Origin of the sequence: Ferruginibacter sp., assembly GCF_028288465.1 — a bacterium.
Classification (GTDB): domain Bacteria; phylum Bacteroidota; class Bacteroidia; order Chitinophagales; family Chitinophagaceae; genus Ferruginibacter.
Window position 1 is genome coordinate 57,672 of record NZ_JAQBNR010000053.1, and the last position, 115,343, is coordinate 173,014.

General features: G+C 41.4%; 82 protein-coding genes and 2 tRNA genes (2 of these 84 cut by a window edge). 29 read left to right on the plus strand and 55 right to left on the minus strand.

Translation table 11 applies throughout. The annotated features are described in order from the left end of the window. Positions 1-75, minus strand: the 5' portion of a protein-coding gene (locus JWR61_RS20540; RefSeq protein ID WP_301929588.1) for a TonB-dependent receptor. It extends 2,280 nt beyond the left edge of the window; the window shows 75 of its 2,355 coding nt (coding positions 1-75); the start codon lies at positions 73-75; its stop codon lies off the left edge, out of view. Positions 76-144: 69 nt separating this feature from the next. Continuing rightward, a complete protein-coding gene (locus tag JWR61_RS20545) occupies positions 145-753 on the minus strand; it encodes a DUF3347 domain-containing protein (protein ID WP_301929589.1) in 609 nt (202 codons plus the stop codon). A 113-nt stretch (positions 754-866) separates the two neighbouring features. On the opposite strand from JWR61_RS20545, the gene JWR61_RS20550 reads away from it, so the two are divergent. Next, positions 867-2,858: an ATP-binding cassette domain-containing protein gene (locus JWR61_RS20550; RefSeq protein WP_301929590.1), complete on the plus strand. Its 1,992-nt coding sequence runs from the start codon at positions 867-869 to the stop codon at positions 2,856-2,858. Between the two features lie 222 nt (positions 2,859-3,080). Here JWR61_RS20550 and JWR61_RS20555 read toward each other — a convergent pair whose 3' ends face one another. Beyond that, the gene (locus JWR61_RS20555) at positions 3,081-4,367 is read right to left on the minus strand and encodes an OmpA family protein (protein ID WP_301929591.1); all 1,287 of its coding nucleotides are present in this window, start codon (positions 4,365-4,367) and stop codon (positions 3,081-3,083) included. Between the two features lie 209 nt (positions 4,368-4,576). Here JWR61_RS20555 and JWR61_RS20560 point away from each other — a divergent pair. After that, positions 4,577-4,650 (plus strand) — tRNA-Arg (locus tag JWR61_RS20560). An 862-nt stretch (positions 4,651-5,512) separates the two neighbouring features. On the opposite strand, the gene JWR61_RS20565 is transcribed toward JWR61_RS20560, so the two are convergent. Together JWR61_RS20565 and JWR61_RS20570 are read right to left on the minus strand one after the other, a co-directional pair. Continuing rightward, the gene (locus JWR61_RS20565; protein WP_301929592.1) at positions 5,513-5,971 is read right to left on the minus strand and encodes a MaoC family dehydratase; all 459 of its coding nucleotides are present in this window, start codon (positions 5,969-5,971) and stop codon (positions 5,513-5,515) included. Between the two features lie 112 nt (positions 5,972-6,083). Further along, positions 6,084-7,196, minus strand: a complete 1,113-nt coding sequence (locus JWR61_RS20570; RefSeq protein WP_301929593.1) for a DUF2911 domain-containing protein — start codon at positions 7,194-7,196, stop codon at positions 6,084-6,086. A gap of 302 nt (positions 7,197-7,498) precedes the next feature. Here JWR61_RS20570 and JWR61_RS20575 point away from each other — a divergent pair, with 302 nt between their 5' ends. Further along, positions 7,499-7,687: a hypothetical protein gene (locus JWR61_RS20575; protein WP_301929594.1), complete on the plus strand. Its 189-nt coding sequence runs from the start codon at positions 7,499-7,501 to the stop codon at positions 7,685-7,687. A gap of 370 nt (positions 7,688-8,057) precedes the next feature. Beyond that, entirely contained in the window at positions 8,058-8,345 is a 288-nt protein-coding gene (locus tag JWR61_RS20580) for a hypothetical protein (RefSeq protein ID WP_290341219.1), read from the plus strand. A 117-nt stretch (positions 8,346-8,462) separates the two neighbouring features. On the opposite strand, the gene JWR61_RS20585 is transcribed toward JWR61_RS20580, so the two are convergent. Beyond that, positions 8,463-8,813: a response regulator transcription factor gene (locus JWR61_RS20585; protein WP_301929595.1), complete on the minus strand. Its 351-nt coding sequence runs from the start codon at positions 8,811-8,813 to the stop codon at positions 8,463-8,465. Positions 8,814-9,069: 256 nt separating this feature from the next. Next, positions 9,070-11,751 carry an AsmA-like C-terminal region-containing protein gene (locus tag JWR61_RS20590; RefSeq protein ID WP_301929596.1) on the minus strand — a complete coding sequence of 894 codons (2,682 nt, stop codon included), beginning with the start codon at positions 11,749-11,751 and terminating at the stop codon, positions 9,070-9,072. A 551-nt stretch (positions 11,752-12,302) separates the two neighbouring features. Between JWR61_RS20590 and JWR61_RS20595 the strand changes: the two genes are divergently transcribed. The 3 genes from JWR61_RS20595 to JWR61_RS20605 are packed head-to-tail and all read left to right on the plus strand — an operon-like array spanning position 12,303 to position 13,082. Then, positions 12,303-12,614, plus strand: a complete 312-nt coding sequence (locus tag JWR61_RS20595) for a hypothetical protein (protein WP_301929597.1) — start codon at positions 12,303-12,305, stop codon at positions 12,612-12,614. Continuing rightward, positions 12,604-12,822, plus strand: coding sequence for a hypothetical protein (locus JWR61_RS20600; RefSeq protein WP_301929598.1), 219 nt, complete (start codon positions 12,604-12,606; stop codon positions 12,820-12,822). Before JWR61_RS20595 ends, JWR61_RS20600 begins: the two co-directional genes overlap by 11 nt. An 11-nt stretch (positions 12,823-12,833) precedes the next feature. Then, a complete protein-coding gene (locus tag JWR61_RS20605; RefSeq protein ID WP_290341227.1) occupies positions 12,834-13,082 on the plus strand; it encodes a DUF4342 domain-containing protein in 249 nt (82 codons plus the stop codon). Between the two features lie 100 nt (positions 13,083-13,182). Here JWR61_RS20605 and JWR61_RS20610 read toward each other — a convergent pair whose 3' ends face one another. Beyond that, positions 13,183-13,575, minus strand: coding sequence for a response regulator (locus tag JWR61_RS20610; protein WP_301929599.1), 393 nt, complete (start codon positions 13,573-13,575; stop codon positions 13,183-13,185). 158 nt (positions 13,576-13,733) lie between these two features. Beyond that, on the minus strand, positions 13,734-15,317 hold the full coding sequence (locus JWR61_RS20615; protein ID WP_301929600.1) for a PAS domain-containing sensor histidine kinase: 1,584 nt from the start codon (positions 15,315-15,317) through the stop codon (positions 13,734-13,736). A 675-nt stretch (positions 15,318-15,992) separates the two neighbouring features. Between JWR61_RS20615 and msrA the strand changes: the two genes are divergently transcribed. After that, the gene (gene msrA, locus JWR61_RS20620; RefSeq protein WP_301929601.1) at positions 15,993-16,475 is read left to right on the plus strand and encodes a peptide-methionine (S)-S-oxide reductase MsrA; all 483 of its coding nucleotides are present in this window, start codon (positions 15,993-15,995) and stop codon (positions 16,473-16,475) included. A 23-nt stretch (positions 16,476-16,498) separates the two neighbouring features. Here msrA and JWR61_RS20625 read toward each other — a convergent pair whose 3' ends face one another. The 7 genes from JWR61_RS20625 to JWR61_RS20655 all read right to left on the minus strand — a co-directional run bounded on the left by JWR61_RS20625 (position 16,499) and on the right by JWR61_RS20655 (position 26,297). Continuing rightward, the gene (locus JWR61_RS20625; protein WP_301929602.1) at positions 16,499-16,732 is read right to left on the minus strand and encodes a hypothetical protein; all 234 of its coding nucleotides are present in this window, start codon (positions 16,730-16,732) and stop codon (positions 16,499-16,501) included. A gap of 397 nt (positions 16,733-17,129) precedes the next feature. Continuing rightward, positions 17,130-19,958: an ATP-binding protein gene (locus JWR61_RS20630; RefSeq protein ID WP_301929603.1), complete on the minus strand. Its 2,829-nt coding sequence runs from the start codon at positions 19,956-19,958 to the stop codon at positions 17,130-17,132. Positions 19,959-20,272: 314 nt separating this feature from the next. Then, on the minus strand, positions 20,273-21,091 hold the full coding sequence (locus tag JWR61_RS20635; protein WP_301929604.1) for a DUF5602 domain-containing protein: 819 nt from the start codon (positions 21,089-21,091) through the stop codon (positions 20,273-20,275). Between the two features lie 86 nt (positions 21,092-21,177). Continuing rightward, positions 21,178-22,533: a T9SS type A sorting domain-containing protein gene (locus tag JWR61_RS20640; RefSeq protein ID WP_301929605.1), complete on the minus strand. Its 1,356-nt coding sequence runs from the start codon at positions 22,531-22,533 to the stop codon at positions 21,178-21,180. A 17-nt stretch (positions 22,534-22,550) separates the two neighbouring features. Then, positions 22,551-23,378 carry a hypothetical protein gene (locus JWR61_RS20645; RefSeq protein ID WP_301929606.1) on the minus strand — a complete coding sequence of 276 codons (828 nt, stop codon included), beginning with the start codon at positions 23,376-23,378 and terminating at the stop codon, positions 22,551-22,553. Positions 23,379-23,404: 26 nt separating this feature from the next. Then, positions 23,405-25,540, minus strand: a complete 2,136-nt coding sequence (locus tag JWR61_RS20650; RefSeq protein ID WP_301929607.1) for a tail fiber domain-containing protein — start codon at positions 25,538-25,540, stop codon at positions 23,405-23,407. A 680-nt stretch (positions 25,541-26,220) separates the two neighbouring features. Further along, positions 26,221-26,297 (minus strand) — tRNA-Arg (locus tag JWR61_RS20655). Between the two features lie 81 nt (positions 26,298-26,378). Here JWR61_RS20655 and JWR61_RS20660 point away from each other — a divergent pair. Beyond that, positions 26,379-26,852, plus strand: coding sequence for a 23S rRNA (pseudouridine(1915)-N(3))-methyltransferase RlmH (locus JWR61_RS20660; protein ID WP_301929608.1), 474 nt, complete (start codon positions 26,379-26,381; stop codon positions 26,850-26,852). A 6-nt stretch (positions 26,853-26,858) separates the two neighbouring features. Then, a complete protein-coding gene (locus JWR61_RS20665; RefSeq protein ID WP_301929609.1) occupies positions 26,859-27,530 on the plus strand; it encodes a rhomboid family intramembrane serine protease in 672 nt (223 codons plus the stop codon). On the opposite strand, the gene tilS is transcribed toward JWR61_RS20665, so the two are convergent. After that, entirely contained in the window at positions 27,520-28,851 is a 1,332-nt protein-coding gene (gene tilS / locus JWR61_RS20670; RefSeq protein WP_301929610.1) for a tRNA lysidine(34) synthetase TilS, read from the minus strand. The two genes, JWR61_RS20665 and tilS, sit on opposite strands and share 11 nt — an antisense overlap. Positions 28,852-29,051: 200 nt before the next feature. Further along, positions 29,052-29,363 (minus strand): lipopolysaccharide assembly protein LapB, encoded by a 312-nt coding sequence (locus JWR61_RS20675; RefSeq protein WP_290338412.1) that lies wholly within the window; start codon positions 29,361-29,363, stop codon positions 29,052-29,054. A gap of 130 nt (positions 29,364-29,493) precedes the next feature. Here JWR61_RS20675 and JWR61_RS20680 point away from each other — a divergent pair, with 130 nt between their 5' ends. The 9 genes from JWR61_RS20680 to JWR61_RS20720 all read left to right on the plus strand — a co-directional run bounded on the left by JWR61_RS20680 (position 29,494) and on the right by JWR61_RS20720 (position 39,274). Continuing rightward, a complete protein-coding gene (locus tag JWR61_RS20680; RefSeq protein ID WP_301929611.1) occupies positions 29,494-30,237 on the plus strand; it encodes an electron transfer flavoprotein subunit beta/FixA family protein in 744 nt (247 codons plus the stop codon). Between the two features lie 215 nt (positions 30,238-30,452). After that, positions 30,453-31,415, plus strand: coding sequence for an electron transfer flavoprotein subunit alpha/FixB family protein (locus JWR61_RS20685; protein ID WP_301929612.1), 963 nt, complete (start codon positions 30,453-30,455; stop codon positions 31,413-31,415). 133 nt (positions 31,416-31,548) lie between these two features. Then, positions 31,549-32,130: a bifunctional nuclease family protein gene (locus JWR61_RS20690; RefSeq protein WP_290338415.1), complete on the plus strand. Its 582-nt coding sequence runs from the start codon at positions 31,549-31,551 to the stop codon at positions 32,128-32,130. A 152-nt stretch (positions 32,131-32,282) separates the two neighbouring features. Continuing rightward, positions 32,283-33,122 (plus strand): 4-(cytidine 5'-diphospho)-2-C-methyl-D-erythritol kinase, encoded by an 840-nt coding sequence (ispE, locus tag JWR61_RS20695; RefSeq protein WP_301929613.1) that lies wholly within the window; start codon positions 32,283-32,285, stop codon positions 33,120-33,122. 96 nt (positions 33,123-33,218) lie between these two features. Continuing rightward, positions 33,219-34,877: a S8 family peptidase gene (locus tag JWR61_RS20700; RefSeq protein WP_301929614.1), complete on the plus strand. Its 1,659-nt coding sequence runs from the start codon at positions 33,219-33,221 to the stop codon at positions 34,875-34,877. A 78-nt stretch (positions 34,878-34,955) separates the two neighbouring features. Further along, on the plus strand, positions 34,956-35,465 hold the full coding sequence (locus tag JWR61_RS20705; RefSeq protein ID WP_301929615.1) for a DinB family protein: 510 nt from the start codon (positions 34,956-34,958) through the stop codon (positions 35,463-35,465). An 892-nt stretch (positions 35,466-36,357) separates the two neighbouring features. Then, a complete protein-coding gene (fbaA, locus tag JWR61_RS20710; RefSeq protein ID WP_290338419.1) occupies positions 36,358-37,425 on the plus strand; it encodes a class II fructose-bisphosphate aldolase in 1,068 nt (355 codons plus the stop codon). A gap of 171 nt (positions 37,426-37,596) precedes the next feature. Then, the gene (accD, locus tag JWR61_RS20715) at positions 37,597-38,508 is read left to right on the plus strand and encodes an acetyl-CoA carboxylase, carboxyltransferase subunit beta (RefSeq protein WP_290338420.1); all 912 of its coding nucleotides are present in this window, start codon (positions 37,597-37,599) and stop codon (positions 38,506-38,508) included. Positions 38,509-38,575: 67 nt separating this feature from the next. Beyond that, positions 38,576-39,274, plus strand: coding sequence for a thioredoxin domain-containing protein (locus tag JWR61_RS20720; RefSeq protein WP_290338421.1), 699 nt, complete (start codon positions 38,576-38,578; stop codon positions 39,272-39,274). On the opposite strand, the gene JWR61_RS20725 is transcribed toward JWR61_RS20720, so the two are convergent. Beyond that, positions 39,275-40,327 carry an arginase family protein gene (locus JWR61_RS20725; protein WP_301929616.1) on the minus strand — a complete coding sequence of 351 codons (1,053 nt, stop codon included), beginning with the start codon at positions 40,325-40,327 and terminating at the stop codon, positions 39,275-39,277. 154 nt (positions 40,328-40,481) lie between these two features. On the opposite strand from JWR61_RS20725, the gene JWR61_RS20730 reads away from it, so the two are divergent. Beyond that, positions 40,482-40,862, plus strand: coding sequence for an HPF/RaiA family ribosome-associated protein (locus JWR61_RS20730; protein WP_301929617.1), 381 nt, complete (start codon positions 40,482-40,484; stop codon positions 40,860-40,862). A gap of 71 nt (positions 40,863-40,933) precedes the next feature. On the opposite strand, the gene JWR61_RS20735 is transcribed toward JWR61_RS20730, so the two are convergent. From JWR61_RS20735 to JWR61_RS20770, 8 genes are all read right to left on the minus strand, one after another. Next, positions 40,934-41,737, minus strand: coding sequence for a Cof-type HAD-IIB family hydrolase (locus JWR61_RS20735; RefSeq protein ID WP_301929618.1), 804 nt, complete (start codon positions 41,735-41,737; stop codon positions 40,934-40,936). 84 nt (positions 41,738-41,821) lie between these two features. Continuing rightward, positions 41,822-42,208, minus strand: coding sequence for a hypothetical protein (locus JWR61_RS20740; RefSeq protein ID WP_301929619.1), 387 nt, complete (start codon positions 42,206-42,208; stop codon positions 41,822-41,824). An 89-nt stretch (positions 42,209-42,297) separates the two neighbouring features. Next, a complete protein-coding gene (locus tag JWR61_RS20745) occupies positions 42,298-42,696 on the minus strand; it encodes a hypothetical protein (RefSeq protein WP_301929620.1) in 399 nt (132 codons plus the stop codon). A 436-nt stretch (positions 42,697-43,132) separates the two neighbouring features. Beyond that, positions 43,133-44,809 (minus strand): glutamate formimidoyltransferase, encoded by a 1,677-nt coding sequence (gene ftcD / locus JWR61_RS20750; RefSeq protein WP_301929621.1) that lies wholly within the window; start codon positions 44,807-44,809, stop codon positions 43,133-43,135. Between the two features lie 173 nt (positions 44,810-44,982). Then, on the minus strand, positions 44,983-46,242 hold the full coding sequence (gene hutI / locus JWR61_RS20755) for an imidazolonepropionase (protein ID WP_301929622.1): 1,260 nt from the start codon (positions 46,240-46,242) through the stop codon (positions 44,983-44,985). Between the two features lie 28 nt (positions 46,243-46,270). Next, on the minus strand, positions 46,271-47,650 hold the full coding sequence (locus JWR61_RS20760) for a UDP-N-acetylmuramate--L-alanine ligase (RefSeq protein ID WP_301929623.1): 1,380 nt from the start codon (positions 47,648-47,650) through the stop codon (positions 46,271-46,273). Positions 47,651-47,665: 15 nt separating this feature from the next. Beyond that, complete coding sequence (locus tag JWR61_RS20765) at positions 47,666-48,886, minus strand: TCR/Tet family MFS transporter (RefSeq protein ID WP_301929624.1); 1,221 nt, start codon at positions 48,884-48,886, stop codon at positions 47,666-47,668. A 98-nt stretch (positions 48,887-48,984) separates the two neighbouring features. Continuing rightward, positions 48,985-49,320 (minus strand): DMT family protein, encoded by a 336-nt coding sequence (locus tag JWR61_RS20770; RefSeq protein WP_290338432.1) that lies wholly within the window; start codon positions 49,318-49,320, stop codon positions 48,985-48,987. Between the two features lie 206 nt (positions 49,321-49,526). Here JWR61_RS20770 and JWR61_RS20775 point away from each other — a divergent pair, with 206 nt between their 5' ends. Continuing rightward, complete coding sequence (locus tag JWR61_RS20775; RefSeq protein WP_301929625.1) at positions 49,527-50,519, plus strand: hypothetical protein; 993 nt, start codon at positions 49,527-49,529, stop codon at positions 50,517-50,519. A 116-nt stretch (positions 50,520-50,635) separates the two neighbouring features. Here JWR61_RS20775 and JWR61_RS20780 read toward each other — a convergent pair whose 3' ends face one another. From JWR61_RS20780 to JWR61_RS20795, 4 genes are read right to left on the minus strand one after another with little or no spacing between them, the layout of a single operon-like run. Continuing rightward, on the minus strand, positions 50,636-51,070 hold the full coding sequence (locus tag JWR61_RS20780) for a VOC family protein (protein ID WP_301929626.1): 435 nt from the start codon (positions 51,068-51,070) through the stop codon (positions 50,636-50,638). Positions 51,071-51,126: 56 nt separating this feature from the next. Continuing rightward, entirely contained in the window at positions 51,127-51,573 is a 447-nt protein-coding gene (locus JWR61_RS20785; RefSeq protein WP_301929627.1) for a DUF1801 domain-containing protein, read from the minus strand. 40 nt (positions 51,574-51,613) lie between these two features. After that, positions 51,614-52,111: an SRPBCC domain-containing protein gene (locus JWR61_RS20790; RefSeq protein ID WP_301929628.1), complete on the minus strand. Its 498-nt coding sequence runs from the start codon at positions 52,109-52,111 to the stop codon at positions 51,614-51,616. Next, the gene (locus tag JWR61_RS20795) at positions 52,108-52,428 is read right to left on the minus strand and encodes a helix-turn-helix transcriptional regulator (protein ID WP_301929629.1); all 321 of its coding nucleotides are present in this window, start codon (positions 52,426-52,428) and stop codon (positions 52,108-52,110) included. Before JWR61_RS20795 ends, JWR61_RS20790 begins: the two co-directional genes overlap by 4 nt. A gap of 189 nt (positions 52,429-52,617) precedes the next feature. Here JWR61_RS20795 and JWR61_RS20800 point away from each other — a divergent pair, with 189 nt between their 5' ends. Next, entirely contained in the window at positions 52,618-52,740 is a 123-nt protein-coding gene (locus JWR61_RS20800) for a hypothetical protein (RefSeq protein WP_301929630.1), read from the plus strand. A 559-nt stretch (positions 52,741-53,299) separates the two neighbouring features. Here JWR61_RS20800 and JWR61_RS20805 read toward each other — a convergent pair. From JWR61_RS20805 to JWR61_RS20815, 3 genes are all read right to left on the minus strand, one after another. After that, complete coding sequence (locus JWR61_RS20805) at positions 53,300-53,854, minus strand: GNAT family N-acetyltransferase (RefSeq protein WP_301929631.1); 555 nt, start codon at positions 53,852-53,854, stop codon at positions 53,300-53,302. 134 nt (positions 53,855-53,988) lie between these two features. Further along, entirely contained in the window at positions 53,989-54,918 is a 930-nt protein-coding gene (locus JWR61_RS20810) for a TlpA disulfide reductase family protein (protein ID WP_301929632.1), read from the minus strand. A gap of 358 nt (positions 54,919-55,276) precedes the next feature. Then, positions 55,277-57,523 (minus strand): TonB-dependent receptor, encoded by a 2,247-nt coding sequence (locus JWR61_RS20815; RefSeq protein WP_301929633.1) that lies wholly within the window; start codon positions 57,521-57,523, stop codon positions 55,277-55,279. A 364-nt stretch (positions 57,524-57,887) separates the two neighbouring features. Between JWR61_RS20815 and JWR61_RS20820 the strand changes: the two genes are divergently transcribed. From JWR61_RS20820 to JWR61_RS20830, 3 genes are all read left to right on the plus strand, one after another. Beyond that, positions 57,888-59,963 (plus strand): DUF4331 family protein, encoded by a 2,076-nt coding sequence (locus tag JWR61_RS20820; protein ID WP_301929634.1) that lies wholly within the window; start codon positions 57,888-57,890, stop codon positions 59,961-59,963. Positions 59,964-60,160: 197 nt separating this feature from the next. Next, the gene (locus JWR61_RS20825) at positions 60,161-61,522 is read left to right on the plus strand and encodes a lipopolysaccharide assembly protein LapB (RefSeq protein WP_301929635.1); all 1,362 of its coding nucleotides are present in this window, start codon (positions 60,161-60,163) and stop codon (positions 61,520-61,522) included. A 13-nt stretch (positions 61,523-61,535) separates the two neighbouring features. Next, complete coding sequence (locus JWR61_RS20830; protein ID WP_301929636.1) at positions 61,536-62,216, plus strand: HupE/UreJ family protein; 681 nt, start codon at positions 61,536-61,538, stop codon at positions 62,214-62,216. Positions 62,217-62,230: 14 nt separating this feature from the next. Here the strand turns inward: JWR61_RS20830 and JWR61_RS20835 are convergent, their stop codons facing one another. From JWR61_RS20835 to JWR61_RS20870, 8 genes are all read right to left on the minus strand, one after another. Next, positions 62,231-65,728, minus strand: coding sequence for a hypothetical protein (locus JWR61_RS20835; RefSeq protein ID WP_301929637.1), 3,498 nt, complete (start codon positions 65,726-65,728; stop codon positions 62,231-62,233). Positions 65,729-65,857: 129 nt separating this feature from the next. Continuing rightward, on the minus strand, positions 65,858-66,622 hold the full coding sequence (locus tag JWR61_RS20840) for a succinate dehydrogenase/fumarate reductase iron-sulfur subunit (protein WP_301929638.1): 765 nt from the start codon (positions 66,620-66,622) through the stop codon (positions 65,858-65,860). A gap of 76 nt (positions 66,623-66,698) precedes the next feature. Further along, a complete protein-coding gene (locus JWR61_RS20845; protein WP_301929639.1) occupies positions 66,699-68,675 on the minus strand; it encodes a fumarate reductase/succinate dehydrogenase flavoprotein subunit in 1,977 nt (658 codons plus the stop codon). 137 nt (positions 68,676-68,812) lie between these two features. After that, positions 68,813-69,526 carry a succinate dehydrogenase cytochrome b subunit gene (locus JWR61_RS20850; protein ID WP_301929640.1) on the minus strand — a complete coding sequence of 238 codons (714 nt, stop codon included), beginning with the start codon at positions 69,524-69,526 and terminating at the stop codon, positions 68,813-68,815. Positions 69,527-69,644: 118 nt separating this feature from the next. After that, a complete protein-coding gene (locus JWR61_RS20855) occupies positions 69,645-70,208 on the minus strand; it encodes a hypothetical protein (protein ID WP_290338446.1) in 564 nt (187 codons plus the stop codon). Positions 70,209-70,356: 148 nt separating this feature from the next. Next, positions 70,357-71,580, minus strand: coding sequence for a T9SS type A sorting domain-containing protein (locus JWR61_RS20860; RefSeq protein ID WP_301929641.1), 1,224 nt, complete (start codon positions 71,578-71,580; stop codon positions 70,357-70,359). Between the two features lie 77 nt (positions 71,581-71,657). Further along, positions 71,658-72,470 carry an N-acetylmuramic acid 6-phosphate etherase gene (gene murQ, locus JWR61_RS20865; protein WP_301929642.1) on the minus strand — a complete coding sequence of 271 codons (813 nt, stop codon included), beginning with the start codon at positions 72,468-72,470 and terminating at the stop codon, positions 71,658-71,660. 77 nt (positions 72,471-72,547) lie between these two features. Further along, complete coding sequence (locus tag JWR61_RS20870) at positions 72,548-73,405, minus strand: N-acetylglucosamine kinase (RefSeq protein WP_301929643.1); 858 nt, start codon at positions 73,403-73,405, stop codon at positions 72,548-72,550. Positions 73,406-73,515: 110 nt separating this feature from the next. On the opposite strand from JWR61_RS20870, the gene JWR61_RS20875 reads away from it, so the two are divergent. Next, the gene (locus tag JWR61_RS20875) at positions 73,516-75,102 is read left to right on the plus strand and encodes a S41 family peptidase (protein WP_301929644.1); all 1,587 of its coding nucleotides are present in this window, start codon (positions 73,516-73,518) and stop codon (positions 75,100-75,102) included. Positions 75,103-75,237: 135 nt separating this feature from the next. Beyond that, on the plus strand, positions 75,238-76,593 hold the full coding sequence (locus JWR61_RS20880) for a pyridoxal-phosphate dependent enzyme (RefSeq protein ID WP_301929645.1): 1,356 nt from the start codon (positions 75,238-75,240) through the stop codon (positions 76,591-76,593). A gap of 2,118 nt (positions 76,594-78,711) precedes the next feature. Here the strand turns inward: JWR61_RS20880 and JWR61_RS20885 are convergent. The 9 genes from JWR61_RS20885 to JWR61_RS20925 form a co-directional block, all read right to left on the minus strand. After that, positions 78,712-80,928: a carboxy terminal-processing peptidase gene (locus JWR61_RS20885; RefSeq protein ID WP_301929646.1), complete on the minus strand. Its 2,217-nt coding sequence runs from the start codon at positions 80,926-80,928 to the stop codon at positions 78,712-78,714. A 227-nt stretch (positions 80,929-81,155) separates the two neighbouring features. Further along, positions 81,156-82,769: a serine/threonine-protein kinase gene (locus tag JWR61_RS20890; RefSeq protein ID WP_301929647.1), complete on the minus strand. Its 1,614-nt coding sequence runs from the start codon at positions 82,767-82,769 to the stop codon at positions 81,156-81,158. Between the two features lies 1 nt (position 82,770). Further along, on the minus strand, positions 82,771-83,541 hold the full coding sequence (locus tag JWR61_RS20895) for an FHA domain-containing protein (RefSeq protein ID WP_301929648.1): 771 nt from the start codon (positions 83,539-83,541) through the stop codon (positions 82,771-82,773). Positions 83,542-83,598: 57 nt separating this feature from the next. Continuing rightward, complete coding sequence (locus JWR61_RS20900) at positions 83,599-87,702, minus strand: FtsW/RodA/SpoVE family cell cycle protein (RefSeq protein WP_301929649.1); 4,104 nt, start codon at positions 87,700-87,702, stop codon at positions 83,599-83,601. A gap of 3 nt (positions 87,703-87,705) precedes the next feature. Then, a complete protein-coding gene (locus JWR61_RS20905) occupies positions 87,706-89,091 on the minus strand; it encodes a PP2C family serine/threonine-protein phosphatase (RefSeq protein ID WP_301929650.1) in 1,386 nt (461 codons plus the stop codon). 89 nt (positions 89,092-89,180) lie between these two features. Further along, on the minus strand, positions 89,181-90,134 hold the full coding sequence (locus JWR61_RS20910) for a hypothetical protein (RefSeq protein ID WP_301929651.1): 954 nt from the start codon (positions 90,132-90,134) through the stop codon (positions 89,181-89,183). Between the two features lie 381 nt (positions 90,135-90,515). Then, on the minus strand, positions 90,516-91,094 hold the full coding sequence (locus JWR61_RS20915) for a DJ-1/PfpI family protein (protein ID WP_301929652.1): 579 nt from the start codon (positions 91,092-91,094) through the stop codon (positions 90,516-90,518). Between the two features lies 1 nt (position 91,095). Beyond that, positions 91,096-92,523 (minus strand): pyridoxal-dependent decarboxylase, encoded by a 1,428-nt coding sequence (locus tag JWR61_RS20920; RefSeq protein ID WP_301929653.1) that lies wholly within the window; start codon positions 92,521-92,523, stop codon positions 91,096-91,098. A gap of 10 nt (positions 92,524-92,533) precedes the next feature. Beyond that, the gene (locus JWR61_RS20925) at positions 92,534-92,881 is read right to left on the minus strand and encodes a DHCW motif cupin fold protein (RefSeq protein ID WP_301929654.1); all 348 of its coding nucleotides are present in this window, start codon (positions 92,879-92,881) and stop codon (positions 92,534-92,536) included. Between the two features lie 111 nt (positions 92,882-92,992). Here JWR61_RS20925 and JWR61_RS20930 point away from each other — a divergent pair, with 111 nt between their 5' ends. Continuing rightward, positions 92,993-94,429, plus strand: a complete 1,437-nt coding sequence (locus JWR61_RS20930) for a PLP-dependent aminotransferase family protein (protein ID WP_301929655.1) — start codon at positions 92,993-92,995, stop codon at positions 94,427-94,429. 136 nt (positions 94,430-94,565) lie between these two features. Here the strand turns inward: JWR61_RS20930 and JWR61_RS20935 are convergent, their stop codons facing one another. The 3 genes from JWR61_RS20935 to JWR61_RS20945 form a co-directional block, all read right to left on the minus strand. Further along, the gene (locus JWR61_RS20935; protein WP_301929656.1) at positions 94,566-104,378 is read right to left on the minus strand and encodes a neuraminidase-like domain-containing protein; all 9,813 of its coding nucleotides are present in this window, start codon (positions 104,376-104,378) and stop codon (positions 94,566-94,568) included. A gap of 56 nt (positions 104,379-104,434) precedes the next feature. Next, positions 104,435-111,832, minus strand: coding sequence for a SpvB/TcaC N-terminal domain-containing protein (locus JWR61_RS20940; RefSeq protein ID WP_301929657.1), 7,398 nt, complete (start codon positions 111,830-111,832; stop codon positions 104,435-104,437). A gap of 384 nt (positions 111,833-112,216) precedes the next feature. Further along, positions 112,217-113,644 (minus strand): APC family permease, encoded by a 1,428-nt coding sequence (locus JWR61_RS20945; RefSeq protein WP_301929658.1) that lies wholly within the window; start codon positions 113,642-113,644, stop codon positions 112,217-112,219. A gap of 141 nt (positions 113,645-113,785) precedes the next feature. On the opposite strand from JWR61_RS20945, the gene JWR61_RS20950 reads away from it, so the two are divergent. After that, the gene (locus JWR61_RS20950; RefSeq protein WP_301929659.1) at positions 113,786-114,664 is read left to right on the plus strand and encodes an AraC family transcriptional regulator; all 879 of its coding nucleotides are present in this window, start codon (positions 113,786-113,788) and stop codon (positions 114,662-114,664) included. 118 nt (positions 114,665-114,782) lie between these two features. Here JWR61_RS20950 and JWR61_RS20955 read toward each other — a convergent pair whose 3' ends face one another. After that, positions 114,783-115,343: the final stretch of a SusD/RagB family nutrient-binding outer membrane lipoprotein gene (locus JWR61_RS20955; protein WP_301929660.1), read on the minus strand. 810 nt of this gene lie beyond the right edge of the window; 561 of the gene's 1,371 nt are visible here — the last part of the coding sequence; its start codon lies off the right edge, out of view; the stop codon is at positions 114,783-114,785.

Consider the following 115,343-nt stretch of genomic DNA (forward strand, 5'->3'; position numbering starts at 1 on the left):
GATGGTGTATTTTTTTTGTGCGGCACAAACCTGGGAAATCAGTATCGAAAAAAACAAGCAGATATATATTTTCATTTTGGTACTTACAGTTGACGCTTATTTTTGATATTGATACGTTGTTGATTATTGCGGGCGTGCCACTGGTTATTGCGCCAAGATGCTGTCCTTCACTTCACCGCAATGGAGCATGGTAGCCTTATACTCGGGATTTTTTTTACCTAAATATGGATTGATGATTTCTGCCGTGTTGCTTATCCAGTTAGCTTCTTTTCCTTCACCAAATGCCATCGGGCAATTTTGCCAGTACAAAGTCTTCCCTTCATAGTGAATTGTTTTTAGCAAGGGATAGATGCTTTCACTTACCATCCTGAAATCCTGGCGCATTTCAGTCAGGTTGGGTTGCTTTAAAAGGCTTTCCGCGTTGGCTTTGATATCATTCAGCTGCATCGCCGCGCTTTCTGCAATTCCTGCGGTATCTTTTTTCAGTTCATCCAGTTTCAGGCTATCGCTAACAAGTAAAAACTTTTGCGCTGCCACTTTAGCCTGTACTGAATCAGCCTCAACAAATGCAGCTTTTAAATCGAGATACGCTGTCATCATCGTGTCAATACTCCTGTTGAATTCGGGAGAATGTTTCATCACTTTTAATGGTGCACTTTTGGCTGCATCTACTGTTTCAACCGGCTTGAATTTAAACCAATAGATACTGAAAGCCAATACCAAAATCACCAATATCCATATTACTTTTTTCATGCAAAAACTTTTTACAAAGCTAAGGCATAACATCAAATTCATTAAATAGTTTGCCGATTGAATTACTTTTGCAGCCAAACAGGTATTTCAACCATTAATTTTTATATACAATTATGCTTTTAGGATTACAAAATGTGACGTTTGAATTTGGTGCCCGAACGATAGTGGAAGATGCCACCTGGCATATACAACCCAATGAACGCATTGCGCTGATTGGCTATAATGGAACAGGTAAATCTACCCTGCTAAAAGTGCTTACACGACAATACCTGCCGAGTAAAGGAACTGTTGAACAAGGCCGGGAAACAACCATTGGCTTTTTACACCAGGACCTGCTGAGCTTTGATACGGATGATTCAATACTTGAAGTTGCCATGGGTGCATTTGAAAGAGTAAAAGAACTGGAAAAAGAAATTGAAGCCATTGGGCACGAGTTGGAAAGAACAGGCGATGAAGCACTGGCACATGATTATTCTGAAAAATTACATGAGCTTGAAGTACTGGGCGGTTATGACATTCACCATAAAACAGAAGAAATTTTACAGGGGCTGGGATTTAGCAATGAAAATTTACATAAGCCATATAAATTATTTAGTGGAGGATGGCGAATGAGGGTATTGCTGGCAAAAATGATCTTGATGGCGCCCGATGTTTTGTTGCTGGATGAGCCGACAAATCACCTGGATTTACCAAGTATTGAATGGCTGGAAAAATATTTGATCCACTACCAGGGTGCTGTAGTAATGGTAAGCCATGACCGTTATTTTTTAGACAGGATGGTAAACAAGGTGGTGGAATTATATCAGCAGAAATTACATTTTTATACAGGCAATTATTCTTATTACGAAACTGAAAAGGCCCTGCGTGTTGACATACAGCAAAAGGCATATGAAAATCAGCAGGATTATATTCGCCAGAATGAGCGTTTTGTAGAACGCTTTAAAGCCAAAGCCAGCAAGGCCGCGGCAGCACAGAGTATTGTGAAACGTTTGGAAAAACTGGACAGAATAGAAAACGTGGAAATTGAGCGGCCAAACATGCGCATTAATTTCTCAATAGACAAGCAACCCGGCCGTGTATTGTGTACTTTAAAACATGTAACAAAGCAATTCGGCGACCTGGTAATTATGGAAGATACCGGTGCTGAAATTGATCGCGGTGATAAAATTGCACTGATTGGTGCAAACGGAAAAGGTAAGTCAACGTTATTGCGGGTTATTGTAGGCAATGAAGAATTTACGGGCGAAAGGATCTGGGGTCATAACGTAGAAGAATCCTTTTACGCACAGCACCAGCTGGAAGCATTGAACATTGAAAACAGTGTGCTGGATGAAATGAAGGAAAGTCGCAGTGGCAAAACCGATCTTGAACTGAGAAGCCTGCTCGGATGTTTTTTGTTCAGCGGCGACGATGTAGATAAAAAGATTAAAGTACTGAGTGGAGGCGAAAAAGCAAGGGTGGCGTTAGCCAAAACCATTGTGAGCAAAGCCAATTTTTTAATGCTGGATGAACCTACCAATCACCTGGATATACATTCAGTTGACTTGCTGATTGGCGCTTTAAATAATTATGAAGGAAGCCTTGTTTTTGTAAGTCATGACAGGCATTTTGTTAGTAAGATTGCCAACAAGATTTGGGAAATCGAAGATCATAAAATTGTAGAATTTAAAGGCAGTTATACAGAATGGGAAGATTGGAAAGAGAGAAGACTTGCTGCTGCAAAACTGGAAGAAAAAAATACTGCGGGCACTGTAAAAACGCCGGAACAAAAAAACAATAAAGAGCAACCTGCAAAGAAGGAAACGGCCCCGGAAGTGGTACTACAGGTTACGCAACAACGTAGCCCTGTTGATAAGGAGCTGAAGAAGGAATACCAGAAGAATAAAACACGCTTTCAGCAAATAGAAGAAAAATTGGCGCAACTCAATCATCGTAAAGCTGCGCTGGAAACCACCATGGCCTCGCCTGACAGTTATGGCAATAAAGAAAAGTTTCAAAAAACGGAAACTGAGTATAAAGCCGTTACTACTGAGCTTTCCAGCCTGAATAAAGAATACGAAACTGTGTTTGAAAAAGTGATGGAGCTGGAAGAAAAAATGGGGTGACTAAATTAAGCATGGATTAAACAATGCCAGCTGAATGCAGGCGGCCCTTAAACGCATGTAAAACTGCTTTATGCGCATATACATAGCAGTTATGTTTTAACCGTGGTGTTAACTTTTATTTTCGGTGTTGATTTTTTTCTGAAACACAGGGTAAAAATAGATGAATACTAAAAATGCCTCACAATTTTGTGAGGCATTTTTTTGTATTTAAGATTAATGCGATTAGTAATTTCTAACGTTCAGTTCCACTCTCCTGTTCTTTGAGCGGCCTGCTGCTGTTTTGTTATCAGCGATGGGCTTATCTTGTCCGAAACCAGTAGCGTTCAACCTGCTTTCGTCAATACCCTTGCTTACAAAATATGCTTTCACCGCATTGGCCCTTGCTTCAGACAAAGTCTGGTTCTTGTCTGCCTTACCTGTGTTATCTGTATGACCAGCAATATCCACTTTGTATCCAGGATTATCATTTAAAATAGTTACTACATTATTCAACGAAGCGTTTGACTTAGCAAGCAACTTAGCACTGCCGGTTGCAAAGAAAATATTCTTTGCGCTCATGTTTATTTTCTTGATAATTTCTGCATTGATTACAGGGCAACCAAAGTTGGATGCAGGGCCAGCTTCTGAAGGACATTTGTCTTCTTCATCATTTACACCATCCGCATCTTTATCAGGAATAGGACATCCCTGGTATCTGGCAACACCAGCAACTGCGGGACATTTATCTTCTTCATCATTAATACCATCACCATCAGTATCAGGTATAGGGCACCCCTGGTACCTGGCAAAACCTTTTACAGTCGGGCATTTATCATCTTTATCAGTAATACCGTCTCCATCTGTATCAGGGCATCCTTTCAATGAAGCCAGGCCAGCTACATCAGGACAAGCATCCAGGCTATCAACTACCCCGTCATTGTCTCTATCTGTAACAACTGGTACAGGAGGCAATGGGGCCATTTTAGGAGTCGCTTGTGTAGAGCTAATATTTTGTGTAAATCCTAATGAATAAAACATGTTGTTATCCAATTTGGCTTTTGCAAGACTTGCACGGTAGTTAGCCTGTAAAAACAAGTAGCCTTCATTATATAAGTTCATTTGCAAACCGCCGCCCAACGGAACATATGGAGCCCATGTATTTTTACCATAACTGCCGATGCCGATACCTGCAGTAAGGAAAGGATTAAACAGGTGATCATTGGCCAGTAAACGGGCATGCAACGATCCTTCAAACTCATTCGTATAGCTGTTAGTCGCGTTAATTTTTTTCACATAATCTGTGAACAAGCCGTTGTAGCGTAAAGAATAATCGATGTGGCTGGTAAGGCCATGCCATAGCATCAATGAAAAACCGGGATCAACTTTTCCTATTTTAGGAACAGAGGCAGAAAAATCTACCATGTTACCACTAAAACCAATTGCAGTTCCTTTTTTTGGGCCGCCAAAATTCTGGGCAAACCCAATGTGAGCAAGACAAATAAAAAGGATTGTCGCTTTAAGCTGTTTCATAAACATTTTATTTTTAGTTAAGAGGATTTAAACAACAGGCGGATTTATATATTATTAAATTTCGCTTATTGATTAATATAAGTTTGCAAAGATATACAATGAAGATTTATTAATATAGCTAATTCTATTCCATAATTACAATCCACGATTAATTTAAAAAACACCAAAGTGAATAATTGATTTGCCCTATATTTGCAAAAAAAATTAAAGACTTGGTAGCTCAGCTGGATAGAGCATCAGCCTTCTAAGCTGAGGGTCATTGGTTCGAATCCAATCCAGGTCACAGAGTGGACAAACCGGATTTCACGCCGGTTTGTCCATTTTACTTTTTTCGCTGCCCGGTCTCCAATTGCCGAACTTCCTTCACCAATCAATTTTAGTTGCTTTTTTTTGTGCAAAATAAGGGATAGCCGGAATTACATTCGTGGCAAAATGTAAAACCGAGTGGCAAAATGTAAAACCGAATTGCTGGTGCCACGGAAGGTTCTTTACTGACGCCGTTTCCAGACAAACCATTCAGCGCACCCTGTTTGCTTCCTGAATAACTCCTTCCATTAAGTCACTGCCTATGCTTTTTTTGATTGTAGATATCAACGCCGCTAAACCATAACTACACGATCAACGGATCGGTATCCAGAATGGTTATCTCAACTTCCCTTTGTAATGCTTTTTATACATTGCACACTTCCAAAGAGGTTATTATGAATTGAATATTTACCCATTTAGATTTAAATGGATTTTTTTCTGGACAGACCAGTTATGCGCATGGTTGTTTTTCTTCAGTAATTAATACACCGCCAAACAAAATATAAACATCAGAAGCATATCCACTTAACCGTTAAATCCTTTGCTTTCATCTGCTATTCTGCCTTACGGGTGGTTTACACTTCTACTACTTTAAACGGACCTGATAAGATATGTATCATTTGTTTTTTGTGCCAACCTCCCGATGGTTGTTCATTTATAAAGTGGGTCTGCATATTATTTTACAAGGCATGGCTGATGAACAAACAATTTCAATTGTACACTTGTACTGTTGGTTGACACCTGCATAATTTAAACCGAAAGAGAATTTCACCAAAATATCGTTCAACTGAATTAATTTGCCGTTTCACGGTGATTGCTATCAAAGCAACCTACTATCGTTAAATAAAATGATAAAGAAAAACAACGTCTCCCGCAAAAGCATTCTTGGGCTGGTCTTTTATTTCCAGTTGGATGTAGAGTGTAGCCTTGGTTGTACCCCGCAGATTGATGATGGATTTGAGTGATACCCTGCACCGCACTTCGTTATCTACAAGTACCGCCTGCCCGAACCTGAGCTGTTCAATGCCGTAATTTACTTCCATCCTGAGGTTCCGTACATCTGCAATTTGTTTCCAGAAAAAAGGCACCAATGACAGCGTGAGGTAACCATGCGCAATGGTTGTTTTGAAAGGGCTTTCTGTTTTAGCTCTTTCCACATCCACATGTATCCATTGATGATCAAGTGTGGCGTCGGCGAAATTATTGATTTGTTGCTGCGTTACCTTGTGCCAGGGTGATACTCCTATTTCTTTGGCTAGGTAAGATTCGAATTCTGCATGACTTGTAATGACTACCATAGCGCTAAGATAAGAGATTGATTTGTTTTTTGAACGATGTTTTTAAACTACTTCGGGTGTAAAAAATCCATATTTCAAAGTTGACGGCGGTATGGCGTTATACTAAAAAAACTTACAAGGGCTTGCCTTGTTCCAGTGTTTTGATAGCTGTTTCTAAAAACTTTTTTGTTGGTTCATCCTGTGCTTGCGGCAAGGCCGCTTTTGCATGTTCCAATGCTTTCTTATAATTACCCAATGCAGAATAGATTCTCATCATTCCTGCATTGGTTGGCCAGGCTCCTTTATTCTTTGTAAAGTTTTTCTGAAATACCTCAAACGCCTGAGGCAGTTTATTTTCACTCATTAATTGACGGCCATAATTATGAAGTTCCTGCGCCGAAGCGTTTTCCATAGCCGCTTTCATCATGTCTGACGCCTCCTTATCTTTGCCCAGTTTCTTTAAAATGCGGGATTGTACAGATAAGGCATTGAATGACCGGACGCCTCCCAGACGTGGGTCGGTAGCTGAATTGATCCAGTTTAACGCTTCATTGTAATTTGTGTCGTTTGCCACACACCATCCGGCAGCAGCCTCAAGACTTGCAGGGTCAAAACCAATAGCGCCGCTCATCTGTTCCCTTATGTTTTCAAGAACAGTATTCTTTAGATCAATTGCTACCCTGAGGGGGAAACTCCATCTTTCCCAATCTAAACTGATGTCAACAGAACGATCTGTCTGATTGGTAAAATTGTACACCAGCCTTTCCTGCAGGTAAGGTAAATTTTTCTTTTGTACGGTAGGTACATGCAGCACATCCAGTTCTTTCCGGTAAAAATAACTTCCCCACTCTTTGGTATTTTTATTAAAGATTAAAACACTGCTATCTTCATGTACTTCGATAAAGAAAGCATATTTACCTGCTGGTAGTTTTTTACCGTTGATGGTTACATCAGTAGAGAAGGAGATTGTAGTAGCCTCATCTGCGCCGGCGCGCCATGGCGATGGCATAGCAGAACCAAAGCCAAGTACTTCATACCCGAATGGTACGACAGAAGTGCCATATATTTTCCCGTCACGGCCCTTTACCCCAGGTGCACTGTAGTGAATTGTAATTTCAGTAGTGGCAATTTTTTTGCCAGTAATGCATACATAGTTGGTTGTATCAGGAATACGCAATGCCTGGCCGCTGGCATGTTGTGATGCCACTACAAGCAGCAAAAATGTTACACAAATAATTTTCCTCATAGCATTTATTTTTAAACAAAGAAAGGGTTATTCCCCAATAACTAATTACCACCGATAAAAAAAACAAATGATTTTATATGATGAGGATGTACAATAAAGGTCTTCAATCAACAAATACAGCTTAATGTATCTACGACCGCTTAAACGATCCTTTTATTGATAACCTTTATAATTCATTTACCTGGGTTTCACTACGCTTTTGAAACCCATCTCGCAGTACCGTATAGCAACACCTGGTAACACACTACACCGTTCATATAATTTGACTTGTGACTTTTATTTTCAATAATTATCTTCATACCATGTTTACATTCATTGCATGGCTAATCCTATTTATTGTTTGTTGGCCGCTGGCTATTTTGGCGTTGGTTCTGTATCCTGTTTTTTGGATACTGACACTTCCCTTCCGGCTGGTTGGCATTGCAGTAGACGGCGTTTTTGGTTTACTGAAAGGCATCATATTGTTGCCCGGCAAATTACTGCAGCGGTAAGATAGTCCCAGAATTGCCAACCCAACGCATCCCATACAGCTATTTTCATCAGCCGGCGCTTTACTGCGCACTATTCCGGAAAATTTTTCGTTTAGAAATTAATTGATGCATCATAAAGACGACTTTCCGACACCGCAATTAATGTGTTGCTATAAGAAACGGATTGCGAATAGAAGTAAGGCGCCACCATTATCAATTTTACAAAAAGGGTGTCATACGGTGGGGTTTTACTATGCCAATTTTTAAAATAGCATTTTGTTGATAGTAGATATCCCGGGAGAGACCGCAAAGTTATTCACAAAACTAAGCTTATCATTTCCGATGTCTGCTCCGGCAACATATTTGATCAGTTTTTACAAATCCAATAAATATGAAAACCTATCAACCTACTTTAAAATTTTGCCTCTTAATGGATCTGGCCGGATGTATTACCTATATTATTCCGGGCTTTGGTGAGTTGGGTGATGTGCTCTGGGCGCCGATATCTGCTATTACTTTTGTTTTTACGTTCGGACGGGCCGGCCTCGTTGGAGGTATGTTTAACTTTGTAGAAGAAATTTTACCCGGTACGGATATTATTCCAACTTATACTATTATGTGGCTGCTAAATTACTACCGCAAAGGAAAGGAAGAAAGATTACTGAAGTTTGCGCATTAGCATAGTATGTTTTTACTATCACCCTGGCAACAAATTCAGCAATGATCACAAACAATGGTCTATCTGGCTTCGTATAATTCACCACGATGCGCCAGGGACTTATAAACTGTTTTTCCATTAAGACAAATGCTTGTTTATTTTAGCGAGAAGGGTATTAATATCGAACGGCTTCTCAATGAAATCATCTGCCTTGTTTTCCCGGTAAGTTTTCAGCTTTTCAAAGCTAGCTGAGAGCAGGATAACCTTTATGTTAGGATTGGTCTCTTTAACCTCTTTGCACAACTTCCGCCCGTCTTCATTTTTTAGCATCACGTCCATGAGGATCAGATCCGGTGTTATGATCGACAAATTTGCCAACAATTCGGCTCTGCAACATGCCACTGAAGATTGATGGCCGTGCCGCTGAATTATAAAATCTAACATCTCCAGGATGTCTTCTGTATCTTCTACAATCAATATTTTTGCCATGTACTACAAATAGTGAAATAACATGCCATAAAAAATATGGCTGCCATACCTGCTACAGTTACAGTAGTAGCTGGCTAATTTACCGTGCATTTCACCACCAGTATATATAGTATAAAATGTATTGGCTACTTTCAGGGCATACCAACAGGGATATTTGTTCAGCTTTCATACATGTTGGTGTAACGGCTTTTCATCACTCCCGTCCCAAAGTGTTGAACATATTACATGTTTCGGGATATGGCCTGGCATGGAAAGTTCAATGCTTACCGGTAGTGTCTTTTGGTTTCTTTTTAAACAAATTATTCATCAGGCCTTTTACAGATTCCTGTGGCCTGGCAGTTGCTTTGGCGGAATCAGTAGTAGTACTTTTGTTGCCAAATACTTGTTTAGCCAACTCATCCTTAGCAAGCGCAACCGCTTGTTTTTTTACAGAAGTAATGGTATCCTTTACTGCGCTGGTAATGGCTTGCCTGGTGCTGTCTATCTTCGCTTTTGCAAAAGCAGTAACCTGTTGTTTCAACTCATCTGCCAGGTTTTCAGCTCCCTGTTTAAGGTCGGTTTTTATAGTAGGGCTTTTTAAAAACCCGCCCAGTTTCAGGTTAAGATTTACTGTTTCCCCTACTTTAACCGGAATACCTTTGCTGTTTATTTGCATCACCAGGTTGTTCACCAGCTGGTTGCCTTTATCGCCCATTAAGGCACGGGGCAACTTCATGTTGATTGCGTAATTCAGTGATTGGTCAAAGCCCTGTAAACCGCCAATTTCCATATCAATACCATTTACTTTTACAGTAAAAGGTTTTACCAGTACCTCGCCGTTACTAAATTCAATGTAATTCTTTACATCCTTTACTGCAATTTGTTCCAGCTCTTTTACATTTAATGTGCTGGCAATTTTTTCGAGTGGTGCAAACTTGCTCAGGAAACCTTCTATCAGCAAGAGATTGCCGTTGCCGGAAAGGCTCATTAAATCCGGCATCATGTTATCGCCCAGTTTACCTTTTAATGTCAACTGCGATGTAAGCTTGCCTGCAATAAATTTACCGATTGGCATCAGCACCTGAACGGTATTGAATGCTGCAAACGTTTTTTGTACATCTACTTTATCTACATTGTAGATCAAACTGATATCGGGTTTGGTTTTACTTGCTTTGGTAGAATAACTTCCGTTCACCATCACAGCACCGTCCAGTGCATTGCCTTTTACATCTGCGATGGTCACAGTTTCATCATTTATTTTAAGGCTGCCCGATAAACCGGTGATATCAACTTTATCATAATGCAGTTTATCTACACTGGTATTTACCAGCACATTTAAATTGGCAGGTACCGCAAAAGGTGCAGCTGCAGGACCTTTGGTGGTGGTATCAGTGCTGGTCCCCATCCAGTCATTTAAATTAATGTTATCGGCCTTCAGGGTAAGACTTGCATTAAGCGGCTTCGACTGCAACATATAATTCAGCAGGTTATTGATTTGACCACTGCCACTAAAATTGGATGAGAGGTACTGACCGTCCAGGGTTTTAATATCCACTTTAGCCGGTGTAAACGAAGTAGAAAGCGCATTGATTTTAACACCTGTTGGATAATCTTTTGCAACGTATAAAAAGTTGTTTAAGTCAAGGGCGCCGCCGGCAGTAAACTGATCCAGCTTTTGCTGTTCTATATCTTTTACATTTCCTTTTACATACACATCTGCATTTAACAGGCCGGTTATTTTGGTGCCCGCTTCCAGCTTTATGAGTTGCGCAATCTTACCCAAATCAAGCTTGCCTTTCGCTGCGACATCTACAAACAGGTTGCTGATGGGCTTTTTAACCAGCAAGTGGATATCAAAAGGTTCTTTGTCCATCTCAATATGCGCTTTTTCGACATTCACTACGGTATTATCTGTCTCACCATCAGGGTTATCTACCTGTGCCTTGATATTGATTTGCTGCAGGGGTTTTGGCAGGTCGGGGTATTGAAAAAACCCATCCTTCACCTCCATATCCACATGATATCCCGGCATAACTGTTTCGCTGTAAACGCCTTTTACAAAACCGCTAAAAATGGCACTGCCACTGGTTTTTATCTTGTTGAAATCATTTTTATAAATAGCCGGTATCAGTGATAAAATATTTTTAAAATCGGTTGAGGGTGCCTTGAATTTGATGTCGAGATCATAGCCTTTCTCAGCCAGGTTTTTAATGGCGCCTTCGCCGGTTATTTTGAGATCATTTACAGTTATTTTGTCCGTCTTAAAACGATAGACATTGCTTTTGTTATCTACCTGTATGTCTGCATCCGCAACTGCCCTGGCATTGGATATATAAGGAATACCTCCATAGGTAACTGTTACCGCATCTGCGTTGGTAGTTGTTTTTAATGTAAAAAGGTCAGAGGTAAAATCACCGGTGCCCTTGTGATTGAGATTGAATATTTCAGTACCGATCGCAGCTGTTTCATCCCTGTAATTGATGTAGGCATTTGAGATGGCATATTGCTGCAGGGCCATTTTAAAAGGCTTTTCAGTTGTTGGTGTAGCTACCGCAGTATCAGGCTTCATGATGTCCCAGTTTACCAGGCTGTCTTTATTTACAATAGCATGTATGCGGGGCGACTCGACAAACACGGAATAAATGGTCATGTCTTTCCCCTGTACCACGCTCATGATGTTGAGCGCTGCATCAATACGTTGAGCACTTACCAGTGTATCGGCTGCAAATACGCCGGTTCCAATTACCCGCAGCTCATCCAGCCCAACGGCTACTTTTGGAAAATGACGAAAGAATGAAATGTCCACGTCTTTAAAATCAACCTTTGCATTGATCTTTTTATTGATCTCTTTCTTTACCAGGTTTACAATCTGTCCTTTAAACAGGTACGGTGCTGCGAAGGCTGCCACGATTAAAACCAGCAGGCTGATCGATACTATTTTTATAATTTTCTTTACCATTCTTTTTATTTTAGGGATTGCATAAACAGCCAAGCATGTTGCATGCCAAATACACTTGTATGTTAGTTAGCAGGCAAATTTAGTGCAATGGGGGCTGTTATTGTTTTTGGTGGGAAAGAAGGTTATAACCTGACTTTCAAGTAATAGAGAATAAATGCTCCTGTCTAAAGGACAAGGCGTTGATATGTCATCGATCTATATCTTTAGTTGCAAATCAACTTATGTATACCATGACCAGGAAAGACGAAGAACAATTAAAGATGAAACTTTGAGCAATGTAAAAAGCTGCCTTCTTAGGAGCAGCTTTCTTTATGGGGTTGGGTTAGTAAAAAGTTATGTTTCTTCCTGTGTTGAACCTGTTGTTTTATTGATAATTTGATTACTATATTTTGTAGAACGGTGACATAAAAAAAATATTGTATTCACTACGTGCTGATCATTGAAATTTCATAACCAATCTCAATAATTTTATTGATTGTGGTCATTCTTTATTTGCTGGATGGCGTGCATTTTTGTTTTATTCCCGCGACTCATTAACGAAAAATATTTTTATGGAAGCGCTTAAGCAATGGTTGATTCCTTATATCATTTCCAATCTGGTATTTGGATTGTGCATACCTGCAGCAATAAAAAAACCAATGTGGGCAAGGCTTTTTTTAGCAGGCTTCTTTTTATGGGCAGCCTATTTTAATGCAACTACTGCCATCAACCAGCCCAGTATATACCTTGATTATGCCAGGCTGAATGCCTTGCCATGGTACCGTAATTTTATCAACGGGTATTTTTCGCAGCACATAAACTGCTTCTGTATGCACCATTGCCGTGGGGCAACTTTTAATTGGAGCCGGCTTGATGTTAAATAAAACATTTACAAAACTTGCCTGTACCGTCGGCATTATTTTTGGCCTGGCTATTGCGCCATTGGGGGTAGGTTCTGCTTTTCCCGCTACGGTATCAATGGCTATCGCCTTCTATATTTTATTAAAAAATTACCAGCACGATTTTATCTGGAAGTGGAAACAATATAAAGCTGAGCCTCTCTCTATTATTATTCATAACAATCATCATTAACACAAAAAATCATGGCAACTGAATCTTTTAAACTGGATGGGGAAACGCTGGTGAAAAAAGTAAAAGAACTTTTTGAAGAAGGCAACGTGCGAAAAATAAGTATTCATGATAAGGAAGGTAAAGAGGTCATGAATTTTCCATTAACGATTGGAGTACTGGGCGCAGTACTGGCGCCGGTGCTGGCAGCCGTGGGCGCTTTGGCCGCTCTTATTGGTGAATGCACTGTAACAGTAGAAAGGGAGGATGTAAAGCCTTTTTAGAAGGGAATAACCGTGGCAAGTGCCCGGTGAAGGTGATCTGTCTGCTAGTGTCGCGGACGCTTTATGCAATATCCACCTCCAGATAGATTACATATACTAGTTAGGAATGTGCTATTGAATTGACATGATGTATAATACTGGCCTTTTTTACTGCATCCAACAAACCTTCCTCTGTAAATGGTTTTTTAAGATAGCCATCTTTTCCGGTGACCAATTGTTCCTGAATTTCGGGAGCAAGCGAGCCGGCACTAAAAAAAACAAGAGGAATATTTGCCGTAATGACATCTTCTTTCACTAATTTGAGAAACTGGCGTCCGTCTGTGTCGGGCATCATCATATCACACAGTATAATATCGGGGACACTGATTTTTGCCAGTTCAAATCCAGCCTGACCATTTTCAGCAGTCAATACGCTGAATCTATTTAACTCCAGCAATTCAGCAGTATTTTCCCTGATGGCTGTGTTGTCTTCGATAATAAGTATTTTCTTCATGAATAAGCAAAGCTAATTTGGATATTCTGTTTTGGACATGACGATAATCACACTAAAATATGACTTGAAAATCTTTCTGAAATTTTTGTGGATTTATTATACGGGTTGGCCATCAATTTTAAAAAAGTAAGGTTTATTTATCACTGTCTTTGCAGGCGTTACAGGTTTTTGGGAAACTCAATTGTGAAGGTGGAACCTTCATTTTCAACACTTGTAAAGTATATACTGCCGCCTAGCATTTCCACATATTTTTTAACAATATTGAGCCCAAGGCCCGTGCCCTGAATATGGGTGGCATTATTCGCCCTGAAGAAAATATTGAATAATTCCTTCTGCGATTCCAGTGGAATTCCTATTCCATTATCCTTCACCGAAACAAAAACATTGGCTCCTTTTACGCCGGTTATTACCTGTATCGTTTTACCATCTGCTGAATATTTTATCGCGTTGGAAAGCAGGTTGAGTAAAATATTTCTGAATATTTTTTTATCCTGAAACACGGATATTGGTTCGCTGTAGATAAACTGAATTTCATGGTTTCTTTTTTTTACCATGCCTTCCATGCTATCGATCGTTTCCTCAATAACAGGTATCAGATTAAAGTCGGCACTAGCGGTTTCGATTTTTCCCTGTTCCAGTTTTTCGACGGATAAAAAATCGTCCAGGATGTTTGTAAGGTGATGCACGGCACCTTTTATCCTGTCAATATGCTTATTTCTTTTATCTTCAAATTCAGGTTCCAGGTAGTGATTTACCAAAGAAGCACTTGTAAGAATAGCACTTAAAGGAGTACGAAATTCGTGCGAGGCAAGCGATACAAACCGCGTTTTAATGTCGTTTAACTCCCGTGCCGCAGCCAATGCTTCCCGAAGCTCCAGCGTCCTTGCTGCTATCGTTCTTTCCTGTTCTTCATTTACCCGCAACAGTTCTTCTTCAAACAATTTTCGTTGGGTGATGTCGCTTCGAATGGCCAGGTATTGGTAGGGTTTGCCGTGTTCATTCAGGAAAGGTACTATCGTGGTATCCACCCAATAAAACGTACCATCCTTTGCTTTATTTTTTAATTCACCCTTCCATATTTTGCCGTTGGCAATGGTTGTCCATAACTCCTTTATAAATGCTTTGGCATGATGGCCGGAGTTGATGATACGATGGTCCTGCCCTATCAGTTCCTTTTCTGAATATTTTGAGATGCGGCAAAAATTTTCATTTACATGCTTAATAATACCCTTCTGATCCGTAATAGCTACAATAGCCGATTCATCCAGTGCATGTTTGTAGTCAGCGGTTTCTATCTGGCTTCGTTGCAGCAGGTTAGTTAGCTCACTGTTTAACCGGTTTATTTCCTCCGCCGCATTTTTTCTTGCAGTTTCATCCCTTGTTACTTTGCCAAATCCAACCAACTCGCCTTTATCATTTTTTAATGCGGCAAATATTACATTGGCCCAAAATAGTGTGCCATCCTTTCTTAGCCGCCAACCCTCACACTCAAATCGCCCGTATGCCCTGGCAAGCTGCAAATTGGTTTCAGGCTCATTGTTGGCAATTTCCTCCGGGGTATAAAAAACTGAGATGTGTTCCCCAATAATTTCGCTGGCAGTATACCCTTTAATTTGTTCCGCCCCCTTGTTCCAGGTGGTCACATAACCGTTGACGTCTATTATAAAAATGGCATATTCCTTTACTGACTCAACTAACAGGCTGTAACTTTCCTCGTCAATTCTGGAAATATTTGTAAACATAATTTAATATTAAGAAGCTGCCGGGTATCGCAAATCATCCGCTGTGCGGAATGATTGAAGATAAAATTGTCACCCCTTCGCAACCCTATCAAAGTTAACACTTACCAGCGCCATTTAATTGAAAATATTTCGATAGTCGGTAGTAATTATTCAAAACGGGCGGATGCTCATGCATGAATACAAGCTTGCACAATTAACATATCTATGGAGTTTCAATGACTAGCGCTTTTAATCAGCTGGCTTCTACCGTCACAATCAAGTAATAAATTATGACGACCCGTTACTCTTGCAAATACAAGCCCGTGTTTTTAATACCCTGTTATCTCACTGCTAAATTTTCTAATACTTACAGTCATCATCAAAGCGGATCTTAGTTTTTATTTGATAAGAGACCTTGCCTACAATGCACCATCAGGCTGCAGCCAAAAAAAGCCCCGGCACTTCTTTCCTGCTTTCAACAGATGCCAGAAGCTAACCTGTTACAAATCAAGGAACCCAGCTTGCAGAAAACACCAGAGCTGCTGCCCGGATAACTTGTGTCAACCTGACTTGGTCATTGTAAACTTAATGGCCTGGGATAATACAATCCTCCTGTAAGACATACTTCCTGCCAGCAGCATGTTCATTTTCAATATCGGCGAGTTAACTTTGCAGCAAACAAAAAGAATATATAAAATGGAAAAAGCAATTTTGGCAGGTGGCTGTTTTTGGGGTGTAGAAGAACTCATTCGCAAGCTTCCCGGTGTTAAGTCAACAGTAGTAGGTTATACAGGCGGCGATGTACCCAACGCCACTTACCGTAATCATGGTACACATGCAGAAGCTATTGAAATTGTGTTTGACCCTTCCACCTTATCATATCGTGCATTGCTGGAATTTTTCTTCCAGATTCATGATCCCACAACATTGAACAGGCAGGGCAACGACAGGGGATTATCCTACCGTTCTGCCATTTTTTACCTGGATGATGTACAAAAGGAAACAGCGGACACACTCATTAAAGAAATGGAAACATCAGGAAAATGGCCGGGCAAAATTGTTACTGCAGTGATGCCTGCAACGGACTTTTGGAATGCCGAAGAAGAGCACCAGGCTTATCTGCAGAAAAATCCTTATGGCTATACCTGCCATTTCATAAGGCCAGACTGGACATTGTAGAGTGAATGGGTTACATCTTTCATTCAAGCATTCAAGTCTATATGAGGGGTAAGCCTTACAATATTGTTGTTACCCTGGTCAATTTGTGCACGGGCATTTTCTACCGATTGAAATTTTAATTTTGCAGGGCTGATAACGGTCGCGGTGGCAAGTGACGGGAAAGAAAAATCGCTGAACATAAAAGCAGGTTTACCGACTGCATTGATAAACACGCTGTAATAAGTTTGTCGCTGCCCTCCTGCTTCATCAGTATACATGTAATTAAACCCTTTTCATCTACGGGCGCAACTTAGCTATCAGCATCAACAGGTATAATATTCAGCACATCCACCTCATGCAGGGCGATGAGTCCCTGGCTGAACTTTGCGGCATAAAAGCGATTACGATAGATATCAGTGGCATCAGCACTTTTTTCAGCCGCAACATATCTTCTGCAGAAAAATGTTTAACATTCGTTGATTATTATGACACTTCGTTTTTTGCAATTCTTTGCCATACTGATTGCTGGCGTTAGGGCATTTGCCAGACAGTAATAATTGAAGTTTCCTCTAAAAGAAAATTAATGTTTTTTGGGGCGGTTGCCAGCAACAGCATGTTGGAATAGTTGTGCTTAGTTTTCTTTCGGTTGTTTTCCCCTTAAAAGGTCGCATAACTTTACAAAATTTCACTTGGACTTATTCCAAATTCTTCCTTAAAGCATTTGGAAAAATAGGTATGGCTGTTGAATCCTACTTTAAACGCTACCTCCGATGGAGTGGCATATTTTTTCTGCAGCAATTCTTTTGCTCTTAGTAATCTTGTATTGCGAATTACTTCGCTTGGAGCCTGGTTAGTAAGAGCAATTAATTTCCGGTGAAGCTGGCTTCTGCTCATATTCACCGTGCTGGCTAATTCTTCCACGCCAAATTTGTCTTCCCCCATATTTTTTTCAATAGCCTGCATCACATTGGCCAGGAATTTTTCATCTGCACTGTTGACTGCTATTTCCGAAGGTTTCAGTATTACCTGGCCGGCAAATTTTTTACGCAATAATCTTCTTTGCTGAATGAGGTTTTGAATCCTGGCCAGCAATTCTTTGGCATCAAAGGGTTTGGTAAGATAATCATCTGCACCTGTTTCAAGCCCTTCTACTTTATGCTGCTGCCCGGCTTTTGCTGTTAACAGTATCACCGGTATATGACTGGTGTGTTCGTTTTTTTTCAGCTGCCCGGCCATCTTAAAACCATCCATTACCGGCATCATTACATCGCTGATAATAAGGTCTGGAATTTCGGCTATTGCTTTTTCGTAGCCCTCTTTGCCATGCGCTGCTTCAATCACCTGGAAGTCTTTTTCAATCGTTTCATAAATAAACTGCCGCAGATCATCATTATCCTCCACAATTAACACCAGCGGCAATTCGCTTACGTAACCTGATTTAAAAACGGGCCTGCTTTCCAGGCTTTCTTCATAACCTTTATTTATTTGTATTTCATTATTCTTCCATTCTCCATACACCATCTCATTCTCATTAAACGCATTTTTACCAACGGGTAAACTTACTTTGAAACGGGTGCCTTTGCCAGGTTCACTACTAACACTTATCTGGCCCCCATACAGGTCTACCAGCTCTTTTACCAACGCAAGACCAATACCGGTTCCTTTATCTTCTGTGCCTTCAACCTGGTAAAAACGGTCAAACACTTTCGCCAGGTCTTTTTTTGATATGCCGGGTCCGCTATCATCTACCTCAAAACGTATCCTGCTTTCATCACATTCCACATTCAGCGATACACTACCTTTTTCCGGTGTGTATTTAAACGCGTTGCCTAAAAGATTGGTTATAATTTTTTCAAGTTTATCCTTATCAAAAAAAGTGATGGTGGTTTGTTCAGGAAGATGAACATAATAGTGTATTTGTTTTCTTTCTGCCATGGATTCAAAAGAGGCGGCCAACACCCTGATGATCTGCATTACATCACCTTTAATCACCTGCATCTTCATCTTACCCGAGTCAAGCCGGGAGAGATCAAGCAATTGATTTACCAGTTCAAGCAAACGGTCGGTATGTCTGCGCATGGTATTAATTTGCCGCAGCGGAACCTCTGTATATCCGCTTTTTGATTTCTCATTGGCCTGTTCTTCTATTTTCTGTAAAGGGCCCTGGATAAGCGTAAGTGGTGTTCTGAATTCGTGTGAAATGTTGGCAAAGAATCTTGATTTGATGTCATCAATATCTTTTATGTTATCGGCCTCTGCTTTTGCCTGCTCATTTAGTTTTATTTTATAAGCGAGGGCTACTGCAAATATTAATATTTGCCCCAGTTGCCCGATAGCGAATGGGCTAAAGGGCATAAATTTAAATTCGTTATCTACTATTCCTACAACGGTAAAGCATAAAAGCCATACACCCCCCGCCACAAAAAAACGGGCAAAAACATTTTTAAAGAATGCAAACCGGATAACGAATAAGAAAGTAATAACGGCAAAGCTGAGATCTGAGTAATGGAAGTAAACATACTTGTGAGAAATTGCTGAAGCGATAATTTCTATTAATACTACCGTACACCACAGCACAATAAAAGCCTTTAGAAACTGATCGGTACGTTTTGATAAAACAGGCAGGTTAATGAATGTTCGCCCAAAGAGCAGAAAGAAAATTAACATCGCTGCTAAATTCAACAACCAAAAGCTTAACAATAATTCGGGATGCTCCGGAACCAGCCAGTCGATAAAAGGCAGGCGTGAATAAATAGTGAGATAGATGATGGATAATACAAACGCGTAGATGCCAAAAAACAAATACGATTTATCTCTTAAAAAAAAGAAAAGGCAAATGGAGAAAATCGAAAACGTAAACACAATGCCGCCTTGCATCGACAACCGCTCGTCCCCGGTGCCGGAAGGTAATAATATAGCTGGCTTGTGTAGCTCAAGGTACGGTGGCGCATTGCCGCCCAATTTGCTGTACATCTTTATATAAATAATGCGCTGCTCATCCTGGTTGGCAGAAAATAAAACACGGCTGATACCCGCCAGGCTTTTTATTTGTTTTTGTGAACGGGGTACCAGCATTCCACTGCGGTTTTGTTCTAATAATTTTCTATCCTTATTAAAATAATACACGTCCACAAAATTGTAAAAAACAGCTTCACTGTTAGAAACATAATAGTCTTCGGAAGTTCCCCGAAACAATAGCCACCATTTATCTATCAGGCCGGTGGTTTCAACAGAAAGCCTGAGCCAGTACGTGGTATAGTTCTCGAGTGTTTTAAAATTACTGATGGGTTTAAATTGATCATCCATTTTACCTGATGCAATTTCCCCGATGGTTAACTGATTTGTTGCGTCAGCGAAAGCAAACGTAGCGGGCCGCAGATCGTGTAGCTGGACTTTTGCGTCCACCGCATAGAAAGAATCAATAGAAGCCGCATTCTTGTGTTGCTGCGCATGTACATTTAACTGCAGACAAATGAAAGACAGTATGAAATAAAATTGCTTCATGTTGTTGATACCTGAATGAAAAGTAGCGATTTAATTCTGCAAACAGAAATATGTAACTGCTGAAGAATCCTTATAAGACTAAGAGCCTTTTGCGTGCGACAAACTGTGTGCTTACTCTTCTTTATAGTTTCAGCTCATTGTCGCCCCTATATAAACTGCCTGGTCGCTACAACCAAGAATTATCTATATGCAAATTTTTATTCGCCAGGAATCTATTGCTGCAATTTTTTTCGGGCGACTGTCAGCATAAAGCGATATTATTAGTGTGTACGTTTACAAATTGCACACACTAATAATATTTAATAAAAAGAAGGTTATCTCCAGACAAAATCGCTTAATGTTATGTAGTGTTTTGAAGTAGCTGGATCTTTGTAAATATTATATTTCTGCGGATAATATTTATTTGTGGGGTCAAATACATGGAGCTGTCGAAATGCTGCTGTATAACTGGTACCCTGCACTAGATAATCTCTTATTATCATTGGCTCCAAAAAAATAAATTTACCATTATACGAACCGTAAATAAATGTTTTAGTAAATGGTGGTGCAAATGTGCCATCTGCCCAATGCTTACCCATCTGCGGAACGCCACCGGCTGTAGGAAAATATAAGTCGGGCCAATAAGCATGCGGCGGAAGGTTATCAAAACCAGCAGGAGCAACTTCATAAGGTGGAATAGCCATTTGCTCTCCTTCAGAGATCATGTAAAAATGAAAATCGAAATGTGGTACATCAAATACATGTTCCGGCTCGTGACCATGCACATTCCAATTGATCACCAAATGATCAAAAGGGGTAAGGTCACCGGCTTTTTTATGCAAGGGAAGGACGAAAGTGGCAGCCGCAAAATCTTCCGGGTCCTGAGATAAACCATATAAAGCCCCGTCTGTCATTTCTATACCAATTTCTACAGGTACGCCCTCATGATTAATGCTTATCCAGGACCTTACCTTGCCATTGCCCATTTGTATTTCCGGACCCTTAAAAACATTTTCTACGCTCTTGTTTATTTTGTCTGCAGATACAGCACCTGCTTCAGCTAGAGTTATTTGTTTCCCTTCTTTATAACAGGAAGAAAAAAACATAAGTACGAAGACAAATAATACCTGGTAATGCACAATTTTCTTTTTCATTTTTTCTGTTTTAGATTGTTTAGTAAAAAAGTGATAGGCCCGTTGTGGTAATTATTTAGATAACCCCACTTGAAATAGTATAAACGTTACCGCTTCACAATTGAAACTTTCTTTTGTATTTGCCCGTTGTTCCAGGTTGCAATAACCTGGTACGTGCCTGAAGCAATGGTATTCATATTGATTTGTACAAGATTGTTTCCCTTTAGTAAATTGATTTGTTGCTGACTTATCATTGATCCCTTGCTATCAAATATTTTTACGAGCGCTTTCGATTCTTTAGCAACCTTAATTGTAGCTGATAAATTTTCAGCTACAGGGTTTGGCCATACTTTCCAATCGTTGTCCGCATCGCAATCTGCATGTATACTACCGGAGTATTTTATGCTGCCATTTAAATCATATTCCGCAATGCGATAGACAGCACCACTGGCCCATGTATTATTGCCGGTAAAACTATAGCTGCGTGCTATACTGCTGTTGCCCGCTGCCGGTTGTGAACCAATTACTGTCCAACTATCTCCTCCCATACTTCTTTCAACATTGAAATAACTGCTGTTGTTTTCCTGTGCTGTTTTCCATGTCAGCTTAACATTTCCATTGTCACATCCGGCATTGAAAAGAATATATACAACGGGCAGGGGATTGCTGACACGGGCAAGCGTCCAGGTAGAGAATGCATCAATGCCTGTTTTCTCCACGTAGTTGCCGGCAATATTTCTTGTTGTAAAACCTGCATCACTCCAGCTAACGCCATCAGGACTTCTCCACAACACGAGGCTGTTTGCATCCAAACCATTTAGTTCGGTGTTAAAAAAGGCAAACCGGAGCGTTGCATTTAGACCCGTGTTATTGGCCGGGTTGATATCATAATACCGCAGGATACTCCCACCGCCGGAGCCGGCAATATTTTGTGTCCTATGCCCCCTGCGGATGGTAGTGCTCCCCAGGTTTTGCAATGAAGTTAATACAGCGCCGAGATTGCCCGGATTGATTGAAACTGGTGCGTTGAGCGTATTGGTGATTTGTACATAACCGCCATTGGACCCCGTAATGCCTGTCGCTTCTGATTCTCCGCCAACTGATCCTGAAGTACCCAGGTCAATATTGTTATTATTCAAATCCAGGAAGCCGGATTGAAATTCAATTGCCTGGCTTATATTAATTGTTCTTTGTAAAACAATCTTTGAAGATCCCGTAAGTGCAACCTGGATATTGCTGAAAAGTGGAAGTGTGGCACCGCCGACAGTTATATTTTGATTGCCGGTGAACTTAAAAATATTATCCAGTGATGCACTGGTTGCATCATGCTGCAGCTCCATGTTATCAAGCACTAAGTAAGTGCCTGCTTCACTTTTCCAGCTGGTGCCTGCCCCGATCTGCAATTGCGCATGGCAGTAAACAGAGGCAAGTAAGCAGGTGGAAAGAATACATAATTTTTTCATTGCTCAACTGTTATGGGTTACTGACATTGATAGGTATATGTTTCAATAAATGAATAGGTACTACCATCCGATATCTTTTTATTTGTATTTATTCTTGATAAAGGAAAACCGTTATCGTTGTATGTATAAGTGATGGTTCTAATCCTGTCCGGGTCTCCGGAATTAGTATAACCCAACAGGTTATTTTTGCTAAGGGCTTCAAATATTGGTCCGGGGTCATAATTGTTCCAGCCTGCATGCATATACAATTGCCAGTTTTTTATACCTGTATACGGGCCTGGTTTATCATCATAACCCGTGGCTGTTACTACAACATCGCCCCTGGGGCCTGTGGTGTTTTCGTATTTCAGGGACGTAACATTATCCTGGTCGTTGTAAGCAATGGTGAGCTTGTATTCCCAATCTGTGGCAATATGCGGCGTTGTTTCCAGCACCTGTACCAGCCTTGATTTGGCATCATAAGCAAATGTATAGTTCCAGTAATCCGACTGCGTGATACCATCCAGGGTTATCCACTGGCTTGCCGTTGTGGGGAGACCTCTAAAGATATTGGCATTGTAAGATGTATTTAGTGAGTCGGTGAGCCCGGCCCTTACAGATGCCGGCTGCGTGATGGAAGTAGACGAATACCCGATCGCCATGTTGACGGGAGGATACGAAATATTGGCGAGGGTTCCATCGGTATTGTACCGATAGGTATAGGTTACATTACCTGAATTGAAGTTGGTGTTCTCAGTGAGTGGTATGCATTTTCCACTAACAGATGGCTGCGTTAAGGGGGATTTTCCGCAGGCAAATAAAAGAAGTGCCAACATAAACTGTAAACAATATGATGTGAGTTTCATTTTTTTTGTTTTAAAGTGAAGAAGTTTTATTTATTTGATTTTTCTAGTGTTTCCAGCCTTTTGGTCAATAGGTTAATTAGCTGCTGCTGATCTTTAATCATTGCCTGTTGCTCCTGCACCGCTTTTACCAGGGGTACAACAAACTGTTCGTAACTCAGGGTGTATAATTGATTTGATTTTTCAGGAACACCTACACCGCTAAAATCATAGCCGGCATCTTTGGCTGCCTGTTCTACTTCCTGGGCAAGAAATCCACTTTCTTTTATTTTTTCTACATCATATTTACCGGCAAATTCTTTTGTGTCTTTATTCCCGGTAATCTTTACAATGGCGTTCAGGCTGCGGTTATATGTCACGGGCTTTAGCCGCAAAATAAAATCAAGCCCTTTTACGTCTGCATGAATATTCTTTTTCATTCGTGCGTCTGAAAAAGTGCTCCACGTTTTATTGCCACCGTTCCATAACGTACTTAAATTTCCCAGGAAAGCCTGGTTACTGGCGGCATTTAAAATGCCATCGTTGCCAATGCTTATTGTATTGGTAACATTAGGAGAACCGACATCTGTTCCGCTGTTAAAACCAATCGCAATGTTTTTTGTACCCCCTACAAGATTGTCAAGAGCCCCTACGCCAATTGCTGTGTTGAAATTTCCTGACACGTTTGAAAAAATAGCATTAAATCCAACGGCTGTATTATCCCCCCCCGACTTGGTATGATACAGTGCACTATTTCCATTAGCTGTATTGCCGGAGCCGTCGACATTTGAATAAAGCGCATCTTTACCCAAGGCTGTGTTATTAGATCCGATCGAATTTGAAAAAAGCGCTTCTACCCCCACAGCCGTATTTACATATCCGGATGTGTTTGAATACAGTGCATCTTTTCCGATGGCTGCATTAGAAAGGCCTGTGGTGTTGGTATACATCGCGTTATGTCCAACCGCCGTATTATAGTATCCATCAGTATTTGATGCCGGATTATTGTGATACAGTGCGTTGTTTCCAACTGCCACATTTCCGCTAATCCAACCCGCTCCCCCGTCATATGCCTGAAAATGTAAGGCATCGTTTCCGATGGCGATATTCCCGGATGCGGTTGTATTAGATGACAGTGCATTGTAACCAAAAGCGTTGTTGTCTCGGCCGGTTGTATTTAACTCAAGCGCACCAAATCCAAATGCACTGCTGATATTTCCGGCGGTGTTGGAATATAAAGAGCGGTAGCCGGTTGCGGTATTTCCGTTAGAAGTATTTGAGTATAGCGACTGGTATCCCACCGCGGTAATAAACTGGCCGCTTGAATTGGAATAAGAAGCCTGGTATCCATTGGCAGTATTGTAAGTTCCACTGCTATTAAATCTAAGTGCCGAAGCACCGGTTGCAGTGTTGAAACTTGCCTGGTTAAACTGAAGTGCCCTGCTACCAGTTGCGGCATTCTCTGTTCCCGTGATATTATTTGATAAAGTATTTACTCCTGTTGCTGTGTTGTATCCACCATCCACATTATTCACCAGCGAATAGGGCCCAATGGCAGTATTTGCATTACCGGTTGTATTTTTATTTAAAGCATGGGTACCCACCGCAACATTTGTAACGGCTGCATTTTGAGTATATAAAGACGAGTCACCTATAGCTACGTTTTCATTACCGATACTGTTATTGCGAAGTGCCGCGATGCCTACAGCCGTGTTAAGCAAGCCTGAGGTATTGCCCTGCCCGGCACTTACACCAAAAAACAAGTTGCCAGTTGACGGATGAATTTCTCCTGCCCACACATTATTAACTTTGAAACGAAGTGGTTGATTATCGGCAGTGCCAATAAAATGAGTGGACGGATTGGTGGCGCTGTTGCCTGTAAGCAACCACCCTGGTGTAGCCGATGCTGAAAGATTACTCCACGCCGAACCGTTGTAAAACCAAAAGCTGTTGGTGTCGGTGTCAAATACCAGCAAACCGGACGCTGGTGTTGTGATGTTTGTCCGTTGAAGTGAATTCATACGGGGCGGTAACATTCCTTTCGTAATACTTTTAATATCGAGTATGGCGCTGCCATGCGCAGCCGATCCATCCGTATTGATGGCAACGCTTTGAGCCTGCAGGGAATTGATTGAAAAAATCGTTATACCGGACAGAACGGCCCAAAGGAGTACTAATCGTTTCATGTGTGTTTTTTTATTTTTAAAAGAAAGTTTTTGATGTCTTGTACATTTATTTTACTTATCGGTTTACCCGTAGGGTAAGTCTTGACGGGGGCCGGCTGTCGGTTATATATTTGTTTGCTTCTTATAATAATTAAACATCTTTTTAAAATCTCATCAGCAGTAAATCAGCCTGAATTAGATTAAGGATATCTGTTTAATAATTGATATCTCTAAACCGATCAATGAATTTGTTTTGATAAAAGTAAGGGAGCAGCCCTGCGGGGTGTTAGCGATTATGTGGTAGATACTAATACTGTCGTCGCACGTGATATACGACTGAAGATCAACTTATTGCAAGGTGGTATGCAACAGGCTTTTCAATGTATGCGACAAATATTTTAAAAGAAAGATTTTGTTTCGGCGTTCTGTAGTTGAGATCTTCCGGATATGTCCGGAGTGTGGCCTTATTTTCTCTGTGCATTGCTGGTACCTCAGTTGCCAACAATTCAATGCAAGCAATTACCAATCATTAACCCACCTGTAAAAACTGTACTGTTTGCCGGTTGGATGGTAAGTCTAAAAGATATTTTATCACCGGGTAAACCAATATAAAACTTATCTAGCTGTCCGGAGTAAAGTATGCAAGTAGTAAACATACACGCATAAAAAAAAGAGACTATCTCAATGATAATCTCTTCTGGTGGTGACCGCGTCAGGATTCAAACCTGAAACCTTCTGATCCGTAGTCAGATGCTCTATTCAATTGAGCTACGCAGCCGTTTCTTGTTTCGGACGGCAAAAATAGAGATTTATTTTATTCATCCCAACTCTTTATGCATTTTTGCGCTAAATAATAAAAATGAAATTTCAATTCTGGACGGTTGGTAAGGCACATGAAAGCTTTGTTAAAGAAGGTGTGGAAATGTTTACAAAACGCATTGCCAACTACTATCCGGTGGACTGGACCATTATTGCGGGTCCTAAAAACGCAGCTGCTTTGAGTGAAACGGATCTTAAAAAAAAAGAGGGAGAAATTATTTTAGCAGCATTGCAAAAAGACGATTTCCTGGTGTTACTGGATGAAAGGGGCAAACAATTGACTAGTGAAGGACTGGCTTCTTTTATTCAGCAGCGGGCAAATGAAAGTACAAAAAATATCATTTTTTTAGTCGGTGGTGCTTTTGGTGTAAGTGATACCGTTATGCAAAGAGCGAATTTTAAGTGGAGTTTAGCACAATTGGTTTTTCCTCATCAGTTAGTTAGGCTTATCTTAGCCGAGCAGGTGTACAGAGCCTGCAGCATCAACCGCAACGAAAAATATCATCACCAATAAAATTTTATGAGTGTTACTATTATTATAATAGCTATTACCTGCATTGTGTCTTTTATTTGTTTTAATAATGAAGAGCTGATGGATAAACTGATATTTTATCCACCCGCAGTTTCAGTCAATCATGAGTGGTATCGCTTTTTTAGCTGCGGCATTATTCATAAAGATATTCCGCACCTGTTGTTTAATATGTATGCATTGTACCTGTTCGGACAGGGTCAGCACAGTGGTGGTGTTGAGTTTGAGTTTGTGGCTATTTTTGGCAGCGCAGGTAAACTATTTTATATATTGATGTATGTGGCGGCTTTTGCGGTATGCCTGATACCGACCTATATGACGCACAAAGACAATTATCAGTATAAAAGTTTAGGTGCATCAGGCGCTGTATCGGCAGTGGTGTTTGCATTTATACTCTTTAATCCCATGCAGGGCGTTGGGCTGATATTTATACCTGTTTTTATTCCGGGATTTTTATTTGGTATTCTTTACCTGGTAATATCTTATTTACTGGCAAGAAAAGGCAACAGCAATATCAACCACTCAGCACACATTTGGGGAGGCTTGTTCGGCATAGGTTTCATTGTGATTTTCGCAGGCATTTTTGGGCACTATCCTGTGGTGGCAAATTTTTTGGAGCAGGTAAAAACGGTTCGTTTAGATAACCTGTTCTCTACTTATTAAATTCCAGTTTTAGCACCTGCCGCGTTTGCGGGGCAGTTTTAAAACGATCATCAATGCGCAGGCCGATCACCCACAATATTTTTTGATTCATTTCAATTACCCAGGTATTTTCTTTTTGGGTAAGCGATAATTTTTGGTCTGTCAAAAAACGGTTGATTTTCTTTTTCTTTTGCATGCCAAGGGGATAAAAATAATCGCCCAGCTTCCATTTGCGCAATAATAACGGGAAGGTAATTTCATCCGCATTCAGCGTGGCTATCAATGGCGATGTATCCATGCTAACTTTGTCTGCGGACAGTTTTTGAATTGCAATTTCTCCGCCTGCAAATACAATTTTTTTATCTGTATACTCAATTAAAATATGTTCCGCTTCCTCCTGCATAACCGGCGCAATGATAAGCCAGTTACGGTTTTTAATGATGCGGTGTGTGGCCGATTCTACATATTTCCCGGTCTCGCTTTTTAGTAAGCCAACCACTTCGTCAGTTTGGTGTGCAGTGAATCCAAAGTCTTTTATTACTTCATAAACAATAGTTGCAAGAGGTATTGTTTTTAAAAGTTTCAGCACCGGTATATGTACTTCATTACCTTTTTGCTCCAGTAATTTTTTTAAATGAAGATCAACTGACTGGCGGTAAAGGATTTCAGTTTCTGTAAAACGCTGAATGTTTTTTAGGATGTTTTCTTTGGCTTCTGGAAAACTTTGGCTTACCAATGGAAGCAGGGTGTTGCGGAAATAATTGCGGGTATAATCATTTGCTGCATTGGTATGATCAGTTACAAATGCCAGTTGGTGTGTTGACACAAAGACTTCGAGTTCAGCACGACGGGCAAACAGCAATGGCCGTACTATTTTATTTTGCTTGGGTAAAATACCCCTTAAACCTTTTATACCGGTGCCCCTGAAAAAATGCATTACCACGGTTTCAATATTATCGTCTGCATGATGGGCTGTTACAATGTGATTGTATTTTTTTTCAGTCATCAGTGTTTTAAACCACTGGTAGCGCAGGTTGCGGGCGGTTTCCTCTATTGATTTTTTTGTGTCGGCTGCTATTGTTGCAGTATCAAAACTCTTAACGTAAAAAGGCACGCCGCATTTTTCAGCCAGCGCCCGTACAAACTTTTCGTCCCGGTCACTTTCTTCGCCACGCAGTTTAAAATTGCAATGCGCTATAGAAAAATTATATCTGGCCTGTTTGCATAAAGCACACAATACAACAGAATCAACTCCCCCGCTGACTGCGAGTAAAAGTTTATCGGTTGATTGAAAAAGGTTTTCCTTTTTAATGTATGCGGTAAATTTTTCGAAAAGCTCCATGTATAAGTTTATAACAAATGCTGAAAACCGATATGAACCGGGGGCCAAAGATGCCATGAAAAATTAATGTAAAAAAGTGCGACACCAATTAAGTTGCAAGTAGCTTCTCAGCCCGGACAATAATTTTAAACTTGCCATTGAAAGAACTAACTGGCACAAATACTCTCCACAAAGCTCCCCCTTGGGGGATCCAGAGGGCCCTATTCTTCCAAATCTTCCAGCGCTCCCTGCAGTTCATTATACGAATGATTATCCCCTGCCCTTTTTGCTTCTTCCATGCCTCTTTTATAAATTCTGATGGCCCGGTCAAAGTCTGCCACCCGCTCTAATAATTTTCCCAAATGATAGTAGGAACCAATATAGGTGGGCTCCCGCAGCAAAATTTCATTGAACAGTTTGCGGGCTTCCTCATCGTTGCCCACTTTGATGTATTCCAGTGCCAGTGCATGTTGCAGAAAACTATCCTTGCCGGAAGTTTCCAAATATTCCAGTAATTTTTCTATCCGGCTCATGCGATACTTTTTTTTAATTTTTTATTTTATTTATGGGAACAACACTTATCTTTGTTATTAGTTGCATAAACAACTTTATTTTATAACGACTGTCTTTGCACCCAATAAAGACAGGGAAAAATGAACTTGCATGAAAATTTTAGTCTGTATCAGTAAAACGCCTGATACCACCGCAAAAATAGCCTTCGCTGATAACAATACGAAATTCGCTGCAGATGGTGTTCAATGGATCATCAATCCGTACGATGAATGGTATGCGCTGGTGAGGGCCATTGAATTAAAAGAAGCCGATGCTGCGACGGTGATTCACCTGGTAACCGTGGGCGGTGCGGATTGCGATCCGATCATCCGCAAAGCGCTTGCGCTGGGTGGTGATGAAGCCATCCGCGTAAATTCGGATAGCCATGACAGTTATTTTATTGCTTCGCAGATTGCGGCCATTGCAAAGGAAAATAGTTACGACTTAATTTTCACCGGCAAAGAAACGATTGATTACAATGGTTCTTCTATCGGTGGCATGGTAGCGGAATTGCTTGATCTTCCCTACGTTTCGCTGGCAACCAAATTTGTACTGGAAGGAACAACAGCGATCATTAACCGCGAAATTGAAGGTGGCGAAGAAACAGATAAAGTGCAGCTACCCGTAGTAGTGAGTTGCCAAAAGGGAATGGCGGAACAACGCATCCCCAACATGAAGGGCATTATGGGCGCCCGGAGCAAACCGCTGAAAGTAGTAGAACCTGCTGCTGCAGAGGCTTTCACTTCCATTGCATCTTTTACTTTACCACCTGCTAAAGCGGGCGTAAAAATGGTAAGTGCCGAGCACCCGGAGGAACTGGTGCGGTTACTGCATGAGGAAGCGAAAGTGATTTAAAAGCCCCCTGCCCCCAAAGAGGGAACTTAGGATGGAGAGTATTTGGTGTAGTAATATTTTTTCAGTTGTAGGATTATTATTCTTTTCCGGGCTGAGAAGCTACTTTCAACTTCATTGGCGTCGCACTATTGTACTTTTAGTTCATTGGGCAACTCTTTCAATTCGAAGATTATTGTTTATTTGAAATCATTTTTAATTAAAGCAAAACTTTTAAAATGAGCGTTTTAATATTTTTAGACCAGGCTGATGGCCATATCAAGAAATCTTCTTTTGAAGCTGCCGGTTATGGCGCCGCGGTTGCAAAACAGATTGGCACTACTGCGGAAGCTATTGTGCTCGGTAATGTCAATGACGATTTAGCGTTGCTGGGAAAATATGGGATTACCACGGTACATACGGTAACAGATGAAGTACTAAACCATGTAGATGCGCAGGTGTTTACGAAAATTATTGCGGAAGCCGCTACAGCCATTGCCGCAACTGTCATTGTTTTTTCCAACAACTTTAACGGCAAGGCCATTGCGCCGCGATTGAGTGTGCGGTTAAAGGCCGGGCTGGTTTCAGGAGCCATTGCACTACCGGATACTACAAATGGTTTTACAGTAAGAAAAAATGTATTTAGTGGCAAGGCCTTTGCCAATGTTACCATCAATACGGCTGTAAAAATTATTTCCTTAAACCCTAATTCGTTTACGGTTGCTACCACCGAAGGCAATGCGGAAGTGGCTCCGTTTGCAGCAACAATTGAAGCACCCAAAGTACAGGTAACTGCTACCGATAAAGTAGTGGGTGAAGTGCCGTTAAGCGAAGCAGAAATTGTAGTCAGCGGTGGCCGCGGATTAAAGGGCCCCGAGAACTGGGGACTGGTAACTGATCTTGCCAAATTATTGGGGGCTGCCACTGCATGCAGCCGACCTGTGGCAGATATCGGCTGGCGGCCTCATCATGAACACGTGGGCCAGACTGGTCTTGCGATTGCACCTAACCTGTATTTCGCCATTGGTATTTCCGGCGCCATTCAGCATTTGGCAGGCGTAAACAGAAGTAAGACAATTGTAGTAATCAACAAAGATCCAGAAGCGCCATTTTTTAAAGCGGCCGATTATGGAATTGTAGGAGATGCTTTTGACGTTATGCCCAAAATTATTGAAGCTGTAAAACAAATGAAGCACCTGTAAATCAAAAACTAGCGTCGATAAAATAAAAATTTATTAATTTAATTTATAAAGCCTTTCAAATTGTATTGAAAGGCTTTTGTTTTTTATATTTGCAATTAGTAAGATACTTATTTTCCCTTTTGACGATTTGAACATGAAGAAAATTGAATTAGAAATAGTTGCCCTTTCGCACAGCATTACACAAACTCATTCCTATGCAGTTGTGCTGGGAGAAGTGAATGGCTTACGCAGATTACCGATTGTAATAGGAGGTTTTGAGGCACAGGCCATTGCAGTCGCCTTGGAGCGTATGAGTCCCAGTCGGCCGCTTACCCACGACCTGATGAAAAATTTTATGATGGCTTTTAATGTTGAACTGCACGAAGTAGTGATCAACGATTTGCAGGAAGGTATTTTTTACAGTAAGCTGGTATGCAGCAGTCAGAATGATACCGTTGAAATTGATTCCAGAACGTCAGATGCACTTGCGCTCGCAGTGCGTTTTGGGTGCAGTATTTTTACTTACGAAAATATATTGGACAGTGCCGGCATACTAATGGAAAATGATGAAAAGAAAAAGAAGTCGACTGCCCCGGTAACTACAGAAACAGGCGGACAGGACGATTTGCAACGCCTTTCGCTTGAAGAATTGAATACACTGTTAAACGAAGTGTTGGAACAGGAAGATTATATAAGAGCGATCGCCATCCGGGATGAAATAAAAACAAGAAAATAGCAGGTTAATGAATAATTGATAATGGATTAATAGATCATTTCTTCAATACTTATCTTCTCTTAAAAAAATGATATTTGATATACCTGCTTGGGATAATTGGCCAAATCTGAATATAGTATCCATTATCAATTAAAAAATTATCCATTAAAAACATGGTCGTTTTTCCCGGTTGCAAAATTAATTTTGGCTTACGCATTCTTAATAAACGGGACGATGGGTATCATAATTTAGAAACCATTTTTTACCCGGTAGCGTTTACCGATGCACTGGAAATCATCTCCTCCAGCAATTCAGCACCAATTATTTTCAGCAACTCAGGTTTAGCAGTAGATGGTGACAGCAAAGATAATATCTGCGTAAAGGCCTACTGGCTTTTAAAGAAAGATTTCCCCCAGCTTCCTTCTATAACGATGCACCTGCACAAATGTATTCCCATGGGGGCCGGATTGGGCGGAGGTTCTGCTGATGCCGCTTTTACATTGCAACTATTGAATCGACTTTTTCACTTGCAAGTTTCAACAGAAAAACTAATGCACTACGCTGCTCAACTGGGCAGCGATTGCGCCTTTTTTATTTTAAATAAACCCTGTCTGGCAACCGGCAGAGGGGAAATTTTGAAGCCTGTTGCGCTCAATCTTTCAGGCTATACGCTTGCATTGGTAAATCCTGGCATACATGTAAATACCGGGTCAGCATTTGCAGCCTTGAAATTGCGTCAGCCGGAGGAAGAAAGTTCGCCTCTGCTGTCATTAACGGAGATTATACAGCTTCCAGTAACATCGTGGAAAAATACATTGATAAATGATTTTGAAGAACCGGTATGCGGAAGCTGGCCCGTAATAAACGAAATAAAAGAAAAATTATATAACATGGGAGCTGTATTCGCCGCTATGAGCGGTAGCGGAAGCACCGTTTTTGGCCTGTTTGATCAACAGCTTCCTCGAGATAAAACTGACATTTTTCCCTTTTTTACCCGTTTTATCTCCTTGTAAACCTATATTTTTTTGATAAAAACAAGTTATTTTTTTTGATTTGATTGATACATTTAGAGGCTTTGTGATAACTTGCCTCCCAGTAAAATTTAAACTATGAAAATATGGCTTTTAAGCAGTGCGTTACTGGTAACCACCGCCACATTCGCACAAAGTGCATCCACAGAGGCTCCGAAGAACTGGTACCAGCTGGATAAAGCAGGCACTGGTTATTATGGCATAAGCCTGGATAAAGCGTACGATTTTTTGAAAGCCAAAAAATTAAAGAGCAAACAGGTGTTGGTTGCAGTAATTGATGGTGGCATTGATACAGTGCACGAAGACCTGAAGCCCATTTTATGGACAAATACAAAGGAAATTCCGGGCAATGGTATAGATGATGACCATAACGGGTACATTGATGACGTGCATGGCTGGAATTTTTTAGGTGGTAAAGATGGCCGTAACGTAAAAGAAGACAGTTACGAAGGCGCAAGAGTTTACACGGCGCTGAAAGCAAAATATGGTGAGGAAATTCCGGATGACTCAGCCGTTTCCGACACGCAGAAAAATGAAATAGCACTTTATAAAAAAGTAAAAGAGAAAGTAGCGGGCGAAGTAAACCCGGCTGAAATTGCCTTTTTAAAACAAATATTACCCGGCTTTTTAAAGGGTGATTCTGTTATTACAAAAGAATTAGGCAAAGACGAATACAATTGTAATGACCTTGAAAAATACAATCCAACAGACGCCAATGCAAAAAGGACTAAAGTATTTCTAACTCAGTTGTGCAAGGGAAACAATAGTAACGAACTAACCAATAAACAGATTATAGACGAATTAAATGGCGAGTTGCGAAAAGCAGATGCAGTAGAAAACTCGCCAAAAGAATACCGTAAAGAAATTGTTCAGGATGATGAAAATGACATCACCGACCGTTTTTACGGTAACAAAGATATCATGACTGCAACGCCTTTTCATGGCACCCATTGTGCCGGTATTATTGCCGCCGTTCGGGACAATGGTAAGGGAATTAAAGGCATAGCCGACAATGTACGTATTATGATGGTCCGTGCAGTTCCCGATGGTGATGAACATGATAAAGATATCGCCAATGCGATACGTTATGCGGTAGAAAATGGTGCACAGGTAATAAGTATGAGTTTTGGCAAAGAGTTTTCGCCTGAAAAGAAATGGGTGGATGACGCCGTTAAGTTTGCTGAAAGCAAAGGTGTACTGCTGGTGCACGCTGCAGGAAATGATGCTAAAAACGTTGACAGCACGGATAATTATCCAAGCCCTGTTTACCTTGATAACGGTAAAAAAGCAACCAACTGGATAACTGTTGGTGCAAGCGGAGATCCGCATACAGGAAGCATTACAGCTAACTTTAGCAACTATGGTAAACAACAGGTAGATGTGTTTGCCCCTGGTGTACAAATCTATTCAACCATCCCTGGGGGAAATATGTACGGCAACGCTTCAGGTACAAGTATGGCATGCCCGGTGGTGGCAGGCACAGCTGCATTGTTGCTGGAATATTTTCCAACATTAAGCGCCAAACAATTAAAATATATTATTGAAAAATCTTCCGTTGCGCCTGATACCGAAGTAAACATACCAGGAACAACACAAAAAACCAAGCTGAGTGAATTGTGTGTAAGTGGTGGTTTACTGAACGCTTATGAGGCAGTTAAATTAGCTGCCAGTCTGCAAGGCGATAGAACAAAAGAAGTGTTGCCTGCACCGACGATGACAAAAAATAAAAAAGGATAATTTACAGCAGTTTCTAAAAATAGTAATTTAGTGCCGGGCAAAAGCCCGGCATTTTATTTAACCATAAAAAATTCAGCCATGTTTAAACCATCTCCGGAAAATTATCCTCCCTATTTTCAAAAATATATTGACCAGGTACCAGACGAATCATTGCTGCAGGGGTTCGCAAACCAGGGACCGGTTATCGTTACTTTATTGAGCCGCATAACAGAAGAAAAATCAATGCATGCCTATGCTCCGGGTAAATGGACGCTCAAAGATTTATTGCAACATATCATTGATACAGAAAGAATTTTTTGTTTCCGTGCGCTGTGTTTTGCAAGAAGGGAAGCCAGCAATATCGCTGGATTTGATGAAAATGCCTATGCCGCAAGCGTGGTAGCCAACGACAGAACCTGGTTAAGCCTTACAGAAGAATTTTTAGCCGTACGCAAAGCAACAGAACTGCTTTATAAAAGCTTTACAGAAGAAACGCTTACAAGAATTGGTAGCGCCAACGGTATACCAACCAGCGTCGCAAGTATGGGATATATTACGCTGGGGCATGTGTATCACCATAAAAAAATAATTGAAGAACGATACCTTTAGTCAACAAAGGTTTTGATATCCGCATAAACTAAAGCGGGTTGCTTAAATTATATATCTTATCTCCTGCTAAATTTTAACTTTCAATCGAGCGGGTACGTATTTTTACGATACATTTTATCGTAAATAAACTTACTTTTTTACAGTTTTGTTACGACAGGTTACGTATTTACTGTGTATCAATAATAGAGCAATTATGCGCTTGTGTAGCATCCATTTCTGCTGCATCTTTGTGTCAGAAGTTGATTGATAGGAATTAAATATCAATCATATCCAAATATCCTGATAAAGCCTATAAAGTTCAATCCAATATCGATTTAAAGCTAATAGCAAAAATCCAATATCAGTCAACTTCTTTTTCATTTTTCTTACCCGGTGCTGCGAAAGCATTGAGAACATTACTTCCGTAGCGTTTTATCCGGTATCCTGAAGAAAGCAAGCCACGTCCTTTATCCTGAAAAATCCTGAATTTACTATCCCAAAACTGTTGCAAAACAGGAAAAGCTGTACGCTGACCATGGAATGACTTTTTCCCGGAACAGTCCCCAAGCTAAAAAATTTTAAAAACTTCCGTGTTTATAAATGGATGCGGAAGTTTTTATTCTCTCTCCCGTTTTTATATCCAAAGCTCTAATGCCTGGTTTATTATCTGTCCCCCAAACCACCTCTTCACAAATTTATACACCAGCAATGCATTGTTCAGGCCGCCTGGCCTGAGCAATGCTGCGTTTTAAGTTATTCGGTTATCTTTAACCGTGTATTGCCACTCCGCCTTCACAATTGTTCTAAAAACACCTGTTGCTGATACCTTTGTATCTTTTTGCAGATGCATATCAGTTTCAAATAACCATTAACCAAAAGTGAAATTCACTTATTTTTGTAAAAAAACACCAACATGAGTAAATACAAAGCCGGCGTATTGTTCGGCGCAGAACTAGAAGCCCTTTATAATGACGCTAAAGACAACCAGTTTGCCTTACCCGCAGTAAACTGCATAGGCACAGATACCATCAATGCTACGCTTGAGGCGGCAGCAAAAGTTAACTCTCCTGTAATTATACAATTCAGCAATGGCGGCGCCCAGTTCCTTGCAGGTAAAGGAATGCCGAACGATAAGTTACAAGCCAATATTTCAGGCGCCATTTCCGGCGCTTTGCATATACACAATGTAGCCAAGTATTACGGTGTACCTGTTGTACTGCATACCGACCATGCTGCAAAAAAATGGTTACCATGGATCAGCGGATTGATTGATGCCGGCGAACAATTTTACAAGGAAAAAGGCCAGCCTTTATTCAGTTCGCATATGCTTGATTTAAGTGAAGAACCAATTGAAGAAAACATCCATACATCAGTAGAGTTTTTCAAGAGAATGGCACCATTGGGTATGAGTATTGAAATTGAACTGGGTGTTACCGGCGGTGAAGAAGATGGAGTTGACAACAGCGATGTTGAAAATGATAAATTATATACCCAACCGGAACACGTTGAGTATTCTTATACAGAATTGGGTAAGGTAAGCAACATGTTTACCATTGCCGCAGCTTTTGGTAATGTGCATGGTGTTTACAAACCAGGTAACGTTGAATTGCGCCCTGAAATTTTAAACAACAGCCAGGTGTATATTCAGAAAAAATTACAGACCGGTCCAAAACCCGTTTACTTTGTATTCCATGGTGGCAGCGGATCTCCGCAAAGCCAGATAAGGGAAGCAATTGGATACGGCGCCATCAAAATGAACATTGATACCGATTTGCAATGGGCATTCTGGGAAGGTGTTTTAAACAATTATAAAAAGAATGAAGGCTACCTGCAGGGACAACTGGGTAATCCCGAAGGAAGCGATAAACCAAACAAAAAACAATACGATCCAAGGGTATGGTTACGCAAAGGACAGGAGACTTTTATCAAACGTCTTGAAACCGCTTTTGACGATTTGAATTGTCTTAACCGTAATGCATAGTCTTTAATATAGCACTGCAAACAATTTATATTTCTTAAGGTAATGTAAATTGTTTGCAGTTATTTTACACCACCCTTAAAAAGCTGTTTTTAAAGATGTAATAAATTTTTAACTTTTAAAAGAAGCCTGCATTTTTTAGCTTCTTGCAATACAATGCAGGTGGGGCTTATTATGATAAAAGAAGAAGATTTTGATGCCAACCTTGCCGGCGAAGACGGAGAATCAGATGAAACAAAAAGAAGCTGGTTTAAACGTATTAAAAAAGGCATTCTTACGGCAACAAAAGACAAGGCCGATGCACCCGAAGGGCTATGGACCAAATGTCCCAATTGCAAATACACCTGCACCGTTTCGGAACTCAGGGAGAACTTATTTGTTTGTCCTAAATGCGATCATCATCACCGCATTGGCAGCGGAGAATATTTTGAAATTTTGTTTGATGACAATGAATACGAAGAGCTGTTTGCCAATATTGTATCCACAGACTATTTACAATTTGTAGATTTAAAACCCTACAATAAAAGGCTGGATGAAACCTACGCCAAGACTGGCATTCACGATTCCATCACTGTAGGACATGGCAAATTAAAAGGCAATGATTTTGTGGTTGCCTGTATGGATTTTGAATTTATCGGTGGCAGTTTAGGCAGCGTGATGGGTGAAAAAATAAGCCGTGCATGCGACTATTGTATTTTACACCGCATTCCATTTATGATCATCAATAAAAGTGGAGGTGCCAGGATGATGGAAAGCGCATTTTCATTAATGCAGCTTGCCAAAACTTCGGGTAAATTATCGCAGTTATCCGACGCCAAAATTCCTTACATCTCGCTGTGTACCGATCCTACTTTTGGAGGAACAACTGCTTCCTTTGCGATGCTGGGCGATATTATCTGCGGTGAACCCGGTGCATTGATTGGCTTCGCCGGCCCGAGAGTAATCAAGGAAACAATTAAAAAAGACTTGCCGGAAGGTTTTCAACGCAGCGAGTTTTTACTGGAACATGGTTTCCTTGACTTTATCATCAACAGGAAAGAACTGAAAGATAAATTGGCTTCTTTGTTATTGCTTTTTAAAAATTAATTATACCAGGAAAAATCCGTCTGCCGCTGGCAGACAGATTTTCTGGTTGCAGCTTAACTATTTCTTTATGAAAATAATTCACCGCACAGCCATTGCTTTCTTGTTTGGGTTGATTTTAATTTCCTGCCAGGCGCAACAGAAAACCAACTTAACGGCAGATGAATTTGAAAAAGCAATCACCAAAGATTCTGTACAAATTTTAGATGTAAGAACACCGGAAGAATACAGTGCTGGCCATATTAAAAACACATTGCTGGCCAACTGGAACGACAAAGCAGAATTCAGCCGCAGGGTTGCATTTGTAGATAAAAACAAACCTGTGTATATCTATTGCCTGGCCGGCGGCCGGAGTGCCGCTGCAGCAAAGCAGTTACGTTCAGAAGGCTATGAAAATGTAATAGAACTTTCAGGTGGCATCAATGCATGGAAGGCCGCCAATAAACCGCTGGAAGGAAAATCTGATGAAAAGCAAATGACGGAGGAAGCTTTTAATGCAGCCATCAGTGGCAAGACGGTGCTGGTTGATTTCGGCGCAACCTGGTGCCCCCCCTGCAAAAAAATGGAGCCTGTCATAAAAAGTCTTCAAAGCAATCATGCCAACCAGTTTGAGCTGGTGAAAGTGGATGGAGGTAAAGATCTTGACCTGTTGAAAAAATATGCAGTAACTGCTCTGCCAGTCTTTATAGTATTTAAAAATGGAAAACAGGTCTGGCGCAAAGATGGTGTGGCTACAGAAAAAGAAATGGCGGAAGCCCTGCGCCCCTGATCAATCCTGCGACAACTCTTTTACAAAATCACTTACAAGGTAACTGATCAGTATTCCCGTGGTATCATTTTTTTTACCGTCAACCAATTGCACGGCACCTTCGCTGATGTGCAGGTAAGCAGGTTTGGAATCCTGGGCTGTAAAAGTAACGTATTGCCTTGCCTGCAACACAGATATTCCTGCCGGCAGCATCCCACTGCTTAGTACCTGTTCAATACAATTTAAATCCAGCTCTATGCCGGTGTAGGTATCTTCCGTAAACCCGGTTGCGTGAGCTACGGACTGCATAAAGTTTTTTCTGCCGTGGATAAAAATTTCCTCGTAGGTGATGTAATCTATAAAGGGATTGTTGTGTATTTCCAGCAACACATTTTGGGATATTGTATTTTCATGTACACCTATAATGCAGTATTTACCAAGATACCCATCTTCTTCAGCATAATGAAACCCATTGCCATTGTGTCTTCCTTCGGTTGCACTAAAATCAACATGCGCATCCAGGTTAATACAATTGATCTGTGCAAGTGGAATAACGTCTGCTTTATGCAGCCCCTTTGCCGTTCCCTTAATAATGGGATAGGCATTGTTTTGCCCGCCCCCAATTATAATGGGTATTTTTTTTAACGCCGTAATTACTTTGATCATATTCTCCACGGCTTCATCTATGCTGTTTACTGCATGGCGGTAAGCTTCTATCAGTTCATCAGGATTATCCGCATTGTTTTCTATAAGGTATTTAATGTCTCCAAAATCAAAATGACCCAGCAGCAATATATTTTCACCATTTAAAAAATCATTGCTTTGGTTATTTAAAAAGCAGGATAAAAAGGGTAGCCAGGCGGTATCCGTACCACCTATTCCATAATTCGCCTTCACACCAATATCTTCCGGAATGCCCAGCAGCACATACTTTGCGGCAGATTGCTGCAATGCTTCCATCCAATCGTTCGTTACCGGCAGGTGTTTTATCCGCTCCCCTATCCGGGTTTCAAAACGGCGGATTTTTGTCAGCGATAGGATATCTTCTTTGGAGTAAAACATAAAATGTTTCATATTGGGAAGTTAACAAAATTTGAACTTATCCGCATGCATCCTTTTAATGAATCAATTTTTGCTGATTAATAACACGAGGCAAATCCGGAGGACTGACAATTATGCTTAAAATTTGTTTGGCACAATTGCTGCCTGACTATCATTAAAAAACACCATGGATATCATTATTCAATCCTTAGGATTTAAAGCAGGAGAATCAATTGAGCAGTTTATTACAGAAAAGATGAATGGCTTAAAAAGTGAGACCATTATCAGGGCCAACGTAACCTTGTTTAAAGAGCCGGACACCAACCCTGAAAATAATTATTGTGAAGTGCGGCTGGAAGTGCCGGGCAATGATTTGTTTGTAAAAAAGAACAGTCAATATTTTGAGACTTCGGTAAGCGAATGCACGGATGTACTGGCAAGCATGCTGAATAAGGCAAAAGATGTATCAACCGACAGAAGACAGGCGCAGACAATGGAGATCCAGGATGCGCTGATAGCAGGTGACGTAAATGATGATGAAACAGAACTGGAAGATGTTATAAAGTAAATATGATTCAAGCATGTAAACAGCCACCGGGTAAAACCTGGTGGCTGTTGTATGTATTGGATTACCTGGTTTTAATTAAAACAATATTGCAATGCTTTGGCGACACCATCATTGTTGTTGGTGTCTGTAACATAATTGGCCACTGCTTTTATTTGTTCAGGCGCATTGCCCATGGCCACACCCATACCGGCAAACTCAATCATTCCCTGATCATTAAAATTATCTCCTATCGCAATAATTTCTTTTTGCTCAATACCATAGCGGTTCATAAGGAACTCAACGGCCTTTGCCTTGGAAGCTGCGCTGCTCATCACTTCCAGGTAAGTGGATTGTGATTTAAAAATATTCAGCTTTCCGCCATGCAATTCAACAAGCCGCTGTTCAATATCATGTACCAGGTGCTTTTCGCCGGCAATCAATATCTTGTTCGGGCCATTTTTTTGTTCATCCCAATATTGAAGAGTTTCACCAAAGGGTTGAATTTTTATTTTAACAGCCGTAATTTTTTGTTCCTTTTTAATGCGGTCGGTTTCCTGTTCTGCAAACCATTCCATCTGGCTGTAATACATGGCAGACACGTCATACATGGATAATTCTTTATGAACACTTGCAGCTTCGTGCAATGAAACTGCATCCTGAAAAATCACTTCATCCTTGTGTACAATATAACCTCCATTTAAACTCACCAATGGCGCATCGTCGGCTACAACATTTTTTATTATGTGCTTCATACCGTGTAAAGGCCGTGCAGAAATCGGTACTACCAAAATTCCCTTTTGCTGCAGGTGATGAATGGCCTGCCTGTTGGCATCGCTCACAGAATGATCACTCTTTAATAATGTGCCATCCATATCTATAAAAACTGCTTTGTACATTGGTTTACTGTATTGATTTTAGTGCGCAAATATAATAAAAAAGCCCCCGCAAGCGGAGGCTCATTTTTGCTGGTTTCAGTTGTATTACCAGTTCCTTCTGTCATAATCATCGTGGTCCCTGTGATAACGGCCACGGCCATAAAAATTTTCCATTACTTCATGAATTTCCCTGTCGCGTTTAAATTGCAAGCCTTCAATGATGCGTGCTTTTCTAAAACGACTCATATAGAAATTAAAACGTACGGCTTCCATTCTTTCGTGGTATTCATGGTTGATCCTGGCAATCTGCATGTTTTTTTCTCTTTCAGAAAAATAATAGTTGCGTCCGCGGTCACCATAACCGTTTTCACGGGTGTTCATACCGACAGTATTGTCATACCCTTTGTCATCGGATCGGTCACTCCTGTATTGGGCCGATGCAGCTGTAGTAAAAAATATTACTGCGGCTAAAATTGTAAAAGTTTTTTTCATGATTGGTAAGTTTAAATTGTGATTGCATTGCTTGTAAAAATTTACAAACGTTTTATACTGCGTGTATTCGTTATAGTTATTAATTGTGTTTACCAGTTCGGCCTGTCACCGTCATATCCTCTTTTGTTGTGACCCTGGTGATGGAATTTTTCAATTACCGAATGTATCTCCCGGTCACGCTGAAAATTCAGGGCATCTATTTTACGGCCCTTTTGAAAACGGCTCATAAAAAAATGGCTCTTCACAGACTGAATTTTATAATTGTATTCCCGGTTGATTTGGGCAATCTGCATATTTTTTTCCCTTTCAGAAAAATAACGATCGCCCCTGTCGTCATAACCCCCGCCCCTTGTTGGAAAACTGTTGACTACTTCGTGCGAATTATTGTTATCATATTTATTGTCGTTGCGGCGGTTACCATCATATTGTGCACATGCTGCAGAAGTAGATAAAGTGGCGAGTACTAAAATTGTAAATGTCATTTTCATGGTTGTAAGTTTAATTGTTATGAATGCATATAAGATGTAATCGGATTCACTTCGTTTACCAATGAAATGTTAATAGATAAATTTGCCGGAAAGCATTTATGCGTTGCTGTGAAAAGGAAAATATTTTGGTCCGGGCAGCAGTTTTTCATAGCAGCATCGTTGTGTCGCTCACTTGTACTATATATCCGTGTGGAGCGCCTTCAACCAGTTGCAGTATTGCTAGCTTGAAGTGAACATTAATTTAAAGGCAAGGATAATAAGAAACTACAAAACCCTTTATAGGCAAGTATTTGAGCGCAACAGCTCAATAGAAAAATAAAAGTACAAGAGGGCGATGCAACGATGTTCAACAAAGCTTCTTAGCCCGGACAAAAATATTTTGATAACGCTTGTTGATGAATTCAGTTGAGAAAATTATGCAACTGTAAGCATGTTTTTACAAACCAATTTTTTCATTAACGATTTTTAGAATTGTCGCTTCCAATGCTATCGTTTCCTGTTCAATTTCGTTACCCCTCGCGACAATATCTTTTACAAACTCACCATCGGCATAACCAGCTGCATTGATGCGTACATTCATGAAAGCGCCCATCACAGCACTGCGTGCACAGAGTGCGCCAACGCCTGCATCCGACACAGAATTGGGATTGCCAGTTTCGGCCATGGCTTTTATAACCTGCATGCTGGCATGTGCCAGCTGCATTACTTTAAATGGAATCTCAATGGCATATTTAGTGGCCAGCTGAATGGCTTTTGTGCGTGCAGCTTTTTCTTCGTCTGTTGTTTTTGGTAAACCAAATGCATCCATGATCTGGTTGAAAGCTTTGGTATCTGCATCTACCAGTTTCAGCAATTCATTTTTGTATTGCTGGCCTTTATCCGCCCAATCGCTGAACTCTTTCCAGCGATCATCCCAGCCTTTTTTATGGGATGATAAATTGGCTACCATTGTAGCAAGAGAAATGCCTAAAGCGCCGATGTATGCTGCAATAGAGCCACCGCCAGGGGCAGGACTTTCGCTGGCAGTTTCATCTGCAAAATCAGTGAGTGATAAATTAATCAGTTTGCTGTCAACTTTCTCAGCCAGCAAATACTCTATGATTCTTTCTTCTGATTTAAAAGGCGCCAGTTCATCCAGGCCCATCGATTTAATGGCAATTTTGATCAGTTCTTTTTCTGACACGCCTGTTGAGCGTTGTTGTTTCAACAAAAAATATTTTCCTGCATCCAGCATGGCTTTTAATGGAATCAATCCTACCAGCTCACTGCCGGTCACGCGTATACCCCGCTCGTTTGCTTTGGTACAGACTTCATCAAATGCAATGTGCACGGGGGTTACATTGATGTTGGTGAGGTTGATGGAAATTTGTGCTATGCCATACTCTTCAATAAACCAGCCGATTGCCTTCACCGCTTTTAAACTACCGGGAATGTTTACCGGCTTACCATATTCATCCAGCTCTGGTTTACCGTTTACCTGCTTTACACGGCCAGCTTCCCTTACATCAAACGCAATGGCATTTGCACGGCGTGTGCTGGTGGTGTTCAGGTTTACATTGTAGGCCACTAAAAAATCGCGGGCACCAATTACAGTAGCGCCACGTTTGGCATCAAACATAGCAGGGCCAAAATCAGGTTTCCAATCAGGGTGTTCTATCTTTTTTGCAAAGCCCTCATACTCACCAGCACGTATATGCGATAAATTGCTGCGCTGCTTGTTAGGTTGCGCAGCTTCATATAAATACACCGGTAATTGTAACGCTTCCCCCACCCGCTTTGCCAGTTTCAGCGCATACTGTACCGTATCCTCCATTGAAATATTGGCCACCGGTATCAGCGGACAAACATCCGTAGCGCCCATGCGGGGATGCTCGCCTTTATGCGTGCTCATGTCAATCAGCTCGCCGGCTTTTTTAATGGCCCTGAAAGCCGCTTCCACAACAGCTTCAGGCGTACCTACCATCGTCACAACGGTACGGTTGGTCGCTTTACCCGGGTCCACATTTAATAAACGTACGCCATCCACGGCTTCAATTTCAGCAGTAATCTGGTTAATGATATTTAGATTATTTCCTTCACTAAAATTGGGAACACATTCAATAAGCTGTTGCATGTAAATATATTTTTAGCTGTCTTTTTAGCGTTAATATTGAACTCTTAATTTTATCAAAGATGCAAAAGAATATCAACATCAGAGTGATGATCATGGCATGAAAATAGGATCTTCCAAAAACTTTTTAATCATTCCCTATCCGCCAAAATCTGCGTTCAGACAAAAATCTTAATTCAGACATATTCTCCATTGATCATCACCTTATCAATTAAATTGCTGCCAAAAGCATACGGCAGGTAGGCAAGCGAAGGAATAGATTTGGTAAAAATCAAATTGGCCTTTTTACCGATAGTAATACTGCCGGCTGCGTCGCCCAACTCCATTGCAAAAGCGCCGTTAATGGTAGCGGCATTGATGGCTTCCTCCGGCAACATTTTCATTTGAATACAAGCCATCGCAAGCACTAAATTCATATTGCCGCTTGGCGATGAACCGGGGTTAAAATCACTTGCCAGTGCAATGGCACAACCGGCATCCATCAAAGCACGGGCATTGGGAAAACCCATTCTTAAAAAAAAAGCTGCCGTTGGCAATAAGGTGCAGATGGTTTGTTTGCCCTGCTTGTTTTGATTACCCAAGCTGTTAATTTCTTCGCCCGTTAAGGTTTCTAAATGATCAAGCGATATAGCGTTTAACTGTAGCCCCATTTCAATACCGCCAATGCTGTTTAACTGGTTTACATGTAGTTTAGGTTTCAGGCCATAACGCATGCCGGCTTTGCAAATGGTTTCCATTTCTTCCGGTGAAAAGAAACCGGTCTCACAAAACACATCGATGTAATCCGCCAAATTATCCTGAGCAATTACCGGCAGCATTTCGTTGACGATACTGTCAATATATCCACCATGATTCTCTTTGAACTGAATGGGATAAGTATGTGCTCCCAGGAAAGTAGATTTTATCAGCAGGTTCGATTTTTCTTTCAGCCGCTTTATCACCCGCAACATCTTTATCTCGCTTTCAACTGTTAATCCGTAGCCGCTTTTTATTTCGATGGAGCCCGTGCCCAGCTGACTGACTTCCTGTAATCTTTTCCAGGCCTGGTTGAACAATTCGTCTTCGGTGGCATCGTTTAATTTTTGTGCGGAGTTTAAAATTCCGCCCCCCTTCGCCGCAATTTCAGCATAGCTGATTCCTTTTATCTTATCAATAAATTCGCTTTCGCGACTGGCCGCAAACACAATGTGGGTATGGCTATCGCACCAGGCAGGCAGTACAAAACAATCCTGTGCATCAATAATATGTTTGGGAAGACGAGGCACTTTAAGCTCCAGCTCAAACATAGCACCGTAGTCTGCAATCACGCCATCTTCAATCAATACAAACGCGTTTTCTATACAGGGCAGTGTGGTCATGTCCGAACCACAAAGAAGATTGCTTTGCTCCCGTACGTTAACGAGTTGTTGTATGTTGGTGATCAGTGTTGCTGACATTCGAAACTTGTATTTAGGTCTCTTAAACTTATAAACCTGCTAAAATTTCTTTTCCAAATTGTTCCAGCCCCGGATCTCTTGCACCCATTAAAAGCAGCACACAATTATCTGTAAAATGTGTTCTGGCGGTTTGCAAAAAGTCTTTTCTGTCACTCACAAAAAAAGCATTTTTGCCGAGAGCTTTCAAATCATTGATCAGGTCGTTTGCCGAAATATCTTTTACTGCTGTACCGCCGGCATAAAAAATTTCACTCATCCATATTTCATCCTGCGGCCTTAATACAGCGGCTATTTCTTTTACAAAATCATTTCTTAAAAAGCGGGTCGGTCCATATCCATGCGGTTGAAACCAGGCAATCACTTTTTCTGCAACAGGCTGGCAAGCTTCGATACTGCGGGCACATTTTACCGGGTTATGTGCGTAATCGTCAATCAGCCAAACGCCATGCTGGTGGCCCAATACCTGGTGCCGACGGTAAATACCTTCGTAGTTTTTTAAGGCTGTGGAACAGGTGGCAAGATCGACTCCCAGTTGATTGGCTACGGCTGTTGCTGCCAATGCATTTTCCATGTTCAGTTTACCAACCGTGTTTAAACTAAAATCTGTTCCGTTGATGTTGAATGTGATGGTCAGGCATTTTTGTTCAAAGGCTGCTGCCTTGTAACCTGCATCGCTATCTATACCGACACCAAAATCATTGGCTGCATTTACAGACAACTGGCTCGCCAATGCATTGGACTGGTTGACTATAAATAATTGTTGTGTATTCTTTTTAAATGTGCCGAATATTTCTATCAGTTCGTCAATCTCCTGGTGGTCTTTATCAATGTTTAGCAACAGGCCAACTTCAGGATGGTACTGTACAATAGAACCATCACTTTCATCAGCTTCAATTACCAGCCAATCACCTTTGCCAACTTTCGCATTGCCAATCTTTCCTTCCTTAATAATACTGATAAGGCCGGCGCCACTGATGATGCCGGGCTGTAAGCCTCCCGCTGCCAGTATATCGTACAACATAGCACTGGTGGTACTTTTACCGGAGGTTCCGCCAACGGCAATTGTTTTTTTGCTCTTTGCAATCAGTGCTAATACTTCGCTGCGTTTTAAAATAGGGATGTTGAGAAGCTTTGCTTTTTGTACTTCTGCCACCGTATCCTCAATGGCTGTGGACACAACTACCAGGTCAGTATTTGCGGTGATGCCTTCTCCGTTTTGCAAAAAACATTGTATGCCTTCCGCTGATAATTTTTCTTTGGTATCATTTGCTTCACCTTCTCTAAAATAGCGGTCGCTGCCACTCACATTTTTTTGAATGCCTGCCAGGTATTGCGCAATGGCGCTCATGCCTGTTCCCGCAATGCCGATAAAAAAAACGTTTTTAAAATCGCTGATATCTTTGATCATCTGCTGAACAATTTTTTATGAGATGGTTGTGTTATGCCGCAAGGTACGCCAGGCCAATACCAAACTGATGGTCATAAACAGGCCGCCTAAAAAAAAGGCTGCACCAGCAAAATGCACCGGCGCACCTGGTTTGGTGAAGTAGGAGAACAAATTCGTCATTAACAACGGTCCGATAATATTGGTAACGCTCATTACGCTGGTAAGGCCGCCCTGCAATTCGCCCTGTTCGTTTGCGGGAACCTGTCCGCTGATGATGGATTGTAATGCAGGACCGCACACACCACCAAGACAGTAAGGCACCAAAAATAAAAACATCATCCAGCTTTGCGTAGCCATGGAAAATAAAAACAGGCCAACAGCATATAACGCAATCCCCAGGTAAACACTTTTTTTATTTCCCAGCCACGGGTTTACAATACGTATTAAACCGCCCTGTACTGCTCCCACCAGCAAGCCAACCAAGCCAAGCGAAATACCAATGGTGCGTGGCGTCCAGTTAAACTGCTTTATTCCGAAAAAAGACCAGGTGCTTTGTACGGCATTGGCCGCTAAATAGATCAGGAAAAAAGAAAGAATCAGCCCTCCCACCGCGGGATATTTTTGTAATTGTTTGAGACTTCCAATCGGGTTGGCTCTTTTCCACTGAAACTCTCTACGATTTTCAACCGCCAAAGATTCGGGTAACACAAAGTAGCCATACAAACAATTTACAAGACTCAGGCACGCTGCTACAACAAAAGGAACTCTAACTCCATATTCGCCGAGCAGTCCGCCAATAACAGGCCCCAGTATAAATCCCAACCCGAATGCAGCCCCAACCATACCAAAGTTTTGTGCCCTGTTCTGTGGCGTGCTAATATCGGCAATGTAAGCAGTTGCGGTTGTAAAACTGGCACCGGCAAAACCAGCAATGAGGCGGCCTATAAACAACCAGCCGATGGAAGGTGCCAGGGCAAGGAAAATGTAATCAATTCCCAAACCAAGTAAGGAAAGCAGCAAAACGGGACGCCTGCCATATTTATCGCTGAGGTTACCCAGCAAGGGCGCAAATAAAAATTGCATAATGGCATATGCAAAAGCCAGCCAGCCGCTATACCTTGAAGCATCGCTGATAGTACCATGAATCAGCCGCTCTATCAGCCCCGGCACAACCGGTATAATCAGACCGATACCTGTAACATCTATTAACAGGGTAATAAAAATAAAGCTGATGGCTGCAGAACGTTTGGTCTCCATAAAAGTATTTAGTTATAAACAAAGATAAGGCCCTGCAACATACGGGTACCAGCACTAAACAAAGTATTCCATTTTGAAAAAAGAGTGCAGAGCGTTATTTATTTTTTAAACATAAAATAGACAGCACCCAACAGCAAGACAAAGCTTACCAGGTATTTCCATTGTAAAGGTTCCTTCAGGTACACCACTGCGAAGATGGCAAACACCACAAGCGTGATTACTTCCTGTGTAATCTTTAACTGAAAGCCGCTCATACCGCTCAGGTAACCAATCCTGTTTGCCGGCACCATCAGGCTGTATTCAAAAAAAGCAATGCACCAGCTCAGCAAAATTGCCTTCCACATGGTTAATCCTTTTTCTTTTAAAAGGCCGTACCATGCAAACGTCATAAAAATATTGGAAGCTATTAGCAAGCCGATTGTTTTAAAATTCATATCTGTACAGTTGAATTTCAAAAATAATTAAAATCAAACTATAAATTACGTGCGCTGCAAGTCATTGGCCTTATTAAAACTGGCATGGTTTTAGAAATTCACTTTTATAAAAATTGTAGATTTTTTAACTTAGTTGTTAACATATCCACATTTGGAACCAAACATATTTTCACATTCATTATTTTTATAACCAAAAACAACTCCATATGGCATTCGAAAATTTCCCTCCATCAGAATCACCACAATCTACTCCTCCAAGAGAGCAGAAAAAAGATTGGCGCACGCTTTTATCTATTCCGTTGATTATTGCACTACTTGGTACCTGGGGCTATATCATTTGGGATAAGAGTAAAACAAAAGATGAGATTCAAAAAAAAGATGTGCAGTATGCATCGGTAGTTACAGAAAAAGATACACTGCAAAGCCAGCTTGAAGAAGCGACTATGCGCTACGATATTTTAAAGACCACGAATGCAAAAAACGACAGTACCATTACTGCAAAAGACAGGGAGATTGCCGCAAAAAAGGCACAAATACAGGGTATTCTTTCCAAGCAACATGCTACTGCAGCGGAATTGAAACAGGCTAAAGAATTAATAGCCTCACTCAATACTGATATTGCGGATTACAAAGTACAGATAGAAACATTGAAAGGAGAAAATGCGGTATTGACTCAGGAAAAAGAGGTGGTGACACAGGAAAGAAATAAAGTAAAGCAGGATTATGATTCAGCAAAAAATGTAATCAAGGCAAGGGAAGACGTTATCGACGTTGGTTCAACCTTACATGCAGCCAACTTCTCAATTGTGGGAATAGATGACAAGGGAAATGGTAAGGAAAAAGAAACAACCAAAGCAAAAAAAGTAGATAAAATCCGCATTGCCTTTGACCTCGATGAAAACAGGATTGCCACTTCCGGTCCGAAAGATTTGTACATCCTTGTTACCGCACCTGACGGTAAACCTGTATCAGTTGAAGCGCTTGGTTCAGGAGTATTCACTACCAGGGAAGGAGAACAAAAAACTTACACACAAAAAGTTAGTGTAAATTATAACCAGGGGGAAAAACAGCGGGTTAGTTTTGACTGGAAACAAAACTCGCCGTACATAACCGGGGATTACAAAATTGAAGTTTATCACAACGGTTTTAAAATTGGCGAAGGCACACGACACTTTAAAAAAGGTGGCTTATTCGGTTAGCACTTGTAACACATTCAGTAAAAGTCCCGGAGGTTTTCCGGGACTTTTTTATGTTGATTAATTTGAAAACCGCTTCTGATTTCAAGGAGCCTGGCTGACGTAGTTTTTAGCGGTTATTACCCGTTGTTTTTAGGGTCAAAGTCCACCATCCATTCAATACCATATTTGTCTCTAAAACAACCGAAATAGGAACCCCAGGGACTATCACCAATAGGCCCCTCGATTTGTCCTCCTACAGACAGCCCATTAAACAATTGATCCGCTTCTTCTTTGCTCTCTGCGGTTATTACAATTTTGCTTCTGTTCTCATTTTCATTTGTTTTTCCCATAAATTCCGGTACATCATTTCCCATCAACATATCAGTTTTACCAATAGTCAGGGCAATATGCATAATTTTATTTTCTTCCTTTTCTGCAACCTTAAAGTCAGCACTTGCCAGGTCTTTGAAACGGATAATCTTTACAAACTCTCCGCCAAATACTGATTTGTAAAAGGTAAATGCTTCTTCGGCGTTTCCGTTGAAGTTCATGTGAGGATTGATACGTGCCATAATTTTTAATTTTTGTATTGTTTAATTGTTATTAGAAGGCATTCTATTTTTTTAAATCATTTCGTCAGGTCATCCTTTTTATTCGTGGCCTCAACGCCATATAAAATTGAAGTTTCAAGTATGCCAGGGTTTATATCTTTCAGTGCTTTAAACCTGATGCAATACCCGGTGACGGTTGCCTTTCCTATTTTATTTGCATAGGTTTTGGCTAAGTACGTCTTATCCTCTATACCAAGAATGTATACAGAAATACCGGTTGTATTTGCACTTAAACCAATTTGATAAAATTCCCTGCTTGTACCATCAGCATATTTTATAATGTAAGATCCATATCCGATATTAGGATTAGAAACAGTTTTATTTTCACTGTTTTTACCATCCAGGAACCATAATTTACATGCCGGCATTATTTGCAAAATACGGTGGTGCAGGGCTTCCATGTCACTGCGTTTTGGTTCAGGCAGGCTGGTAATATACTCCTTGATTTGTTGCTGTACGGTCATTTTAATGCATTGAAGTATTTGCGATTATTTTGTAATCCTGTCATTTTTGAGATAACCTTGCCAACAGATTTTCCAGGTTGCTCAATGACATTTTCATTCCTTGTGTAAAGCCGTCCAATATCCTCTCTAACCTTTCAAGCGATTCATTGTAAATAGTGATGCTCACTTTTGTTGTACCATTTTGTTCGCTGAAAGTATGATCCCATTCAGATCCAGGTAATTCACGATTTTCAGCTGCATCTGCAAAAGCATTATACATTTTAAAGTTGGTTTTAGGAGTAATGGAAGTGTATTCCTGAATTGCCCAACGCTCTTCTCCTTCAGGGCTTACCATTGCATAAAATCTTTTGCCGCCAATTTTAAAATGCATGTATTTCGTTTTGCAGGTCCAGGGTTTAGGTGCCAACCATTGGTCAAGCAGTTCCTGTTTTGTAAAAGCATCCCACACCAGTGAAAGTTCAGCATCAAATTCCCTGGTGATGTATACCATTTTGGCTTTTTTGTCAACAGTAAAATCAAATAATAAGTTAGCGCTCATTTTTTCTGTTTTTTTATGGTTGATAATACGATATCAAGTTGATTAAAGCGGGTTTCCCAAAGCTTCCTGAATTGCTCAAGCCATTTATCTATTTCTTTCATTTTTTTAATTTCAAGTGAATAATAGATTTCCCTGCCCTGTTGTTCCTGCTTCACCAGTTCGCATTCTGTAAGTATCCGCAAATGCTTGGACACAGCTTGCCGGGTGGTATTGAAGTTTTCAGCAATGGCATTAGGCGTCATTGCCTGCAATGCTATTAAGGTAATTATTGCCCTCCTCGTTGGGTCGGCTATTGCCTGAAAAATATCTCGCCTCATGATTTTAATTTTCTATTTACGCATCCAATCGGTTGCAAATATATGCGCAACTATTCGGTTTCTCAAGTGTTTTGATAAATATTTTTTTAGAGAAAAGTATATGGAAAAATTTGTAAGCAAAATGGGACATTATGGTTACAAAATAAACTCAAACGCAGGGTCAAAGTCAATTTTGATTATATCAAATGTATGAATGCATTCGCCCTTGTAGATTCCATTACTAATTGTGGCTGGAATCCAATTGCGAAAAGTCCACTCGCCATTTATACAGGTGCTGTCCCATCGCCTGCTCCTGCAAATGGCGGTTTTTGACCCAATTTTTTTGACAACTCAACAATAGTTTGCTAACATCTATTTTTAATTCCTGTTTAATAGCAATTAGTGTTAAAAAATCAATTGAATATTTGGTATGTCAGGTCGATTCGTATATACTTCCTCCTTTAAAAATTAAATAAAAAATGGAGGTCTGTATAGCGATTTTGTACACGAATTCCGTGTTCTCCACCGTGTTGTCAGTAAACTGCACCTTTGAATTTTGTAACCATTCCCCTGCGCCTTTTTCTATCGAAGCCCTGCCAAGCACTATATTGTTACCACTGAATATTTATAACGTCTGGGCTATGCAATCGCCCTTCCAAAGCTGCATCACCTTTTTCAAAAGCACTCCTGATGGCCACCGTCGCGTTTTCGAGGAATTGCTTTAAAGCCGCAGTACCCGTGATCTCTTGCTAAATGGCAGTGGCCGAACAACACACCATGATGAGTAATTAAAAAAACAGCTTCATACAAAAATGTTAACGCCACTTGTCCAACCGGACATTGCGTAAATTCACGATGAATGCCAAGGCAAAAAATGAAGACTGGTTTGCTTTTAAATAATGCTTTTAAAATTCCCAATTGAATTTGTCAAATAGTAGTATAGTAAGTAAGGCTCTCTATTATCAGGTTCATTTGATTCTGTAAACGAAAGTTTCTTCAACAGCTTCAAAGAATCCTGGTTATCCCTGTGAGAGAACGCTTCTATTTTTCGAACTTTAATTGTATTGAATGCATAGTCAATCACTTTTTCAACAGCCTCTTTCATTATGCCATGTCCCTGGAAGTTTGTCAACAATTCATAGCCAATTTCACACTGGTCATTTTCATCTGAAAAACTAAAAAGGCAAACTGTACCGATTAATGTGTCGCCGTCACGCATAGTAATTGCCCAATATAAGGAGTTGTTTTTGCTGATATTCTCATTCACCTTAGTTATGAAATTCCTTGCATCATCAATCGTTTTGCTTATTGGCCTGTCAAGGTATTTATTGATTTCGCTATCAGAACGCAAAGTTAAAATTTCCTGTTCATCATTAATCTCCAGTTGTCTGAGCACCAGCCTTTCTGTTGTCAAATTTGGAAAAGGCGTGAAAGATTTATTTAACATAGTGTTGAATTTTGCTTTTTAAATTGAAGGTTATCATAGACTGACGCTAACGTTCGATTGTATGAATACTCTCAGCCTCTCCAGATTTTTGATTTCGAAGAGATATAATTACAATGAAAATCTTACAACAAAACTTATTCCTCTAATAGCAAATTACCCAGCTTGGTTTCCAATTTGCTTAAATCGCTATCCCCCTTTTCACCAACCCTGTTGTCATAAATTATTTTCCCATTCTTGTCTATCAGATAAATTCTTGGGATGGCGGTTAGGCCACCGTAATCATTAATTAACGTCGCATCATCATAGATATTAATCCAGTGCATGTTGTTGTCTTTTACAGCTTTTAAGTAAGTAGTGTATTGGGAGCTATAGGCGATAGAAATTACTTCCAGACTTTTGGAATATTTATCATGCAACGCTCTTATTTCAGGCATTTCTGTTATACACGGTCCACACCAGGTGGCCCAGAAGGTCAGCAAAACCAATTTTTTTCCGCGAAATGAATAGAGCGAAACTTTATTACCGTCAATATCTTTTGCGTTGAAATCCGGCGCCATATTATTTACTTTGACAGTTAATTTACCTGCTAAATGTTTTTTTAAAAACCTACCTTCTTCACTGTTTTTAAATTTATCAGGAAATGTGCTGTTAAAAATCAACAGTATCGAATCCGGTGATTGGAGGTTTAGCAGGTTTCTTCTAAAGTAAACAAAGGCATAATACGAATTTCCATTTTTAAGGACATAATCAAAATTCTTTTTAAGAATCAGCAGACCCAGCCGGGCATTTTCATTTTGTGCAGCTGTGTCACTACCGTGATAAATTTCTTTATCATGTTGCAAAACAAACGACCGCCGATTGCTCTCCTCTCTTGCACTGTATGCTAACATCCTATCCTTTTCTTTTTTAAAATCAAATGCGTTAATAAGGTTATAATTTTGAAAAGGCGATTTACCTGCATCTCCTTTGTTCAATATTATTACAGCGGCCTTTTCTGTAACAAAAAAACGGTTTTCGAAATACTCTACCAGCAACCCCGGTTCAGGATAGGTAAGTTTGATCATTGCGTAATTTGAGTAGTAGACTCCTTTAATGTTAATTGCTAAGTTTTGGGTATCCTTAATCTCTATTAACTTTTGGGACTGGCCATCATCAACATAAATTTTTAACTGGCTAATACTTATCGCTCTATTTAGTTTAATTGTTACCTGGTAAGTTTTATGAGCGGAAACTGCTAAACTGGAGAGTACAAAAATAACTAACAACGGGGAAAAAAGTTTTACATGCATTACCTGAAAGTTTTACATAACCGGTTTCTCACCAGTCCGGATTTACGAAGTCTTTGCACATGCAAATACTGTTAGGAAGAATTTGCAAAGTATGCGCTAAAATAACGCAATTGTATATAACACCAGCGTTCCATCAAAAAAACACAGCGAGTTTTAACCTGGCGAAAAAAGGTGTGCCCGGCGTAAAATTAAGTTCGGTAGTGGCTGCGGTTTCATTTTGTAAACGGGAAGTGGTGGCAAACTGTGCTTCGTTCCATTGTGCGTTCAGCATGTTTTCTATTGCCAGTCCTATTTCATAAGTGGGTTTGGTATAATTGATGGAGGCATCGGCTAAAAAATAGCCTTTGGCTATGATGCTGTTGTCTTCATTGGCGGGTCGGTTTTTAATATAGCGATAGGATATGCTGCCATTGAATCCCTTGCTGGCCTTGTAATACAGGCCGCCTGTACTGGTGGCTGTGGGCGCAAGCGGAATATAGTTTGCTCCCTTATCTAAACCTAGTGCCCTTGGTTTTGTAAAGTTGACATTGACATTGGCGAAAATATTGTTTGCCAGCTGATAGCGGGCAATCACGTCTACGCCTTTGCGCAGGGTTTTACCGGCAGGTTCAATATTGCCATCATCACCTACATATACAAACTCCTGGTTTAGTTTTAAATACCAGGCGGCGATGTTGAATAGCAACTTTTTGTTGGGCTTTATAATTATACCCAGATCTGTTCCGTAAGCGGCAGGTAAAATTTCCTTTCCGTTATTGGCCACCACTACCCTTGTATCATTGCTATGAAATCCCTTGCCAGTTTTTACGTACAGCTGCAAGGCGGCAGTGGCTGTGTACTGGATATTTATTTTAGGACTGAGGGTCATTTTTGATTGCCCTGGCTGTTGCAGATTGCTTAACTTGTTAAAATAATAAAAGTGAAAATAGTCTGCACGAAGCCCGGCATCTAAAAGCCATTTTCCTTCACTAAACTGCTGCTGCGTAAAGGCGAATCCGTTGGTTTCCTTTATATTTCCCAATTGAATGTTACTTAAAAATACACGTTTTACAACATGTGTTAGTTTACTATCCTGTGTGACATCATACCTTACACCTGCGCCGTATGTGGATTTCAGGCTAAACTTACCCAGCTGGTATTGGTGATTTAGCTTGGTCTGGTACCCGGCAAGGTTTCTTCTTTCGCCCTGGTTTATTTCGTCTCCCTTGACAGGATCATTTAAATAAAACGTAAAGTCAGAATAGAGGTCAAACAGATAGCGGCTGTAAAACAACTGGTTTTGCCAGTAAGCCCCGTTCGTAAAATGATGTATGAGCAGCAGGCTTGCATTGTACCGTTGCGTTTGGCCACCTTCGCTTGCATCAATACTTCCAAAACGATCAATCAAACCGTTCGCCACGGCTCTTTCAGGTACCTGGCCAGATGCGTTCCAGCCACTTGCAAAAGAAGACACGTTTGCAGTCAACTGTGTACGGTCGCTAAGGGCCAGATTGTACTTTCCAAAAATGTTGTAACGCTTAAAATGTTGCGGATTAATGGTGGGGCCATTCGTATAATTGACTTCGCAGACAATATAACCGCTCTGCCTGATTTTATCTTTTTTGATCAGATCGAGCATGGCTAATGCACGGTAAGTATTAAATCTGCCAGCTTCAACCTGTATCCTGCTGTTGGCTATATTATTAAACGTACTGAATGCAACATAGCCGGCCGTGTTTAAATTACCATGATCAGCATAGTAAGGGCCGGTCCCAAAATCAATATTATTGATGGTTTCAGGGATGATAAAATGTGCATCGGCGTACCCCTGCCCGTGTGCATGGCTTACCATGTTTGCCGGCAGGCCATCGACTGATACCTGCACGTCGGTGCCATGGTCGCAATCAAATCCCCGAAGAAATATTTGCTCGGCCTTTCCTCCACCGGCATGCTGCGCTACGAACAGGCCGGGCACAAGGCGCAACAATTCCTGCGTATTGCGTACCGGTTTAAGATCAAGATCTATCTTACTCAAAGTGCTGAATTTAGTGACGCTGTTATTTTGAAGTACCACTATATCTTTTAAATTAAGTACTGCATGCTCCAGTTCAATGGTGATATTTGCCTGGCTGCCTGTATGAACATGCTGGGATTTATAACCAACCAGAGAAACTGCCAGGCTATCATTTATATTTTTAAGGAATAGTATGAAATTACCTGACTGGTCAGAACTTGTACTTGCACCATTACTCCCCAAATCTGCTATGGCGGCGTATCCGAGTGGCTGCATGGTGCCCGCATCCATTATTCTTCCACTCACTTTTATTTGGCAAAAGGCTGCTTCGCTGGTGATACAACAAACAAAAAACAGGAAAGGAATGAAACAGCTGTTCTTCTTCATAAGCACAATTTTAAGCCAGTCTTTTCATACTTACGTATACATTTTGTACAGGGATTTATTAATAGAGAACTATGTTTTCCATTTGCCAACGATACCCCTTTCATAAAAATCAACAGCGCCAAAAAAAAGTTCAAAAAATAAATAAAATGTTAAATCCAATATTTTATTAAACACGTACATACAATGAGCTCACCATTTTAAAGCCTCTACGAAAACAACAATCAATTATTAAGAAGAACTGCATGCCACGTTTGTACCCAATGTACATGCATCACTTTGTCACCTAATCCGCACACTTGCCAAACTTTTATTGCCTTGCTTCCCTGCATGCAGGAAATTATTTTTCAACAAAAAACTATTCATTATGAAAAGAAAAATTTCGACAGCTATTCTGCTTATGGTTATGCTTGTAAATACCACGGCACCTGCGTTTGCGTCATCGCACCGGGAGGCGCCGCTCATTGCCAATGACCCGTTGGCAGACAATACAGATGTCTATGCTTTTCGAAGCCCCGATGATCCGAACTATGTAACCATTATCGCCAATTATGTCCCCGGCCAATTGCCACAGGGCGGCCCTAATTATTACCAGTTTGGTGAAAATATACGTTACGAAATTCATATTGATAACAACATTGCAACCAAAGGAGACGATATTATTTATCGTTTCACTTTCAACAAAACCAATGAAGATCCTTCTACTTTCTTCAACATCAGGTTGGGCAAACAAAACCTTAAAACAACCTACAAACTAGAAAGAAGTATGGACGGAGGGATGAGTTTTCAAACCGTTGTAGAAAAAGGTAAAGTACCCCCACCGAATATTGGCGCACGTTCTAACCTTTCTTCAGTTGGTTTAGGTGCTTCAGACTACACGCAGGAAGTTGTGAATGCCCTTGCAACAGCCACCACCGGCGAGAAGGTTTTTTGCGGCCCGGCAGACGACCCCTTCTTTGTAGATCTTGGAGGAATTTTCGATCTGGGTGATGCACCCCGTACAAACGGAATGCCTCCGACAGACGGGTTAAGATGTTTAAACGTTTCTACTATCGCTTTAAAGATAGATATAAGCACTTTGCAAAAAGATAAAAAACCCGTAAGTCAGGCTACCAGCATCCTTGATCCAAATTTTGTTATTGGTGTTTGGGCAAATGCCAGCCGGCAAAAAATAAGCATTTTAAGAGAAGATGGTAAAGGAACGACCAATTCCGGCCCATGGGTACAGGTATCGCGTCTTGGCATGCCATTAACCAATGAAGCGGTAATTCCGATAGGATACAAAGACTACTGGAATTCTTTATCACCCTATGAAGACCTCTCCAAACTGAGTACTTTCGGAAAATTCTTTTACAATCCTGAACTGGCCCTGTACATGGATGATACCTATTTTGGAGGCGCTGTTCCGGCATTAAAACCATTGCGCATACAAAGAAATTCATTGGGTGGATTTGGATTTGGCAACAACCAAAATGGTTTGTTTGGCCTTAAAGGGAATGCTGCCCTCAATGGTACAGCTCTCGCTGAATCTGCATTTGGCGGCTTGTTGTTACCGGCAGCAAATTCACCCAGGTCGGTTGATTTATGGCCTATCTTCCACACCGGGGTACCCAACCTGGCCCCTTACCAGTTGGCAACGGGCAAAGCGGGTAATCCTTTAGCAAAAGGGAAGCCATTTATATCAAATTTTTTACCGAATGGTGGAGACATGCTTCGTCTGAACATGGCTGTACCACCTACCCCCAGAACGAGCTCCGAGTTTAGTTCTCTCGGCTTAATACAGGCAGCAGTACTGGGTTTAACAGACCCTGCTTACAACTCAAATACTTCTATCCAGTATATCCCCAACATGGATGGTTTTCCTAACGGCAGAAGGCTGGAAGATGATGTGACAAGAATTGAACTACAGGCAGTGGGCGGCGTAGTGTTGGCAGCCATTGGCTTATGGTATGATGATTACATTCCTGGCTCAAGCCCCAGCCCGGTTACACCTAACCTGGTAAAAGTATTGACTTATACTACCGGAGTGGAAGCGAATGATGTTGCACTAAAGCAATTTTTTCCATATGTACAGGAGCCTTTTGCAGGTACATATATCTGCCCTTGCAATACGCCCAACAATGCCAGGAGTAACAATACCATCAGAAGTACAGTGAACATGGGGGGCCTGACAATGTCTGCACCTGAAGTTTTCGCAAAAGTTTCTCCTAATCCTTTTATCGGTAACGGAACGATTACCTATCGTGTTGACAATACCTCGAGGGTAAGTATTTCATTGGTAAATGCAGAAGGACAGCAAGTAAAAATGCTGGTAGATAAAAATGTGAAGCCAGGAACTTATACTGAAAAATGGGATGGACATGGTTTAACTAAAGGTATTTATTTTATAAAAGTGACAAAGGATGGTGAAGTTAAACAAACAATTAAAGTTGTAAAAGGATAATTCTTTATAAAAAAGGTTGTTTTAAAAGCATCAGCTGCCGAAGGCTGAAACAGCTATCAGGATTGAAGTTCGAAGAATGGCTGAGCTCTTTTAAAATATCCGTGTTTTTAAAACAACCTTTTTTAATTCGCTGAATGATTCGATTAAAAGAATAATCTTAACCTGATTGATCATCTCTTATCAACAAACTGAAGAACATGAAAAAAAATATTTTATACATCCTGTTACTGATTGTGTTTACGGGCTCTGCAGGCCTTATAATCTTACAATATCAAAATAAAGAAAAAAAAATGGAAGCAATAGTCTACACAATGCTTCCGCGTAAAGGCTTACTGGCAAAAACAGATGAATGGATACTTACACAAAAAAATGTTGCGTTACTGCAGCGTAAAATAAAAGCCAATCCGAATGATACGAAATCGATTGTAGCATTGGCAAATTATTTTATACTGGAGGGAAGGGCAACCGGTAATTATCAATACTATGACATGGCAGCAATGAAACTGGTGACTGCTGCGCTGAAAATTGATGCCAATAATTTTGAGGCCCTTACGCTTAAATCATTGATATATCTTAGCCAGCATCATTTTTCGGATGGCTTGGCGACTGCCTTACAGGCACGAAACATCATTCCATACAACGCATTTGTACAGGGCATATTAGTAGATGGGAATGTAGAAATGGGCAACTATGATTCTGCATTGAATTGTGCTCAAAAAATGATGGACATCCGGCCAGACATGCGTTCTTACGCAAGGGCATCCTACCTCCGGGAAATATTTGGTGATTATACAGGCGCTGTTGACGCTATGAAATTAGCCATTGATGCAGGCGCCCCCGGAGATGAAGCAACAGAATGGTCAAGGGTGCAACTGGGCCATTTGTATGAAAATACCGGCGACCTTAAAAGCGCTGAAATGAACTACCAGTTGGCGCTGAATGAACGGCCAGGTTACATGTATGCACTTGCAGGAATGGCACGTTTAGCTTTGGCTGCAAAGGACTACAACAAAGCCATAGACTTCTACCAGCAAGCAACTAAAGATGCTTCCAGCAATGCTTTTATGCAGGAGATTGCAAACGTATACTATTTGTCCGGGCAAAAAGAAAAAGCTGCGAAACTTACAAAAAACCTGATTGATGAATTGAATAAAAATGCAACAGCAGCCAACAGCGATGAAAGCATCGGACACTATGCTGATAAAGAACTGGCCTATGCCTATCTCTCTGCGGGCAACAAAGAAAAGGCACTTGAACATGCACTGATGGAATATAACCGGCGGCCAAAAAACATTGATGTAAATGAAACACTGGCCTGGATGTATTTCGAAAACAATGAACCAGGTAAAGCCTTGCCATACCTCCAGGAAGCGATGAAGACCAACAGTAAAAATCCAACACTGTTGTGCAGGGCGGGATTAATTTTCGCAAAAAATGGCGACACTGTTAAAGCAAATAAATACCTGCAGGATGCCGTACAAAATAATCCTAACATAGATGAAACGCTTAAGACGGCTGCATTACAACAGATAAAGAGTTTCGTAAGTTTTAGTAAATGATAAAATATTTACCGTGAAAGATTTTATTGTACCGGCTTACAGAAAGTGGGTGATACTGTTAGCAGTCCTCTTTTTTTCACCGCTGCTTTTTGCACACAGCATTAATTATGCCCTGCAGAATGCACCGGCAAAAGATGTGGTTTGGTTTTATACAAAGCTTGGTTTCACTCACATCATTCCAAAAGGTGCGGATCATATTTTATTTGTAGTGGGACTGTGTTTGCTGAGTACAAATATCAAGACGATGTTGTGGCAGGCCACCGCATTTACCGTGGCACATTCTATTACGCTTGCATTGAGTATGAAAAATATTTTTGTAGCACCGGCACCTGTTGTAGAACCCATCATCGCTTTATCCATCGCATTTGTAGCTGTAGAAAATATACTGATCACCAAGCTGAAGCCCTGGCGGATTGCTGTTGTTTTCTTATTTGGGCTGATTCACGGAATGGGTTTTGCCAGCGCTTTAAATGAAATTGGCTTGCCGGCTGACAAATTCGTTACCTCCATTTTATCCTTTAACCTGGGCGTAGAACTGGGGCAGATGACGGTTATAGTGGCGATGTTTTCGCTGGTGATACTTCCTTTGAAAGATAATGTATGGTACAGGGGAAGAGTAGTGTATGGCCTGTCATCCATGATTGCGTTGGTAGCTGGCTATTGGGTTGTTGAAAGAGTCTTTATGCTTTCCTGATGTAAGGCTATCTCCTAAAAGATAGCCCTGATGGTTGCACGCCCGATGTGTACTACCCTTGCTGCGCCTGGCTTACGGCCGTCGTATTGCACACTCATTTCAATATTACCTGCGAGGCGTTTGGTGTATTCCAGGTTCCATAGGTAATTTTTACCGGGCAACAATCCTTCCAGCATAATATATCCAACGGTTGAATTAGGTGATGCACTGGGATCTCTCGCTGAGAAGCTGATGGTATTAACCGAGAACTTTCCGTTGATGGTGCTGTTGGAAAGCACGTTGTATTTAACTTCTGTATTGATGGCATTATTGGTCAGTTTTTCAAAAAAGCCGACTGTATTTTTTTTATCGCTGATGCTGTAAGATGCTGTTACCCGCAGGTCGCTGCCATGCGTGTAACTTACTGCTGGCTCGGCCACTTTTTGTTGCACGCTGTAATTCCTGTTATCAAACTTGGGCGAATTCAATTCATTGTTAATAGATTTTAAAGTTATGCTGGTAGTGATTTTCCGGTTAAAATTGAATCTTGCCTTATAAGTGATGTTCGTCAATTTCCTGCTTTCGAATCCATACGTCAGCAACGATTTACCGCTGTTCTGGCTATGCGTTATATCCATACCCCATTTGCTGCTAACGCGGTTAAAGAATAACGAATTCGATAAAAAAGAACTCAGGGTAAGCAAGGTAGTATCAACCAGTTTTTTTGTAAAAGGATTGAACTGAAAACTCCCGGTAGAGATATCTTTCTTGTTGATCTGCATAGAAGAGGATGTGCTTAGCCTGCTCAACAGTTTTCTAAACCCTTTGGCTTTAGCCGCATCTATTATTGCTCGTGGACTGATATCAACGCTGTAATTAAACGTTACATAATTAGCCTTTACATATTGATTGGTAGGCGTATTTACACGGATGTATTTTCGCTGATCAGGGAACAAGGCAATTTCAAATTCATTCAGTTCTGCAATCCCGTTGTTATTATAATCATTCCAGGTATATTCGCCCTGGCCGGCCGGCACTTCAACAAAAGTGAATTCTCTTTTTTGCTCCTGCCCTGCTCCCACTTCATATAAAACGTTTCCTGTAACCAGGCCCTTCCATTCATTGATAAAATATTCTGAGCGGCCGAGCAAACTTTCATCTGCCTTTTGCGTAGTAAGCAAAGGGTTCACAATCTGCAGTTTTCTGTAAGTCAGATTGAATTTAAACTGGTGATGTTCGTTTTTTAATAAGGCGGTGGTAACGCTAAAATTATCGCTCTTATCAGCCACTGATAATTTTTTTACTACGGGGTATAAATCGCTACGGGTAAAATAACTGATGCCCCATTTATTGGGCTTTGCCTCATCTGATTTTACATACACCTGCCAGGTATGAAACGCAAAACTGAAAGGAGACAACGTATCATATTGCTTGTTGGTAACTGTGTTGTGCTCTGCTGAATAATTACCACCTATAACCAGGTTGTTGAATTTTTTAAACTGCTTGTTTACATCAACCGAAGGACGCAGGTAACTAAATTTTTGTAAAGGAGAATTGCTGCTCGTGATGCTAATTTGGTCAGTCAGCCTCCAGCCATGAATACTGGAGAAATGATTGAATGCCTGCCGTACGCCACTGAATTTATCACTTCGGCTGTATTGGGTAACTTCATATTTCACCTGGTTGCCGGCACTGTCTCTTAGCTGGAACGCTGCATTGGCAAGACTTTCATCAGCGGGAGCTACGGTATAAGGCAAACTCCAGTCGCGGTTAAATTCTACATTGCGTAAACGCTCCAACGGAGTGAAACGTCCCTGCACATATTCGTATCCCAGGTTGGTTTGCAATTCCAATGCCTTTTTAAAAAGATGCACTTTTTTCCCATCCTGTATCAATTGTACTTTTGCGGCTACGCCATTGTCATTGCTTTTATCCTTGCTGCTGAAAAGATTGATGTCATAATTACTCACAGCAAATTCTGTTTTGATACGCGTAGTTGCATTGATGCTGTATTCGGCCCCTACTGTAATCAGTTGCTTTTTCTTGGGAGTTACCAATAAAATAACCGGTTCCCAGTCCCCCTGTTTTACATTGGCTGCGTTGGGAGTAACCCATTTAAATACTTTACCATTGGTTGCGGTGTACAATTGTACATAATTTCCCTTCCCGGCACCGAGGTAGGTAAAAGCCAGATTGTATAAAGTGTTGTTGTTCGTAGTGTCATACACATAAATAGAATCGTGTTGCGTGGTATTAAAAACCGAATCTATTTTACGGTATAATATTTTACCCGTTGCAAATGTATCCAGTACTGCTCCTCTATAAAAGGCGGTATCAATGCCATCGCCTACATCTGCTAAAAATTGTTTTTGCTTGCTATCCAGTGTTTGGTTAATGGCAGAATTTTTTGCGTCCTGGTTGGAGAAAGCGCCGATACTCAGCACCAGTTTTTTATTGATGGTTACCTCATCGTTTACATACAAATTAGAGTTTAAAAAGTTACGGTCTGCGTACTCAAACTCCACCTGTATGCGCTTGTCTTTTGTAACCATCCGTTTGGGTGTAAAAGTCAGTTCCGCCGTATTGTAGTTGATTACGTAATCCTGGTCTTCGCCCCTCACCAGCAGTTCGCCATCCATAAAAACTCTTTCTGTACCAGCCAGTACAGTAAAATACAATTCATTGCTGGCGCCCTGTAGTCGGTACGGGCCCTGGTTTCCCTCGAGCGGAACCAATACATTGCGGTTAAATTTCCCCTTGGCAACAGAGCCACTCAGCAACAGCGAATTGCTCACATGTTTATTGATTTTATTGTCTGTCAAAAAAGACATCCCCTGCAATCGTTTGTAAAAATTGAGAAAATAGTTTTTACTCTGGCGGATATCAATATCCCCAAAATTCACCTGCCAGTTTCTCTTTTTTACCTGCAAAAATACTTTATCAAAATCACGCAGATCCTGAGTATTGCCATCTGGCTGTATAGGAATATTATTGTCAGTAACAGCTGCTGTTAATTCCAGACTATCACCAATAAAACCGTTGAGCTGTAAATTTAAACTTGAGTTAAGCACCGCATCCTGGCTGTTGCCAAACGAAATACCCCGGCCGAAACTACCATTGTAATTGATGTCGCCAAAATCAAAGAGGGCGTTGGCCTGCTTGCCACCACTTTTAAAAATATAAGGCCGTTCGGCGATGAAATTATTGCGGATGCTGTCATAATTAAAATGCCGGGAAGCTGCATTTAACCTGGTTGGAAACACGCGGTAACTGATTTCTATGCTGTCTGTGTCTGGTTTTTGTATCCAGGTTAAACGGGCATTGATTTCATCCAATATATACTGGGAAGGATATACATTTTTGATATGGAATGTACCGGGGACAACACTTAGGCTATCGAAACTGTTACGGGTATTGCTGACAATAATTTTTTTATTTCGGAGGTTGGAGACCGGTGATAGTATTTTTTGCCCCTGGGATAATTGTACAGTCAGCATAAAGATCAGCAGCAGATATATCCTTGGAGATTTCAAATCAAGCTTTTAGATTTCGGTATTTAAAGTTAGTATTTATTGAGCAACAGCTTTTGAGTGTACCAACGCCGGTACAAATAAAAAAACCTTCCGGTTAAAGAAGGTTTAGCCAATATATAACGTATAAATTTATTGTTCAGTACTTAACCCGGCAGAAAGATATTCACGGTTTAAACGGGCAATATTTGAAACTGAAATTCCCTTGGGGCATTCTGCTTCACATGCATAGGTATTGGTACAGTTACCAAAATTTTCCTTGTCCATCTGGGCTACCATATTCAACACCCTTGATTCCCTTTCCGGTTGTCCCTGCGGCAACTGGGCCAGCTGAGCCACTTTTGCACTCACAAACAACATGGCGCTGCTGTTTACACAGGTTGCAACACAGGCGCCGCAACCAATACAGGCTGCTGCCATAAAGGCGTTGTCTGCATCTTTTTTATCAATCGGCAATGAATTGGCATCAACTGCATTACCTGTATTTACAGAGATATAACCACCTGCCTGGATGATGCGGTCAAACGAACTGCGGTCTACCATTAAATCTTTTATTACCGGAAAAGCCTTGCTGCGCCATGGTTCTACCACAATGGTATCGCCATCTTTAAAAGCACGCATGTGCAGCTGGCAAGTAGTATTGTTTGTCCACGGCCCGTGTGCTCTTCCATCTATGTGCATGCTGCACTGACCACAAATTCCTTCGCGGCAGTCATGATCAAATGCAATCGGATCATCTCCGGCTACAATTAACTGCTCGTTTAAAACATCAAACATTTCCAAAAACGACATCTCTGATGAAATATCTTTTACCTGGTAGGTTTCCAAAGAACCGGCAGACTGCTTGTTTTTTTGACGCCAGATTTTTAACGTCAGATTCATATTGTAATGTTCCATTTTTGAATGGTTAAATTGTTGTATTGGTTATTGTTGAATTGCTGTATTGATGAATGGTTGTATTGCAATTCATCAATTATTTATAAGAACGCTGTGTTGGTTTCACAATTTCAAACTCTAGTGGTTCTTTGTTTAGCTGCCAGTTACTTTCTCCTTTGTATTCCCAGGCAGAAACAAAACTGAAATTTTCATCATCGCGTTTTGCTTCACCATCTTCTGTTTGTGATTCTTCCCTGAAATGGCCACCACAACTCTCTCTTCTTTCCAATGCATCTTTACACATCAGTTCTCCCAGTTCGATAAAATCCGCCACGCGGCCTGCTTTATCCAGTTCAGGGTTCATGTTGTTGATTTCTCCCGGTATTCTTACATCGCTCCAGAATTCTTTTTTCAAAGCCTGGATTTCTGTAATCGCTTCCCTTAAACCTTTTTCGTTACGGGCCATACCACATTTATCCCACATAATTTTACCCAGGCGTTTGTGAAAACTTTCCACTGTTTGTTTGCCCCTGATGTTCATCAGGGTATTGATCCGGTCGCTTACTGCTTTTTCTGTTTCTGCAAAAGCGGGATGTGAAGTTGGAATGGCGGGTGTGCGTATTTCATCGGCCAGGTAATTACCCAGCGTATACGGGATTACGAAGTATCCATCGGCCAGCCCCTGCATCAATGCAGATGCACCCAACCGGTTGGCACCGTGATCGCTGAAGTTAGCTTCGCCCAATGCATACAGGCCTTTTACTGTTGTCTGTAATTCGTAATCAACCCACAAGCCACCCATGGTATAATGCACCGCAGGGAAAATACGCATCGGCATTTCGTATGGATTTTCACCCGTAATTTTTTCATACATTTCAAACAGATTACCGTATTTTTCTTCTACAACAGCTTTACCTGCTTTAATAATTTCTTCCTGCGAAGCAGTGGTATTGCCCTGTTTGCCCAATTCAATTTTACCATAACGTAAAATCGCATCTTTAAAATCAAGATAAACGGCGAGCTTGGTTGTACCTACGCCATAGCCTTCATCGCATCTTTCTTTTGCAGCTCTTGAAGCCACATCGCGTGGTACAAGGTTACCAAATGCAGGATATCTTCTTTCCAGGTAATAGTCTCTTTCTTCTTCAGGAATATCTACTGCTTTACGTTTTTCATCCTTTTGTTTGGGCACCCAGATGCGGCCATCGTTGCGCAAACTTTCACTCATCAAGGTAAGCTTGCTCTGGTATTCACCACTCACCGGGATACAGGTTGGGTGAATTTGTGTAAAGCAGGGGTTACCAAAGAAGGCACCTTTTTTATGTGCTTTCCATGCAGCTGTAACATTGCTGCCCATGGCGTTGGTGCTTAAATAAAATACATTGCCATAACCACCGGTACATAATAACACGGCGTGACCAAAATGTTTTTCCAGTTCTCCTGTCACCAGGTTTCTTGCTATAATTCCTCTTGCCTTTTCATCAATCATTACCACATCCAGCATTTCGTGGCGACTGTACATTTCAACCGTACCCAACGCAATTTGCCTTTCCAATGCACTGTAAGCGCCCAGCAATAATTGCTGACCTGTTTGGCCCGCAGCATAAAACGTACGCTGTACCTGGGTTCCACCAAAACTACGGTTGCTTAACAAGCCGCCGTACTCCCTTGCAAAAGGAACCCCCTGTGCCACACACTGATCAATAATAGCGTTGCTCACTTCTGCAAGGCGATGCACATTTGCTTCTCTCGCCCTGTAATCACCACCTTTTACCGTATCATAAAACAAGCGAAAAACAGAGTCGCCATCATTCTGATAATTTTTAGCCGCATTGATGCCGCCCTGGGCTGCGATACTATGCGCTCTTCTCGGACTATCCTGGAAACAAAATGCTTTTACTTTATATCCCATCTCTCCCAGTGAAGCTGCGGCAGAAGCTCCGGCCAGCCCGGTGCCTACTACAATTACTTCAAGCTTACGTTTGTTGGCAGGATTTACCAGCTTAACGTGCCCTTTATAATCGTTCCACTTTTCATTCATTTCGCCGGCAGGAATTTTTGAATCGAAAGACATAGTATTGTTGATTAGGTGATTGGTTAAAACTATTTTACAAGGTGTTGTAATACGATTGTGTTAGTTGCTAATATATCAGAGACGTATTGGTACAATTTTATTTGTTGTTAATTAACTGGTTATAGTTGCTGAAATATTTAATTAACCCAGTGCAAATAAAAAGCCAGTGGCATCAATGCAAACAATAAGCAAATAACAACTGAGTAAACAACGCCTGCGCCTTTTATAATGGGTGTATATCTTTTGTGGTTTACACCAAACGTTTGAAACGCACTTTGAAAACCATGCAGCAAATGCCAGCAAAGCGATATCACGCCAAGTATGTAAACAACAACAATTAATAAATTGTTTTCAAACACCAATTTCATTTCTGCATATAAATTGTGTACTTCTTCATTGTTGTATGTTGCAAGACTTGTCTCGTCCAGTGCTTTGATACCAGCCATTCCACCAAACCTGGATGGAGTCCAGAAATGATATAAATGCAATACAAGGAAAATAAGAATCAGCGTTCCAAGCAAGCCCATGCTTCTACTGTACCAGGTACTATTGGCGGCAGAGTTTTTTACAACGTATTTTACCGGCCTGGATTTATTGTTTTGACTCCATAAGGTAAGTCCTTGTACAATATGCATGATTAAAAATAAAAACAAACCCAGTTCCATAGTGCGAACGATTAAATTAGAACCCATGAAATGGCCCCAATGGTTAAACGTTTCGCCACCATCATTAAAAAAAATCATGGCGTTTATGGCGCAGTGAACTATTAAGAAAGTGATAAGGAAAATACCGGTAAGCGCCATTATGAATTTCTTGCCGATTGAGGAGGTAAAGAATAATTTCCAGGTCATATAGCTTGGGTTATTTTAGTAAATTGATGCAAAAGTACGTCAGTAAGTCTCAAAAAATTATTTTATTGAAATTATTTAAGCAATACTTTTTGCCTATATCAGTCATGCGATGTGATATTTAATTTAATTGTTTAATCATCCAGTTGTCTACTTGCTGAAAAACCACTTCCGGTTTTAATGTTCTCCATTGCGGGAAATCCAGCAACGCTACATAGTTGGTCAGTCGTGCTTTTTTAAAATCATACTGGCTTTGAGAAGGCATATTAATGACCACTACCCAGCCTCCGTCATCTTCCAGTTGCTCTCTCCATTCTTCATAATAACTATCATCGCTGCTGTGAAAATTCAGCACATTTTCAGCGATGAATATAAATTTGAAAATACCCTGCACATACAAAATATCTGTGATGTCCCGGCGCAGTGTCATGATATCATTTTCAATTGCATCGTTCCATTCACCCAGTAATTCTATAATGGCAAAGTGCTGATCATAATCCACAAAAATAATTTTCATGTATAATGTTCTGCTACCAAATTCATCCCACTGCGGATGGATATAATAATTGTAAACTGTTTGGGAAAATTCAAATTCGCTGTACTCACGGCCATAAAATGGAGACCTGTCGTCGTCTTCGGCGATGTACAAATGACGCCAGTTATAATAAGGTTCTATATTTTGCATACAATAAAAAAGCGCTGCACTGCCATAACCAAAATAAAAAATATTGTTGTAGCAAAATTAAATCATCGTGCTGATAAAATGATTTGTTTATAAAAAAAGCTGCAATCAATGCAGCTTATTATTTACAACAACGATGAAGTAAAACCGGCTATTCTACAACCAGTTTTTCGGTGAATGTAACCTGTTTATTTTGGTTTAAAATGTTCACCATGTAAGTGCCCTTTGGTTGCTGACGGGCAAAATTAATGGTGGTTGTTTGTGGCGCTTTGGTAAGGCTGACAACTTTTGACTGCAGGGTTCTGCCGGCGAGATCCGTAACTATTACGGTGTATCGTCCAACATTTTGCCCGGCTGTTAAAACCCTGAACTGAGAACCGGTGACAGGGTTAGGAAAAATTTTTGCATCACTAACAGTTGAAAGCGGCAGCAGCGATTTTGCAAGCGAATTTCTTTCTGCATCGGCTTCCTTCTGTAATAAAAAATTACCATTGGCCAGGTCAGATGCATTGAATGGACTTTCTGTACTCACAACTTTTACGGCTGAAAGATCTTTCATATTCACTTTGTAGAGGCCCTCGAAAACATTGGCACTGCTTACCACCATATTACCAGCATCATCCACGGCTGCACCGTTGGTTGTAAAAGTGGCAGGCAAGCCGGTAATGCCCCCTGTAAATTTTGCCGTCCTGGCTGCTACATCAATACTGAAAATATTATGGCTTGCTGTTACAATTACAAGTTTGCCAAAAGCATCTGCCACCATGTCTCCGCCCCAGCTGGAGCATTTGTTATGGATAGAAATGCCTTTGTTTTCTGCAGCATCAATTACCGGCCCAAGGTCCTGCACATTTACGCTGCCGCCCGTATTAAAACGCAGCAGGTGGTTGGCATCATTTGTTAATGCATAACCATAACCATCGGCAGCAATTACCATGCGGGTGATTTGGTTTTCTTCTGTTTGAAAAGCACCGCCCGCAGGTTTGGCGAGGAGGTTGGTTTTAACTGTGGTAAATCTTGCACCGGACTGGTTCAGGTCTAAATAATTTATATCCGAAAAATGGATGGGAGCAAAATATAACCTGTTGTGTGCAACATCCAAAGCACAAGCCGCCACGCCAAAACCAGTCGGGTTTGCAGTAGCTTTTCTTGCCTCATTGCTGTTATCTGAGCCTGTGATTTTAAAAGGCGTTTTATCTGCTTCAAACAACGTCCTTATTACTTTGCCGGTAGCAAGGTCAACCTGTTTTATATCTGCCCAAAAGAAATTATTGTTTGGCTTGCCTGTAATGGCATACGAAAGCTTTGAACTTTGAGCTTTGCTGAAAAAAGCAGTCGTAAAAAAAACAGAAAAAAGTAGAAGTGTACGTTTCATAATGGTGAGTTTTGTTCATGAACAATGTCTTCGTAAATTAGACAAAATTCCCATCAAAAACAAACAGCAAAGTCTTATCAGGAAGCATTATTTTCCAGTGATTTTTTTACGCTGCCATATTTTATTAGTAATGCTTTTGCATCCGCATAGCTAATATTTAATTTATCCATCACCATCCGCACTCCCCTGTCAATTAATTTTTCATTGGTGAGCTGCATATTTACCATCGTGTTATTCTCCACCCTGCCCAGCTGAATCATCAGTGTGGTGGAAATCATATTTAATATCAGCTTTTGCGCTGTACCGCTTTTCATCCGGGTGCTTCCTGTAATAAATTCAGGTCCTACAATAACCTCAATAGGATAATAGGCTACTTCACTTACCGGTGCATTCAAATTACAGCTGATGCTTCCGGTAATAATATTCCTGTTTTTACATTGCTGCAAAGCGCCGATAACATAAGGCGTTGTTCCGCTGGCGGCAACACCAATTACAACATCCCGGTCGCATACGTGGTACTCCATTAAATCTTTCCAGCCCTGTTCATCATCATCTTCCGCAAATTCTACAGCCTGCGTAATGGCTTTGTAACCTCCGGCTATTATTCCAATGACCAGGTCGGGTGATACACCAAATGTAGGCGGGCATTCGCTCGCATCCAAAATACCCAGCCGTCCGCTGGTACCTGCCCCAATGTAAAAAAGACGCCCTCCAGCCAGCATTTTATCTGCGATCGCTTTTACAAGCACTTCTATTTGCGGCAATACTGCTTCTACCGCGGTTGCTACTTTTTTATCTTCTTTATTGATGTTGCTGAGTAATTCTGCCACCGGCATTTTTTCGAGATGCTGGTAATGGGAGCTTTGTTCGGTTATTTTCTGGACAGCCATTGTATCGCTTTTTATCAACGTCCCCGGCATTTATAAAGTGCCGGCGTTTGTTCCTGAGGGTTTGATGAGGTAATATGTTAACCGGTGATCATTTTTTGCTTATGGTACTTTACCAACCCATCCATAGGATTTTTTAATACCCTGCCTAACTGCAATTCATAGGTGTCGCACATATCTTTTAAAATATCCCTGAAGCCATAGGCTACGCTTCCAATAAAATGAATGGGCATTATCCAGCTTTCCCTGTATTTGTACAGGTGATTAAAAAAGAAATCATTAAAACCATCTTCAATGATATTTTCTATCATAAAGTGACCGCGGTTTTCTACCAGGAACGGTACAAAGCCCGCCAGGTACCGGTTGGGAAGCGGTTGTTTGTAAACGGCATCCAAAATTTCTGCTGACGTGGTATTGTACTTTGCATTAAACCTGTCCATCAGGTCGGGATCGAATGTATTGTACAAATAATACTGCACCACTTTTTTCCCCAGGTAAGCGCCGCTGCCTTCGTCGCCTAAGATATATCCAAGTCCGGGGCTGTTCTTAATAATTTTTTTTCCATTGTAATAGCATGAATTGGATCCTGTACCCAGTATGCAGGCAACCCCTTTCTCATCGCCACACAGGGCCTTGGCGGCTCCCATTAAATCGTGCGTTACTGTAATTTTTGCTTTTGGAAAAGTTGTCTTTAAAGCCTTTGTTACCAATTTTGCATTTTCCGGATTGATACACCCCGTACCATAATAATATATTTCGTCGGGCTCATGCTCTTTTAATTTATTTTTTAACTCTTTAGCCAGCAGCTGCTCAATTTCTATGGTATTCAAAAAGTAAGGGCTGATGCCTTGTGTTAGAATTTTCTTCTTTTTATCCCCATTTATCAAACACCACTCTGCCTTGGTTGATCCACTGTCTGCTATTAAAATATTTGCCATTATTATTATTTATTATTTGGAGGTTTAATTTATTAAAGCTCAAGTTAATTAAAAAACACAACGACGGCATTCATTATAATTCAATTATTTTCGTGTTTATAAGTGTATATATGAACAAGAAAATTCAGGTTTGGTTACCACTGCTTTTTAGTATTACGATGATTGCGGGTATGATGATTGGGTATAAAATGAGAGACAATATGCCGGGCAAAAATTTCTTTTCAACCGATAAAAGAAGGCCGTTACAGGAAGTGATGGATTTGATAGAAACCAAATATGTAGACAGTGTAAAGACCGCCGAATTAACAGATACCGCCATTGCTGCTATCCTGGGCAAGCTTGACCCACACTCTGTTTTTATACCAGCAGATGAACTGCAAGGTGTAAATGATGATATCGCTGGCAATTTTTTTGGCATTGGAGTGGAGTTTAATATTTTCAATGACACCATCAATGTAATTAATGTAGTACCGGACGGGCCAAGCTTTAAAGCGGGTATAAAGACTGGTGATAAATTCATTAAAGTAAATGAAACGCCGGTAGCAGGTAAAAAGATTACAGGTGATCAGATCAGGAAACTATTGCGGGGCGACCTTGATACCAAAGTAGTAATTACTGTTTTGCGCGAAAGCCAGACAATACCCTTTACCATTACCCGTGGCATGATACCTGTAAGCAGCGTGGATGCCAGTTATATTATTGAAAATGGCATCGGCTATATCCGGCTTAATAAATTCTCCCAATCAACTTACAGGGAATTTATGCAGGCGATGGAAGCATTGCAAAAGCAGGGATTAAAAAAATTAATACTTGATTTGAGAGGTAACGGTGGCGGTATTTTGGATGAAGCCACCTCGATTGCCGATGAATTTTTAGATGGCGACAAACTGATTGTTTATACCGAAGGTACTCACTTTGCCAAAAAAGAATACCGTAGCAAAAGACCGGGACTTTTTGAAAAAGGGGAATTAGTGGTACTGGCAGATGAAGGTACCGCAAGTGCCAGTGAAATATTGATTGGTGCCTTGCAGGACTGGAACCGTGCTACCATTGTGGGAAGGCGCAGTTTTGGTAAGGGATTGGTACAGGAGCAATTTGATTTGAGTGACGGCAGCGCTTTAAGGCTGACCATTGCAAGATATTATACTCCGATTGGAAGAAGCATCCAACGCTCCTATACCAATGGCGGCAAAGCCTACTATGAAGAAGTTGCTAACCGGTTTCACGATGGAGAAGTTAATTCTGCCGATTCTGTTAAACATGACAGTACTAAAATGTTTAAGACCCAAAATGGTAAAATTGTATATGGCGGAGGCGGCATTACACCAGATGTTTTTATTCCGGTTGACACGGCAGATTTTAGCGCAGCCTTTGCAAAAGTGTTTTACAGGGGCCTGGTAAGCGACTTCGGCTATCATTATTACCTGCAAAATGCAACTCAGCTAAACAGCTTTAAAACAACATCCGATTTTATAAAGAATTTCAGTTTTACCGAAGATAACTGGAAACAATTTGTATCGGCCGCTGCAAAAGATTCCATCCGGCTGGACACCATTTCTGAGAAAGAAAAAGCAAGTCTTATTGCACGCATTCAGTCTTCTATTGCAAGACAACTATGGCGCAATGAGGGACTTTACGAAACACTCAATACAAAGGACAAAGCCGTCTTGAAATCAGTTGAGCTTTTGTCCAGATAACGTGTCTTATATTTATTAATACTTTTTCAGTATGCTGTTTGATGATGCAGTACTTGCAGCTATCAGTCTCATCTTTAATCAGCGGTTATTGCTGTACCTGCAGAATAAAATTACCTTAGCATCAAAATAAAAATTATGTGGCTTAATAATATTTTAGAGACTATCGGCAATACGCCGCTTATTAAATTAAATAAGATCACCAAAGATTTGCCCTGTACGGTACTGGCAAAGGTTGAATATTTTAATCCCGGAAACAGCATAAAAGACAGGATGGCGTTGAAAATGCTGGAAGTGGCCGAACAAGAGGGAAAGATAAAGCCCGGCGGAACCATTATTGAAGGTACCAGTGGTAACACCGGTATGGGCCTTGCATTGGCAGCCTGCGTAAAAGGCTACAAATGTATTTTCACCACAACAGATAAACAATCCAAAGAAAAGGCGGATATTCTAAAAGCCGTAGGTGCAGAAGTAATTGTTTGTCCCACGAATGTAGACCCTTCGGATCCGAGGTCGTATTATTCGGTTAGCAAAAGGCTGGCAACCGAAGTTCCCAATAGTTGGTATGTAAATCAGTATGACAATTTAGCCAACAGACAAGCACATTATGAACAGACAGGTCCGGAGATCTGGGAGCAGACTGAAGGGAGGGTTACGCACCTGGTTGTCGCAACTGGTACCGGCGGAACTATTGTTGGCACGGGTAAGTATTTAAAAGAGAAAAATCCCGATATTAAAGTTTGGGCAATTGATAGTTATGGATCTTTGTTAAAAAAATATTTTGAAACTGGCGAACTGGATCAGAAAGAAGTTTATCCCTATATAAGCGAAGGATTTGGCGAAGACTTTGTGCCTGCCAATTATGATATGAGTGTTATTGACGCCTTTACAAAAGTGACAGATAAAGATGGTGCTTTGATGGCACGACGAATAGCAAAAGAGGAAGGTATCTTCTGTGGCTATAGCGCAGGCAGTTGTCTCCAGGGGATGTTACAATTAAAGAGCGAGCTAAAAAAAGACGATGTTGTGGTACTGATATTCCACGACCATGGTAGCCGCTACGTTGGAAAAGTTTACAATGATGAGTGGATGCTTGAAAGAGGATTTTTAGAAATGAAAACTTTTAAAGACCTTATCAGTGGCCGCGGTACGCAAAGACTGATTACTTTAAGCTCCGGGCAAACAGTGGCCGAAGCCATCGACCTGATGAAGGAATATGATATAGAAAATATTCCGGTGTTACATGATGGCGCCACAATTGGTGCTATATCGGCAAGCGGATTGTTTAATAAAATCCTGGATGATGCCAATGTGAAATGGAAAAAAGTGGAATCAGTACTGGAAAAAGCCTATCCGGAAGTAGCTTTCGACACGCCCGTAGAACGTTTAAGTGCCTTTATAAACAAAGAAAATGGGGCAGTGTTAAGCCGTGACGAAGCTGGCTCACTACATATTGTAACCAAGTATGATATAATTCAAAGCCTCACTAAATAAAGTAAAGAGTTCCGTTAACTAGTGGTTGTTTATTGATTTACAATTAAGTTGTAAATTTTATTGCATTATAAATAACAACTAAACAAATAATAAATAATTTACATAAAAGTAATTTTACGGTTTAACAATGGGATAATTCCTTCGGTTTTTTCGGCATCCATGTCCGCTGCACAGTATTTACTGTACCCAAAAAATAGCGCAAGAATGCGCTTGTCTGATAGCTGGATCTTTTGCATTTTTGTATCAGAAGTTGATTGATAGGAATTAAATATCAATCTCATCCAATATCCTGATAAACCGAAAAAATAGCTAGAATCCAACTAATCGCTGAAAAACTACCTAATCCAATATCAGTCAACTTCTTTTTATTTTACGTTTTTCAAACTAATAGATATTGCAACATCCAGTGCAAAAATCAACAACGAATTCCTTTGAAGACACAAGATCCAACATGCTGAACTTACGCAATAAAAGCGATGATGGTTCAAAAAACTAACTAACCCTGAGACCAGCCAAATCATTCACAGGTTTGATCTGGAAGCGCTAACAACGCAAAAAGTGTAACCCCCGAAATTGCCGGCCTTGCCGGAAACATCTTACTTCCACACGCCCATCAAACAGCTGTGGAAGTTTTTTTTACGGTTCACTTTAGTGTAAAACCAGGTTTTGTAGCAAGTTTGCTGATTTCTACGTAGATATCCTACTACACAAATGAATAAATACGCTACCCTGCGTAATTAATGAACGATAAAAATAGCGTAATGCTGCTCTTGTAAGGGTAGTGTAGGTGTCGCATCTTTGTATCAGAAAGTTATGGTTGAAAAATCAAAACAATCTAATCCAGCAAAACAAAAAAACAGTAATCGATTTCCTTTGAAAACTGCAACATTCAATATCCTGAAACTATGCTGTTAAAAGCGATGATGTTTCAAAAAACCAAAACCAATATCTCGGATCTATGCTGTTAAAAGCGACGATGATCAAAACCAGTAAACCAATATCCTTGTCTATGCTGTTAAAAGCGATGATGACTTGAAAGACCAACAAAAAACCATTATCCGGATCTATGCTGTTAAAAGCGAGGATGATCCAAAAACCAACAAACCAATATCCTAGCCTATGCTGTTAAAAGCGACGATGGCAAAAGACCAGAACACTGAAACCAGTAAATTGATTCAACGCGATTTTTCTGGTAGGTTGCCCGCAAATGTAATCCTGAACAGTCAGTTGCGGCTGACGCACAAAATCTTACTTCCACAGGCTATGAAAAACTAGATAGCTGTGGAAGTTTTTATGTTAGCGCCCACCATTTATTAATACCTCCGCTATTATTAGTAAAAGTCCGTGCCGGTTTTACGGAAAAATACGATCCGGGAGGTAATTCATGCAATCATAAAAATGAGTACAGGTGCGCTAGTTTAGCACATAAAAGGTTCCGATATTTGTATCAGAAAGTCAGGGTAAAAAAACCAGGTCTTTCTTTCCAGAACAATCCAAAACAAAAGAACAATCCGTTTCCTGAAAGATCCGAGTCTATGCTGTCACAAGCGAAAATGCTCAAAAACCAATATCCCGGAACTATGCTGTAAAAAGCGATAATGATCCAAACTTTAAATCAATATCCTTGTCATTTCCCCAAAAGGCGATCATGACATGAAGAACCAAAAGCCAATATCCCGGAACTATGCTGTAAAAAGCGATGATGATCCAAAACCAATGACCCAATATCCCGGAACTATGCTGTAAAAAGCGATGATGATCCAAAACCAATGACCCAATATCCTGGCCTATGCGTAAAAGCGATGATGGCAAAAAAGACCGAATACTGAAACCAGACAATTCATTTAAACTGATTTTTCTGGAGCGCTTACCACGCTAAAAGTAAATCCCTGAAATGCCGGCCAGCCGGCGAGCAAAATGTTTCTTCCACAGACTATGAAGACTAATAGCTGTGGAAGTTTTTTTATTTATACCATTCGGTTTTATTTCCGTTTTTTTAGGTGCACATTTATTCCCCTCAATTAAAAGTTACTGGCGGATTTATATTATGATTGGGCTTGTCACAATAAAAAAAACCGCTTCAATCGAAGCGGCCTTGATGCAAAATAGCTATTTAAACTAATTCTGTTTTTTTGATTCTGCAGAAGCAGCATTTACAGCGATATTCGTTTGATTGATCATATTGTTCATCACCTTTACGGTTTCATCTACATAAATGTCTCCTTTTAACCTGTTCAAAAACTGCTTATTTCTGTCCATCCTTTCCTTATCAGTTCCCAAACCGGTTGTATCTGCCGGATTGTTCAATACCGTTAATTCTTTAGGCAATTTATATAAACTGTCCAATTGTTTGTAAGCTGTTTTCATTTGCTGAAGATCAGCCTTGTATTTTGCAAGATTCAGAGACACTTCTTTATCATTCTTTTTATCTATCCATTCAATTTGTTGTTTCATTGACTGGAATGTACTGCTGGTATTCACCTGATCTTTTGCTGCGTTAATAACAGCATCCGAACTGTAGGTACTAACCCATGGATGGTAGTCTGCCTTGTTAATCTCATCCCAGTTTAAAGCAGCATCATTGTCTTTTTCCCTGGATTTAAAAAATTCATACCTGTCGGGAATTACTACATCCGGTGTAACACCCTTTAATTGAGTGGCGCCTCCGTTAATACGGTAAAATTTCTGCAGGGTTAACTTAACAGTTCCCAGATCTTCTGTGTTTTTTGCAAAAGCAGGATTTTCTGCTTCCGGATTTAACGGGATAGTGCGTTGTACTGTACCCTTTCCATAAGTTGATGTACTGCCAATGATAATACCGCGTTTATAATCCTGGATAGCCGCCGCGAAAATTTCAGAAGCAGAGGCACTGCCTTCATCCACCATAACTGTTAAAGGGCCACTGTATAAAATACTTTTATCCCTGTCTTTCCATAAATACGGCTGCTTTTCGTCTCTTCCCCTTACCTGGCAAATAGGACCATCTTCAATAAACAATCCTGCCATTTTTACCACTTCAGGTAAAGACCCGCCGCCATTGCCACGCAGGTCCATCACAATACCTTCCACATTTTCGGCCTTTAATTTTACGATTTCCTTAGCTACATCTTCAGAGCATTTTGCACCGTTGGGCTTTTCAAAATCCATATAAAATTCCGGAAGGTAGATATAGCCAATCTTATGTTCACCTTTAATAATAGCACTTTTAGCAAAGGTATCTTCCAGTTTTATCTCGCCTCTTTTTAAGCTTACCACCTTAATACTGCCGTCAGGTTTACGAACGGTTAGTCTAACTTCTGTTCCGGCTTCAGAGCCACGGATCAGCTTCACAGCGTCTGTTACGGCATACCCGGTTACATCAACCGGTTCAGCATTACCCTGGCCGATTTTTATCACTTCGTCGTTTACACCTATCTCTCCAGATTTCCAGGCGGGCATTCCAGTTATAAGACTGGCAATTTTTATTTTACTTTCTTCTTCCTTTAATTGAGCACCGATACCATAAAATTTGCCACTCATCATTTCATTAAAACCGCGGCTGTCAACAGGTGCAAAATAATTGCTGTGCGGATCCATTTCACCTGTGATGGCATTTACAAAAGAACTAAACAACTCGTCATTAGTATTGTGCGTTTTAAGCGTAGTGAAATAACGGTCGATTTGTTTGCGGATCATATCTCTTGCTTCTCTTTCCAGGGTGGAATCTGCTTTATATACAAACTTTTTAGGAGCCGCCTTTCCAAGGGCTCCGGCGCTATCCGTAGCAGACAAAGGCTTTTTATTTTTATTGGCTTCACGGTCATCGAGCATATCAGAGTATTTGCTAAGCACCATATACTTTAAACGCTTACGCCATACTTCTTTTTTATCAGCTTCTGTTTTGGGATAACTTAATTTATCGCCATCCAGCAAAACATTCTCATCTTTAGTAAAATCAAATGGCTTACTCAAAATATCGGTAAAATATTGAGAGGCTTGGTTCAGGCGGCGGGTATAACTGTCGTTGATTGCATAGAAAGATTCCAGTTTGGCACCATGAATTTCATCATCTATCCTGTTGTCAAACTTCGAAAAGCTATCAATGTCACTTTGCAGAAAGATACTTTTATCTTCATCCAGGTCTTTTACAAACCGGTTCAGCACCTGTTTAGAAAAACTGTCGTTGATATTTTTGGGACTGTAATGGCCCTGTTCCAGCAACATTCCCACATTGCGCAATATCTTTTCATTTTTTGTCTTTGGATTGTCTCCTCCCCCGCGTCCCTGTGTTTGAAAAGCGACAAAAAGGCTTGCAACCGTTAACACCAGTAAAACCGGTAAAAATTTTTTACTCATAATAAACTGCTGGATTTTAAGCATGATATAAAATTAACGGAAAAATGATTGTGTTTATTGGATTAACAATTGATTAAGCTCTAATGTTTTCCTAAAAATTGATGAGTGGCAATAATTCTGCCATTTATCGGTCCTTATTGATTCCGGCCTGCTAATAAAAAGGCGTTTTGCAATTGCAAAACGCCGGCTCTGTAAGGAGTATACAACACTCCTTCACCAATAAAAATTTAGTAATCATTGGCAGGAATGAAATCTTTTTTAAGTAACCAGCCTCTTGTTTTTGTCCCGTCATCTCCTATAATTTCCACATACACAAACTCATTCTTTTCATCAAGCGTAGTAAAGTTTACAGCTCCTGAGGTTAGATACACATTGCGGCGGGTGCTTTTGTCTGGCATATCGTAAAAATAAGCGGTGCTGATAACCTCATATTCTTTTATCGTACGGCGTTTCTTTTTGTGTGATGTTGAATCATTGGCTATACCTGTTTTTTTAACCGGCTTAAGATGTTCGTTTGGAGTAGCTGCATTTTTCGTCCACTTATTCCTGATCTTTTTGTCTGGCTTATTTGCAGCTACAAGCGATGAGTCAACAGGACTTATTGATGGCTTATCATTCACCTGGGCTATAATTTCCGTTTGATTTTCCTTACCCGGATTGTAGAATTTGTTGTACGCGGTAAAACCGGTTAAGCCAAGTGCAACCAGCAACACAACAAAAAACAAAGGTTTTGATATACCATTTCGCTTTTTTATCCTGGCCTGGTACAACTCCTTGTCCTTTGACTCTACCTGGTATTGCAATTCGCTCAACAATGTTTCTTTATCCGCCAGCTGGTTTTGTAATTTATTGATTTGGTTCCGCCAGGTTAATTCATCAGTTGACATGATGGGTGCCTGTATAACCGGCACAGGAATATTTTTTTTTCGCTCCTCTGCCAACGCGCCTTCATGAATAAACTCCTGCAACTCACTGCCATTCTTAAACCGTTTGGACGGACTTTTTTCAAGGCATTTGTAGATCATCGTGATCAGCCAGAGCGGAATCTGCATTTCTCTTTCCTGCTTTTCACTGTTCCATAAATCGCTGATGGCTTCGCGGCGCAGCGTGATGATATCCGGCGGCAACGTTTCCATGTGAGCCAGCATCACAGCGTTGCGCGCCATCTCGCCTTTGTTGGTTAAAGGAAAGGGAACAATGCCCGCCAATAATTCAAAGAGGATGATGCCAAAACTGTATACGTCTGTTTCAAACAATGTCTCGCCGCTGCTTTGCTCGGGCGCCATAAATTCTATAGCGCCGGCATAGCGAATGCTGGTACGCCTTTGTTCATCTGACATAACAGACAAACCAAAATCCAGCAACATATAATTACCGGTACGCTGGTTGAATTTTACGTTGTTGCTTTTGATATCACCATGCTTAATATTTGCCCGGTGACAGTGCGCCAACGCATTGGCTAACTGGTCTGCAACCTTGATGGTTTCTTTAACCGTAAACACAGGTTCATAAGGCGGTTTTAGCAATTCACCCAGGTCGGGTCCTTCTATGTATTCCATTTCAATGTAAGGCAGGTTACCGGAACTGGTAATGCCGGAGGCAATGATGCTGACTACATTGGGATTAGGAATTTCATTTACCTTTTTTAATTTCTGTACTTCATTTTGAAAGGAAGCAAAGTGTTTATCATCCTCTGTTTCACTGGCAATGGGTGTTGGGATGATTTTTATTGCGGTGATAATTTCACCGGTCTTTCTTGCCTTGTACACCGAGCCCTGTCCGCCCGATTTTAACGCACCGAGATTTTCCAATCCTTCTGTTATCGTAAATACTTTTGCCATATTAATAATTGCCCCCCGAATAAGTAAATTCAAGCACCGCCGAATCGCCTAAAATAACCTGGTCACCTTCCTGTAACCGATGCCCGACTTCTATCGCCTGCATTTTAATCAGCACGCCTTCGGGCGTTCGCACTTTCATTTTATTGTTAGGCGGAATGCCACCCTCATCTGCGAATACCAGGAAAGAATTACTGTCTGCCTCCCACTCAATGTGGGCATGCTGGCGACTCACAGAACGGTTAATTTCATTGGGTTTAAAAGCGATGGTGTTTTTGCGCATGTAGTTGCCTGCGGCCTGCACTTTAGCTTCACGGCCGATATTGATTCTTCCGTTTGCTGCATCAAGCGAGTAGCTTTCATGCTCAGCTTCCCCATTCAAAACTTTAATAAAAGCCTGGCTCTTTTTATTGATAAGACCGGATTTTTTGGTGGAGATAAACACGGCGGCATTGATGTCCTTAATCAGGTCAGCCTGCGGCGGAAATTTGTCGGTAAAAACAATATCACATTTAAAAGATGGAGACAACGTGATGGCATAATCATCCGCTATGCGCTGTACTTCTTCCAGTTTAAATTTGCCGGGCACATTGGCAAACACTGCCGCTTCATATAAATGTTTTTCCGCATCACTGCAATTAATAAAAATATAAACGCCCATGATGTTGGCGCCTTCTCCGCCCTGCGCCCGCTGCAATTTTTCTTTGATGAATTGAGATAAAATATTGCGGATAGACTTTACGTCGTGCGGACGTTCTTTGAATAACTTAAACATATTTGGGTTACTTTTTTTATAAATGATTTATTATTTTTCTGCTCGTCAAATCCTGCATTAATTCATTCCATTATCACTCGCCATTGCCCCTTCTGTTTTTTTCAGCGGATCAAAACTTTTGATATAATTGCGTTCAAGCAACAAGGGTACGATGTGCCTGCCAGCTAACCTCACTGCATCGCTTGAACCTTTGGCCCCTTCTATTCTTATACAAACCACCAGGTGGCCGGTGCCCTTCACTTCAGGTGCAAAAAAAACGTACCAGCCATCGTTGATGCTTTCACCTTTAACAATCCTTTCGGGGGTACCTGTTTTTCCTGCCACCAACAATCCCAGCTTTGATTTTTTGGGAGCGCTTTGCTCCCGCATGTAGGTTTGCATGTATTGTGCATACAATGAATCCTTGGCTATTGCTACGCCCGGCCTGGTGCCAACCGCTTCGCCATTTACATTCAGCACGTACCTGTTGGGCATCATCAAACCATTGTTGGAAATACCCGCTGCAACTCTTGCAACAGCTGCCGGTGTTGCTACCAATTCACCTTGTCCCCACGACATACCGGAAACACCAATGGCTCTTGTGCGGCGGATGTTTTCAGGATTATAGCGGTGCAGACTTTTAAATTCTGTCGCTCTCCAAAGCTCCCGCCACTTTTCTTGTTGTGCATTGTTGCCACTTTCATTTTCGAAATAATAGCCACCTACGCCATGAAGAAACATACCAGACTGCATGTACAGGGTTGCCATTTCTTCCTGCAACCTTTCCTCATTGGCCAGCCTTATAAAAAATGAATTGTTGGATTTTACGATTGCCTTTTCAATATTTATGATACCCGCTTCATCCGGCTCCGGACCGGTAACACGGATCAAATCTTTTGGATAAACCCGGATAGTTTTTTTAGCGGCAGCAACACCCAGCTTATTAAACGCAGCCATGGCGGTAACGAGTTTCGCTGTTGAACCGGGTTGCGTGGCATGCGTGAAGCCAATATCAGTATTCACGTTCCATCCTGGAAGCTTATTGATTTCGTTTTCAGATAAACTTAAGCGTTCCCAATCGTTCACCGGCGGCAAAGGCCAGCAGGCAGATGCCAGTACATCACCCGTGTTATCTTCCATCACCACTACTGAAACACGCTTTCTATTTACACTGTCATCACCCTGGATAGCGAGTTCAATTTTTGTTTGCAGGGCGGCATCCATGCTGAGTGTAAGATCACGGTTGCGTTTTTTAAACTGCGCTACTTCTTCACTGTTGATGCCGGCTACCAGCAAATTGGTAAGCGCTGTATAATCTCTTTTTGTTACGGTCATTTCTGTTTCGGTCATGGGCAAAAATCTTTCTGCTCGAAAGCGATTAGCGCTCACCTGGTATTTAACAACCGGTGCCGGAAATCCACGCAGCTCAGCGGCATGCGCATACTCCGCAAAATAGCCATTGCTGCCACCTGCAAAAATTCCGGTGTTGGCATCGCCTGTCCAAAAGAACATGTGCTCACCAAAAGGATAATAACGCTCCAATCTTTTATAGGCAAGTGATTGTATATTTTCTGTTGGAATGCCAAGCGCAATCATCGAATCCTTTTGCCCCTGTACCAGTTGCGGATCGCTTGATGCAAGCAATCTTCCATTGCGGTCAAACACATTGCCTGCCTGCAAGCGGCTCATTAAAATATTGATCCTCGGATTGTAACTGTACATCCTTGCACCGCTGCGATCGGCCACCAGTGCAGGTTCCACGATCCATTTCTTTTCATGAAAAGTATAACCGGATACATTGATGGCTAACAATAATATCGCCATGCAAGCCGCCAGTAATGCCGGCATTAAATTTTTATCCTGTCGTTGCGTGATGTATTTCATTTGCACTTGTGTACCACTTTGCCTGGATACACTCAATAAAAAACCGGCGGCTATCATACTGCACAAAAGAGAAGTTCCACCATAACTGATAAAAGGTAATGCAACTCCTGATAAAGGCAATGCACCGGTTGAACCGCCTGCAATCAGCAAAAATTGTACAAAGGTTCCGATGCCTGCACCGGCACACAAATAAAATAAAAATGGTGCTCCCGCTTGCCGGCCAATGATGATCGATCGATGTAAATAGATCAGGAATAAAATAAAAATACAGGTGATGCCCGCCCATCCAAATTCCTCACCGATGGCCGGCAATATCATATCTGTATGTGCTTCCGGAATTGTTTTAGCAAAACCTTCTCCGGCACCCTGGCCGGTAATGCCACCTGTTGAAATTGCCCATATACCATTGGCCACCTGGTCCCCGCCATATACCTGGTTGTTCCAGGCATCCGACCAAATGGCTTTACGGTCAACCAGTCTTTGTATTGGTCCGGGAATTATTTTTGCGAGGATGGGTATTTTATCCAGCAACAAAAACCCGCTTACCACTACCAATGCCATCACTGCCGATTCACTCAAATTCTTTTTAGCAACCAGCATGTACAGTGCAAGTGCGGCTGCTGTGATACCGGTTGCATACCAGGGATTTTTAAAGATCCAGGTGGCAACAGCATACAACACCATGGCTGCCACGACCTGCATAAAATCGCCTCTTGAAAAAGAAAAAAGTATAATGAAGGTGAAGCAGCAGACTATGGCCGGGCCAAGATCTCCCAATGCCAGGAACAACAAAATAGTGGCAACGATGGCAAACACTGCAAAGACAAAAAACGAGACTCTTTTATTAAAGGAAGGATATTCGGAAATGAATTTTTCATTTTTTGCAAAGAAGCCGGCAAGAAAAATGATCACCATGTATTTAACAATCTCACTCGGCTGAAAGCCAAACAAATTTACTTTAACGCCGCTGCCTTCAGGGCCGGTGCCAAATAAAATAGTCAAACATAGTAAGCCCGCTGCACCCAATGCCCATGGCCATCCGTTCGCTGCTTTGCGGTCGTTGATTAAAACAAAAAAACGGTAGAAGGCGGTGTCGGGCGTAAACTTTTTAAGGTTGATGAATTGCAATGCCAGTATGCCCGCAAGCCCGATACAGAAATAAATAAAAGTACTTTTTGCTAGGAAGCGATCTCGCAACGGATCCTGCAGGCTGAACAGGGTGATGAATGAAATGCCTGTCAGTATCATAATTACTGGCAACAGCAACTGGTCGGTCGCCGGAAAACGAATGGTGAAGATCAGGTGCAGTAAAAAGAAGGCTGCAAAAAATGTGATGGAGATTGTCCAGAACCAGTTGGTTACTTCCGCCGGTGTTCTTACCAAAAAGGCTTTTTCTTTTTTGAAAGTGCTGAAATCTTTGGCAGCAAAAAGCCGCATGGTATGGGGCGATTGTACAAAATTAAAACTGGCATCGCTCTGTAATTTTTCTATACCCTGTGAACGTCCAAATTCATAGCCAGGTTGCAGCGGAATAATTTCATAGGATTTATTTTCAGGCAATCCGGAGAAGCTGTATTTGCCGGAAGCGTCCGTCCGTGCATAGGCATTGAAAGAAAGTAACTGCAGGTTCTTTGCTGAATCAGGAACATAAATTCTTCTGACACCGTCCTTAAACTGAATGATGTTGTTTTCATCTTCCAGCTGATCAGCAGCAGTGCTGCTATCCTGCGGAACCAGTAATTTCAATCTTACCAGCACACCAGCAGCCGGACGATCATCGGGGCCTTTAATGTTACCTGAAATATTATACCTGCCAAGATTGACACTTGTCTGTGCAGTAACAGCTAACGGATGTAATTTTTCCTTTTCATAGGTGATAGAATCTGCCTCTGCAAAGCCCAGTAAATTTCTTGACAGCAACACCCTCTTCTTAAAAGATTTGCCACCCTTTACGAAAGCATCTTCGGCATTTACAAAATATTTTTTCTTATTGAGTTCGCCGATATTATCCATGATGGAACCGGCATCTTTTGCGGACACGGTTGCAGCAGCAAATGCGATGTCTTTCGGGTCTTCGAAATACAAACCATTCTTTAATAAACCTTCCATGCTTTCACCCGGCTTACCTGCATTTAAATTGATCATCGTGCCGTTTTGCAGCCTCGTATCCACATCTGCAAAGTCACGTTGTAATACAGTATATAATTTCCAGAACAGCATGGCCATGATGCCGCCAATAAGCAGCAGGCTAAGGCGTTCCAGCTTTCTGTTAGCAAACGGTTGGGTGATAGCCGCCATGGATTATTTAGGATTTGAATGGGTGATAAATATGGAATCTTTAAACTTTCCGGATACAAGTGAATCTGCAAAAAACACGGCGTACTGTACCGGTATACGACAATTGACAAAGCGTACATTTTTTAAGACAATGTTATTCTTCTGCAACATCAACCCCACATCAAAATTTTTAAACACCAGGCTGTCGAGTACAATGTGTTTGGCGGATGAATTAATGATAAATGCCGGCCCTTTGTATGCACTGTCAGCCATGAAGATGGAACCATTGCCTTTCAGATAGAAACTGTCTTTGCTGATTGTAACCGGGGCAGCTATTTCCAGCACAGTACCTTCTGCGGGCAGCACAATTGTTTTGGTCGAATCGTTGACTTGCGCAATAAACCGATTGAGCGCTTCATTCTTTTTTATTGCAACGGGTGCAGGCATCACAGCTTTTGGTACCATACTTTTTTTATAAGCAGCCATCAATGCAACACCAACTATGGCAATAAAAAGCAGTGTCAGTAATACTATGCGGCTTACGCGGCTTTTCTTAGCAGGTGTCTTATCCTTTTCTGTAAATACTTCATCGTTGGCAAGCGGCGATGTATTCAGCTCCTTCTTTCTCTCTACTTTTACAGGTTCCGGCTTTAGCTTTGGCTCTTTATTATTCTCTACCAGCACGGCAGTAATGTTATCATTTCCACCAGCATCATTGGCTGCGTCAATTAATGCCTTCGCTTTTGCTGCCAAACTTTTTTCTGTGGTCAACACCGAAATAATGGTTGCCGAACTGATCATATCTGTGAGGCCATCACTGCACAACAACAGCAGATCTCCGGAGAGAAAAGGTGATTCACCGGTCTCGATGAAATCTTCCGCTGTAGTGATGTCTTCTTCAAAACCCAATGCCTTGTTGATCTCGTTTCTTCTCGGATGGCGCATGGCTTCTTCTTCTGATAACCGGCCGGACTCTTCCAAAAATCCCACGGCAGAATGATCCCTGGATATTTTGATCAGCGAGCGGTCACGCAGTAAATAAATTCTTGTATCGCCCACGTGTGCATACCAGCATTTACTATTTTTTATATCCACCACAGCGCAGGTTAATACACAGGCCATGCGCTCATTTTTTGCACCCGGTTTTTTTTGCTGATTAATTTTTGTATTGGCCGCAACAATGGCCTGCTGCAGGGTTTCAATCACATCTTCTGAAATGGTTTCCAGCTTTTTCATGATCACCGAGCGGGCAATAGCAGCAGCAATATCACCGCCTTTATAGCCGCCCACACCATCAATTACGCAGGCTACCAAAAACCGCTTGTTGATAATTTCACGGACGAAGAAAGTGTCTTCATTCTTCTCCCTGCGCCGGCCTTTATCTGTTATACCAAAAAAGTATTCAGCCATTTTTGTGCGTTTGTTTAATGTCAGAAAAATGTGCTACCAGCAACACCAGGCTGATCACCAACAATCCGATCGCTAAGAATTTGTCCATGTTATACTTTAAAAATGTTGATAGAAACAATGCCATTCAAAACAATCCTGGAGTTCATCGGAAGCTCCGTCCAGATGGGTACATCACTGGTACTGTTGCCTACTTCATTTTCATTTACAATGGTCTTTTCTCCAAATGAGGCAACAAAGAATTTATCCGCGGCTTTATCAAAGCGGATGGAAAGATGCGGTGAAGAAACCCATTCGGAGGGAATGCGGAAAACCCCCTGCTGTTCCTTCTTTTCATCAATACCGGCCACGGTAATGATGTCGTCTTTAATCAAATATTCCAGTTTTTTGCCGGCGAATTTTTTATCCGGGAGCGTGGCCTCTAAGCGGGCAAGGTACCTGGGGACTTTTGGATCATTCACGTCACCCAGTACCAGCCCTTCGTTCCAGGGAATTTCGTAATAACCATCGCTGTAAAAAGTAAAGTCTTTTAAAATTTCATCCGCAATATCGAAGGTTTGGGCAATACCGGTCTGGCGCGGAATAAAAGTTACACGAAGATTTTCTTCTTTCTGCTGCACGTTGTTTCCCGGCAACAATTTTCCAATAAAACTCTTGTCGCCTTTTTCATAATCGGGGTGAGAAACAAAACGGAAAACCCATTTATTTGCAGAGGCCGTTACCTTCTTTCCTTTCTGCCGGTGCTCCTGTAAAATAGTATAGAAAGCTTTTACTGATTCTTTGATGATGAGCGAAAAGATGCCGCGGTTATTGTCCATAAACTTGTTATAGTCGGGCGGACTAAAACAGATAATGTACTCGTGATAAAAGATGACCCTGTCTGCAAAAGAAAGCTCTGTAACAGATTCCTTAAATTTTTCGATGATGTATTTGTATACCAGGTCAGGGGTCATGGAAGATGTTTCTGTAACACCGGCTTCTTTTTTAAGGAACCAGTTGTGTACCCCGGATCGCTGCCAGAAAGTAGGTTTTGTAGTTGTATGCATGGGCTATATTTAAATTTTACTGTTGGTAAATTCATCGCCCGCAATAACAAAGTGCATAGCAGCTGTTATTGCAAGCGTTGGTGTTGCGGTAAATTTTGTGCAGTAAAATTGTGCCCTGGCGTTGTGGTTTAATTAAAAACTGTTCTCTTATAATGCAGGCAGTGATTTGGTAAGTATGGTTCTTAAACACTGATGAAAAAAGTCGGTGCAAAAAAGCCATTTTGTATTGATGGGATGAAATTAACAGATCAAATCTTAATGAATTGCCAAAGCTGTTATTTCGTTTAGTGAAAGAAATGATAAAATTCAACCCGGGTAAAATTATTTTTTCTTTACCCGGGTGAATATGTATATAGCATGGTGGCCATTTTATTGGCAGGATTAGTAAATACAAACCTGCCCCTGCCCTACCGGCAGTACCGATGCAATCATAGCCTGCGCCGTTTTTTCATCGTACAATTTTGCAATCGCCCAGCCAAGCAAATCAACAACGGCAAGACAACCTGCCGCCGTGGCAATATTGTCATGTGTGACCAGGTGCTGATCTTCTATTACGTCAACACCCATTTCTTTCAACTCTTTAAACACAGATGGATAAGTGGTAGCTGTAAAACCATCCAGTAAACCGAGCCCTGCAAGCAGTAAAGCTCCTGAACACATAGAGCAAATAATTTGCCTGCCCGGATTCAACTGAAAACGCTCGAGCCAGGTTTTGTTTTTATACAAGGCCCTGGTACCTGAGCCACTTGTAAAAAATACAAGGTCAGCTTCCTTGCTTTCTTCTATTTGCCCTTGCATGGCCAGGCTAATGCCACATGCAGACCGATGCTCCGGGGCTGTGCCAATAATTCTAACTTCGAAATCTTTTTGAATCTGACGCACCCTGTTCAATAAATCCCATGGAAGAAATACGTCTATGTCTGTAAAATGATCGAAGGCAATAATCACTGCTTTTTTCATATTAATATAAATTTAGTTGACTATACATTTTTTGTAATTCTTCTTCCACAACTTCAATGGCTATATCAATATCACTTATACTGGTACGCCAGTTTACAAATGCGGCTCTTATTGCAATGCGCCCTTTGTATACAGTGGCAGTCATAAAAATCCTTCCGGAAGCGTTAATATTTTCAAGGAGGGTTTGCACTCTTGATTGTTCTTCTTGTTCATTAAGGGTAAAACAAACGGTGTTTAATCTTACCGGCGCCAAAAGCTCCAACGCCTTTTGTTGCTGTATAAAATTTCCGAACTGCTTGGCCATCCCAATGCAGTTTTCCACAATATCCTTGTAGCCATTTTTGCCATAGGCAATTAACGAAAACCATACCGGCAATGCCTTCAGACGCCTTGAGTTTTCCGGCAAAAAATTGAGGTAACTAAAATGCTCCAACGGGTCTCCCAAATAAGGCGCATTGGAATTTTGAAAGGTTTCTACCTGCAGCAGCTTGTGTTTTTCTTTGATCAGCCAGCATCCATTTTCATACGGAACGTTCAGCCATTTGTGGCAATCGATCGTTATGCTGTCTGCATGTTGCCACCCATCTACCAGGTGTTTATACTTAGGTGAACAGGCTGCAAAAGCTCCAAAAGCGGCATCAATATGCCAAAAGAAATTGTACTTATTTTTAAGCTGCGCAATCGCATTAAAATCATCAAAATCAACAGTGTTTACGGTACCAGCACTGGATATTAATATAAATGGCTTTCCATTCAGTTCGTGTATTTTATTTTGTAAATCATCTATATCAAGAGCTTCCCTGTTACCTTCAACAGTTTTCACCCGGATATAATTTGAGCTGCCTATACCCAGCATGGATAGGGCTTTAATGGAAGAAGAATGCGGGGTGGCTGAAAATATTTTTATATCTGCAGGTGAAACTCCTTCTTTTGCAAAATCTTTATTCAACACTTTACCTACCCATTGCCTGGCAACACCAAGACAGGTAAAATTTGACATGGTAGCTCCGGTAACAAATCCGCCTAAAAAATCCGCCGGAAGATTCAGCAGGTTCAATAATAACTGAATAGTTTCTTTTTCAATAATTGCAGAAATATCGCCTTGCCCGTTTGCTGTCTGTGTATTTTGATCATATACAGTCGCAAGCCAATCACCTGCAATGGCCGCCGGCGTAGTACCTCCCGTTACAAACCCCCAGTATCTCGGCCCGGAAGAGGCCACCATTACTTTCTCAAACCGGTCATTAAATTGCTGCAAGGCATTGGCCGTTCCAACACCTTCGCTGTTTAATTGATCTGTTGTTTCAACTTGCACATCAGCAGTCGTTGGTCTGTTGGAAAGATTCTCCAAATAAGCTAAACTTTGCACTTTTATTTGTTCCAGCAACACAGCAGCTTGCGCTGAATCATTCTGTAAATAGTTATTCATTTAATATTGGTTATTTTAAAAAATCGCCATCAATGATCAATAATTTTACCGCATTTTTTGTAATGGAACGATGGGAACTCAGGTTATCCGAAACAACATAAGTCATTCCGCTTGTTAAAGTAAACCATTTCCCCGTTTCCATTTCACTCGTTAGCTCTCCACTAAGACAATGAACAATATGCCCCTTCCTGCACCAATGGTCTGCAATGTATCCGGCAGAATACTCCACTATTCTTAAACGCAATCCTGGCAACTGAAATGTTTGCCAACAGGCCTCTCCCGTTTCTCCCGGGTGAATCGTTTTTTCAATTGAGCTCCAGTCAATCGTTTGAAAAGCAATGTTGGCCAAGGTTTCCATTTCATTCATTTTATTTATAAAAAAAACTGTGCGTATTCATTGCAAAAGTGAACAAATTATTTTTACCAGCACAGATACAATTTTAGTATTTTTGACCAATACAGTTCATTTATGAAGCAAAAATCACCTGGCAAAGAATTACTCTATATAAAAATTGCCAACAGCCTGGAGCAGCAAATCAGCAAGGATATTTTAAAGGTGGGTGACAAACTTCCTTCTATCAGGATGATCTGCCGGCAGCATGGTGTAAGCATGAGCACGGCACAGTTTGCCTACTACGAGCTGGAAGGAAAATCACTGATAGAATCGAGGCCACAATCTGGCTACTATGTAAGTAATTCTTTCCGTAAAAAAATGGCAATGCCGGAAGCAAGCAGGCCCGTAAGTACGCCTGTCGTAAAAACGGTAACAGATATTTTTGAAAATGCTTTCAACAATGCCAGTGAAAAAAGCTTTACTGTTTTTTCAAGAGGAGTACCTGCTGTTGCATTGCTGCCCATTGCCAAATTAAATAAGGGCATGCTGCAGGCGGTAAGATCATTGCCCGGTGGAGGAACCATGTACGAGCCCCTGCAGGGAAATGAAAAATTAAGGACACAGGTTGCCAGGTGGTCTTTTAACTGGAAAGGTACTCTTTCTGAAAAAGATATTTTAACCACGGCAGGCTGCATATCGGCTATTTCTTATTGCCTGATGGCGTTGACCAAACGGGGAGATACCATTGCGGTTGAAAGCCCTTGCTTTTATGGTATTTTACAACTGGCACAAAGCCTTGGTTTAAAAGTGCTGGAATTACCAACGAGCCCGCAAACGGGTGTGGACATGGATTCGCTCAAAAAGATTGTTGCAAAAACTAAACTCGCTGCATGCCTCTTTGTGAGTAATTTCAACAACCCGTTCGGCAGCCTGATGCCTGAAGAAAATAAAAAAGCAGCAGTACAATTACTGGAACAGTACAACGTACCACTGATTGAAGACGATCTGTATGGTGATCTTTATTTTGGAGATAAAAGACCGACCTGTTGCAAATCGTATGACGAAAGCGGAATGGTTCTGTTGTGCAGTTCTGTTTCCAAAACGCTTGCTCCGGCGTACCGGGTTGGCTGGGTGGCCCCGGGGAAATTCATGAATGAAGTGATGAAAATAAAATTATTTCACAGCCTTTGCAGTACGCCCATCACACATGAGGTGATCGGTAATTTTTTGGAAACAGGCAGGTACGAAGCACACCTCAGGCAATTAAGAAGAACATTGCACGCCAACTACCTGCAATATGTAAGATTGATCGGCGAATCTTTTCCGGATGGCACCAAAATCAGCAGGCCACAGGGGGGATTATCCCTGTGGGTTGAACTACCTAAACAAATTGACAGCATTGAATTATACAACGCGGCAGTAAGCAAAAAAATTACCTTTTCACCCGGACGTATGTTTACGCTGCAAAACCAGTTCAACAATTGTATGCGCCTTAGCTATGGACTGGAATGGAATGAGCAAACAGCACATGGATTGAAAGCATTGGGCAAGCTTGCAAAAGCTGCTTTATAACTGTTGTTTACATTGTAGCCAACTGTTCAAAAGTCACGAGTCTTTATCCTCTTTCATTAATTGCCGGGCTGTACAGGTATCAAAAAATACCAATACAGCCTGCTTATATATCTCCTTTAATAAACTCCACTTCAGTCTAACTTACCGAATAGTGCAGGATAATCATCAAATCATTTACCTGGTCTGCTGTTATTCTTGGATTGGCAACCGGGTTGGTTATTTTCCACACGCCCGGTACCTGGTTATTGGCTACGTAATTCATTGACTTGTGTAATAAATTTCCATAAATGCCATCAGCTGTAAGATCCTGTGCTGCATTTGGATTGGGTGCAGGCGTCAATACTATTCCCGGAATATGAGTTAATATGCTACCTGCAGTCCTATCTGCAGCAAGTTCAATTACGTTAATCTTAACCTGGTTTTCCTGAACAAAAAACGGGAACCTGTCTTTGGTTAAATTAATGGATAACACCTGGTCATCTGTAATCAATACCGGATTTAAAAACTGGTACCATTCATTGGGAAATTCATGCCTTGCGCTGATGATCCTTGTCAACCCCTTATCTTTCAATGACACCAGCATTTGGTTAATCTTATTATTCAGGCTATCGGATGCATTTAGCTTCAACGCATCTCCTCCTTCACGGGCTGTATACTTTACCTGCATAACAACATCGGTGATGGTGTTATAATCAAACTGCTGCAACAGCGTATTCACTTTGGTACCACTCTTATCTTTTGTATTGGCAAAAGGAAACTGCAGATGCCAGCTGCTGATGGCACCTGCACCTTCAAATGGCAGGTACCGTTCATCGCGGAAGTTGAGTTCAAACAGCCCACTGTCGGTTTGGCCATGGCTTAATACAATGGATTGAGAAGTGCCTGCACTATCCCTGAAGCGGGGATCATCTGCAGGAATTCCGTTGGTCGATTTACGCGGATATTTTTTTGCATCTGCCACGCTGGTAGAATCTATTCTGAGTGAATTGTTCATCAATGTCAGGGTGCATCCGATGGTAGTAAAAGGCCCGGCAACACATGGTATGGAAAGGCTCACTGATTTTATCCTGCGGAAATAATGACCAGGATAGTCCAGGTCAAACAACTCTTCCGGCAGGCTGATGAAACATTGCCCGGTTTCTTTTAATTTCAACAGGGCCACCGCATCCAGTTGTGCCAGCGAAATGTATTTGGTCAGTTCGTACTCCCGCCTGTTCTTTTCATAATAAGCCATTTCCATTTGCTTCAGGTTGTACATCAGCGATTCACCACTCTGCAAACCTTTTTTCATGCTGTCCCAATAGCCAAACTGAACATAGTCAGAATCACTTAAGCCCAGCTCGTAACGGAAACAACGCTCTGCTTTTTTTGCCGCATCATAAGCCAATTGATAACTCTGAAAATAGGTAGTTGAAATTTTGCCAATCATCCAGGCATACAAATCTTCATTGGTGTATTTGCTGTGCATAAAATCATCTGATTCTTTAGCGTTATCAATCTGCAACTGCTGATTTTCTTTATCTGTATTGGCAATTTCCTGTCGTATCTGGGCACCTAAAATCTGTACATCAACCTGCTCCAGTTCCTTATTGGCATTGTTCAATTGGTTTCTCCATTCATCGGCCCTGCGCTGGTAGGATGCATTGGTGCTCATAAGCGAAGCATTTTTATCAAGGGCGGTTGCAATCGCCTGCAGGTTCCTCACCAGGTCTTCAGCAGAATTACCAAAGCTTTGTCCGCCGGTAGTTACTGTTGCATGCGGCGACCCACCAAAGCCCGAAGCGCCGAGAATAAAATCGGGAATCAGTTTCAATCCGCCGGCCAGCGCATAACCAACAGCGATGCCCGTATCGATTATTGTAGAAGCGTTGTTTAAAACAAGGGCTACTGTTTCCCCGTCGTTTAGTCCGGATGAAAGTAATTGTTGGTAGTAATCCCTGCGTATGGTAAGCAGTTCTTTTTGCTTCAGCAGATTGTTAAGCTGGTTATCTGATTCCGCAATCTGCAGCGTTTTCATCTTCATTACAGCACTTAATAATTTTATTTCCTGGCCCGAACGCAGCAGGGCAATATGTTCTGCATCTTTTTTCTCCAATGCCGCCAGTAACGATGCTCCCAATGACTTTACTTCGTTGCAAAGCTCGGTTGCTTTTTGTATCATAATCACAAAACGGTAAAACGGCAACGGCGCATTCATATCATTCAGCACACTGCTCAAATCGAGTCCTGCTGCGGTTGCACGCACGAGCATCCCCGGATCAATGGGTGGAGCAAACAAAGAAAGGGGTGAAAATACACCTTGTATATCCAGGCAGTGCCGGATCTTAAACAAGCGGTCTGCTATTGTTTTCCAGTACTGCAAAATGTTGTCATTAAAAGGAATACAGAAATACAATGCCTGCAGCGAAGGAAGATCAGGATTATCGGGATTGGAGAAATCCAATCCCTGGTAAGTGTGCATTGGTAACAAATTTTCTATTTCCACCAGTACATTGGAAAAAGTATCCAGCTTTTTTTCCAGCTGGTAATAATTATTTACCGGCACCTCGTATGCAGGAGGAATAATTTTTGGTTCGTTGCCTAAAATCTGGCCTGCCAATACATACAATTGGGTTGCTTCCGTCACAGATTCCATAGTGTGCTGCGTAAACAAATAATCGCCCCATCGAATGAGGTGATCCAGGTATTTCATTACCGTAGTTTTTTGATACGCAACGGTGCGGTACTGCGCAATAAAATGCGGCTGGAACGGATTCACCCGCCAGTCTTCCACACTTTTATCAAGGTCGTTCGGATGCGCCGAAGCAGGATCGGCAATACCAAACATGATATTTTCTATGCGTTGCAAATCGTATTTTGTTTTACCTGCAACATTTACCACATTCATAAAGAATGGCTTGGTTACCCAAAATTTATCCGGCGCCGGATAAGGGGATGCATCTGCCGGATTAAAAATGTATTTGAACCATTTATCGGCATCTTCAAACTGCTGGTTCTCACTCAGGCGCATGCCAATCATCAGCGGTGCATGATAAAACAGTTCCCAGTTATACAAGGCATAACCCGATTGAATATTGAAATCAACATCTTCCCGCGGATAACCCGGAGTAGTATCTGTCACCGCATTGGGATAAGTTACAGGCTGCCCCCTGTACACATTGAATTGTGGTGCGTAGGTTGTGTTGAAACTGAATTTGGCCGGGTTGGAATCATAAGCAATATCGCCTTTTAATTGTGTCTGACGGCTCATCAATCCATCAATTCCCTTGTTAAATAACTGCCGCATAAAATAGCAGGACGTGGGATGATAGAAGTTATAAAAATGATACAGCACCAGTATCCTTTTTCCCTGCGGAATCTGTGGCATGGCGTCTTTGATCTCCGCTTCTTTGGCCGTATCTCCGGCAATGATGGCTTCCAGCAATTCCAGCAATTGAAGAAACCAGGCCTCCATATCGGAATAGAATAGTTCAAACGTATCATTGTCGCTGAACTCGGGTGTTACATAATAAGTACGTCCTGTTTTTTCCTGTTGATAAGTTGCATCCTGGTAAAAGAAAGGCAGAAAAGTACCCAGGGTGATGGTGGATCTCCGGTCACTGAAAGCATACTGATTGGCTTTAAAAATTACCTGCATCAGGTAAAGCATCCGGTCGAAAAACCCAGCCTGCAAGGGCATACAATTGCGGAACAAGCCGGGGGTATTATTTAAAATGGAAGACTGCGCCGGGAAGGCAAGGAAGTTGTTGGTGGTGTCACTTCCGCTCTCGTCATCCAGCATATTGTCTAAACCGCTGCGTGTAAAAAGGTGGGGATTGATCTGCACATAATTGTCAGTAACCACCGGGTATCCGCGGCAGGGATCCAGGTCGAATGTGCCCTTGTAGCTGTAGAAATTATTGTCATTAACTACATAACAATTGATGTTGAGCGTACCATTTTGTTTCAATGAATTTTCAATGTCATTTAAAAAAGCACCCCACCACCCTTTGATGTCTTTCTTTTCAATATAGGTCGCAAGATTGCTAAAATCGGGCTGTGGTAAATCCACCGGTGAAAACAAAAACTTAGATTTGGCGGGCGTGTAAACCTGTTGTGTTTTATCATAAAACTGGCTCACTTCAATAATACCGGAAGCATCGTTGTTGGAAATTTTCTTCGGCGACCATTTGCCTTTTTTGTATTCACTGAAGGCCATTTGTATTTGCCAGTATTTATCCGGTTTTTGAATGGGAAAGGCGGATTCTTTTAAATCCGGCACCGGCAATGTATCGGGTGTTTCTCTTGCCTTTTCTGTAAACATTGCCCAAAAAATATACAGGCGCTGATTGAACACAACCGGCACAATATGATCGCTGTTGATATCGAGATCAATTTTTTCCCAGGCCGTCCACCGCCTGTTTTCAACATACTGGCGGTAATAATAAATTTTAGGGTCGCCGCCATACGTGCGGGCAATTACATGCAGTGTTTGGTTATCATCCTGGTACCACATGCCTTTTACTTCCAGTCTTGCTACGCCATCCAGTTTTTCCAGGTATGCCATAAAAGCGTCTTCGGCATTGGGTTGTGTGACTTCGTTTTGCAACAATTGATTTTGCAGGTCTTTAAAAAATGAAGATTGATTGGGTAACAATTCCGGCTCAATCCAGTTTTCGGGATACAAAAAAACCTTGCGGTTGGCTTCCCATAAACGGTAATATTTCATCCACTCCCATTGTTTCCATTTGCGATCAAAACTGCCCTGGTCGGGGTCATCTGCATTTACGGTGATATCGGTTTCCATGCTCATAAAACAACGCTGTACAAACTGCTGTACCGCATTGGTAGCCTGCACAATCCTGGAGGTGGGTTGACAGGCACTCATCTCTACATCAATTAAAAAATAGCTGTACAAATCATTGGCATCTTTCCAGGTATTTGTTCCGGGGTTGGCCAGTAACCAGGTAACCAATGCATCCCGTTTTGCTTCTCTTAGTTTATTTTGCAGCGGTTGTGTAACGTCCAGCCAATCCGTGTCTGCATAATTTAATTTTAAAGTTTGCTTAATCTTGGTGGCATCATCAAAACCTAAAGAAGGCTTGCTCCAGTTGATACAATCTTCTGCCTTTACACCAAGCAATGCCATGGCAGAAAAACATTTATACAGCCTAACCAATATGCGAATGCTTTTTAAATCAGATGTGGCTGGAGGCGCTGTTACAAGATTTAAATAATTGGGCGCTTCCACGAGGCTCTTTATTTGTGTTTTATCCCAGCCGTACAAACCGGATAGTTCAGTTTCAATCGCATCCAGCGTTTTTGAACCGTCCATCACATCCTGTAAAATATTGACGATGGTTGCGCCGGAATTTGATAAGGCGTAACTATGGTGCAGGTTGAAAAGGTTAATGAGATTTTCAAAAGCTGTAAAGTCACTCGCAGAAATCGGAGTTGCAACTGGTGCCAGCGGCAGTGTATTTAAATCCGTAATGGTAACCGCTGTGGCGTTGGTCAATATCCAGTCCAGCGAAGCGGCATCTATTTTTAATTTGCTTACAACAAAACTGATTTTTGCAACTTTCAAATACTGGTTAAACTTTGCAGGATAGTTGGTGCTGTTAAGTGTATTAATTTTTTGAACAAATGCAGTATTCGTCCAGTCTGTATAAATGGCAGGAAGGGAAATCAATAATTGTGCTGCGATTGTTTTATCTACCGAGAACCAGCCACTGATGCGGTTTTGAATGGCTGATCGTTGCTGAATATTTTTGTAAAAAGGAGCTATTTTTTGAAGCAACAAATCAAACCGCTGCGCAATGTGTGCAAAGTCCAGCGTTTTTAAACTGGTGTCTATATCGCCATTACTGGCAAAGAAAATATTGGCACTGCTGTTGTCTGTTTGCTGAGTGCCAAATAAATTACCCAGCGCATCTCTTACAAGATTTGGATTGTTATAAAAATTCTTCAATGCATCCCGCAATGCAGCATCCATGTAACCAATAAAGCGCAGTGTTTTTTTATTGGAATCATAAACAAGTTGTCCTGCTGCAGGTGCATAAGCAGTTAGCACCGGAAGTGCAGCAAGGGCAGCCGTTGTATTAGCACTTCCCTGGGAATCGGTGAATAACTGGTTTACGGCATCCGCATAATCCTGGTCGGCAAATGCAGCTAGCAAGGCCATTTGTTCATTCGCCGTCATGGCCCCGGTAAACTCCAGCTGCTTTGTACCTGCATTGTAATTAATATTGGCACTCAGTTGCGACAGCGTTTCTATTGGTGTTAAATTAGCAAGAGTTACCTCATGAAAAGGCTGGTCATATTGTACTCGTAAATTTTTCAGGAAGGTATAGTTGGAAGGGATGATGTTGTTTACATATGCATCGTCGTCAATTGTTTTTAGAATAGTGATCAGTTTTGCTGTTATGGTAGTATCCCATTTTAACAAAGGGTCATTCAACCATTTGGTGAGTAGATCGCCATTGGCATCCGGTTGAACGGCGGTAGCAGCCTGTATTTGCAGCAATGCTTTTTGCAGTTCGCCCAGGTTGACTGTCATTATTTCCTCCGCAGGTACAAGGCTGTTAGTTGCATCATTTTGTTGACGTAAAATATAATTCAACTCCCATACCGTAATACCAGCTGTATTTAATAAATCATTTTTGGCAAGAAAATCCATGGTGTCAACAGGCGTTGCAAAAATAGCAGCCGGTATCACCTGTTTGGCAATGCGCACATCATCGGCGGTAAATGATTGGGATTGCATCAGCAAAACATTGCGGTAAATCAATGAAAGATTGGCAAGCGTTAAAGTAGTGATGGCACTGTCGGCAAGCAGCACATTCAGTTCATCACCGGAAATAAAGGTGGCCGATTGAATAACAGATTTATGAATGTCTGTAATGGAGATACCGCTGTTTACATTTGCGAGCGCAAAATCCGGGTTTAGCGGATAAGTGATTTGCTTGTTTTGAAACAGGTTATTATACAAATTGTTTTCGCCCGTGCTTTGTATGTCTTCATAAAAAGTAAGCAACGGAAATAGGTCCAGGTCTAACCTGTTTTTTAACTGAAGCAAATGATGCAATTGCCATGCAAAATTAGCATCCATTTTTCCGCTACCGATGGCCGGGCACAGAATGCAGGCATCCAGTTCCTCCATGCTGAAGGAAAGTTTTTTAAACAGTCGCAGGAACCGGTGTATATGATCAAACTTTGTTGGAGTTATATTGGTGATATGCTGTTTATCTAAATCACATGACAGATCATCATGATCAATCTTACTGTCTTTTAAAGGGTTGATGAATTGCAGGTTCATCAAGGTTTGCAGGTCAGCATACTCAAGGCCGGTGTATTGTAAAAACAGGTCTACCTCAACAGAAGCAGAGGCGGCTAGCGTGCCCCAGTAATTGGCAGGATTGATTAAGTCCTCTTTAAAAATCAAATCCCGTTCTTCAAAACTTACTTCCAAAAACGCAAAGGCTTCCTCCAGTTCAACCGCAGGCGGATTGGCGATGGGCAAATGTTCTTTTGCAAAAATCCTTACCAGGTCTGCTTTGCCAATACCAAGCTTGGTAAGATAAATATTTCCTTCGGTACTGAATAAATCAAAGGGCAATCCAAACGGACGTTTCGCCGTCTTCAAAAAATTATCATACACTTTTACATTGGTGTATTCAGGATTAGCGCTCAGTTCATCTGTAGATAACAATGTTTGATGCAACAGCTGCACATTTATTTTTGCGGCAACGGCAGTGAGTTTCAGTACAATAAATTTATCCCTGATAATCCATTGGGTTGATGAAGAACCCATTGCCTGGTACGCATCCGAAACCATCGCATCCTTTGTAAGCAATACATCAATGTGCGGCACATCTGCAGTGTGCGTAGTTAATTCATTTAGTAAAACAGTATTGATGGCATGCTGTTTATCAGGCTGCGGATCTGTATTTACCAGCGGCACAAAAACCGGCAGGTTCGCACTAAAACTTGCCGCAATAGAAAATACAGATGGTACAATTGCTTCTTCCAATATTTCATTGACGATGTCAATGTATGGCAGCTGGGTGTTGGTGTTATCACAATTCAAATCAATGTCCCCGATGTCCGGTCTGCGTTCCAGCAGCCGGTCACGCACGGTGCCGGTGCTGTCCGTCATACGCTGGCTCAGGAAATGCATTACATCAGTAAGGTAAGATGCAGCACCATACACCGAACGGCATTCATCGCATTCACAAAAATCAGCATGCTGAAACAATACATCCAGGTTGGGAATTTCTTTGGCTGCTGACGAAGCCTTCATGATGCCCTGGTAATTTGGCAGCACACTCAATTTTGACGCCGTAGCCAATCCATGCATGTTGCCTGCTATGGCAATGGTGGAGGCATACATTTTTGCGGCGTTGTTAAATATCTGGCTTGTTTCTTTTTTACCAAGATCAGCGGCAAAGGTTTTCATAAACCGGTCCTTCCCCATTGAATAAATCTGCTGGGACGAATGAATGCCTTTACCCAGCAAAGCACTGGATGCTTCATACGTTGGAGCCAGTTTAAACACTCTTTGTAAACGGCGCAGCTGGCCAGCCACGAGCGGCTTTGTTTCAGGTGCAATGGCGGCAGGATTTGCCGCCAAAAAATTTTCTATCCGGTGATGTTCCAGATCAAAATCGGGATTGGCGTCAAAGAAATCTACCAGCTTATTTTTTTGTTCTGGTGTGGCTTTCTCATCCTGTTTTAATCTTGCAGTAAAAGCGGTAGTAGGAAATTTTTTAGCAAAAGTAGTTTCCAATTTTTTAGCGAAAGTTTTAACGCGGTCGGTGAAAGAGCTATCTTTGGTGGAAGGCGGCGTTTCAAACTTTTGTTCTGCGATGATCTTCTCCCAATCGCTTGCTGTATTGGCCGCAAGCTTTTTTATATCGGCCACTTTTTTTATATCCTGCGTATTCACCAAATGATTCACCAATGGCAGATGATCGCCGGTTAGCTGGCTTAATTGAAACATCGTATCCAACCGGTCGGTGTTACCTGAAAAAGTGGGATCCTCATTTAAGGCAGCAAAAAAAGACTGGTAGTCGCCCTGGTGTTTTGACAAATCTTCCATCACCCTTTTGGTATCTTCCTCTGACAAGCCACTGCCTTGTACTTTCTGAAAAAGAACAGATGTAATGCCTGTTTCGGGATGCTGTTGTTTATAGGCAATCATTATACGCAGCAGCTGCTCTTTTATCTTTTCAGCTTCTGCACTTAAACTAAAGGGAATGATATTATCTGTTATGGCCTGCTGAAAACTTTTCATCACCACATCTATATTTTCATACATCATGCCTTCCAGTTTCTGATTCAGCAATTGCTCATAAGTAGGCGCCGAAATATTTTGCAACAACCGTTGTGTTGTATCACCCGGAACCCCTTCGCGAAGCAACCCATAAAATACCGCGGCATAAATTTTTGTTTGAGATTGAAAGCGGTATGCCATCGCAAGCGCTTCTATCCTGTCGCGTGAAACGCCGGTTTTATTGATCAGGAAGGTGATGTCCTGCACATCTGCATTTTCAGTCAACACATCCAGTGTGAGTTTGCCAGTGTAGGGCGTTACAGCCGCCAGCACCTGTTCCAGTTCTGAGATGCCCTTATAGGGTGTAGCACCCAGCGAGATATCGATGGTCAGTCGCGCAGGTGCATTGTAAAAAATATCCGTTTGTTTAAGTACTGCACCAGCAGGATTATATAACCGCAGAAACACATCCGCCGCATCTTTATCTGTATCTGCAAATTGTTGCTGTGAGTATGCAATGGTATAAAAACCCTGGTCGTTTGTTTGTGCCTTCCCTAACGCTTGTTCAGATCTTATATCCTTATCAAATGCAGTAACTATTACGCCCGGCATTGGTTGCTGGTACTGATTTCTGACAGTTCCGGAAATTGAATAGCGGCCATTGTCGCCACGGGCAGATGCAGGTGTTGTGTTCATCGTTCAAAATTTGGAGGTTACTATTTATACTTTTTTATATGCTGTATTTATAAGAATTAAAAACTGCCCTGCACGCCCAAAAATCCACCTGTTCCCCGCAACGGCGGTGCGGTGGTGACGGTTGTTAAATTGGTCTTGTCATCATACTTCACATCAAACGGCGAATCTTTTGAGGCAGGATTATTTACAAAAAGAGACGCACCAAATTCAACCCGGTTACCCAACAAACTGGTGGTAAGTGTAAGGTTGGTAGTGAAATTGGGCGCTGCCTGCGGTGCAACTTTCAAAGCCGGTGCTACAGTAAAGCGACCGATGGCAGTCGGCTTTTCCAATTTGATGGAACCTTCGCCACCACCACCACCAAACTTGGCCCCAACTGTTAAACTTGCCGGTGCTTCAATTTCCTTGCGCAATGCTTCCTGTTGTTTTTGTTCGTTGGTTTTTGTTGTTGTACCTGCAGAAGCCGGATCTTGTTTTTCAGGCGATTTTTTTTCATCCGGATTATCTTTTTTGTCATCTTCCGGCGGCTTTTTCCCACTCAGGGTTAACTCAAAACCATATACATCCGTCTTGTCATCTTTTTTCTCGTAACTAAATCCAAGCTTAAAGCGGTCATCTGTTAACTTGCTTGTTAATGTCTCTACGCCCAATGAGGCAAGAGCGGTTACACCCTGCCGGGGATAAAAATTTCCTATGATGGGCACATCCAGTTTTGGGTTCTGCACAGCAATGGCACCAAGCGCTACGGCGATCGGAACCAATATCAGCACACCACCAACAATCAGCGGCGCTTTATCTTTATCCCAATCGGCTTTTAAGGAAGTCGTCAGTTCGTTCAGCCTTGGATCAACCAGCGATTTTTTCAAACCTTTCACCAGGTCAGTATCCAGCGTTAGCTTACCAACAGTACCTCCAACTTTGCCCAAATCCTTTTTTGCCTGATCACCGGTAGACGAATATACCGGCTGACCATTGGCATCATAAGTAGTTGTCCAGGTGCCACCATCCATGCCATTGAGATCCTTCTTCAATACCGGGTTATTACTGCAATACACATAATCATTGATGCCATCTTTTATACCTGTCGGATCCACTGCTGTCCATCTTGCCAGCCAGGGTGCATAATACCTGGCGCCGTGGTAATACAGTCCACTTTCTTCATCCCTTTCTTTACCCGTGTAGCGGTAGCGTTTGGCTGTTTCTGTTTGATTGCGCATAGCCTGAAACGCAGTGCTGCCAAAGGGATAATACTCTTCATAAGAAATAATGGCGGCATTGTTATCCAGCTCCAGGCAAGCCGTACCAAGGTGATTGGTATATTGGTAGCGTATTAAAAAAGGCAGCCCGTTGTCTTCCCCGGATGTGCGGGTTTCTATCAAAGCAATGCGCTGTTTGTCATCCATGATGTGCAATGTTTCTCTTGCAGTACTCACCACATTGTTTTGCTTTTCCCGGTATAGTTCATAGGTGTTTAAATAGATGCGTTCTTTTACCAGGTTACCATTCTCAATCACTTTTCTTACCCGCTGCCCGTTGCTGTCGTACACATAATAAGCCGTACCGCCTCCGCCCAAATCTACCTGCTGTAACTGGTCGGCATAATTCCAGGCAAGCCCAAAATGGCCGTTCTGTAAATTTTGAAGATTACCGTGTGCATCATAACTGTAGCCGGTACTATTGGCTCCAACCTTTGTTTGCATAAGCCGGTTATCCGTACCGTTGCAGGTAAATATGCTGGTCCATTTATTCTTGAATACACCATTGCCTGCATTGTGTACAATACTGATCATGTTACCTACTTCATCATAGCTGTATTGCTCTTCATACCGCTGCATGGCATTCATGTCGCCGGGCAAAGTGAGGCGTTGGTTATTGAATTGCGTCTTATCTGCATCAAACTGATCGCTGGCTGCGTTCTGACCTGCATGTTCACGTCCCTGTGCATAAATCAGCCGGTAGACAGCGTCGTACTCAAATTTATTACTGGCTTCTACAAGTGCATTGTTGAAATAAATTGTTTGCTGGGCATTGTCGCCAATGGTCGTAATATTAGCTACGGGGTCAAATGTGTAATTCAGATCCTGCATGATGTCTGCCCCATTGTTGCGGGTAGTTAATAACCTGGTAAGATGATATGTTTTTTCATCGTACTCATATCGGGTGGCGGTGTTGTTACCATATAATATCCGCTCCCGTTGTGCCTTTGCGTTATAGTCTATGTTTTGAACAAACAGGATATTTTGGTTCTGACTCTTTACAAAAACATCCAGTTGCTCCAGCAACCCCGCTTCGTTGTAGGCTGGATGTATTTTACTGCCATCGGGTAATTGAACCTCAGTAGCCCGGTTCAATGCATCAAATAAAGCACCGCCGCCAAAATTATCTTGTTCCAGCAACAGCATAGGATCGGCTACATTCCAGTCCACCACCTGCTTGTATTCTGACGCAATTTTTCTGTTACTGATTTTTACATTGCCTTTAAAATCGTATTGAGCAGTTTCGGTAAGGCCGCTCTGATCAAAGGATTGGAATAATTTTCCGCGAAGATTTAACTGCTGATCGTTTGGTTGATTTTCGCCGTAGACACTGAAGTGAATCAATTTTTCAGGATTGTTATCCTGCACCTTTTCTTTCAACCATTGTTTTAAAGGCCGGTGCAATAGATCATATTCCGTTTTTATCCGGTGGTCACGATTATCCCAGGTAAAAACTGCTTTGCCCAATACATCATTAAAAACCAATCGTTCTCCACCATCCATACTGTTTTGATACAATTGCTGCGACGCCATGTTATAGCTGTATTGCATCACGCTGTTATTACGGGCATCTATCACGGTCCGCAGATTGTTTTCAATATCCAGTAAATATTCGGTGGCATATTTTCCTGCAGGGCCATTATCAGCAATTGTATAAATGGTAAGACCCAAACTATCTACATGTTGCTGTGCCGGCGTATTGGCGTGTTTTGCGGCCAGCCATGCTGCCCGTTGTTCTGCATTGTTTGGTTCCGGGCCTGCCGGGTTTGGGCTGCCACGGTCTGCATACCACTGGCTTTCCAGCACCGTATCATTTTCATCCCAGGTCAATTGTTTCCAGCTGTCAAATTCAGTTTTGGAAAATGTTCCGTTGGCATGTTTGGCCAATATATTTCTGTTTAAGGGGTCATAATATAACACGGATGAAAAACCTATTTCCACCAACGCGGCTTCGCTTTCGTATTCAAATGTGGTGCTGAAAAAAGGCTCGTATTGTTTTACCGGGTTGCCTTTATTGTTGAGAATAGTTCGGCCACTACCTACCCAGCGAAGCCTGGGCGAAGTATCCACTGTTACTAAATTATTACCCTGCCATTGCAAGGCCTTTCCCGGCTCTGCCTGAATTTTTGTTTGCAGGTTGTTGCCCATGCCGTTTGAATAGCCCACACTTAAACTAACCTTTGACGGGTTGCCGCCGCTTAATTCGCTTTCATGCGTTTCTCTTACTACATTGGCAAAACATACCGGCTGACTCCGGTTCATCCAGGCCAGCAAATCATAGTAAAAAAACGCAGTGGCCTGTTCTAAAAATTTATGCGGATCGTTGACTACTTCGTTTAAATCGGCCGGAACAACAACGTTATAACTGGTTAATGGAAGGTCACCATGATTGCCATCGCCTTCCGAGCCGTGCAAAGAAGTCGCTATCACCATTCCCAGTTCATCAGTGATTACTTCACTGATGTTATTATTCAGATCCTTTAATATAACCGGCTGAATCGTACGGTAGTCAATGGTTTCAGCAGATGCGGTGTTCTGCAATGCATCGATTGTTTTGGTTAAGATCAGGTGATAGTCATCGTAAAATAATTTTGTTTCAATATCAAAGGGATCTTTTGACGCTACCGGTAAATAGAAGCGTTGCTTTGCATTTGCTGCCGTTTCTACACCTGTTAAATAAATATTTCTGCCGGAAGTCAGCCACCAGTTGGTGCCATCTGCCTGCACATATTTAGAATCCGTCAGCATTTGATTGACCACTTTTGTTCCATACAAACTGGTGACCAGCGAAGGTGTAAAAGCCAGTTTATACGTCTGACTTGTAAAGCCCAATGTATCTATTTGTAACAACGGCAAGGGCGTTACAAGGTCGTTATCAAGGTAGATGACACGAACATCTTCAATCAATCTTTTTTGCAAAGTTCCGTTGGCAGCCGTTTCATAAGCAATCATAGTAGCGACTGCAAAGTCAGCAAGTAATTGATTGATGCTAAAAGCGGTAACAGCATTATAAGTATTTTGTGTGAGTTCGTAGGTTTTGGTTTCAGCCAATGCCTTCAGCCGGTACGTTTCCGGAACATCAAATAAATTGGTGTAGTCGTTGGTAGTGTAAATAACATGCACCTTGTTTTGCTCTGCCTGTATACCGGCCGGTAATTGTGCATCGGTTTGCTTTCTTCCATACACAACGGATGCTGACTGCAGCACATTACCAAAATCATCCGTTTCCAAATTAAGGGAATGGGCTATGCGGGGATCATCCAGGTTTCTTTCATAACTAACCGATATTGCTTCACTTTCATGGCTTAAAAAAACCGCGAACTTATTGACTGATGCCGGTTGCAACAATTTGATGACTACATTGTGGGTACTTACTTTGTAGGGTTTGTCTTCATCTGCAGTTCCATCCATTGCATATACTTCCTGCCGCAGCGCCATCCCTTTACAGGCACGGAAAGCTTCCCTGTTTTCATCAGCAGTTAAGCCAGCGGGCAAAAGCGGTTTTGGTAAATCAAATTCAAAAGGCCCTTTGTTGTATTCTCCGTTAAACTGATCCAGTATCTTTTGTTCATTCACCCAGCCACCAGTGTGAAACCAGGTAACTGTTTTAGCGGGCGGTTGATGCAGATCTTCTTCTACAACATTATTGGCATTGGATAACTTGAAGCTGGTAAAATCTTCCGTATCGAGTTGTTCCACTTTTCCAAAACCACGAAACTCTCTTTCTGCATGATCGTAATAGCCGTGATGATACACATACGCATTTGTAAATTGCGTTCCGGCCACTGCATCCTTTACAATCGTTTTCGCCACGCATTGCACAGGAAATGGCAGTTTGGTAATCCAGGGTTTACCGGCTTGTTTATCTGCCAGGTAATATTGGGTTGAGCTTTTATATTCCCAGCTGGTTTCCTCACCAAAATTATTTTTGAAACCCTTCATGATGTAGGGCTTATTGCCTCCCATCAAATCGATATAGCGCATGGGCGAGGCCGCATATTTTTGTAAGGGAGACGACCATACAATACAAGCGGTGCCATTACCCAGCAAATCCATCACCCCCATTTGATTCGGTTGCTCTGTTGTGGGAAAGCCATCAAAGGGCTGTACTTCGCCCCAGGCATTTCCGCCCAGGTTAATCCAAGCCCCGCATTGATTTTTACCGAGGTAAATAAGGTCGGTTGCACCGGTGCCGCTGATATCGGCCAGGTGCAGGTAAGCCGCATTGAACTGGTCTGCCCCATCAAACCAGGGAGCAAAATCCATATTTACTTTAGCCCCGAATTTTCCAAAGCCCATGTTAGGCCAGTAACAAATTTCGCCATTGCGGATACGAACAATATCTGTAAGCCCGTCACCGGTCATGTCTAACAAAAAAACACTTTGCGTATTATCCGCAAAAATTAATGAGGGACCGTGTTCTTCGTCGTACATTTTTGTGGCCAGCTCGGCAGAGTCATAGCCTGCGATTCCTTTGCTGGCATACCAGGTAAATACATTTTCTTCTGACACTATTAAATCTGCCCGGCCATCGCCATCCAGGTCTATCAACTTCGTATTGGCATCAGTAAACTTGATATTGGGCATTTGCTGAAAGGAACGAAATGGCTGCCAGGCGGCGTCCTCATTCAATTCAAAATAACCCATTGTACCCTGCTGTAAACTAACAATGAATTTTCTGCCATCTGCTTCAAGGTCCTGTAACTGCAGGGCACCATTGGCAATTCCGGTATAAGAGGGTTTAGGAATAACCGGTTGTGCGTTTGTAAAATTGCCATCGCCCAAATTGCTTTTATAATACCAGGCATTGGCTTGTTCCGTCAGTATGCCCGCAATGCCTTCGCTGTATAAATCTGTCCATTGATAACCGGTACTTAAACCAACCGGATCGTTGGCGAGATTTTCAGGTGAGATAGTTTGGACGGTTTTATTCCAGTTCAGTTCCTGGTAAGTAAATTCCAGTGGCGGCATACTTTTTTTTGAGTAACTACTATCTTGTTTTTTGATATAACCACTTTCCTGCAGGGAGATAATATAATCTGCTTCAGCATTTCTTTTTTGTGCAGTAGTTGCTGAAGGATTTAGAAAAAGCTGGTAGCTGATATCAAGCGAGCGTACCAGGGTTGGCGCAGCATTAATACCATCATTTAATTCTTTAAAAAAATGAAAGAACAGCATGCGCCGGCACAACCGGTAGTTCCGGATTTCAAAGCCTGTTTTGTAATGTGAAAATGGCTCTGTGCGGCAAGGCCAATCCCGTTGTACCACTGGTGTTGGAATCAATTCATCATGATCACCAAAATCAAGTACAGCTGCATAAAAATAAGCCGGGTTAGCAGGGAATGGCGGGTCGTAAGGATTTTTAAAATCCGGGAAATAAGGGTTTTCATTTCCGTATTGTACCTGTTTAAGATAGCTGTTGGTGCAGGGTGCATTTCCGTTTAACCGGTTGCGTTCAGATAAAACGGTCGGCACATTTTTAAAATCATCTTTCAGATAAGTTAGTTCAAAACAATTGCCTTTATCATCATAGCTCAGCTGCGGTAGCCATTTAAATATTTGTTGCTGATTGGCCGGGTTAAATATTTGTGCGGCAGGTGATCTTCCATAGATCGTAACGATGTTATTGCGGTCGGTCACCTTCCAGTAAAATGTTGCGGCATCCTTTGGCGTGATACGTTCTATCCGATGGAAACTTCCTTCAATCCTGGGCCGGTATCTTTTAATGGTATACCCCGTGAGTGGTTCGGTAACTTCATCTGGCTGCCAGTTGCCTGTGCCATCTTTTTTAAGCTGCGGTACCAGGTCTTCAACACCGGTAAACATAAATATATCACTCTCTTCCGCATCTTTATATTCAGGCAATCGCTTGTCTGTCTTTCGCTGTATTGCCGGAAGATCCAACGACCAACCCAACCCGAATTCACCATTGCCGGAACCTGAATTGTAATTGAGCGACATGGCCGGAACGAAATTGCTTCTCGTTGTAGAAAAGGGAATGGCGAAAGAAACTGCGGCTGTGCCATTGGCTGCATTCACATTGAATTTGTCGTCAATATTTTTTAAGGCACCGCCACCTTTTGGCAACGTCACTGACGGCGTTTGCTGTACGAAATTGTCAGCAGTATTATTTTGCTGAAACCCGGTAGCTGGTTTTGTATTTGTTTCGGTTGGTTTGGAAGAACGACGATTATCCATTGCAAAAAATGGTTGTTTAATTCGAGTAACTGCGCATTAATAACAGGATGGCTGAATAGAGTTCTGTCAGAGGATAATGAAGTTGTCAACTTCTTTCCTGTGGAAGGGGGAGGCAAGTAATTATAACACCTTGCAAAGCAAGAGTTTTAAGGTAGAACAATATTTTTCCAAATCAAATCTTTTGACAGATAAAATTTGTTAACAAATTGTTGCCAGGCGAAGGTGCTGAAGTAAGTGAGGCCGTTTAAACCTGCTTGTAAAATAACACATAAGAAAGAAAAACCGGCAATAAGCCGGCTTTAATAATTATTGTACAATTTTTTAATAGCGTGAAAATGCAAATGATGAAAAACGGATACTATTTCGGGGTGATGGGATGCCAGATTAGTCTTCAACATTATTCTCTGATACACTACTTTTCTTTGTTGCAACCGCCAGGTAATACACGGGTATGCCAAGTAATGTGATCAAAAAGCCAGGCCAGGTAAATTTTGGTTTAAACACCACCAGCAGCAAACAAAAGGTGATGCCCATAATGATGTAAACGATGGGCAATAACGGGTAACCAAATGCTTTATATGGTCGCTCCCTATTGGGTTGTTTTTTTCTTAAAATAAATATACCGCCGATGGTGAGCATATAAAAACAAACCACCACAAAAGATATCATATCCAGTAGATCGCCGTACTTGCCGCTCAGGCTCCAGGCGGAGGCAAAGATGCACTGTAACCACAATGCATAACCGGGCACGGCAAATTTATTAAGCGTGCCGGCTCCTTTAAAAAACAACCCATCCTTTGCCATTGTATAATACACTCTTGCTCCAGCCAGTATCAATCCGTTGTTACAGCCAAATGTGGAGACCATAATCAGTAAGGCAATCATAATAGTGCCGGAAGTGCCAAATATCATTTCTGATGCAGCCACTCCTACCCTGTCTTTTGGAGCTGCCGCAATTTGCTGCAATGGCAGCACGGCGGTATACACCAGGTTGGTACTTACATAAATCAGCGTTACAATCAATGTTCCTAAAAAAAGGCTAAGGCCAATATTGCGTTGCGGATTTTTTACTTCACCGGCAATGAATGTAATATTGTTCCAGGAATCGCTGCTAAAAACAGAGCCTACCATGGCAGAGGCCACTGCACCGGCGCCAATTATCCAGGTGTATTCTTTTACCGATCCATCAACCGCCAAACCGTGCAGGTGCCACGCATTTTGCCAGTTGCCATGCCATACAACGCTGTTGGCTGCCTTTAACCCAAATACAATCAGGCAGAACAAACTGATCAATTTAGCCAATGTAAATGTGGTTTGAATGACTTTGCCATTTTTTACTCCCCTGGAGTTGATGAAGGTTAATAAAACAATCACAAAAATAGATAGCAGTTGTGCCGGAGAAATGGTGATAAAACCAAGATTGACTGCCACTGCATCTTCACTAAATACCGGGAATATATAAGCGCTGAATTTGGCGAATGCCACGCCTACCGCAGCAATGGTAGCCGTTTGAATAACGGAAAAAAAACTCCAGCCATATAAAAATCCGATGAGTGGATTGTAGGCTTCTTTTAAATAAACATATTGTCCCCCTGCTTTTGGAAACATGGCACTCAACTCTGCGTAACTTAAGGCGGCAATCAACGTCATAAAACCGGTTATAATCCATACCAGCATCAGCCAGCCTGCGCTGCCGGTATTTCGGGTAATATCTGCACTAACAATAAATATTCCGGAACCAATCATACTACCGGCTACTACCATCGTTGCATCAAGCAATCCCAGCGTGGGTTTAAAAGAAGTTGTACTCATAAATTAAATTGTAGTCGCAGGAAAATCTCCCGGTACATTCAAAACTATTTGTTTTATTAACAAGTACTATACTTTTCTTGTCTTTTAATTTACCAATTTTAACCCTTTTAAATGCAGGTAAAAAAATAACGTAATATTGTTATGATGAAAGTTGTGCAGTTTACCATACCGGTTGAAATTGATAATTCTATCCACTTGCAGGAAGACAAGTTGCCGCATTTTTATGAACACCTGCACCGGCATACCGAAACCCAAATTACCTGGGTAATCAGCGGGGAGGGTACGTTGATTGCGGGCAATACGATGCAACGGTTTCAATCAGGAGATCTTTTTGTTATTGGCGCCAACCAGCCACATTTATTTAAAAGTGATCCTTCTTATTTTGATGATGCCAACCGTAAAAGCATTCACTCGCTGAATATATTTTTTAACCCCACCGGCTTTATCGCTCAATTGCTTGCTTTTCCGGAAATGCGTGGTATAAAAAAATTTGTAACCGCCAGTAGTTTTGGTATGCAGGCATCTGAAAAAGATGCGGCTAAATTATCGGAACATTTTTTAAAAATCAGAAACAGTACTGCAGGATTTCGCCTGGCCTATTTTATTGAATTGCTGCAGGTGATGGCCAATTTAAAAAAATGGAAATACCTCTCTACAGAATCTTTTGAATTTACAATTACAGACTCTGAAGGGTTGCGTATGAATGATATTTACAGGTACACCATGGAGCATTTTACAGAAAACATTACGCTGGATCAAATTGCAGCCGTTGTATATCTAACGCCTCAATCTTTTTGTCGTTATTTTAAAAAACACACTTCCAAAACCTACATCATTTTTTTAAATGAGGTTCGCATAAATGAAGCCTGCAAAAAAATGATGGAGATGGATTTCGACAGTATCTCTACCATTGCTTACCAATCAGGTTTCAACAACGTGGTTACTTTTAACCGGGTATTTAAAAGTATTACGGGCAAGGCGCCAAGAGAGTACATCAAAGAATATCATAAAAAGGAATAGCGGGCGTTACACCAGCAAATAAGTACGTTTAATAGTGATTTGTATGATGCAGTACAATAAAAAGAGCCCCAAAACAGGGGCTCTTGCTACTAAAACTACTACAGAAAAAAAACATTTTTTACGGATTCCACCAAAGCCTGTCTGTAACCTTTGCCGCCTGCTGTGGCTGGGAATTACTAAGCCGCTCGCTTTCAGGATAAAGCAACCTTCTTGGTATGTCAGACAATGCTCCATTAACCTTGGTGATGGCTGGGTAACCAGTTCTTCTCCAGTCTGTAAAATTTTCAATGTTTAAAAAGTTGGCAATGCTCTTTTCTTCCATGATGCGCTGGATAGCATTATCCGTAGTGAGGCTTCTTGAATTAATATAGTTGGTTACTTCTGCTGCAGTAACGTCAAATCCAAGTTTTAAAAAATGAGATTGTATTCCCTGGATGTAGATGGGCGCTGCCGCAGCAGCTCCTGATTTTATAAATGTAGCTTCAGCCTTTAAAAACAATGCTTCGCTGTAGGTAACAATATAATTTGCAGCACCGGTTCCGGCAACCCAGGCTGTGGGATAAGAATAATCGTCAAGGCTGCCGACAGGATCTCCAACAGTGCGTCCATTGTACAGGCCGGTACCATCAGCTTTTTTTACCAGTTTAGGCAACCGGGGATCGTTGGTTGCTACAAGTTT

Excerpts from the sequence above, each read along its gene's own strand:
- JWR61_RS20545 (WP_301929589.1), bottom strand. The coding sequence starts at position 753 with ATGAAAAAAGTAATATGGATATTGGTGATTTTGGTATTGGCTTTCAGT.
- JWR61_RS20550 (WP_301929590.1), top strand. The coding sequence starts at position 867 with ATGCTTTTAGGATTACAAAATGTGACGTTTGAATTTGGTGCCCGAACG.
- JWR61_RS20555 (WP_301929591.1), bottom strand. The coding sequence starts at position 4,367 with ATGAAACAGCTTAAAGCGACAATCCTTTTTATTTGTCTTGCTCACATT.
- JWR61_RS20565 (WP_301929592.1), bottom strand. The coding sequence starts at position 5,971 with ATGGTAGTCATTACAAGTCATGCAGAATTCGAATCTTACCTAGCCAAA.
- JWR61_RS20570 (WP_301929593.1), bottom strand. The coding sequence starts at position 7,196 with ATGAGGAAAATTATTTGTGTAACATTTTTGCTGCTTGTAGTGGCATCA.
- JWR61_RS20575 (WP_301929594.1), top strand. The coding sequence starts at position 7,499 with ATGTTTACATTCATTGCATGGCTAATCCTATTTATTGTTTGTTGGCCG.
- JWR61_RS20580 (WP_290341219.1), top strand. The coding sequence starts at position 8,058 with ATGAAAACCTATCAACCTACTTTAAAATTTTGCCTCTTAATGGATCTG.
- JWR61_RS20585 (WP_301929595.1), bottom strand. The coding sequence starts at position 8,813 with ATGGCAAAAATATTGATTGTAGAAGATACAGAAGACATCCTGGAGATG.
- JWR61_RS20590 (WP_301929596.1), bottom strand. The coding sequence starts at position 11,751 with ATGGTAAAGAAAATTATAAAAATAGTATCGATCAGCCTGCTGGTTTTA.
- JWR61_RS20595 (WP_301929597.1), top strand. The coding sequence starts at position 12,303 with ATGGAAGCGCTTAAGCAATGGTTGATTCCTTATATCATTTCCAATCTG.
- JWR61_RS20600 (WP_301929598.1), top strand. The coding sequence starts at position 12,604 with ATGTTAAATAAAACATTTACAAAACTTGCCTGTACCGTCGGCATTATT.
- JWR61_RS20605 (WP_290341227.1), top strand. The coding sequence starts at position 12,834 with ATGGCAACTGAATCTTTTAAACTGGATGGGGAAACGCTGGTGAAAAAA.
- JWR61_RS20610 (WP_301929599.1), bottom strand. The coding sequence starts at position 13,575 with ATGAAGAAAATACTTATTATCGAAGACAACACAGCCATCAGGGAAAAT.
- JWR61_RS20615 (WP_301929600.1), bottom strand. The coding sequence starts at position 15,317 with ATGTTTACAAATATTTCCAGAATTGACGAGGAAAGTTACAGCCTGTTA.
- msrA (WP_301929601.1), top strand. The coding sequence starts at position 15,993 with ATGGAAAAAGCAATTTTGGCAGGTGGCTGTTTTTGGGGTGTAGAAGAA.
- JWR61_RS20625 (WP_301929602.1), bottom strand. The coding sequence starts at position 16,732 with ATGTATACTGATGAAGCAGGAGGGCAGCGACAAACTTATTACAGCGTG.
- JWR61_RS20630 (WP_301929603.1), bottom strand. The coding sequence starts at position 19,958 with ATGAAGCAATTTTATTTCATACTGTCTTTCATTTGTCTGCAGTTAAAT.
- JWR61_RS20635 (WP_301929604.1), bottom strand. The coding sequence starts at position 21,091 with ATGAAAAAGAAAATTGTGCATTACCAGGTATTATTTGTCTTCGTACTT.
- JWR61_RS20640 (WP_301929605.1), bottom strand. The coding sequence starts at position 22,533 with ATGAAAAAATTATGTATTCTTTCCACCTGCTTACTTGCCTCTGTTTAC.
- JWR61_RS20645 (WP_301929606.1), bottom strand. The coding sequence starts at position 23,378 with ATGAAACTCACATCATATTGTTTACAGTTTATGTTGGCACTTCTTTTA.
- JWR61_RS20650 (WP_301929607.1), bottom strand. The coding sequence starts at position 25,540 with ATGAAACGATTAGTACTCCTTTGGGCCGTTCTGTCCGGTATAACGATT.
- JWR61_RS20660 (WP_301929608.1), top strand. The coding sequence starts at position 26,379 with ATGAAATTTCAATTCTGGACGGTTGGTAAGGCACATGAAAGCTTTGTT.
- JWR61_RS20665 (WP_301929609.1), top strand. The coding sequence starts at position 26,859 with ATGAGTGTTACTATTATTATAATAGCTATTACCTGCATTGTGTCTTTT.
- tilS (WP_301929610.1), bottom strand. The coding sequence starts at position 28,851 with ATGGAGCTTTTCGAAAAATTTACCGCATACATTAAAAAGGAAAACCTT.
- JWR61_RS20675 (WP_290338412.1), bottom strand. The coding sequence starts at position 29,363 with ATGAGCCGGATAGAAAAATTACTGGAATATTTGGAAACTTCCGGCAAG.
- JWR61_RS20680 (WP_301929611.1), top strand. The coding sequence starts at position 29,494 with ATGAAAATTTTAGTCTGTATCAGTAAAACGCCTGATACCACCGCAAAA.
- JWR61_RS20685 (WP_301929612.1), top strand. The coding sequence starts at position 30,453 with ATGAGCGTTTTAATATTTTTAGACCAGGCTGATGGCCATATCAAGAAA.
- JWR61_RS20690 (WP_290338415.1), top strand. The coding sequence starts at position 31,549 with ATGAAGAAAATTGAATTAGAAATAGTTGCCCTTTCGCACAGCATTACA.
- ispE (WP_301929613.1), top strand. The coding sequence starts at position 32,283 with ATGGTCGTTTTTCCCGGTTGCAAAATTAATTTTGGCTTACGCATTCTT.
- JWR61_RS20700 (WP_301929614.1), top strand. The coding sequence starts at position 33,219 with ATGAAAATATGGCTTTTAAGCAGTGCGTTACTGGTAACCACCGCCACA.
- JWR61_RS20705 (WP_301929615.1), top strand. The coding sequence starts at position 34,956 with ATGTTTAAACCATCTCCGGAAAATTATCCTCCCTATTTTCAAAAATAT.
- fbaA (WP_290338419.1), top strand. The coding sequence starts at position 36,358 with ATGAGTAAATACAAAGCCGGCGTATTGTTCGGCGCAGAACTAGAAGCC.
- accD (WP_290338420.1), top strand. The coding sequence starts at position 37,597 with ATGATAAAAGAAGAAGATTTTGATGCCAACCTTGCCGGCGAAGACGGA.
- JWR61_RS20720 (WP_290338421.1), top strand. The coding sequence starts at position 38,576 with ATGAAAATAATTCACCGCACAGCCATTGCTTTCTTGTTTGGGTTGATT.
- JWR61_RS20725 (WP_301929616.1), bottom strand. The coding sequence starts at position 40,327 with ATGAAACATTTTATGTTTTACTCCAAAGAAGATATCCTATCGCTGACA.
- JWR61_RS20730 (WP_301929617.1), top strand. The coding sequence starts at position 40,482 with ATGGATATCATTATTCAATCCTTAGGATTTAAAGCAGGAGAATCAATT.
- JWR61_RS20735 (WP_301929618.1), bottom strand. The coding sequence starts at position 41,737 with ATGTACAAAGCAGTTTTTATAGATATGGATGGCACATTATTAAAGAGT.
- JWR61_RS20740 (WP_301929619.1), bottom strand. The coding sequence starts at position 42,208 with ATGAAAAAAACTTTTACAATTTTAGCCGCAGTAATATTTTTTACTACA.
- JWR61_RS20745 (WP_301929620.1), bottom strand. The coding sequence starts at position 42,696 with ATGAAAATGACATTTACAATTTTAGTACTCGCCACTTTATCTACTTCT.
- ftcD (WP_301929621.1), bottom strand. The coding sequence starts at position 44,809 with ATGCAACAGCTTATTGAATGTGTTCCCAATTTTAGTGAAGGAAATAAT.
- hutI (WP_301929622.1), bottom strand. The coding sequence starts at position 46,242 with ATGTCAGCAACACTGATCACCAACATACAACAACTCGTTAACGTACGG.
- JWR61_RS20760 (WP_301929623.1), bottom strand. The coding sequence starts at position 47,650 with ATGATCAAAGATATCAGCGATTTTAAAAACGTTTTTTTTATCGGCATT.
- JWR61_RS20765 (WP_301929624.1), bottom strand. The coding sequence starts at position 48,886 with ATGGAGACCAAACGTTCTGCAGCCATCAGCTTTATTTTTATTACCCTG.
- JWR61_RS20770 (WP_290338432.1), bottom strand. The coding sequence starts at position 49,320 with ATGAATTTTAAAACAATCGGCTTGCTAATAGCTTCCAATATTTTTATG.
- JWR61_RS20775 (WP_301929625.1), top strand. The coding sequence starts at position 49,527 with ATGGCATTCGAAAATTTCCCTCCATCAGAATCACCACAATCTACTCCT.
- JWR61_RS20780 (WP_301929626.1), bottom strand. The coding sequence starts at position 51,070 with ATGGCACGTATCAATCCTCACATGAACTTCAACGGAAACGCCGAAGAA.
- JWR61_RS20785 (WP_301929627.1), bottom strand. The coding sequence starts at position 51,573 with ATGACCGTACAGCAACAAATCAAGGAGTATATTACCAGCCTGCCTGAA.
- JWR61_RS20790 (WP_301929628.1), bottom strand. The coding sequence starts at position 52,111 with ATGAGCGCTAACTTATTATTTGATTTTACTGTTGACAAAAAAGCCAAA.
- JWR61_RS20795 (WP_301929629.1), bottom strand. The coding sequence starts at position 52,428 with ATGAGGCGAGATATTTTTCAGGCAATAGCCGACCCAACGAGGAGGGCA.
- JWR61_RS20800 (WP_301929630.1), top strand. The coding sequence starts at position 52,618 with ATGAATGCATTCGCCCTTGTAGATTCCATTACTAATTGTGGCTGGAAT.
- JWR61_RS20805 (WP_301929631.1), bottom strand. The coding sequence starts at position 53,854 with ATGTTAAATAAATCTTTCACGCCTTTTCCAAATTTGACAACAGAAAGG.
- JWR61_RS20810 (WP_301929632.1), bottom strand. The coding sequence starts at position 54,918 with ATGATCAAACTTACCTATCCTGAACCGGGGTTGCTGGTAGAGTATTTC.
- JWR61_RS20815 (WP_301929633.1), bottom strand. The coding sequence starts at position 57,523 with ATGAAGAAGAACAGCTGTTTCATTCCTTTCCTGTTTTTTGTTTGTTGT.
- JWR61_RS20820 (WP_301929634.1), top strand. The coding sequence starts at position 57,888 with ATGAAAAGAAAAATTTCGACAGCTATTCTGCTTATGGTTATGCTTGTA.
- JWR61_RS20825 (WP_301929635.1), top strand. The coding sequence starts at position 60,161 with ATGAAAAAAAATATTTTATACATCCTGTTACTGATTGTGTTTACGGGC.
- JWR61_RS20840 (WP_301929638.1), bottom strand. The coding sequence starts at position 66,622 with ATGGAACATTACAATATGAATCTGACGTTAAAAATCTGGCGTCAAAAA.
- JWR61_RS20845 (WP_301929639.1), bottom strand. The coding sequence starts at position 68,675 with ATGTCTTTCGATTCAAAAATTCCTGCCGGCGAAATGAATGAAAAGTGG.
- JWR61_RS20850 (WP_301929640.1), bottom strand. The coding sequence starts at position 69,526 with ATGACCTGGAAATTATTCTTTACCTCCTCAATCGGCAAGAAATTCATA.
- JWR61_RS20855 (WP_290338446.1), bottom strand. The coding sequence starts at position 70,208 with ATGCAAAATATAGAACCTTATTATAACTGGCGTCATTTGTACATCGCC.
- JWR61_RS20860 (WP_301929641.1), bottom strand. The coding sequence starts at position 71,580 with ATGAAACGTACACTTCTACTTTTTTCTGTTTTTTTTACGACTGCTTTT.
- murQ (WP_301929642.1), bottom strand. The coding sequence starts at position 72,470 with ATGGCTGTCCAGAAAATAACCGAACAAAGCTCCCATTACCAGCATCTC.
- JWR61_RS20870 (WP_301929643.1), bottom strand. The coding sequence starts at position 73,405 with ATGGCAAATATTTTAATAGCAGACAGTGGATCAACCAAGGCAGAGTGG.
- JWR61_RS20875 (WP_301929644.1), top strand. The coding sequence starts at position 73,516 with ATGAACAAGAAAATTCAGGTTTGGTTACCACTGCTTTTTAGTATTACG.
- JWR61_RS20880 (WP_301929645.1), top strand. The coding sequence starts at position 75,238 with ATGTGGCTTAATAATATTTTAGAGACTATCGGCAATACGCCGCTTATT.
- JWR61_RS20885 (WP_301929646.1), bottom strand. The coding sequence starts at position 80,928 with ATGAGTAAAAAATTTTTACCGGTTTTACTGGTGTTAACGGTTGCAAGC.
- JWR61_RS20890 (WP_301929647.1), bottom strand. The coding sequence starts at position 82,769 with ATGGCAAAAGTATTTACGATAACAGAAGGATTGGAAAATCTCGGTGCG.
- JWR61_RS20895 (WP_301929648.1), bottom strand. The coding sequence starts at position 83,541 with ATGTTTAAGTTATTCAAAGAACGTCCGCACGACGTAAAGTCTATCCGC.
- JWR61_RS20900 (WP_301929649.1), bottom strand. The coding sequence starts at position 87,702 with ATGGCGGCTATCACCCAACCGTTTGCTAACAGAAAGCTGGAACGCCTT.
- JWR61_RS20905 (WP_301929650.1), bottom strand. The coding sequence starts at position 89,091 with ATGGCTGAATACTTTTTTGGTATAACAGATAAAGGCCGGCGCAGGGAG.
- JWR61_RS20910 (WP_301929651.1), bottom strand. The coding sequence starts at position 90,134 with ATGCATACAACTACAAAACCTACTTTCTGGCAGCGATCCGGGGTACAC.
- JWR61_RS20915 (WP_301929652.1), bottom strand. The coding sequence starts at position 91,094 with ATGAAAAAAGCAGTGATTATTGCCTTCGATCATTTTACAGACATAGAC.
- JWR61_RS20920 (WP_301929653.1), bottom strand. The coding sequence starts at position 92,523 with ATGAATAACTATTTACAGAATGATTCAGCGCAAGCTGCTGTGTTGCTG.
- JWR61_RS20925 (WP_301929654.1), bottom strand. The coding sequence starts at position 92,881 with ATGGAAACCTTGGCCAACATTGCTTTTCAAACGATTGACTGGAGCTCA.
- JWR61_RS20930 (WP_301929655.1), top strand. The coding sequence starts at position 92,993 with ATGAAGCAAAAATCACCTGGCAAAGAATTACTCTATATAAAAATTGCC.
- JWR61_RS20935 (WP_301929656.1), bottom strand. The coding sequence starts at position 104,378 with ATGAACACAACACCTGCATCTGCCCGTGGCGACAATGGCCGCTATTCA.
- JWR61_RS20940 (WP_301929657.1), bottom strand. The coding sequence starts at position 111,832 with ATGGATAATCGTCGTTCTTCCAAACCAACCGAAACAAATACAAAACCA.
- JWR61_RS20945 (WP_301929658.1), bottom strand. The coding sequence starts at position 113,644 with ATGAGTACAACTTCTTTTAAACCCACGCTGGGATTGCTTGATGCAACG.
- JWR61_RS20950 (WP_301929659.1), top strand. The coding sequence starts at position 113,786 with ATGATGAAAGTTGTGCAGTTTACCATACCGGTTGAAATTGATAATTCT.